This is a genomic window from Vibrio sp. SCSIO 43133 (genome assembly GCF_023716845.1).
GTDB lineage: Bacteria > Pseudomonadota > Gammaproteobacteria > Enterobacterales > Vibrionaceae > Vibrio > Vibrio mediterranei.
In genome coordinates this window covers 863,514-978,856 of the sequence record NZ_CP068025.1, presented here as the reverse complement: position 1 = coordinate 978,856, position 115,343 = coordinate 863,514, and the positions used below count along the sequence as shown (strand labels likewise).

112 protein-coding genes and 2 riboswitches (2 of these 114 cut by a window edge) are annotated in these 115,343 nt (G+C 44.1%); of the genes, 47 read left to right on the top strand and 65 right to left on the bottom strand.

What is annotated here, in order from left to right:
- The 6 genes from JKJ11_RS21300 to dhaR form a co-directional block, all read left to right on the top strand.
- A protein-coding gene (locus JKJ11_RS21300; RefSeq protein WP_252039975.1) for a HupE/UreJ family protein crosses the window boundary here: on the top strand, positions 1-431 show its 3' portion. It extends 151 nt beyond the left edge of the window; only the last 431 of its 582 coding nucleotides appear in the window; its start codon lies beyond the left edge, outside the window; the stop codon is at positions 429-431.
- A 33-nt stretch (positions 432-464) separates the two neighbouring features.
- Entirely contained in the window at positions 465-1,175 is a 711-nt protein-coding gene (locus JKJ11_RS21295; protein ID WP_252039991.1) for an urease accessory protein UreF, read from the top strand.
- A gap of 29 nt (positions 1,176-1,204) precedes the next feature.
- Positions 1,205-1,828, top strand: a complete 624-nt coding sequence (ureG, locus tag JKJ11_RS21290) for an urease accessory protein UreG (protein WP_006074664.1) — start codon at positions 1,205-1,207, stop codon at positions 1,826-1,828.
- Between the two features lie 99 nt (positions 1,829-1,927).
- A complete protein-coding gene (locus tag JKJ11_RS21285) occupies positions 1,928-2,329 on the top strand; it encodes a DUF4345 domain-containing protein (RefSeq protein WP_252039974.1) in 402 nt (133 codons plus the stop codon).
- Between the two features lie 503 nt (positions 2,330-2,832).
- A complete protein-coding gene (locus JKJ11_RS21280) occupies positions 2,833-4,398 on the top strand; it encodes a BCCT family transporter (RefSeq protein ID WP_088878828.1) in 1,566 nt (521 codons plus the stop codon).
- A 164-nt stretch (positions 4,399-4,562) separates the two neighbouring features.
- Positions 4,563-6,491, top strand: a complete 1,929-nt coding sequence (gene dhaR / locus JKJ11_RS21275) for a dihydroxyacetone kinase operon transcriptional regulator DhaR (RefSeq protein WP_252039990.1) — start codon at positions 4,563-4,565, stop codon at positions 6,489-6,491.
- A gap of 28 nt (positions 6,492-6,519) precedes the next feature.
- On the opposite strand, the gene dhaL is transcribed toward dhaR, so the two are convergent.
- A complete protein-coding gene (gene dhaL, locus JKJ11_RS21270; protein ID WP_252039973.1) occupies positions 6,520-7,155 on the bottom strand; it encodes a dihydroxyacetone kinase subunit DhaL in 636 nt (211 codons plus the stop codon).
- A 26-nt stretch (positions 7,156-7,181) separates the two neighbouring features.
- Complete coding sequence (gene dhaK, locus JKJ11_RS21265; RefSeq protein ID WP_252039972.1) at positions 7,182-8,240, bottom strand: dihydroxyacetone kinase subunit DhaK; 1,059 nt, start codon at positions 8,238-8,240, stop codon at positions 7,182-7,184.
- Between the two features lie 346 nt (positions 8,241-8,586).
- Here dhaK and JKJ11_RS21260 point away from each other — a divergent pair, with 346 nt between their 5' ends.
- From JKJ11_RS21260 to JKJ11_RS21245, 4 genes are all read left to right on the top strand, one after another.
- Positions 8,587-10,209 carry a dihydroxyacetone kinase subunit DhaK gene (locus JKJ11_RS21260; RefSeq protein WP_252039971.1) on the top strand — a complete coding sequence of 541 codons (1,623 nt, stop codon included), beginning with the start codon at positions 8,587-8,589 and terminating at the stop codon, positions 10,207-10,209.
- An 86-nt stretch (positions 10,210-10,295) separates the two neighbouring features.
- Complete coding sequence (locus JKJ11_RS21255; protein WP_198559133.1) at positions 10,296-11,594, top strand: MFS transporter; 1,299 nt, start codon at positions 10,296-10,298, stop codon at positions 11,592-11,594.
- A 15-nt stretch (positions 11,595-11,609) separates the two neighbouring features.
- On the top strand, positions 11,610-12,758 hold the full coding sequence (locus tag JKJ11_RS21250) for a zinc-binding dehydrogenase (protein ID WP_252039970.1): 1,149 nt from the start codon (positions 11,610-11,612) through the stop codon (positions 12,756-12,758).
- A 52-nt stretch (positions 12,759-12,810) separates the two neighbouring features.
- Positions 12,811-13,638 carry a hypothetical protein gene (locus JKJ11_RS21245; protein WP_088878822.1) on the top strand — a complete coding sequence of 276 codons (828 nt, stop codon included), beginning with the start codon at positions 12,811-12,813 and terminating at the stop codon, positions 13,636-13,638.
- A 98-nt stretch (positions 13,639-13,736) separates the two neighbouring features.
- Here JKJ11_RS21245 and JKJ11_RS21240 read toward each other — a convergent pair whose 3' ends face one another.
- From JKJ11_RS21240 to JKJ11_RS21230, 3 genes are all read right to left on the bottom strand, one after another.
- Positions 13,737-14,087 carry a RidA family protein gene (locus JKJ11_RS21240; protein ID WP_252039969.1) on the bottom strand — a complete coding sequence of 117 codons (351 nt, stop codon included), beginning with the start codon at positions 14,085-14,087 and terminating at the stop codon, positions 13,737-13,739.
- A 43-nt stretch (positions 14,088-14,130) separates the two neighbouring features.
- Positions 14,131-15,318, bottom strand: a complete 1,188-nt coding sequence (locus tag JKJ11_RS21235) for a hypothetical protein (protein ID WP_252039968.1) — start codon at positions 15,316-15,318, stop codon at positions 14,131-14,133.
- Positions 15,319-15,380: 62 nt separating this feature from the next.
- Positions 15,381-15,536 (bottom strand): DUF3012 domain-containing protein, encoded by a 156-nt coding sequence (locus tag JKJ11_RS21230; protein WP_006074668.1) that lies wholly within the window; start codon positions 15,534-15,536, stop codon positions 15,381-15,383.
- Positions 15,537-15,711: 175 nt separating this feature from the next.
- Here JKJ11_RS21230 and JKJ11_RS21225 point away from each other — a divergent pair, with 175 nt between their 5' ends.
- The 4 genes from JKJ11_RS21225 to JKJ11_RS21210 all read left to right on the top strand — a co-directional run bounded on the left by JKJ11_RS21225 (position 15,712) and on the right by JKJ11_RS21210 (position 18,955).
- Positions 15,712-16,299, top strand: coding sequence for a TetR/AcrR family transcriptional regulator (locus tag JKJ11_RS21225; protein WP_252039967.1), 588 nt, complete (start codon positions 15,712-15,714; stop codon positions 16,297-16,299).
- Between the two features lie 95 nt (positions 16,300-16,394).
- A complete protein-coding gene (gene curA / locus JKJ11_RS21220; protein ID WP_252039966.1) occupies positions 16,395-17,426 on the top strand; it encodes an NADPH-dependent curcumin/dihydrocurcumin reductase in 1,032 nt (343 codons plus the stop codon).
- A 116-nt stretch (positions 17,427-17,542) separates the two neighbouring features.
- Positions 17,543-18,379, top strand: a complete 837-nt coding sequence (locus JKJ11_RS21215; protein WP_252039965.1) for a MaoC/PaaZ C-terminal domain-containing protein — start codon at positions 17,543-17,545, stop codon at positions 18,377-18,379.
- A 108-nt stretch (positions 18,380-18,487) separates the two neighbouring features.
- Positions 18,488-18,955, top strand: a complete 468-nt coding sequence (locus tag JKJ11_RS21210) for a hypothetical protein (RefSeq protein ID WP_006074673.1) — start codon at positions 18,488-18,490, stop codon at positions 18,953-18,955.
- A 55-nt stretch (positions 18,956-19,010) separates the two neighbouring features.
- Here JKJ11_RS21210 and artM read toward each other — a convergent pair whose 3' ends face one another.
- The 6 genes from artM to JKJ11_RS21180 form a co-directional block, all read right to left on the bottom strand.
- Positions 19,011-19,682, bottom strand: a complete 672-nt coding sequence (gene artM / locus JKJ11_RS21205) for an arginine ABC transporter permease ArtM (protein WP_006074674.1) — start codon at positions 19,680-19,682, stop codon at positions 19,011-19,013.
- The gene (artQ, locus tag JKJ11_RS21200) at positions 19,679-20,371 is read right to left on the bottom strand and encodes an arginine ABC transporter permease ArtQ (protein WP_038227185.1); all 693 of its coding nucleotides are present in this window, start codon (positions 20,369-20,371) and stop codon (positions 19,679-19,681) included. The genes artM and artQ overlap by 4 nt, the downstream gene beginning before the upstream one ends.
- A 1-nt stretch (position 20,372) precedes the next feature.
- Positions 20,373-21,104 carry an arginine ABC transporter substrate-binding protein gene (locus tag JKJ11_RS21195; RefSeq protein WP_252039964.1) on the bottom strand — a complete coding sequence of 244 codons (732 nt, stop codon included), beginning with the start codon at positions 21,102-21,104 and terminating at the stop codon, positions 20,373-20,375.
- 47 nt (positions 21,105-21,151) lie between these two features.
- Complete coding sequence (artP, locus tag JKJ11_RS21190; RefSeq protein ID WP_252039963.1) at positions 21,152-21,880, bottom strand: arginine ABC transporter ATP-binding protein ArtP; 729 nt, start codon at positions 21,878-21,880, stop codon at positions 21,152-21,154.
- A 217-nt stretch (positions 21,881-22,097) separates the two neighbouring features.
- Positions 22,098-22,430, bottom strand: a complete 333-nt coding sequence (locus JKJ11_RS21185; protein WP_124941360.1) for a DUF5329 family protein — start codon at positions 22,428-22,430, stop codon at positions 22,098-22,100.
- The gene (locus tag JKJ11_RS21180; RefSeq protein WP_252039962.1) at positions 22,427-23,482 is read right to left on the bottom strand and encodes an MBL fold metallo-hydrolase; all 1,056 of its coding nucleotides are present in this window, start codon (positions 23,480-23,482) and stop codon (positions 22,427-22,429) included. Before JKJ11_RS21180 ends, JKJ11_RS21185 begins: the two co-directional genes overlap by 4 nt.
- Before the next feature lie 153 nt (positions 23,483-23,635).
- On the opposite strand from JKJ11_RS21180, the gene JKJ11_RS21175 reads away from it, so the two are divergent.
- Positions 23,636-24,247, top strand: coding sequence for a TetR/AcrR family transcriptional regulator (locus tag JKJ11_RS21175; RefSeq protein WP_252039961.1), 612 nt, complete (start codon positions 23,636-23,638; stop codon positions 24,245-24,247).
- A 12-nt stretch (positions 24,248-24,259) separates the two neighbouring features.
- Here the strand turns inward: JKJ11_RS21175 and JKJ11_RS21170 are convergent, their stop codons facing one another.
- The 3 genes from JKJ11_RS21170 to JKJ11_RS21160 form a co-directional block, all read right to left on the bottom strand.
- Positions 24,260-25,114: an arginase gene (locus tag JKJ11_RS21170; RefSeq protein WP_088878816.1), complete on the bottom strand. Its 855-nt coding sequence runs from the start codon at positions 25,112-25,114 to the stop codon at positions 24,260-24,262.
- 6 nt (positions 25,115-25,120) lie between these two features.
- Positions 25,121-25,855: an IclR family transcriptional regulator gene (locus JKJ11_RS21165; protein WP_006074682.1), complete on the bottom strand. Its 735-nt coding sequence runs from the start codon at positions 25,853-25,855 to the stop codon at positions 25,121-25,123.
- Between the two features lie 427 nt (positions 25,856-26,282).
- The gene (locus tag JKJ11_RS21160; protein ID WP_252039960.1) at positions 26,283-26,861 is read right to left on the bottom strand and encodes a porin family protein; all 579 of its coding nucleotides are present in this window, start codon (positions 26,859-26,861) and stop codon (positions 26,283-26,285) included.
- Between the two features lie 373 nt (positions 26,862-27,234).
- On the opposite strand from JKJ11_RS21160, the gene add reads away from it, so the two are divergent.
- Positions 27,235-28,224, top strand: a complete 990-nt coding sequence (add, locus tag JKJ11_RS21155) for an adenosine deaminase (RefSeq protein WP_124941356.1) — start codon at positions 27,235-27,237, stop codon at positions 28,222-28,224.
- Positions 28,225-28,296: 72 nt separating this feature from the next.
- Here add and JKJ11_RS21150 read toward each other — a convergent pair whose 3' ends face one another.
- The 7 genes from JKJ11_RS21150 to JKJ11_RS21120 form a co-directional block, all read right to left on the bottom strand.
- Complete coding sequence (locus JKJ11_RS21150; RefSeq protein WP_252039959.1) at positions 28,297-30,471, bottom strand: TonB-dependent receptor; 2,175 nt, start codon at positions 30,469-30,471, stop codon at positions 28,297-28,299.
- 115 nt (positions 30,472-30,586) lie between these two features.
- The gene (fecE, locus tag JKJ11_RS21145) at positions 30,587-31,351 is read right to left on the bottom strand and encodes a Fe(3+) dicitrate ABC transporter ATP-binding protein FecE (protein ID WP_252039958.1); all 765 of its coding nucleotides are present in this window, start codon (positions 31,349-31,351) and stop codon (positions 30,587-30,589) included.
- Positions 31,351-32,316 (bottom strand): iron chelate uptake ABC transporter family permease subunit, encoded by a 966-nt coding sequence (locus JKJ11_RS21140; RefSeq protein ID WP_252039957.1) that lies wholly within the window; start codon positions 32,314-32,316, stop codon positions 31,351-31,353. Before JKJ11_RS21140 ends, fecE begins: the two co-directional genes overlap by 1 nt.
- Positions 32,313-33,311, bottom strand: coding sequence for a FecCD family ABC transporter permease (locus tag JKJ11_RS21135; protein WP_252039956.1), 999 nt, complete (start codon positions 33,309-33,311; stop codon positions 32,313-32,315). The genes JKJ11_RS21140 and JKJ11_RS21135 overlap by 4 nt, the downstream gene beginning before the upstream one ends.
- A gap of 6 nt (positions 33,312-33,317) precedes the next feature.
- The gene (locus JKJ11_RS21130) at positions 33,318-34,301 is read right to left on the bottom strand and encodes a Fe(3+) dicitrate ABC transporter substrate-binding protein (RefSeq protein ID WP_412104940.1); all 984 of its coding nucleotides are present in this window, start codon (positions 34,299-34,301) and stop codon (positions 33,318-33,320) included.
- A gap of 95 nt (positions 34,302-34,396) precedes the next feature.
- Positions 34,397-34,894, bottom strand: coding sequence for a hypothetical protein (locus tag JKJ11_RS21125; RefSeq protein WP_252039955.1), 498 nt, complete (start codon positions 34,892-34,894; stop codon positions 34,397-34,399).
- A 10-nt stretch (positions 34,895-34,904) separates the two neighbouring features.
- Positions 34,905-36,587 carry an LruC domain-containing protein gene (locus JKJ11_RS21120; RefSeq protein WP_252039954.1) on the bottom strand — a complete coding sequence of 561 codons (1,683 nt, stop codon included), beginning with the start codon at positions 36,585-36,587 and terminating at the stop codon, positions 34,905-34,907.
- A gap of 260 nt (positions 36,588-36,847) precedes the next feature.
- Between JKJ11_RS21120 and JKJ11_RS21115 the strand changes: the two genes are divergently transcribed.
- Complete coding sequence (locus tag JKJ11_RS21115; protein ID WP_124941349.1) at positions 36,848-37,426, top strand: YceI family protein; 579 nt, start codon at positions 36,848-36,850, stop codon at positions 37,424-37,426.
- Positions 37,427-37,485: 59 nt separating this feature from the next.
- On the opposite strand, the gene JKJ11_RS21110 is transcribed toward JKJ11_RS21115, so the two are convergent.
- The 6 genes from JKJ11_RS21110 to JKJ11_RS21085 form a co-directional block, all read right to left on the bottom strand.
- Positions 37,486-39,102, bottom strand: a complete 1,617-nt coding sequence (locus JKJ11_RS21110; RefSeq protein ID WP_252039953.1) for a methyl-accepting chemotaxis protein — start codon at positions 39,100-39,102, stop codon at positions 37,486-37,488.
- Between the two features lie 395 nt (positions 39,103-39,497).
- Positions 39,498-42,002: a PAS domain-containing hybrid sensor histidine kinase/response regulator gene (locus JKJ11_RS21105; RefSeq protein WP_252039952.1), complete on the bottom strand. Its 2,505-nt coding sequence runs from the start codon at positions 42,000-42,002 to the stop codon at positions 39,498-39,500.
- Positions 42,003-42,139: 137 nt separating this feature from the next.
- Positions 42,140-42,433: an ArsR/SmtB family transcription factor gene (locus JKJ11_RS21100; protein ID WP_006074618.1), complete on the bottom strand. Its 294-nt coding sequence runs from the start codon at positions 42,431-42,433 to the stop codon at positions 42,140-42,142.
- Positions 42,434-42,486: 53 nt separating this feature from the next.
- Complete coding sequence (locus JKJ11_RS21095; RefSeq protein ID WP_252039951.1) at positions 42,487-43,266, bottom strand: phosphatase PAP2 family protein; 780 nt, start codon at positions 43,264-43,266, stop codon at positions 42,487-42,489.
- A 117-nt stretch (positions 43,267-43,383) separates the two neighbouring features.
- On the bottom strand, positions 43,384-43,776 hold the full coding sequence (locus JKJ11_RS21090; RefSeq protein ID WP_050798655.1) for a DUF2850 domain-containing protein: 393 nt from the start codon (positions 43,774-43,776) through the stop codon (positions 43,384-43,386).
- Positions 43,777-43,972: 196 nt separating this feature from the next.
- Positions 43,973-45,292 carry an ABC1 kinase family protein gene (locus JKJ11_RS21085; RefSeq protein WP_006074621.1) on the bottom strand — a complete coding sequence of 440 codons (1,320 nt, stop codon included), beginning with the start codon at positions 45,290-45,292 and terminating at the stop codon, positions 43,973-43,975.
- Between the two features lie 134 nt (positions 45,293-45,426).
- On the opposite strand from JKJ11_RS21085, the gene ppnP reads away from it, so the two are divergent.
- A complete protein-coding gene (gene ppnP / locus JKJ11_RS21080) occupies positions 45,427-45,708 on the top strand; it encodes a pyrimidine/purine nucleoside phosphorylase (protein ID WP_006074622.1) in 282 nt (93 codons plus the stop codon).
- Positions 45,709-45,854: 146 nt separating this feature from the next.
- Here ppnP and JKJ11_RS21075 read toward each other — a convergent pair whose 3' ends face one another.
- The gene (locus JKJ11_RS21075) at positions 45,855-46,703 is read right to left on the bottom strand and encodes a pirin family protein (RefSeq protein ID WP_006074623.1); all 849 of its coding nucleotides are present in this window, start codon (positions 46,701-46,703) and stop codon (positions 45,855-45,857) included.
- A gap of 260 nt (positions 46,704-46,963) precedes the next feature.
- On the opposite strand from JKJ11_RS21075, the gene JKJ11_RS21070 reads away from it, so the two are divergent.
- The 5 genes from JKJ11_RS21070 to mepA all read left to right on the top strand — a co-directional run bounded on the left by JKJ11_RS21070 (position 46,964) and on the right by mepA (position 52,680).
- Positions 46,964-47,863 carry an ROK family protein gene (locus tag JKJ11_RS21070; protein ID WP_006074624.1) on the top strand — a complete coding sequence of 300 codons (900 nt, stop codon included), beginning with the start codon at positions 46,964-46,966 and terminating at the stop codon, positions 47,861-47,863.
- Positions 47,864-47,884: 21 nt separating this feature from the next.
- Positions 47,885-48,787: an ROK family protein gene (locus JKJ11_RS21065; protein ID WP_124941343.1), complete on the top strand. Its 903-nt coding sequence runs from the start codon at positions 47,885-47,887 to the stop codon at positions 48,785-48,787.
- 4 nt (positions 48,788-48,791) lie between these two features.
- Positions 48,792-50,189 (top strand): glycoside hydrolase family 1 protein, encoded by a 1,398-nt coding sequence (locus JKJ11_RS21060; RefSeq protein WP_124941342.1) that lies wholly within the window; start codon positions 48,792-48,794, stop codon positions 50,187-50,189.
- 92 nt (positions 50,190-50,281) lie between these two features.
- Positions 50,282-50,381: riboswitch (purine riboswitch) on the top strand.
- Between the two features lie 94 nt (positions 50,382-50,475).
- Complete coding sequence (locus JKJ11_RS21055) at positions 50,476-51,483, top strand: adenosine deaminase (RefSeq protein WP_031493983.1); 1,008 nt, start codon at positions 50,476-50,478, stop codon at positions 51,481-51,483.
- A 360-nt stretch (positions 51,484-51,843) separates the two neighbouring features.
- Positions 51,844-52,680 (top strand): penicillin-insensitive murein endopeptidase, encoded by an 837-nt coding sequence (gene mepA, locus JKJ11_RS21050; RefSeq protein ID WP_088879063.1) that lies wholly within the window; start codon positions 51,844-51,846, stop codon positions 52,678-52,680.
- A 111-nt stretch (positions 52,681-52,791) separates the two neighbouring features.
- On the opposite strand, the gene JKJ11_RS21045 is transcribed toward mepA, so the two are convergent.
- Positions 52,792-53,133 (bottom strand): helix-turn-helix domain-containing protein, encoded by a 342-nt coding sequence (locus JKJ11_RS21045; RefSeq protein ID WP_124941341.1) that lies wholly within the window; start codon positions 53,131-53,133, stop codon positions 52,792-52,794.
- Positions 53,134-53,601: 468 nt separating this feature from the next.
- Between JKJ11_RS21045 and JKJ11_RS21040 the strand changes: the two genes are divergently transcribed.
- Positions 53,602-54,669, top strand: a complete 1,068-nt coding sequence (locus JKJ11_RS21040; RefSeq protein ID WP_242456592.1) for a GGDEF domain-containing protein — start codon at positions 53,602-53,604, stop codon at positions 54,667-54,669.
- A gap of 54 nt (positions 54,670-54,723) precedes the next feature.
- On the opposite strand, the gene JKJ11_RS21035 is transcribed toward JKJ11_RS21040, so the two are convergent.
- The 5 genes from JKJ11_RS21035 to JKJ11_RS21015 all read right to left on the bottom strand — a co-directional run bounded on the left by JKJ11_RS21035 (position 54,724) and on the right by JKJ11_RS21015 (position 62,327).
- Positions 54,724-57,510: an FAD-binding and (Fe-S)-binding domain-containing protein gene (locus JKJ11_RS21035; RefSeq protein WP_503061278.1), complete on the bottom strand. Its 2,787-nt coding sequence runs from the start codon at positions 57,508-57,510 to the stop codon at positions 54,724-54,726.
- A gap of 104 nt (positions 57,511-57,614) precedes the next feature.
- Positions 57,615-58,280, bottom strand: a complete 666-nt coding sequence (locus JKJ11_RS21030; protein WP_038227161.1) for a LutC/YkgG family protein — start codon at positions 58,278-58,280, stop codon at positions 57,615-57,617.
- A 14-nt stretch (positions 58,281-58,294) separates the two neighbouring features.
- Entirely contained in the window at positions 58,295-59,728 is a 1,434-nt protein-coding gene (locus tag JKJ11_RS21025; RefSeq protein WP_198559112.1) for a LutB/LldF family L-lactate oxidation iron-sulfur protein, read from the bottom strand.
- A complete protein-coding gene (locus JKJ11_RS21020) occupies positions 59,728-60,483 on the bottom strand; it encodes a (Fe-S)-binding protein (protein ID WP_252039949.1) in 756 nt (251 codons plus the stop codon). The genes JKJ11_RS21025 and JKJ11_RS21020 overlap by 1 nt, the downstream gene beginning before the upstream one ends.
- 152 nt (positions 60,484-60,635) lie before the next feature.
- Positions 60,636-62,327 (bottom strand): L-lactate permease, encoded by a 1,692-nt coding sequence (locus JKJ11_RS21015; RefSeq protein WP_240205564.1) that lies wholly within the window; start codon positions 62,325-62,327, stop codon positions 60,636-60,638.
- Between the two features lie 168 nt (positions 62,328-62,495).
- Here JKJ11_RS21015 and JKJ11_RS21010 point away from each other — a divergent pair, with 168 nt between their 5' ends.
- Positions 62,496-63,395, top strand: coding sequence for a LysR family transcriptional regulator (locus JKJ11_RS21010; protein WP_252039948.1), 900 nt, complete (start codon positions 62,496-62,498; stop codon positions 63,393-63,395).
- A 35-nt stretch (positions 63,396-63,430) separates the two neighbouring features.
- Here JKJ11_RS21010 and JKJ11_RS21005 read toward each other — a convergent pair whose 3' ends face one another.
- The 3 genes from JKJ11_RS21005 to JKJ11_RS20995 all read right to left on the bottom strand — a co-directional run bounded on the left by JKJ11_RS21005 (position 63,431) and on the right by JKJ11_RS20995 (position 65,972).
- Complete coding sequence (locus tag JKJ11_RS21005) at positions 63,431-65,035, bottom strand: SgrR family transcriptional regulator (RefSeq protein ID WP_252039947.1); 1,605 nt, start codon at positions 65,033-65,035, stop codon at positions 63,431-63,433.
- A 7-nt stretch (positions 65,036-65,042) separates the two neighbouring features.
- Positions 65,043-65,255 (bottom strand): hypothetical protein, encoded by a 213-nt coding sequence (locus JKJ11_RS21000; protein ID WP_006074640.1) that lies wholly within the window; start codon positions 65,253-65,255, stop codon positions 65,043-65,045.
- 114 nt (positions 65,256-65,369) lie between these two features.
- On the bottom strand, positions 65,370-65,972 hold the full coding sequence (locus JKJ11_RS20995) for a hypothetical protein (RefSeq protein WP_031493535.1): 603 nt from the start codon (positions 65,970-65,972) through the stop codon (positions 65,370-65,372).
- Between the two features lie 44 nt (positions 65,973-66,016).
- On the opposite strand from JKJ11_RS20995, the gene JKJ11_RS20990 reads away from it, so the two are divergent.
- Positions 66,017-66,307 (top strand): YnjH family protein, encoded by a 291-nt coding sequence (locus JKJ11_RS20990; RefSeq protein WP_006074642.1) that lies wholly within the window; start codon positions 66,017-66,019, stop codon positions 66,305-66,307.
- Between the two features lie 28 nt (positions 66,308-66,335).
- Here JKJ11_RS20990 and JKJ11_RS20985 read toward each other — a convergent pair whose 3' ends face one another.
- Entirely contained in the window at positions 66,336-66,635 is a 300-nt protein-coding gene (locus JKJ11_RS20985) for a YfcZ/YiiS family protein (protein WP_252039946.1), read from the bottom strand.
- A 520-nt stretch (positions 66,636-67,155) separates the two neighbouring features.
- Between JKJ11_RS20985 and JKJ11_RS20980 the strand changes: the two genes are divergently transcribed.
- Positions 67,156-67,617, top strand: coding sequence for a TetR/AcrR family transcriptional regulator (locus tag JKJ11_RS20980; RefSeq protein ID WP_006074644.1), 462 nt, complete (start codon positions 67,156-67,158; stop codon positions 67,615-67,617).
- Positions 67,618-67,695: 78 nt separating this feature from the next.
- Here the strand turns inward: JKJ11_RS20980 and JKJ11_RS20975 are convergent, their stop codons facing one another.
- The 6 genes from JKJ11_RS20975 to JKJ11_RS20950 all read right to left on the bottom strand — a co-directional run bounded on the left by JKJ11_RS20975 (position 67,696) and on the right by JKJ11_RS20950 (position 72,394).
- A complete protein-coding gene (locus JKJ11_RS20975) occupies positions 67,696-68,487 on the bottom strand; it encodes a heme ABC transporter ATP-binding protein (RefSeq protein WP_252040022.1) in 792 nt (263 codons plus the stop codon).
- 41 nt (positions 68,488-68,528) lie between these two features.
- Positions 68,529-69,563: a FecCD family ABC transporter permease gene (locus JKJ11_RS20970; protein WP_252039945.1), complete on the bottom strand. Its 1,035-nt coding sequence runs from the start codon at positions 69,561-69,563 to the stop codon at positions 68,529-68,531.
- Positions 69,564-69,625: 62 nt separating this feature from the next.
- Positions 69,626-70,480 carry a heme/hemin ABC transporter substrate-binding protein gene (locus JKJ11_RS20965; RefSeq protein WP_252039944.1) on the bottom strand — a complete coding sequence of 285 codons (855 nt, stop codon included), beginning with the start codon at positions 70,478-70,480 and terminating at the stop codon, positions 69,626-69,628.
- A 45-nt stretch (positions 70,481-70,525) separates the two neighbouring features.
- On the bottom strand, positions 70,526-70,942 hold the full coding sequence (locus JKJ11_RS20960; RefSeq protein WP_006075200.1) for an ExbD/TolR family protein: 417 nt from the start codon (positions 70,940-70,942) through the stop codon (positions 70,526-70,528).
- Positions 70,935-71,633: a MotA/TolQ/ExbB proton channel family protein gene (locus tag JKJ11_RS20955; RefSeq protein ID WP_252039943.1), complete on the bottom strand. Its 699-nt coding sequence runs from the start codon at positions 71,631-71,633 to the stop codon at positions 70,935-70,937. Before JKJ11_RS20955 ends, JKJ11_RS20960 begins: the two co-directional genes overlap by 8 nt.
- 2 nt (positions 71,634-71,635) lie before the next feature.
- Entirely contained in the window at positions 71,636-72,394 is a 759-nt protein-coding gene (locus JKJ11_RS20950; RefSeq protein WP_252039942.1) for an energy transducer TonB, read from the bottom strand.
- A 164-nt stretch (positions 72,395-72,558) separates the two neighbouring features.
- Between JKJ11_RS20950 and hutW the strand changes: the two genes are divergently transcribed.
- The 3 genes from hutW to hutZ are packed head-to-tail and all read left to right on the top strand — an operon-like array spanning position 72,559 to position 75,121.
- Positions 72,559-73,980, top strand: coding sequence for a heme anaerobic degradation radical SAM methyltransferase ChuW/HutW (gene hutW, locus JKJ11_RS20945; RefSeq protein ID WP_252039941.1), 1,422 nt, complete (start codon positions 72,559-72,561; stop codon positions 73,978-73,980).
- Positions 73,981-74,015: 35 nt separating this feature from the next.
- A complete protein-coding gene (hutX, locus tag JKJ11_RS20940; RefSeq protein WP_006075205.1) occupies positions 74,016-74,525 on the top strand; it encodes a heme utilization cystosolic carrier protein HutX in 510 nt (169 codons plus the stop codon).
- A 59-nt stretch (positions 74,526-74,584) separates the two neighbouring features.
- Positions 74,585-75,121 (top strand): heme utilization protein HutZ, encoded by a 537-nt coding sequence (hutZ, locus tag JKJ11_RS20935; RefSeq protein WP_006075206.1) that lies wholly within the window; start codon positions 74,585-74,587, stop codon positions 75,119-75,121.
- A 45-nt stretch (positions 75,122-75,166) separates the two neighbouring features.
- Here the strand turns inward: hutZ and JKJ11_RS20930 are convergent, their stop codons facing one another.
- Positions 75,167-75,571 (bottom strand): VOC family protein, encoded by a 405-nt coding sequence (locus JKJ11_RS20930; protein WP_006075207.1) that lies wholly within the window; start codon positions 75,569-75,571, stop codon positions 75,167-75,169.
- An 86-nt stretch (positions 75,572-75,657) separates the two neighbouring features.
- Between JKJ11_RS20930 and JKJ11_RS20925 the strand changes: the two genes are divergently transcribed.
- A complete protein-coding gene (locus JKJ11_RS20925) occupies positions 75,658-75,954 on the top strand; it encodes a putative quinol monooxygenase (RefSeq protein WP_031495897.1) in 297 nt (98 codons plus the stop codon).
- A gap of 14 nt (positions 75,955-75,968) precedes the next feature.
- Positions 75,969-76,409, top strand: coding sequence for a YtoQ family protein (locus JKJ11_RS20920; protein ID WP_198559104.1), 441 nt, complete (start codon positions 75,969-75,971; stop codon positions 76,407-76,409).
- A gap of 108 nt (positions 76,410-76,517) precedes the next feature.
- Here JKJ11_RS20920 and JKJ11_RS20915 read toward each other — a convergent pair whose 3' ends face one another.
- Positions 76,518-76,850 (bottom strand): zinc ribbon domain-containing protein YjdM, encoded by a 333-nt coding sequence (locus JKJ11_RS20915; RefSeq protein WP_006075210.1) that lies wholly within the window; start codon positions 76,848-76,850, stop codon positions 76,518-76,520.
- A 70-nt stretch (positions 76,851-76,920) separates the two neighbouring features.
- Positions 76,921-78,273, bottom strand: coding sequence for an MATE family efflux transporter (locus JKJ11_RS20910; protein WP_038227144.1), 1,353 nt, complete (start codon positions 78,271-78,273; stop codon positions 76,921-76,923).
- Positions 78,274-78,373: 100 nt separating this feature from the next.
- Here JKJ11_RS20910 and JKJ11_RS20905 point away from each other — a divergent pair, with 100 nt between their 5' ends.
- Positions 78,374-79,318, top strand: a complete 945-nt coding sequence (locus JKJ11_RS20905) for a LysR family transcriptional regulator (RefSeq protein ID WP_062462021.1) — start codon at positions 78,374-78,376, stop codon at positions 79,316-79,318.
- On the opposite strand, the gene JKJ11_RS20900 is transcribed toward JKJ11_RS20905, so the two are convergent.
- The 4 genes from JKJ11_RS20900 to JKJ11_RS20885 form a co-directional block, all read right to left on the bottom strand.
- Positions 79,311-80,048 (bottom strand): DsbA family protein, encoded by a 738-nt coding sequence (locus JKJ11_RS20900; protein ID WP_038227142.1) that lies wholly within the window; start codon positions 80,046-80,048, stop codon positions 79,311-79,313. The genes JKJ11_RS20905 and JKJ11_RS20900 overlap by 8 nt on opposite strands.
- A 25-nt stretch (positions 80,049-80,073) precedes the next feature.
- Positions 80,074-80,601, bottom strand: coding sequence for a protein disulfide oxidoreductase (locus tag JKJ11_RS20895; protein ID WP_031493963.1), 528 nt, complete (start codon positions 80,599-80,601; stop codon positions 80,074-80,076).
- Complete coding sequence (locus JKJ11_RS20890) at positions 80,591-82,690, bottom strand: protein-disulfide reductase DsbD family protein (RefSeq protein ID WP_252040021.1); 2,100 nt, start codon at positions 82,688-82,690, stop codon at positions 80,591-80,593. Before JKJ11_RS20890 ends, JKJ11_RS20895 begins: the two co-directional genes overlap by 11 nt.
- A 98-nt stretch (positions 82,691-82,788) precedes the next feature.
- The gene (locus JKJ11_RS20885) at positions 82,789-83,190 is read right to left on the bottom strand and encodes a hypothetical protein (RefSeq protein ID WP_124941327.1); all 402 of its coding nucleotides are present in this window, start codon (positions 83,188-83,190) and stop codon (positions 82,789-82,791) included.
- 239 nt (positions 83,191-83,429) lie between these two features.
- On the opposite strand from JKJ11_RS20885, the gene JKJ11_RS20880 reads away from it, so the two are divergent.
- Entirely contained in the window at positions 83,430-83,648 is a 219-nt protein-coding gene (locus tag JKJ11_RS20880; RefSeq protein WP_124941326.1) for a hypothetical protein, read from the top strand.
- Positions 83,649-83,657: 9 nt separating this feature from the next.
- Here JKJ11_RS20880 and mpaA read toward each other — a convergent pair whose 3' ends face one another.
- On the bottom strand, positions 83,658-84,395 hold the full coding sequence (gene mpaA / locus JKJ11_RS20875) for a murein tripeptide amidase MpaA (protein ID WP_006075218.1): 738 nt from the start codon (positions 84,393-84,395) through the stop codon (positions 83,658-83,660).
- A 165-nt stretch (positions 84,396-84,560) separates the two neighbouring features.
- Here mpaA and JKJ11_RS20870 point away from each other — a divergent pair, with 165 nt between their 5' ends.
- The gene (locus JKJ11_RS20870; protein WP_124941324.1) at positions 84,561-86,183 is read left to right on the top strand and encodes an ABC transporter substrate-binding protein; all 1,623 of its coding nucleotides are present in this window, start codon (positions 84,561-84,563) and stop codon (positions 86,181-86,183) included.
- 288 nt (positions 86,184-86,471) lie between these two features.
- Positions 86,472-87,242, top strand: a complete 771-nt coding sequence (locus JKJ11_RS20865; RefSeq protein WP_031493969.1) for a helix-turn-helix domain-containing protein — start codon at positions 86,472-86,474, stop codon at positions 87,240-87,242.
- Positions 87,243-87,282: 40 nt separating this feature from the next.
- Here JKJ11_RS20865 and JKJ11_RS20860 read toward each other — a convergent pair whose 3' ends face one another.
- A complete protein-coding gene (locus JKJ11_RS20860) occupies positions 87,283-87,462 on the bottom strand; it encodes a hypothetical protein (RefSeq protein ID WP_006069383.1) in 180 nt (59 codons plus the stop codon).
- 396 nt (positions 87,463-87,858) lie between these two features.
- On the bottom strand, positions 87,859-89,571 hold the full coding sequence (locus JKJ11_RS20855; protein WP_124941323.1) for an ArnT family glycosyltransferase: 1,713 nt from the start codon (positions 89,569-89,571) through the stop codon (positions 87,859-87,861).
- Between the two features lie 316 nt (positions 89,572-89,887).
- Positions 89,888-89,952: riboswitch (Fluoride riboswitch) on the top strand.
- Positions 89,953-90,058: 106 nt separating this feature from the next.
- On the opposite strand from JKJ11_RS20855, the gene JKJ11_RS20850 reads away from it, so the two are divergent.
- A complete protein-coding gene (locus tag JKJ11_RS20850) occupies positions 90,059-90,751 on the top strand; it encodes an iron-sulfur cluster assembly scaffold protein (protein WP_006069385.1) in 693 nt (230 codons plus the stop codon).
- Positions 90,752-90,766: 15 nt separating this feature from the next.
- Complete coding sequence (locus tag JKJ11_RS20845; protein ID WP_006069386.1) at positions 90,767-91,741, top strand: GGGtGRT protein; 975 nt, start codon at positions 90,767-90,769, stop codon at positions 91,739-91,741.
- Between the two features lie 113 nt (positions 91,742-91,854).
- Here JKJ11_RS20845 and JKJ11_RS20840 read toward each other — a convergent pair whose 3' ends face one another.
- Together JKJ11_RS20840 and JKJ11_RS20835 are read right to left on the bottom strand one after the other, a co-directional pair.
- Complete coding sequence (locus JKJ11_RS20840; protein WP_252039940.1) at positions 91,855-94,017, bottom strand: EAL domain-containing protein; 2,163 nt, start codon at positions 94,015-94,017, stop codon at positions 91,855-91,857.
- 14 nt (positions 94,018-94,031) lie between these two features.
- The gene (locus JKJ11_RS20835; RefSeq protein WP_031495880.1) at positions 94,032-94,991 is read right to left on the bottom strand and encodes a phosphate/phosphite/phosphonate ABC transporter substrate-binding protein; all 960 of its coding nucleotides are present in this window, start codon (positions 94,989-94,991) and stop codon (positions 94,032-94,034) included.
- 377 nt (positions 94,992-95,368) lie between these two features.
- Between JKJ11_RS20835 and JKJ11_RS20830 the strand changes: the two genes are divergently transcribed.
- Entirely contained in the window at positions 95,369-96,040 is a 672-nt protein-coding gene (locus tag JKJ11_RS20830) for an SH3 domain-containing protein (protein WP_252039939.1), read from the top strand.
- Between the two features lie 32 nt (positions 96,041-96,072).
- Here JKJ11_RS20830 and JKJ11_RS20825 read toward each other — a convergent pair whose 3' ends face one another.
- The gene (locus JKJ11_RS20825; protein WP_236110757.1) at positions 96,073-96,468 is read right to left on the bottom strand and encodes a hypothetical protein; all 396 of its coding nucleotides are present in this window, start codon (positions 96,466-96,468) and stop codon (positions 96,073-96,075) included.
- 158 nt (positions 96,469-96,626) lie between these two features.
- On the opposite strand from JKJ11_RS20825, the gene JKJ11_RS20820 reads away from it, so the two are divergent.
- From JKJ11_RS20820 to secF, 3 genes are all read left to right on the top strand, one after another.
- Entirely contained in the window at positions 96,627-97,094 is a 468-nt protein-coding gene (locus JKJ11_RS20820; RefSeq protein WP_252039938.1) for a hypothetical protein, read from the top strand.
- A 113-nt stretch (positions 97,095-97,207) separates the two neighbouring features.
- Positions 97,208-99,031, top strand: a complete 1,824-nt coding sequence (gene secD, locus JKJ11_RS20815; RefSeq protein WP_088878764.1) for a protein translocase subunit SecD — start codon at positions 97,208-97,210, stop codon at positions 99,029-99,031.
- A 2-nt stretch (positions 99,032-99,033) separates the two neighbouring features.
- A complete protein-coding gene (secF, locus tag JKJ11_RS20810) occupies positions 99,034-99,936 on the top strand; it encodes a protein translocase subunit SecF (protein WP_006069393.1) in 903 nt (300 codons plus the stop codon).
- A 72-nt stretch (positions 99,937-100,008) separates the two neighbouring features.
- Here secF and JKJ11_RS20805 read toward each other — a convergent pair whose 3' ends face one another.
- The 7 genes from JKJ11_RS20805 to napF all read right to left on the bottom strand — a co-directional run bounded on the left by JKJ11_RS20805 (position 100,009) and on the right by napF (position 107,908).
- Positions 100,009-103,152 carry an HD domain-containing phosphohydrolase gene (locus tag JKJ11_RS20805; RefSeq protein WP_252039937.1) on the bottom strand — a complete coding sequence of 1,048 codons (3,144 nt, stop codon included), beginning with the start codon at positions 103,150-103,152 and terminating at the stop codon, positions 100,009-100,011.
- A 157-nt stretch (positions 103,153-103,309) separates the two neighbouring features.
- The gene (locus tag JKJ11_RS20800) at positions 103,310-103,444 is read right to left on the bottom strand and encodes a TIGR02808 family protein (RefSeq protein ID WP_006069395.1); all 135 of its coding nucleotides are present in this window, start codon (positions 103,442-103,444) and stop codon (positions 103,310-103,312) included.
- Between the two features lie 10 nt (positions 103,445-103,454).
- A complete protein-coding gene (locus JKJ11_RS20795) occupies positions 103,455-104,033 on the bottom strand; it encodes a NapC/NirT family cytochrome c (protein ID WP_006069396.1) in 579 nt (192 codons plus the stop codon).
- 26 nt (positions 104,034-104,059) lie between these two features.
- The gene (locus JKJ11_RS20790; RefSeq protein ID WP_006069397.1) at positions 104,060-104,521 is read right to left on the bottom strand and encodes a nitrate reductase cytochrome c-type subunit; all 462 of its coding nucleotides are present in this window, start codon (positions 104,519-104,521) and stop codon (positions 104,060-104,062) included.
- A gap of 76 nt (positions 104,522-104,597) precedes the next feature.
- On the bottom strand, positions 104,598-107,087 hold the full coding sequence (napA, locus tag JKJ11_RS20785; protein ID WP_088878761.1) for a periplasmic nitrate reductase subunit alpha: 2,490 nt from the start codon (positions 107,085-107,087) through the stop codon (positions 104,598-104,600).
- A complete protein-coding gene (locus tag JKJ11_RS20780) occupies positions 107,084-107,389 on the bottom strand; it encodes a chaperone NapD (protein WP_006069399.1) in 306 nt (101 codons plus the stop codon). The genes napA and JKJ11_RS20780 overlap by 4 nt, the downstream gene beginning before the upstream one ends.
- Positions 107,390-107,428: 39 nt before the next feature.
- Complete coding sequence (gene napF / locus JKJ11_RS20775; RefSeq protein ID WP_124941315.1) at positions 107,429-107,908, bottom strand: ferredoxin-type protein NapF; 480 nt, start codon at positions 107,906-107,908, stop codon at positions 107,429-107,431.
- 240 nt (positions 107,909-108,148) lie between these two features.
- On the opposite strand from napF, the gene narQ reads away from it, so the two are divergent.
- The gene (gene narQ, locus JKJ11_RS20770) at positions 108,149-109,873 is read left to right on the top strand and encodes a nitrate/nitrite two-component system sensor histidine kinase NarQ (protein WP_252039936.1); all 1,725 of its coding nucleotides are present in this window, start codon (positions 108,149-108,151) and stop codon (positions 109,871-109,873) included.
- Positions 109,860-110,492: a response regulator gene (locus JKJ11_RS20765; RefSeq protein WP_006069402.1), complete on the top strand. Its 633-nt coding sequence runs from the start codon at positions 109,860-109,862 to the stop codon at positions 110,490-110,492. The genes narQ and JKJ11_RS20765 overlap by 14 nt, the downstream gene beginning before the upstream one ends.
- A gap of 71 nt (positions 110,493-110,563) precedes the next feature.
- On the opposite strand, the gene JKJ11_RS20760 is transcribed toward JKJ11_RS20765, so the two are convergent.
- Positions 110,564-111,985, bottom strand: a complete 1,422-nt coding sequence (locus JKJ11_RS20760) for a glycoside hydrolase family 1 protein (protein ID WP_038227121.1) — start codon at positions 111,983-111,985, stop codon at positions 110,564-110,566.
- A 247-nt stretch (positions 111,986-112,232) separates the two neighbouring features.
- On the opposite strand from JKJ11_RS20760, the gene JKJ11_RS20755 reads away from it, so the two are divergent.
- The 3 genes from JKJ11_RS20755 to JKJ11_RS20745 all read left to right on the top strand — a co-directional run.
- The gene (locus JKJ11_RS20755) at positions 112,233-112,949 is read left to right on the top strand and encodes a GntR family transcriptional regulator (RefSeq protein WP_006069404.1); all 717 of its coding nucleotides are present in this window, start codon (positions 112,233-112,235) and stop codon (positions 112,947-112,949) included.
- A gap of 112 nt (positions 112,950-113,061) precedes the next feature.
- A complete protein-coding gene (locus tag JKJ11_RS20750) occupies positions 113,062-114,609 on the top strand; it encodes a glutamate synthase-related protein (protein WP_031493132.1) in 1,548 nt (515 codons plus the stop codon).
- Positions 114,610-114,754: 145 nt separating this feature from the next.
- Positions 114,755-115,343 carry the beginning of an ATP-dependent helicase gene (locus tag JKJ11_RS20745; protein ID WP_252039935.1) on the top strand. The gene runs 1,484 nt beyond the window's last position, so only the first 589 of its 2,073 coding nucleotides appear in the window; the start codon lies at positions 114,755-114,757; its stop codon lies off the right edge, out of view.

The following is a 115,343-nucleotide window of genomic DNA, read 5'->3' as shown; positions in this document are numbered from 1 at the left end:
TGCTTGTTGCTTTCGGTTTGTTGGTGGGTTGTTTAACGATAAGCAAAGCTCAGAAGATAGGCTTACTTGTGGGGGCACTGATAACTCTTATGGCTGGTTTACTCGCCGGGAAATGGTTTGGTCTAGTCTCTGGTGTGGAGATGGCCATTGTCGCCTCTCTGTTTGTCGTTAGTGCGGCTATCTGGCAAGTATTTAGCGCATCGCAGCAAATGGTGAAGCTGGCTGTTGGTTTGTGTATCGGCATGATGTTCTTTCACGGCTACGCTCACGGCGTTGAAGCGCAAGGCACACTCGGTCAGTTTTCTATGGGAATGGCGATGGGTGCGACGGTGTTAATGGCTGTCGGAATTCAAATTGGCCATTTAGTCGCTTCACGTTGGATGGCGGTTGGTGTTGCGGCGCTGAGTTCTGCATTCTTAATGGCATCTTAATGTATGGCCTCAAACGCAGCAGAAGATGACGCGATGGTGTCAAACAAAAGCACATCAAATGCAGAGGTTGTTAGCGGTGATGTTTCTAGTTACCGACTTTTTCAGCTGATAAGCCCATCACTGCCGATTGGCGGGTTTACATACTCGCAAGGATTAGAGTGGGCGGTAGAGGCGTGCTGGGTAACAAATCGCGAATCAATGGAAACCTGGTTAGCGAATATGCTGTTTAACAGTGTCGCGACGTTGGAACTGCCCATCATTGAACGTTTGTATGCGGCGGTAGAGTCAAAAGATAGCGAACAAATACAGCGGCTTACGGAACGCATCTACAGCAGTCGAGAAACCAAAGAGTTACGGGCAGAAGAGAAGCAGCGTGGCCTTGCTTTGAATACGTTACTCAAACGTCTGGAAGTCGAGCTTCCAGACGTTGAACTCAGTGATTACCCAGCTACACAGCTTCTCGGACTATGCGTTGCTGCGGTGTACTGGAATATCGAGTTAGCCGAGTTAAAGAAAGGCTATTTATGGAGCTGGGCTGAAAACTTGGTGATGGCAGGTGTCAAACTGGTGCCACTAGGTCAGACCGATGGACAGTTGGCACTTATCAATTTATCAAACCATTTTGCTGAAACATTAGCAATTGCACAGGCGACCGAAGAGTGGATGATTGGCAGCTTTACTCCTGCGGTATCCATCGCCAGCAGCCTACACGAAACACAATATACCAGACTGTTTCGTTCTTAGACGAAACAGTGGAGGAGATAGAAAAGACTATGGAAAGTTACAAACAACCATTACGAATTGGCATTGGCGGTCCTGTTGGGTCGGGCAAAACAGCACTACTAGAAGTACTCTGTAAGGCGATTCGCGATAAGTTACATATCGCCGTAGTAACCAATGACATTTATACCCAAGAAGATGCCAAAATCCTGACACGAGCAGAAGCACTAGAACCCGATAGAATTATTGGTGTAGAGACAGGTGGTTGCCCCCATACGGCAATTCGTGAAGATGCGTCGATGAATCTAGCGGCGGTGGAGGAGTTGGCAAAACGCCACAAAAATCTTGATGTGGTCTTTGTTGAAAGTGGTGGCGACAACTTGAGTGCGACCTTTAGCCCAGAGCTTGCAGACCTTACCATCTACGTTATTGATGTAGCGGAGGGAGAAAAAATTCCCCGTAAAGGTGGCCCTGGTATTACGCGTTCAGATCTATTAGTTATCAATAAGATTGACCTTGCCCCTTATGTAGGAGCTTCACTTGAGGTGATGGAACAAGATACGCAAAGAATGCGTCCTGTGAAACCTTATGTGTTTACTAACCTTAAAGAGAGTAAGGGGCTGGATACCATCATCGATTTCATTTTAACAGAGGGTATGCTTGAGTTTCATAGTTAAGAATTCGCTCCCTTAACCACGAACAGCAAAACGAAAATCCCGCATTATTAAGAGATGTGACTTACACTTCTGATAGTTAGCTGCTCTAGCGGGATTTTTATGATACAAGCAAAATTGATGGTTTGGATTACGGCTCTGATTTTTTCTGGTTACGGTGTATTGTTTACACTCTCTCCCAACACTCTATTCGAACGCGTCACTGATAGCGCTCTGTTTTCTTATTCTGCCAGCATTGATGTACGCGCAACTTACGGCGGTATGTCTGTCGCAGTCGGCATCATTCTCATTCTGCTCGTCATAAGAAACGAAACACTGAAAGTGTCGGTGGTCGCTTCCACGCTGTTGGCCGGCTTTATGGCACTAGCTCGTACGGTTGGTATTGCAATCGAGTCTCAACCCAACGACACCATGCTGCTGTACCTACTTGCAGAAGCCTTTTTCACAGTATGGGGGCTATTTATTCTTTGGAAGCTGCCAAAACGGAGGTTTTACTTTAAGTAAGCGTATCTTTAGGATGTTTCAAAATGGAATTATTAAGCAAGAGGTGTGTTTCAATGTGAAACGGGTGAGGGCGGAAGTGCGCAATTTAGTGATCGTCTTGGTAGTTTCCAAAAGAGGTAACCCGATTGTTGGGTAAATTGACATAACCATCAAACTTTAGCTGTAAATAGTCGATAGTTTCTTTTTTTATAGAGCTTTCATGAATAGGATAGCTCTCGATTAGAATTATTCGCGGGTAGATAGTTCATAATATGAACGTAATATTGGACGTCGTTTAGACAGAGCTAGACCATATTATAAATCACAATATATAAACCAAGTTTCACATTGGTTTCCTGCTTTAAAAATCAACGAATAGTTAATTTAAAGGGTTTCTCGCTCGATATACTAGGTCATGTCACGCCTTTATTCATGAGGGCTAGAGGGCATGGATAATTATAGATTTGCAATTGCATTTATTATTAATCACCTGCAGCGAAGATCCTAAAATAAAGGATTGATTCATGAGCAACATATTAAGGCTTAAGATCTTTTTGCCGCCACTCTTTTTTCTTATCGTTGCGGTACTTGTTAGTCTTGTTGACCTACCGGCTTTTCTAGAAATTACAACCAGAATCAACGCTTGGATTTTGAACACATTTGATTGGCTGTTTTCAGCTGGGGCATTTGTGATGGTCTTGACTTGTATTGTGGTGTTCTTTTCTCCTTTAGGCCGTGTCACTATAGGTGGTGAGGGTGCAAAACCGATACTAAGTAAATGGCGTTGGGGAGCGATTACGATTTGTACCACCACTGCGGCAGGTATGTTGTTTTGGGCTACGGCAGAGCCGTTGTACCACCTCTATGCTCCTCCGAAGTCACTTTCCCTACTTCCAGGTTCAGCGCAAGCCGCGGATTTTGCTCTTTCTACCATGTATATGCATTGGTCATTTACACCATTTGCAATCTATGCAATTCCAGCTCTGGCGTTTGCATTGGCGTTCTATAACCTAAGCAGTCGATTTTCCATTAGTGCGGCACTGCAACCAATATTAGGTAAGCGATATTCGGTCAAAGTAGGTGGCGTTGTTGATTCAATATCCATGTTTGCTCTGGTAGCTGGAATGGCTTCTTCTTTGGGAACAGGAGCTTTAGTGCTTTCTAGTGGTATTGAAAAGGTCACCGGTTGGGAAAATAGCGCATTGCTATTGGGCTTTGTTATTGCAACCATTGTGGTGTGTTTTGTTGCCTCTTCTGTTTCAGGGTTACACAAAGGAATCGCACGCCTATCTTCTGTGAATACTTGCATCTTCGTAGTGATAGCTTTAACCGCGTTTTTCTTTGGACCAACTGACGTCATTTTTCACAATGGCAGCCAAGCGTTAGCCAATTATCTGTCTGAGTTTGTAAGCCGAAGCTTCTCACTAAACCTTCAAGATGGAGATAACTGGGCTAAGAGCTGGACGGTATTTTATTGGGCAAATTGGTTAGCGTGGGCTCCGGTCGTGGCATTATTCCTAGGCAAAATAGCTAGGGGACATTCGGTTCGCACATTTTTGATTGTGAACCTGGTTATTCCCGCAACATTCTCAATGATGTGGATGGCGATATTCTCAGGAATGATTCTAGAGCTAGATATGAGCAGCAATGGCGCTTACTTTGCTCTGCTGAACGAGAATGGACCCGGAGCAGTAATTTACGGCTTGCTTGACCAGTTACCTCTGCCGATGTTGTTTATCTGCCTATTTATCTTTATTTCTTTCCTAGCTTATGTGACGGCTGCGGATTCGAATACAGAGGCAATCTCTTCTTTATGTATCGAATCGAATGATGAAGACAATGAACGAGCTAAGAAAGCGAAGGCTCAACTAAAGGTGCTATGGGGAAGTGTGATTGCTTTAGTTGCTTGGTCAATGACGGCATTTTCTGGCGTAGATGGCATAAAAATGATGTCTAATTTAGGAGGTTTGCCGGCTTTATTTGTTGTGATTGGGATGAATGCGTCTTTGTTAGTGTGGCTGTGGAAGAGCTACAAAGACCATTTTTCGACATCAAGCTCCATGAATCCTCAGAGGTCGACCAGTCCCTGATATCGTAGATTGTTAATGTATGAATCTAGCGACATAGTACCTTTTGCATAAATTCTGAGCATTAGGAAATAGGGTATCTTAACTGTGATTGAGACACCTAAAAACAGAACACTAACCTTATATACTGTCGGCAATACGGTCTTTCTCCTATGACATCTCATTCAATGCAGTCTATTGAAAATTGCAAAAAGCGCTGGGAATTTTTCCAGAAGCATTTATGGGTCTCCCCTGAGTTTGCTACATCACCTATCTTCCTATCATGGGAGAAGTGCGTAAAGCAGATGAGCGCCTATAAATGGTCTCGTCCTCACATTGCTTCGGGCTATACCTTAGCTTCTTTGAAACGACGTACCGAGCGCATTATTAACTGTGCAGCGACGGTAGTTGAAGATACTTATGATCTATTGCGCGAAGAAAAATTGCTATTGCTAGTGACCGATGACAACGGCTGCGTAATGTTCACGATTGGGCATGAAGAGCTTGAAGCGAAGATGGAGGCGCTCGGCATTAAGGTCGGCTGTTTTTTAAGTGAAGATAAAATTGGTACCAATGCGGTTAGTTTTGTTATGGAAACAAACATGCCAAGCGAGGTCTTTGCAAGCGAGCACTTTAAACGAGATTTGCACGAAATAGGCACCGCAGCAGCACCCATCATAGACGCATATGGCAAGCTTTGTGGAACCATAATGTTGGTGAGAAATGCGCAAGACTATAATAAGGAGAATCTGGTCATTGCATCCTCATGTGCTAGAGAGGTGAGTCTTCAACTGCATATTCAGAATGAACAGGAAAGCATGAATCGGCTCCAGTCTGCTCATAGTGCTGCATTGGATTATATTGATGACGGAATCTTATCATGGGATGGTGATAACTTAATTTCTTACACTAGCCAGCAAGCAGAGAAGCTGCTGAGTATCAATAACAACGACTTACTTGAGCGAGATGTATTTGACGTTATTCGTTTTGCTCCAAACATCATGTCTTCAATCGAGAAAGGCGAAACAGTACTGCGTAAGAAAACCACTTTTGAAGTCGATGGGCGCTTTATTGAAGCGATTGTTACTTTTCGCTGCATGTCGGATGGGACCAATTTACTCTTTATCCACCCCATAGATAAGTTCAAAGATATGATTCAGCAGCAGGTAGGCGATAATGCTAAATATTCATTTAGCAGTTTGCCATTTGTCTCCAAAAAGATGAAACATGTGCTGAGAGTGGCTAAGCGCGCTATCAACTCTGATATGCCGATACTGATATCTGGTGAAGAAGGTGTAGGGAAGATTGATCTTGCCAAAGCCATTCATAACGAAAGTGATTATAGAGAAGGACCATTCATTACGTTTAATTGCCGTTCGACGAACGCACATCAGCAATTAAGAGATGTTCTTGGATTCGATGAAGGAGAAGGACAACTTTCGAAATTCGAATTGGCTCAAAACGGCACTTTGTATGTAGAGAACATCGAATACCTTGGAAGTGAATTGCAAGCAGCATTCCTGAAGCTATTAAAAACGGGACTGACCAGCCGTAGTGATAGCCAACGACTTATCACGGCAAAGTTCCAGCTAATCACCAGTACAACATCAAACGTGGCTGAATATGTGTCTCAAGGCGGTTTCTTGAGACAGCTTTTCTATGATATTTCTGCAAATGAATTGACGATACCTCCTTTAAGAAAACGAAAAGACGATCTAGAGCATATGATCTTAAAGTTGGTCAGCACTTACGAGCAGCGCCATAACATAGCGGTCAATATCGACAAAAATGTCATGCCAGTGCTCCTTGATTTTCCTTGGCCTGGCAACAATTCGCAGTTACGCAATCAGATAGAGCGAATACTGCTGAATCGAAGTTCAAACCTGGTAAAACTGAGCGACATTCCGGATGAGATTAAGGTGCGTTCTATTACTTATAAAGAGGTAGCTGCGCCAATTCTTACTCTCGAAGAAGTAGAAAAGCAGACGATCATTCAAGCTTGGAAAGCATATGAAGGATGCATGCAAGACATCGCTAAAGCGCTAAACATTGGCCGTACCACCTTGTGGCGCAAAGTGAAAAAGTATGAAATCAGCAGTATGATGGAACGAGGTTGAGTGGTTAGCCAACCTCGTTTGCGGTTGGTTAACCTTCTTTTATAGCTTGAACCAGAGCCTGAATCATCATCAGTGATGATGTGGCACCGGGATCTTGGTGGCCGACACTAGCTTGTCCTAGATGGCTAGCAAGTCCCTTCTTAGCCTGCATTTCTATCGTCGATACAGCACTTTTTTCCGCGGTAGACAGCATATCATCCAGCAACTCATCTATCGGTACTCCTTCAGCCACATGTGTTTGAGCGCACTCCATCGTTGGTACCCAAACATCGCATAATGTCTTGTCGCCTAGGCGGGCCTTTCCTCTGCTAAGCATCCCATCTACGCCTTTAGTTAGGCCATTGAGGAGCTCTTGAAAGGATAGTTGCTCACGGCTGCCAATGGTTGCAGCAGCGCGAACGAACAGCGTGCCATACAATGGGCCACTGGCACCACCTACATTAGACATTAGAGCCATTCCCGTATTCTTCAATATCGTAGCTATGTTCTGTTTCTCAACCGAAGGTAGGTTTTCAGCGACCACTCGAAAGCCTCTATTGAGGTGTTTGCCATGATCAGCATCACCAATATCACGATCTAAGTTGTTGAGAAATAATTGATGTTCGTTATAAGCTTCCGCACATAAAGCAAGCCAATTAACAATGTGCTGTTTTTCGATTTGCATGAGTTGTGTATCCTTACTGCTGCTCGTTACCATCTAAGAGCTGGCGTATCTACGGGCGCGTCAAATAGTTCGATCATCTCTTTGTCTGCTTTCAGAAGCGTAATGGAGAGACCTTCCATATCGAGAGCGGTACAGTAGCTTCCGACCATATTTCTTACAATGTTGAAATTTTCCTGCTGGCAACACTTGGCAAGCTGTTGATACGCTACGTATAGTTGCGAAACTGGAGTGCCGCCAAAGCCATTAACGATAACGATATAGTCATGGCCTGGTTCAAATTGTTCAGTGGTGAACTCGGTTTCGTTCCAGTGACTCTCTTCACGATCCCAGACGTTGATGAAGCGCGAATAGGGAGCGTCTTGTACTAAAGTTGTGAACATTTGACTGACTAGCTCATTCGCATTGGTGTATTCGATGCGTCTCATACCAGGTTCCCCATGAATACCAACTCCAAACTCGACTTCGTTGTCAGCAAGTTCGAAGCATGGATTATCTGCTTCAGGCACGATAGGAGCATTGAGTGCGATCCCCAAAGTTCGACAGTTATTGATCACTCGACGGCCTAGTGTTTCGCACTGTTCCAGCGAATAGCCACGCTCGGCTGCTGCACCAACTATTTTTTCAAGTAAAACGGTGCCAGCACCTCCACGGCGTCCCGTGGTATATAAGCTATTTTGCACTGCAATATCATCATCAATTAAAACTGACCCGACTTTAATGCCATCTGCTTGCAGCAGTTCTACGGCCAGTTTGAAATTAAGTACATCTCCGGTGTAGTTCTTAATCAAAAACAGCACACCTTTGTCAGTACTGACGCGACTTGCACATTCGTAAATTTGATCAGGTGTTGCTCGAGTGAAAATCTCGCCGGGACATGCTCCTGTTACCATACCTTTACCTACAAACCCAACGTGCATGGGCTCATGTCCAGAAGCGCCGCCTGATACTAAAGCAACCTGGTTTGGTGAAAGGTCATGCCAAACGTAAAGAGGACTCTCATTAACTTTGATTTCTGGGCGAGAGGCAGTGAGTCCAGCCACTTGATCGAGCACCACTTGTTCGACGTCATTTATTAGTTGTTTCATGTTTTTATCTAAACGCTCTATTTGTAGGGACTGAGACCATCTTATGTCTAGCTAGGAATAGTGGCAATGATTTTGATTTGTTCCCAAATGAAACAGCTGTTTTTTTACTTGAGTTTCAAGTTGAAACAACAGGGTGGCGGCCATTAAAAAAACGTGACGAAATTAAAAGTCACCCCAATAAGAAAATAGTAATGAGTGGATAATTGAAACAACAATCAAAATTCAAAACCAATCTCAACGCTATTACTTCTTAATTTCCAATCTGGCTATTTATTATGACTCCAACGCTAAACGGCACTTGGAAATTTACCAATAAGTAACGCCGTCAATTAACCAAGGGATTAAAATGTCAGATCTTATTTTGAACACGAAGCAATCATTTGTTTTAGATTCTATTTCTGGTTCGCTTTACGCGGCGAAAAACAATAACTTGACCTTATTAGATTTCAATAACGATATTAAAGTCGTTGCTCGTAGCGATTGGCAAAAAGACAAGGTTGCTATTATCTGTGGTGGTGGTTCTGGGCATGAGCCTGCGCATGCGGGGTTTGTTGGCAAAGGTATGCTTACGGCTGCGGTATGTGGTGATTTGTTTGCAGCACCAAGTGTCGACGCTGTGCTTAATGCCATCCTTCATGTAACAGGAGACTCGGGCTGCCTTGTCATTATCAAGAATTATACTGGTGACCGTTTAAATTTCGGGCTTGCTGTAGAGAAAGCAAAAGAGATGGGGTACAAGGTTGACCTGATTGTCGTTGGTGATGATATCTCTATTCCAGAAAACCCTCAGCCACGTGGCATCGCTGGAACCCTATTTGTACAGAAAGTCGCGGGATTCGTTGCGGAGAGTGGTGGTTCGTTAGAGCAGGTGAAGCAAGCGGCAATGGACGCGCATGAGAACACGGCATCGATTGGAGTCGCTCTGACGAGCTGCTCGCTTCCAGGAGAAAGCAAAGACAGGATTGAGCTCGGTAAAGCAGAGTTAGGTCTGGGTATTCACGGCGAGTCGGGTATTGAAACGATTGAGCTACCGACAGCAAATGAGCTTGTTGCTTTGATGGCTAACAAGTTAAATCAAGCGAAACCTACGACGGAAAATGCCCTGCTTCTTAATAACTTAGGTGGATTGTCGCCGATAGAAATGAATGTTGTTGCGAAAGCGCTGATGGAGTCTGAAGTCGGTCAGAAAGCCAAGTTTATTGTAAGTGGTGCGCTAATGACTGCGGTTGATATGAAAGGTTTTTCGATTTCAACGATTCAACTTTCAGAAACTATTGAGCCAGCACTCATTGCTGATGTAGAGACAGAGTCCTGGCCAGGTATGGTTGCACATCGTGAGTTGCCAACTTTGGCTTGCGAAAACAGAGTGACTAAGAAGGAATATACCGCTTCCTACGATGAAGAAACTGCGTTGGTGCTGAGAAAAGTCTGCCATTCTATTATCAACATTGAGTCACAGTTGAATCATCTAGACTCTATCGTTGGTGATGGCGATACAGGTTCCACCTTCTCTGCTGGTGCGAGCAAAGTGCTGGCTAAACTGGAGGCCAATGAGCTACCTCTTCAAGACATCGCTAAATTGATGGCAGCGATTGCCGATTGCTTAACGTCTGTGATGGGCGGTTCTTCTGGCGTGTTGCTCTCTATTCTGTTTACTTCAGCTGGTCGTGACTACGACCTTAATGGTTCATTACCAAAAGCTTTGCAAGCGGGTCTTGATCAGATGATGAAATATGGCGGAGCCAAACCAGGCGACCGCACAATGATTGATGCTCTTTACCCCGCTTTAAATCAGTGGGTAGAGCAAGGGTTCGATGCAGCAATTAAAGCAGCAAAAGCAGGCGCAGAAGCGACCGCTAATATGACAAATGCTAACGCTGGCCGTTCTTCATATCTGAATAGCAACAGCTTATCAGGAACCAAAGATCCTGGCGCATTTGCGGTCGAAACAGTATTTAACCAATTCTAATAATAAGTTAACTCCAATCCAATAATAAACGCGTCAATTAGTGCTGACTAATTGACGCTCATAACCGATGAACAAAAGGTAATAATATGAACAAGTCCAATTTGGCGCGATATTTCCAATTCGCGCTCGTAATATTAGCCGCCGGGGCAGTATTCCCCTTGGTTTATTTAAAAGCGCAATATCAAGAAACAATTCTTGAAGTGTTCCAAATGAGTGTTACCGACCTAAACAATATTTACTCCATTCTTGGTTTGGTATTTATCGCAGGTTATTTCCCTAGTGGGGTATTGAGCGATAAGTTCAGTGCTAAATCATTATTGGTCGTAAGTTGCTTAGGTACTGCGGCAGGTGGTTTTTGGTTTGCTCAAACACCTGAATTTGGCGGCGTAGTAGGGTGCTTTATTGTTTGGGGTATCTTCGCGGTACTTACTTTTTGGTCAGCTCATATGAAGCTCACCAAAATGCTGTCAACACCTGAAGAAGAAGGTCGTTTCTTTGGCTTCTTAGATGGAGGACGCGGCCTAGTCGAGGCAGCTCTGGGCAGTATCGCTCTAGCTCTGTTCACGACAACACTTGGTGAAAGTGTTGCACTGGCAGATAAAGAGACAGCTCTGAAGTCTGTTATCTACATGTATGTGATTGCGCTAGTCGCTATTGCAGTGCTGGTGGCTTTGTTTGTAAAGCCAGCGGAAGAGCGCAATGTAGAAACTGGGGAAGACGAAAAATTCCGTATGGCTGATGTATCTAAAATCATCCGCAATAAGTTCGTCTGGCTCCAAGGTTTGATTATTTTCTGTGGCTATACGGTTTTCTGGTCAACCTATTACTACGGTGGTCACCTTCAGACAAACCTCGGAATGAGTGCCGTTACGGTAGGTTCGATGATGGTAGGTGTGCTTTGGATGCGTCCAATTGGCGGCTTCTTAGGCGGTTACCTAGCAGATAAAATTGGCAAAGCTACAACGGTTGCGTCTGGCTCAATTCTAGCCTGTATATGTTTATTTTCGCTAGCCATGGTTCCCAACTCTGCGGGCACTACAGTTATCGGCGGCCTAGTGCTTCTAACGGCGGTGTTTGTCTATGTTATTCGCGGTACATACTGGTCTTTACTTGGTCAGGCAAAAATCCCAACAGCACTTACTGGTACCGCAATCGGTGTTATCAGCCTAATTGGCTATCTACCAGACATTTTTATTCCTCAAATGAACAGTGTCCTATGGAGCATGTTCGGCAACGAAGGCGGCTATCGCGCTTACTTTGTGGTCACTGTGATCTTTGGCGTTATTGGCGCTGTCATCGCAATTGCGTTCAATAACATGACTAAGAAAGCAGAAGTCCAATCCAAAACTACACAAGCTCGCAGCGTTGAGCTGCCATCATCATGATTAGAGAGAAAACACATGAAAGTTAATTTACATATCAATAAAGACAAGAATCGTTTTGAAGTTAAAGAAGGCGACAAAACAATGAAGGCAGTGGTCACTATGGGCAATGGTGGCTACGAGATGCTGGAATACAAAGATGTTCCTATGCCGGTTATCAGTGAAGGCGAAGTGCTTATTAAAGTACTTGCAGCTGGCGTGAATAATACCGAAATCAACACGCGACTGGGTTGGTATTCACAGAAGGTGACACAAGGCACGAACAACCTATCTGAGGATGAGCATGAGATTGGTGATGCGGCTGAAGAGAAAGACGGTGGCTGGAACGCAGAAACGCCATTCCCATTTATTCAAGGCACGGACTGCGCAGGTCTGGTCGTAGAAGCCAAGGATGAAGCTGACCAACACTTGGTCGGGAAACGTGTACTTATTCGCGCATGTATTCGTCACGAAGGCTTCGATTCTAAAGAAAATATCTGGATGGCTTCTGATTTTGATGGCGCGTTTGCTCAGTACGTGAAAATAACGGCAACGGAAGTCTTCCCTGTGGAATGCGACTGGAGTGATGCTGAGTTAGGCACAATTCCGTGTGCGTATGGCACGTCTGAAAACATGGTGCAACGTTCTGGTGTGAAAGCAGGTGACCGCGTTTATGTAGCGGGCGCTTCAGGTGGTGTTGGTTCTGCTGTAGTGCAACTTGCGAAACGTCGTGGTGCGTATGTCATTGGTGCTGCAGAAGGCGAAGATAAAATTGAACGTGTACGTTCATATGGTGCGGATGAAGTGATTGATTTTGGCCGACATGCACTTGAGGTTCTTGGTGAAATGTCGGTAGACATCATCATAGATAACGTTGCAGGCGAAAACTTCGCAAACAATCTAAAAATGCTGAAACGTGGTGGCCGCTATGCATCTTCAGGTGCGATTGCTGGACCTTTAGTAGAACTTGATTTTCGCACCATGTATCTACGAGATCTAACGCTTATCGGTTGTACTGGTTGGGATGAACCAGTGTTCCCAAGTTTGATTGAAGCGATTGAAAAAGGCGAGATCAAACCTGCGCTCTCTAAAACATTCCCGCTTTCTCACATCGTTGAAGCTCAAGAGGAACTTCAGAGTCGCAAACATGTAGGTAAGCTTGTCCTTATCCCTGACCACGAAGATTAATTTATTCTGGCCGGGGCTCTCAATGCTTCGGCCTTTTTGAGAGGAAATTAAGATGTCTATTTTTGAGAAAGTTCACGAGCTCAAACACCCAACTTTGACTAAGGAGAACTGGGGGGAAGAGCAGCCGCTTGTGCGATTCAATTTTCTTGGTAAAGAGCTGGATATTAGTCAGCCTTCATCAACATTCTGGGTATATTTACTTGGTGTGATCGTTACGCTAGTTGGTGTTCAATTCCTTGTTATGCAAGATGGTCAAATGTCCCGTATTTGGTGGGGGATTTCGATGATCCTTTGGGGTGTTGGCGCGATCATCGCTGGTACCAGTTATCAGGCATTCGGTTATGAGCTTAAGGCCAAACACAGAGAAGAGTGTTCATGGACGACATGGTGGGAAGTGATCTATCTTATCTTCCAACAAGTTAGTATGAATGCAATGACAGTTGCGATTGCCTACTCCTCAATACCTCCCGAGTCAATTTGGTTCGATATCTTCATTTGGTATGCCGCATTAATGACGGTTGGCTACACCATTATTACGTTCTGGGGAGCGTTTACGGCAACTAAGTCGGTCATCACGTTTGAGTTTATGATGTTCGCATCTTTGCCAAGCTTCATCGCTTTCATTTTCATCAATACTGTTAGCTACATCAAAACGGGCGCGACTTACGATTTGTTATGCATGATTTCATGGGCGCTCATTTATGCCTCTTACTACTTCTATGATAAGTACTGGAAAATGGGTATCGGTGAGGTTCTTTGGAAACAGAAGAAAATCTGGTTCTCTGAGAATGATGTGCTTCATGTCATCCTTGTCGTCTGGTCGTTGGTTATGATTGCTGTTCCGTTTTATACATTGGATTACGTTAACTTGATTCAATAATCAGCTTGGCATACGACTAAACTAAAAACGCCTGATGAACGTCATCAGGCGTTTTTGCCAACTATGTTTATTTGAGCATTCAATTTCGAGCCAAGTTACTAACGCTCAGCTGCAACAAACGCAATCTCAACCAGCAAGTTAGGGTCTGCGAGCTCAACTTTCACACATGCTCGACTTGGTGCAGTGCCTTCAGCAAACCATTCATCCCATACTTCGTTAAATGCATCAAAATTGGCAAAGTCAGTAAGAAAGATGGTAGCGGATAGAATGCGTGATTTATCGCTGTTCATCTGCGTCAACATCTGTTCTGCTTGTTCGAAAATCTGTTGTGTCTGACCTTTAACGTCGGCAGAGGTGTCCGCTTCTGCGACTTCCACAAAGTGACCGATTCCATTAAATACAGTGATATCAGACCAACGTTTACTTGGGTTTATTCTATTGATTGTCATGGTTTTTTCTCATATCAAAAAGACGTTGTATTGTACTTTAAAGTTACAAGTAGGCTAAGCTAATTTCCTGCCACTTATCATTTCCAATAATACCGATGACATGGTTTACAAAGGCATCGGGAAGGTTGAAGTCGTTGCCTGTTTGTAACAATGGGACGAGTGTATCGAGAGAGCTTTGATTCGCTTGTAGTTGCTCGTCGAGCGTTTGCCAGAACGCGGGACCTTTAACATAAAACAACGGGTAATATTGCATGTCGTTCTCGATGGATACTTTTTTACCCGCTTCTATCAACCCTACATTTCCAAGGTGCTGAAACTCTTTCGATGCCTTTTCCCAATTTTCGACGGGCGAAGGTTTGTTGCTCAAGTCGGTAAATTGTAGGGATTTGATAGCGTAATATTCAGCTAATCCCTCTTCTGCCCATACGGGTAATGAGCGAGACCCCATGAAATGAATGGACTCATGGGCTGTCACTTTTGCAAGATGAAACATACTGTCCTTGGCAAAAGCTCCCTTGTCAGTGAGCACATTGCTTAAGAGGATATTGTATCCAGCCGCACCTGAAACATTGCGTTGGCTTTTATCTTTAGAGAAATAGATGAGCTGCCACTGACGCGGTTGTTTGTCGTTAAAGACGGAGCTCAGATAATCTAATTGTTGCGTCAAGTTTTGAAACCATGAACTGTTAGATTTAAGCAGTGGCAAGGCATTACTTTTCACTACGACGGTAGAAGAACCGATATTCATACGCTCATAAGGCATACCCCAAACCACAAAAAGAGGCGGCTGATCTGAGTTAGGCATTGCGCTGCAGACGTTGTTTGGGTCGCAAACTTCAATGTCTTGCCCTTGAATGGTGGGCAGTGAGTTCCATTCGCTCAAAAAGTGCCAGCCTTCATTTGGCTCATAGGTATTAACTTGTTGTGCAGGTTCGAATTCGTCAGATGTTTTTGCTTCAAATCTGACAATCCAGGATATTTGGCGACAGGAAATAGGAGAGTCAAAACTGACGGTTGAACTTTGTCCATTGTTGGAGAGGCAGCGGATGTCAGAGAGATCTGACGAGCTGGTGGTTCGTGGCTTGGAAAGTTGGAATGTTCCAATGTCAGAGGTATCCGCCTGAATTGTGATTTGCTTTGGGTCGGCGTCGTGAGTAGTTATTTGATACTTAACTGCGGCATGAGTAGAGAAGGAGAGCCACGCTAAGGTGACAATAAGTGAACGTATCATTTTGAAGTCCCATTGTTTTTTTAATGGGACTATCTAAGGCTACTTTGGTTCAGTTAGCTTGACTAAAAGATACAATGTTTAGCGTAATCGCTTGCTTCGTTCGCTGTCCAGTCGCCTTTGGGTTTCTCTTTCATGTCTTTACACCACGCTTCGCTGCCGACTTCAGTACAAGCCATCAGTGGTAAAGTGAGCAAAAACATCAATACAATTTTCTTCATCATTCCCTCGTTTTTCTGAAGATGTCAGATTGAAAGGGATTGTAACTCAAAAAACAAAGGTAAGTCATGCTTGGGTCACTGTGGTTGCAGTAACAATACGTTCGTACCGAACTGTGGAACATGAAGATATTACAAATCACTAGACGACTGGTCTAATTGTTTGTATGGTAGCGGCATGAATGCAAAAACAAACGAAACAAGACAGCATATCCTTGATGTGGGGTATCAGTTAATACTATCGAAAGGCTTTACTGCGGTGGGTTTGTCGGAGTTATTGAAAGCAGCAGATGTACCGAAAGGGTCGTTTTATCATTACTTTAAGTCTAAAGAGCACTTCGGAGAAGTTTTGATTGCCTGTTATTTTGAAGGCTATATGGAACGTATTGAAGCTCTGTTCTGTAGTGAAAACGGCACCGGTTATGAACGTTTAATGAGCTATTTCAATCGCTGGCTTGATATTGAATCGGGACGCTGCAATGCACATAAATGCTTAGTAGTTAAGTTAGGTGCTGAAGTCTCTGATTTGTCTGAAACCATGCGTTCGGAGCTACTGACTGGAGCGGAGCGAATCGTTGCAGCAATTGCAAAGTGTATTGAGTTAGGTATCGAGGATGGCTCTATTGCTATTCAAGATAGCTTGAGCACTGCCAGTGCCGTCTACCAACAATGGTTAGGTGCAAGTCTGCTGAGTAAGCTCAGCCAAGACACGGCACAGTTGAGGGTAGCCCTATCAGTGACCGAGCAGCTGTTAAAGCGTAAGTAATTAATTTATAACCTGTTTATACAACAGGTTTTTTTATCAAATAAAACTAGACGACTGGTCTAATATTAAAGGCAAAAGAACAAAAGGGAATCAAGATGTCACAAGAAAATAACCGAAGAATTGTCTTAGCTTCACGCCCTGTGGGTGCACCGGTAAATGAGAACTTCCGTTTGGAGTCGGCGGTAATTCCTGAGCCAAAAGATGGGGAAATGCTGTTAAGAGCGATTTATCTGTCTCTTGACCCTTACATGCGAGGTCGAATGAGTGCTGCAGAGTCATATGCGGATCCGGTTGCCTTGGATGAGGTCATGGTCGGCGCAACGGTTTGTCAGGTTGAGCAATCAAACAATGAAAACTTTGAGCAAGGCGATTGGGTTCTGGCTTATACAGGATGGCAAGATTACGCCATCTCTAATGGTGAAGGGCTAGTGAAACTGGGTAAGAACCCAAGTCATCCTTCATTTGCACTTGGTATAATGGGTATGCCTGGTTTTACCGCTTACATGGGCCTTTTGGATATTGGTCAACCTAAGGCGGGTGATACTGTGGTTGTGGCTGCCGCAACTGGGCCAGTTGGTGCAACGGTAGGTCAAATCGCGAAACTTAAAGGTTGCAAAGTCGTCGGTATTGCGGGCGGTGCCGAGAAGTGTCAGCACGCAAAAGAGGTACTAGGTTTTGATGAGTGTTTAGACCATAAATCAGATGACCTGGCGCAGCAACTTGCTGAAGCTTGTGGTAATGGCATCGATGTCTACTTCGAAAACGTTGGTGGTAAAGTATTCGATGCGGTATTGCCATTGTTAAATACGGGTGCGCGCATCCCTGTATGTGGTTTGATTTCTCAATACAATGCAACGTCACTACCAGAAGGACCTGATCGTATGTCAATGTTGGTAGCAACTTTGCTTATTAAGCGGATCAAGATGCAAGGCTTCATCATTTTTGATGACTACGCACACCGTTATGATGAGTTTGCAACTCAGATGGGACAATGGCTTGCAGAAGGTAAAATCAAGTACAAAGAACACCTAGTAGATGGTTTTGAAAATACACCAGAAGCTTTCATGGGCCTATTGGAAGGTAAGAACTTCGGTAAGCTGGTTATCAAGATGAATGAGCCGAAATAATTGACCTGAATTCAGATAAATAATCTAGCGCCTCTCATTTGAGAGGCGCTATTTCATTGGAGCAAGACAAGGTAAACTAGGCCTAATCAGTAACAGCCACGTTTACGGTATTTTCAATGCACATTGATGCTTCTCGCTCCAGTCGATATTCCACTCTACTATTCAAAGCCTTACTGAAAAGGATCGATGTCGATGCTATTACTTGTATTGGGCCGCTATCGCTAACCAATTCAAATTTCCATTTTGATACAGAAAAGCTTCAGCGTTATAAGGACTACTTCGGCTTTAGCAAAGGCTCCGTACCATTACCGTTTCTATTTGTTGCCACTCAAAATGAGCAATTGCAACTGTTCACTCATCCAAATACCTCTATTCGCCCTCTAGGGTTAGTTCATGCCTCTATAGAGTTTGAGCAGTTTGATGAACTTGACGGCGAACAAAGTTACGAGTTTCAATTGGAGTTACAGGCAGAGCAAAAAACTGACCGTGGATTGAGTTTTGAAGTACGTGGAGCTTTTTACCGCTCAGGGCAGATGGTTGCGAGGTATCGATCTGGATATTTGATGCCGACTAAACGCAAAAACGTGAGATCCAAGAATAGTACCCCTGCGCTGTCGACCTCGTTGCCTGAACTAGCCACGTTTACTGTTAGCGTCAGCCAAGCACGAGAGTACGCAAAATTATCGGGAGACTATAATCCAATCCACCTGGCTCGTTGGTCAGCTAAATTGTTTGGATTTAACAAGCCTATTATTCATGGGATGTATATGGTGGCAAAACTTTTGAAATTTGAATCTGACTCAACTGCTATTCATCATGTGGGCTTTGTATTTAAGAAGCCTATCTTAATGCCGACAGACGTAAAAGTGGTTCAAGATAAAGCACAAATCCTATGTATTAACAGCGAAGGAAAATGCTTTATTGAGATGGTGCCTAACAAAACATGTAAATAGTCTGTGTCAGTACTGAGAATGGCGACATTAACATACAATAACGGACAATAAATCGAGCAGACTTTTTGTAGCATAGCACCCCTCCACATAGTATTCGGAAAAACTGGTATGGTAAGCCGCATCGCTTTACTCATTGTTCTTATCGCAACTAGCTCTACTGTGTTTGCGACAGAAGACTCTGTCAAAGAAGAGAATCATCAGGTTGATGAATGGAAAGGCAATGTTGACGTCACGTTTGCAGGGTGGACTGAGCACTTAACCTCAACGGGCAGAAACCAGGATAACTATATCGTTGGTGTTCGTTACAAGAGATGGGAAGCATTTACGCTACTAAACAGTTTTGATACGCGTTCGTACATCTTGTCTTACCATCCTCAGTTCGACTGGACCCCTTGGGCAAAAGTTGGCTTAAGAATAGGGGGAATTACCGGATACACAAAAGAGCAGAACAGCGTACAGCTTGGTGGTATCACGCCAGTGTTTGCTCCGACTCTAACATTACATTATAAACATCTGGGGTTTGAGACAGCCCTGTTTACTGATGTGTTGGTATTCTCAATGAAAGTAATGATTTAAAGTGGAGCGCTTGCTCCACTTTTTTAGCTGCTAATCTTTTTCAGCGCCAGTGGATTTAGCGTGCTGCTTCAAAAGCCAGAGCTTTTTTCTCAACTTGTCTGAATATCAAAGTAAGAATGCCATTGACCCCAAGATAGAAAAGCCCTGCCACGCTGAAGACGACGAGTGTGTCGTAAGTTTGAGCATTGATACGCTGTGCGTAGCCCATAATATCCATAATGGTGATGGTACTGGCCAGCGATGTGCCTTTAAATACTAAGATCACTTCATTAGAGTAAGCTGGTATCGCTCTGCGAATCGCAAACGGAAGCAAGACACGCAGCGTTGCTTTCATATCCATCCCTAGCGCACGACATGCCTGCCATTGACCTGATGGAATAGCATTGAACGCACCTTTAAATAGCTGAGTACTATACGCCGCTGTATTAAGTGCAAGGGCAAGCATGGCACAGAACCAAGGTTGGCTTAGCCATGTCCACAAAAAACTTTCTCTAATGACTTCAAACTGCCCCGGCCCGTAGTAGACCAGAAAGATCTGAACCAATAATGGTGTACCAGTAAAAAGAGTGATGATGCCACGCGTTAGCCAGTGAACTACTGGTGTTCGAAGGATCAAGCTAAGCGTCATCAGCAACGCAAGCAGGCAGCCTACGATCAGTGCTACTACAGTGAGCTGTAGGCTTGTTTGCAAGCCATCGACCATTTGCCAAACATGTTGTTGATTCATGCTGTAACTCCTTTGCTACCGACGGCCATTTCTTTTGAGGAGAACTTTTTATCTAGTACTTTTACTGCTTTTTGAGTAATCAATGTGATAACAAGATAAATCGCCGCTGCGGTCGCATACCAAGTAAACGCTTCATGTGTCGCCGCAGAGGTTAATTGTGCTTGTTTCATTAAGTCTGTAACGCCAATTAGTGAGACTAAAGCGGTATCTTTTAATAGTACGAGCCATTGGTTGGTAAGTCCGGGTAGGGCATGCTTAACCGCTTGTGGCAGTACTATTCTAAAGAAAACACGTGCACGACTTAGGCCTAATGCACTGCCAGCTTCACGCTGACCACTGGGTACCGCTTTTAGTGCTCCACGAATGGTTTGTGCTGCATAAGAGGCAAAAATTAACGAGAGTGCGATGACACCAGCTAAGAACGGGCTAACCTCAATGAAATCTCCCGTAATCAGAAACAAGACTTGTGTAGAACCAAAGAAGATAAACAGAACGACTAGAAGTTCTGGCAAGCCACGAATAATGGTGACGATTGCCGTGGTTGGCCAAGAGATGATTTTGTGGCGAGACATCTCGCCACCAGCAAAAATGATCGCCAGTACTAAGCCAACCAAAAGGCTGACGAAAGCAAGTTGGATGGTTACCCAACTTGCTTGTACGAGTGACGCCGAGTAACCCGTTAAACCCATATTAATTACCGAAGTACTTATCGAAAATAGCTTGGTATTCGCCGTTTTCTTTTACTGTTTTAAGTGCTGTATTTAGCTGGTCAACCAATGCTTGGTTGTCTTTGTTTACGGCGATGCCGAAGCCGTTACCAAAGTATTTTTGGTTAGTAATTTGGTCACCAACGTAAGCCAGTTTATCGTTTTTCTTAAACCACTCTGCGACAACTGCCGTGTCACCGAATACAGAGTCAATACGACCATTTTGCATATCGATAAACGCATCTTGGTAACTGCCATAAGGTACGGCTGTTACGCCTGGCATTTGCTCTAATAGGTAGCTTTGGTGCGTTGAACCGTTTTGAACACCTACACGCTTACCTTCTAGTGCTGCTTGTGACGCAACCTTACCTGTCATCGCTACGAAAGCCGCTGAGTTGTCGTAATAAGCATTGGTAAAGCTAACCTGCTGCTGACGGGCCTCAGTAATATCGATACCAGAAATCGCTGCGTCGTAGCGTTTGAACTTAAGTGCAGGAATTAAGCTATCAAATGCTTGGTTATGGAAGCTACATTTGGCTTCAATCTGTTTACATAGCGCGTTAGCAAGGTCTACATCAAAACCTTGGATCTGGTTATTTTCATCGACATATTCGAATGGTGCGTAAGTCGCTTCCATTGCAAATTTAATTTCTTGTTGTGCCATTGCGCCGTAAGAAGCCAGACCAATCAGTGAAGCAAGTAACATCTTTTTCATAATAATTCTCCTTGTCAGATTGCGATGAAGGCAATCTCCATTGTTATTTAGTGTGTTAAGTAGTCAGCAAAAGCTTGAGTAGTTGGGTTTTTAAATGCGTCTTTTTTGCCATGTTCGATGACTCGGCCTTTTTCGAGATAAAGAACATGACTGGCAATTTTCTTCGCAAAATCAACTTCATGTGTAACAACCACTTGAGTGATGCCCGTTTCACTCAATTCGTTGATAATATTGACGATCTGCGTTGTGATTTCAGGATCAAGCGCTGCTGTTGGTTCGTCAAAGAGCAAGACTTCAGGTTTCATCATCAATGCTCTTGCAATAGCAACGCGCTGTTGCTGACCACCTGATAGTTGTAGTGGCCACGCATCGGCTTTATCAGCGAGTTGAAGTGTAGAAAGCATTTTTAAGGCTTCTTGTGTGGCTTGCTCTTTCGAGACGCCTGCTACCTTAGTGGGCGCTTCAATTAAGTTCTCCATTACCGTCATATGAGGCCAAAGGTTATACTGTTGGAAAACCATCCCGACTTGCTTACGAAGCGCTAAACCTTGTTTTTCAGATACTTGTTGATCGAAGTCGTAGTCATTATTCGCAATACTGAGCGCCCCGCCATCTGCCATTTCCAGCAAATTTAACAAGCGAAGTAGAGAGCTTTTACCAGCACCACTCGGACCTAAGAGAACCAAGGTTTCACCCTTGCCGCAATGAAAGCTGACATCGTGCAAAACTTGAGTCGTGCCGTAGAACTTATTGAGGTTGTTTGCTTGAATACCCATGCTGATTTACTGCATTAAAAATCATTGTGTGAACTATACTATCAGAAGTGTTATTTATGCAATAAAAATGTATAAAAATTTTAATTGTTAAAATTATGTATCGATTTATGGTTGAAAAGTAGACATCTCTATTGTGTGGGTCAGGGTGGATCTTAGGGCTAGTGGGTATAAGAAAAGCGCTTGGCTTTCAACCAAACGCCTAGTAATCAAAAGAATATTACTTCAGTTTCAATTGCTGAGTTAACCAGTCAGCACTTGTAGTTTGTTTACCTTGGCAGATAACGTAGTAGGGTGTTCCGGTGAACCAACTTTTCGACGCTACTTCTTCAACAAACACCTGAATGGAGGCTACATCATCCTTAGCGTAGTTCCATTTTCGGGTTAAGTGTTCTGCTGCTTCTTTACCATTATGGCTATCACCGTTACGTATGAAGTCGCAATCAGATTGTCGCATTTGATTAATCAGATATCGTACATCTTCCTCAGTATTGGCGAAGGCGTTGGAGCCTATCAGTAGTCCACCTATCAGAAGTGAATGAATTAGCTTCATTGATTCCACCATTGCTTAACTGGCGTTGGGTTGTGAATTTCCAAACGCTGTCCAATCTCTGGCGAGGCCATAGTTACACCACGTTCCTGACTTATCTCTAGAGCTCTGCTCATCGGTTCATGCCAATCGTGCATGGACAAATCAAAAGTGCTGTTGTGAATAGGCATCATGACCTTACCTTTGACGTCGATATGGGCTTGCACGCTTTCTTCAGGGAACATGTGGATTTGTGACCACAACTTGTTGTAGGCGCCAGTTTCAATCATAGTAAAATCAAAAGGCCCATATTTCTCGCCAATTTCAGCAAATCCTCCAAAGTAACCAGAGTCTCCAGAAAAGAACACGTTGGCTTGTTGACTGTTAATGACCCAGCTACCCCAAAGGGTAGAATCACGGTCCGTTAAGCCACGACCAGAGAAATGCTGAGTCGGTGTCAGGGTATATGTGATACCGTTGACCTCATGCGATTCCCACCATGCAAGTTCGGTAATCTTGTTTTTAGGTACTCCCCATTTGACAAGATAATCACCTACTTTTAGTGGCACAACAAAGTGATTAACTTTATCTGCCAGTGCTTTGACTGAGGCTTTGTCTAAGTGGTCGTAATGGTCGTGACTGATGATAACCACATCTATCTGCGGTAAATCTTCTAGGGATATTGGCGTCTTATGAAAGCGTTTAGGCCCAGCCCATTGCACCGGCGATGCTCTATCGCTGAAAACTGGATCTGCCATGACCAACTGGCCATCTAGCTTCATAATAACGCTAGAATGTCCTAGCCGATAAACCACATCTTGTTGCTCACTCAACAATTGTTCTGATGTCATCACATGTACAGGTAAGTCGAAGGTCGGAGTTGGGGCATCGCGCTCAGTGGTGAAATAAGACTTCATGATCTTAACGATGTCGCTAAAGCTCGATTGGTATTCCAACTCAGTATTGACGTATTTATCTGGATAACGCTCGAGGTCTTTCTCTGTGTTGCTGCAAGCGGTTAAGGCAGTGGTACTCATTGCTAGAACTCCTATTGAGGCGATTAGTGACTTTCTCATGATATTTCCTATCGCGATTAAAAGACGGGCTGTAATGAGATCGATAGCTGAAGTCTTTTGTAAACTAACCAGTGTAGTTTACTTTTAAAATGTGAAAAGTAAACTGATTAGTGTAAAATACGGGAAGAAAAATTCGAGTTGTCGAGTAACCCAATGACAGAAAAGAAAAAAACGCGAAGCGAAATGAAGCGCGAGGCTATTATTGAAGCGGCTAAACACGCGTTTCACGAGTTTGGTGTACATAATACTAGTATGGATAAACTCGCGGCGATGGCCGGTGTGTCGAAACGAACGGTATATAATCATTTCGAGTCAAAAGAAGTATTAGTTATGAGTTTGCTATCGGATTTGTGGCGACAATCTATGATGGATGTTGACTTGCAACCTTTGGCGTCGATGGATCTCAAACAGCAGCTAGTCTATTTACTGTCGCATGAGATAGGCATCTTGAACAATCCTGCTTATATTGATTTGTCGAAGGTTGCGTTTGGACATTACTTTTATCGACCAGAGGAGCTGAAAGCTCAAGCGGACAAAATGTCGAAGCAAGAAACTGCCTTATACAAATGGTTAGAGCACAAGAATGATCAAAAACAACTGACTATTCCAGATATTAGTGTGGCAAGCGTTCAGTTGCATAGCCTAATTAAAGGTAGTTGCTTTTGGCCACAATTGATGGGAATGACGGATACATTGCCCGACGAAGTTGCTCAGCAACTTGCGTTGTCTACTGCCGAGCTCTTCTTGGCTCGCTATCAGGTGTAACGATTGATTTATCTAGGAAAAGAACAGCCCTGTTTCTTGGACAAGAAGCTGGGTTGGTTTAGAGTAAATGTGTTGTTCCTTAGCACCCACAAGCTGAACTAATAGCACCTTATCTGAAGCTAAACACTGACGTAGCACTCGCAATACCATAGCCACATCGAGCTTGTGCTTCTCTAGGTTTGAGTTGTGTCTCGAAATAGAAGGCAGATCGATGGTTACAACCAGTCTGTCGCAGTGACTGATAAATCGCGCAAGCTGCTCTTTGATCATTGCTCGATTTCTGTACACCACCTCATTTGAAAGAAGCCAATCACATCCCATATCTTCCGCGTACTCTAACTGTTTTTTGTTGCAGCGATTATTGTCGATGCCGATATGAAAGGCGCGGCACTCATTATATCTGTTAAGTGCGAAATGCAGCATTGAACCGACTGTGACATCAAGACATTGATCGAGTAGCAATTCTGCGTTGATGTTTACAATACCAATTTCATCTTTGTCGATCAGTAGATTGGGAATAATGTCGAGCAAGGTTTCGTGGCAATTGGTAATGACGAGCGGCATTGCACCAACCGCAAGTTGTTGGTTGAGCTGACCGGTGAAGTCGCGTTTTGCAACTGGGCTTTCGAAGTAAGGTCTTTCGGAGCAGTAACTACCCAGAATTGGATAATGGCCAATTTTTCTCATTGAATGAGAATTTTGTTGTGAGCTTAGCCAGTCGTAGGCGGTTTCTAGGAGGGAGTCAGCGTCTTCAAACTGGGCATTATTCATAGGCTTGATGGCTTCCGATACCGTGAATACGGAAAGTTGGCTCTCTAAAGCAGGATGATAACGACGTTTCCAGATTTGTTTGAAGACGTTGAGCATGATGAATTACCTTTCTGGTGGCAGCGCCCTTGCTGCCTGCAATACATGTAGAATGAATCTGTCCTTGTTGGCTTCTACACGATAGGCAGGAGCCATAATGGAAACAGCACCAATTAATTTCGAGCCTTTCATTACTGGCGCACTGATGCCCGTTACACCCGGGTCGAACTCAGACGTACTGATGGCAAATCCCTGACGACGAATCTGCTCCAGCTCCTTATTCCAATCAGTGACGTTTTCGTGTTCACCGAAATGACGCAGTATTTTTTCGCAACGAGATTCTGGTAAATAAGCCAGCATCACTTTAGATGAAGCCCCGCGAAGCAAAGGTTGGCTCTGTCCTCTTACATAGCTACAGCGAAGTGCTTGCGCACTCTCTTGCAAGCTTACACATAGAGCACGATAGCCAACTGGTACCATGTAAGCTGACATCTCACCAGTCTGCTTTTGTAGTCGGAACAATATGCTCTCTATTGCTTCTAGGTTGTGTGTACTTGATTGATAGCTGTGCATCAACATCAGAGCAGCTGGACCAACAATCAGTGTTTTGTCGTGTGGACTCTCTTCAATAAGGTTCCACTCTTTAAGCAGCTTTATATGACGATAAAGACTGCTGAGAGGAACGCCGAGTTGAATGCTTAAATCTTTTGCTGAAACAGGCGTATCAGACACGGCAACTTGCATTAAAAGTTGCAGTGGCTTTTCATTAACCTGAGTAGTGGGTTGCTGTGTATTTCCCATATCTGTGTTATCTATTATCAAAACCAATTACGCAATTTATATTCCTACTGAATAAGAAAGGAAACAAAAATCTTGCGGCTCATTCTCATTAGATGATAAGTACAGGTTTTGGAAATGAACGAGCGAAGAAAGACCTAGGTGAGCTCATAATGAGCACACTACATTAATGGCTTGTTTATCAATAGGGAGCTGTGACTGCTTCTTCTTCACAAATACTCGGTTTCGCTACATAAGCACGACTCCTTACGTCTATTTTGTTGCCGAAAATGAAGGTTGAATGGAGAGTGTTGTCGTTAGTTAGATTCTTTTGTTTGGCGACCGTGAGACAGCATTTATCTATAAAGCAGGTTGGTCTTTTTAGGTCGATATAAAAAAAGCCACTTCGGAGAAGTGGCTTTTTTAAGCTAACTGACGTGCTTGAGATAGCTTAGAATTTGTATGATGCGCCTAGGTATAGGGAACCGATGTTGTATGTATCTGTATCCACTCCAGCCATATCAACGTTAAATGCGTCTGCTTCATATGCTAAACGAAGGCCAAGACCATCGATTTGTGCTGGCATGTACTCAACGCCGACACCATATCTAAATCCAGTTGCAGAATCATCTTCGCTGTGACCGTTAGCTTTAAGTTCAGCAGATACTCTCGATAGACCTACAGTTGCAAATGGGCGAATGCCATTATCGAAGGTATAACCAAGATTAGCAGCCAGCGATAGAGCAGTTGGAGTGATTTCTACACCTTTAGTGAACTTACTATCTGAAGTTAGAGCACCGTAGTTTGTGTAACCACCTTCTAGAGAAACAATGCGGTTAAACGCATATCCGCCATAAATACGCCAAGAACGTTCACCATCAAATGTCGGAGCGTAAGAACGATCCTTATTTTCTAGTTTACTTTCCATTAAACCATAACCACCACCCACGTAAAAACCTGGATCTGCCGCGCCTGCAAATGCGCTAGTTGCGAATAGACCTGTTAAAACGAGTGCCACTGCTTTTTTCATTCTGATACCTATTAAATAGTCTTGTAAATTGTTTCGGGGCGTACTCTAAAGAGTTTCGAATCTGATGTCTGTGAGGAAATGTCGTGAATTGTGTGGGAACTGTCTGGATGTGTGTGGAGTTAATATCTGTGAACTCCACTTTTCAAAAGCAAACGTTTAACCTAAAAAAAGTGAACTATCTCACTAAAAAATAGGCAGTTGAGGTGGCTTTATATTAGATTAATCAGTATAAATGCTCTCCATTTCCTTGAGCTCTTCGACGCGGGTCATGTATGTTTATGTAACAAGTGCATACACTTGTCGCCTTTCTGCATGGAGTCGGAGTGAGTAAATGGAAGAATGAGGCTTATCAACTATTCCAAGAGAGGTAACGATGAACTATAAACAACTACCAAAAATCGACCTTCACTGTCACTTAGATGGCAGCGTGCGACCTGAAACCATCATCGAACTTGCCTCTATCCAAGGTGTTGATATTCCCTCTCAGGATATTGAAGTTATTCGTGACTTGATGATTGCCCCTGAGACGTGCTCAAACCTACTCGAGTATTTAAAGCGTTTTGATCTACCTTTATCTGTGATGCAGACCAAAGAAGCCTTGGAACGTATCGCCTTTGAAGTCTATGAAGATGCGGCACTTGAAAATGTTAAGTATATGGAAGTTCGTTTTGGCCCTCTCTTACACAGAGAGCAAGGTCTGAATATTGAAGAAATCATCAGCTCAGTAGTGGCTGGCATGAAACGAGCAGAAGAAGTACACGGCATTAAAGGCAACATTATTCTGTCTTTGCTACGCCATATGCCAACCGATGAGATTAATGATGTTATTGATGTTGGTGCTGCGTACCTAGGTAAAGGTGTAGCAGCATTTGACCTCGCGGGTGGAGAAGAGCTTGGATTCTGTGAGAAATTTGTTCCGTTTGCGAAATATGCAAAAGAGCAGGGTTTGAACGTCACGATTCACGCTGGTGAACAAGGCGAAGGGCAGAACGTTTACGATGCCATTACCATGTTAGGTGCAGAGCGTGTGGGACATGGCATTCATATCGCCACTCATCAACAAGCGTTTGACTTAGTGCATGAAAAACAAGTGGCGTTAGAAACGTGTCCGAGCAGTAATGTACAGACAAAAGCGGTGGAAAGCATGACTGTACACCCGATTGAGGATTTCCGTCAGCGTGGTATTCCAGTCACCATCAATACTGATAATCGCACTGTATCGAATACGACAATGACGAAAGAAGTTCAGTTGGTGATTGAGCAGTTTGGATTATCCGAAGAAGACTATATGCATATCTATCGCAATAGCGTTAATGCTGCTTTTACTAACGATGCGATTAAGCAACAGCTATTAGCTGTATAGCAGTTGCTGGTTCGAATGTAAAAAGCCCGCTTCATTGAAGCGGGCTTTTTTATTGTTCAGTGTTGTCAGCAATCAAAAATCGATTTCGTAACCGAGACTGAATGTTCGACCACGGCCAGAGAAATAATACGCATTGTGGTGGCGTATCTGGCTAAAGTAGTTGATGTACTGCTCGTTCAATAGGTTTTCAATACCGACACTGATACGACCGTAACGCTGCATATCGTAGAACATAGATACATCCATTAAGCCATAGCCGTCAAACTGCTGTGCACTACCGGCATCGTTTTTCTCTTTACTGCGAGAAAACATATGGTTGTATTGTAGACGACCATTCCAACGGTCAGAGAAGCTGTGGTTGACTGCCATCAATAGGCGATCAGGAGATAGGTTCTTAAGATCCATATCACTATCCACCGAGCCATCTTGATTGGTATCTACTTGACCTTCTACGTGAGCATATAGTGCCTGAATCTGTGTAGTAGGCAAAATATTGTAGGTCGCGGTGAACTCGTAACCTTTAATATCGGTGCGTTGGCGTACAACATCATAAGTACCGCCGCTGTTAAGGCTTAGGTTCGCACCATCTTTAGCGATGGACATATAAGTACTACCACTGACAAACCATTTGTCATCGCTGTAGCTTAGCCCCACTTCGTAGTTATCCGTTACAACAGGTTTCACCGCCGGCATGGTGTTGAAGTCGATAGGTGCACCGCCTACAGGAGCAACGACGGCTGGACCACCGATCCAGTTACCACGCAGCACACGTCCAATGTCTGGCAAACCGAAGCCTTGGCTAAAGCCAACGAATGAACTGATACTTGGGGTAAAGTCATAAACAGCACCAGCATTAAAGACGGCCTGAGAAAAGTTTTGTTCGCCGCCAATAATATCAACCTGACGATGCCCTGCGTTACCATAGCCCCACAAGGTTTGACCATCTGCAACCGTTACTTTGGTATTTTCAAAGCGAACACCACCTGAAAGGCGTAGAGAATTGGTGACTAGCATATCGCCCTGAATAAAGGGAGCTAAGCTCTGGTACATCATATCTGGTGTTACATCTTTACCAGATTGAGTGAGAGTTTGCTTTGTGGTGTCTTCCAGACCGTCTAGACCAATGACCCAGCTATCATCCCAGCCAAGAAGATCGGTTTTGACATAACTTAGCTTAAAGCCTTTTTTGGTCGATACGATAGCGCCTTGATCATATTGTTTGTTTGCTGTTGGCCACCATGATGCTTCACCAAATACCGCTTCAAAGTCTTGGTAAAAGGCTTGGAATTTCAGCTCGCCACCAAAGAAGTCATAATGGTCATAACCAAAGTTATACAGTTCCGCATAGTTTGACGTAGGATCGCCAGAAGGTGTGCCCGGAACTACGGTTCCCGGAACGCCATTTTGCCAGTCGCCAGGAACACTAACGTAGTTCTGGTTGCCTTTTAGTTGGTAGCGACTAGCACTGAAGCTGACGCGTTGATTGCCGCCATCAAAGTTATAGCCGCCTTTAGCGAGAAAGTTTGTGGCATTGGAATCTTGCGTTTCACCTTGGATGGAGTTCATGCCGATCGGGTTGCCATTACCATCGTAATACAGCCCTTGTTGCTCCCACGCACCGCCAATAAAGAGATCGTAATCTTCGTCATACTGACTCAGATTGTAATAGACTTTACCACCTGTACCATCTTCCTTTAGGTTTGAGGTTACGCGTGTTCCAACGGTCTGCTTCCAATGGTCGCCTGGTTTAGCACTTTTTGTCACGTAGTTAATGATACCGCCAGTGGCGCCGTTACCTTGTACGGCACTTGCCCCTTGAACCACTTCCACACGCTCTAGCATTGAAGAATCTACGGTGTAACCGTTACGGTTACCATTGCGAAGTGGGTTATTTTGCGGAACACCGTCGACCATGATAAGTGCGGTACGTCCACGAAGGTTTTCGCCTTGGGTAGAGAGCTTTTGTCGACTTGGCGTCATGCCCGGAACTAGGTTGGCGATAACACTGGTTAGGTCATCGGATACCGCAGTTTGTTGTTCCAGTTCTTTTTCTGAAATGACATGAACTGAGCCCGGAATTTTATCTGTATCTTGACTGTAGCGGGTCGCAGTAACGACCATATTTTCGTCAGTTTTCTGTTTGTTTATTGGCTGTGATTCGTTTACTTCTTCTGTCGCAAATGCTTGTCCGATTGACAGAGCGAGAAGCGAAAGGGAGACGACTTTCTTCCCAGTTTGATTTGCCATGTGTCCTGATTACCACTGTGTTTCTCATTAGGGTGGCGATATTAATGCTTTTGATAATAGTTATCAATAACGTTATTATTATTAACGAAAGGCGATCTATAACCTATTGATATAATTATCGTGCTACACACATAGGTGAACCAGAAATAGGGTCTTCAATCACCAACGCATCAAGGTCAAAGACTTCTTTTAATAACGATTGGGTAAACACGTCTTTTGGAGTGCCATGGGTTACGAGTTGCCCTTGCTTTAGCACCACCAAATGATCACAGTAACGACAGGCTTGATTTAAATCGTGCAGTACCACAATGACCGTTTTTCCTTGTGTATGCATCTCTTGCATCATCCGCATGAGCTCAATTTGATGAGATAGATCCAAATAAGTCGTTGGCTCATCAAGCATCACAATTTCAGTATCCTGAGCGACGATCATTGCGATCCAAGCACGTTGTCTTTGACCTCCAGAGAGCGCATCAATTGGGCTTTGTGCAAGTGTCTCTACACCAGTTGCTTGCATTGCATTCGCTACAATCGCTTTATCTTCAGGGGACAATTTGCCCCAGTGAGAGGTATAAGGCGCGCGACCATACTCCACCAGTTTTTGAATCGTGATTCCTTCCGGGCTGGTATGGGTTTGTGGGAGCATAGAAAGGCGTCTGGCCAAAGACTTGGAGCCGTACTCATCTAAGGGCGTAGAATCAAGTAGGACTCTTCCAGATTTAGGCTTGTTTATCCGAGCTAACGTTTTCAATAACGTGGACTTTCCACATCCATTAGGACCAATAAGCGCAGTAATTTTGCCTTTCGGAATCGTCAAATTCAGATTTTCAATAATAGTGTTGTTGCCATAGGCAACGTTCAATTTCTCGACAGACAGCATTACCAGCCCTTGTAACGTTTGAGTAGGAAGATGAAATAGGGTGCGCCAATGACAGAGGTTAGAACGCCAGCAGGAAGTTCGATCGGCGGCGAGATCCCTCGAGCGATGGTATCGGCAGTAAGGACAAGAAGAGCACCAATCACAGCGGAGCCCGTCAGCAAAGCTTTATGATTATGTCCGAACAGTAGCCTAGCGAGATGCGGTGCGAGAAGACCAACAAAGCTTATCGTTCCGGCGATAGACACACTCAAACTGGCAAGCATGACGGCGCAAATCAGTGCCATGGCTTGCACTTTATCAAGCTCTACACCAAGGGAGATGGCGGATTCATCGCCGAGACCAACAATGTCTAGTCGCCATGCGAGCCACAATGAAAGAGGCAGTAAGATAGCAAGCCCCATCCAGATATAAGGCATTTGCTCCCAGCCTCGTCCCCATAGACTGCCGGTGAGCCAAATCATTGCAGTATTGATCTCGATTGGGTGCACCACTAGCAAATAATCGATGCCGCTAGCAAGAAAGGCACTGATAGCAATTCCAGTGAGTGCCATTCTGGCTGGTGGTAGTTGAACTGAGCGCGCGATGATGATCAGCAATAACCCCACAGATACGCCACCAATCATTGCGGCAACTGGCAGCATCCAAACTGGTGCATTGGGGAATACTGTCAATAAAAGTGTGGCAACAAACCCAGCACCAGCACTTACGCCGATTAAATCTGGTGAGGCGAGAGGGTTGCGGATCACGCCTTGGACCAACGCTCCAGAGATTCCTAATCCAGCACCAACACCAATGGCGAGGAAGAGACGTGGAAGTCGATAGTGATTGACAACGAAATCGTACTCGCCACCTTTAAAGGCTGTTAAGGTTATTTGCGACAATGATAAGTCAGCGACTCCTACTAACAAACTGAAAACAGACAGTGCGAGGGTCGTCGAGATAAGGACTAGCCAAGTTCTACTCATGAGCTAAACCGACTTTTTATAGAAAGAAAAATGAAAAAGGGCGTGCCTATCAGCGCAGTAACGATACCAACCGGTGTTTCTGTGGGAAAGGCTATACCCCTGGCAAGTACATCTGAACACATGACTAAGATTGCCCCCAATAATGCACTCGCGGGAATGAGAGCGAAGAAACTGTGTCCAACAAGTTTGCGTGCAATATGAGGAATTAACAGACCGACAAAGCCAATAGGGCCTGCAATGGAAACACTGATACTGGTTAGTAAAATAATAGCCACGAAAGCCAGTAATCGAATCATGCTGGTGTTTACGCCTAAGCCTGTAGCGACATCGTTACCAAGAACTAGCAGGTTGAGAGGATGAGCAAGCGCCCACGCTAACGCTAACCCCACAACACTAATTGGCAATAACTGGTGCAGGGCAGACCAATCTAAGTTACTAATTGAGCCAATGAGCCAAGATTGCACGCTATAGGCTTGATCGTCAGCAATAATAATCGTTGCGCGTGTGAGTCCTAGCAACAAAGCGTTGATAGCGATGCCCGCTAGTACCAGTTTCACAGGGTGTGGACGATCATCAAAAGCGCCACCAAGAAACATAACCAACAGACCACTTAACGCGCTGCCAACCGCACCCATTACCGCGGTTGGCAAGGATAAAGATAGGAAGCCAAAGCTACTCAACACGATAAATAGTGCTGCTCCAGAATTGATAGCAAGCACGGATGGTGAAGCGAGGGGGTTACGAGTCAATCCTTGCATGAGAGCGCCTGCAACAGCGAGGTTAGCTCCAATTAATGCACCGCTGAGTACACGAGGCATTCTTAGCGTTGCGATGATTTGATGCTCCATGCTAGCTGAGTCAAAGTGTAGCCAGAAGCCCTGCAATGATTGAAAAGATAGGTCAAAGCTAGACCACGCCACTAAAGAGAGATTTAGGCTCAGCAACGTACCAGCAATAAGTGCAAGCCAGAGCTTGCACTGTGTTGATTGAAGCATACTGAATTAGTGCTGTTGATTAATAATATCAGAGAGGTTTTTGGCGATGCCTTCAGCTGCCAAAATACCTCGGTTTAATGACCAGAGCTGTGGAGAAACCTTAACGGCGTGCTCTGTTTTCTCTACTTTCAGCATTTTGCTTAATGGATTTGATTGCCAGTCATCATAAACAGTGTGGGGCTTATAGGGACCAAGCAATAACCAATCAGGGTTAATCTTGAGTAGTTGCTCAAAGCTGACTTCAATGTAGGCTTTGTCGGTTTTTGGCACCGCTGGACCATGTAATCCAAGCGCAGTAATCACACCCCCAGCATATGAGTTTGGACCATGAAGCCACATACCTTTATCGGTTACCACAGCAAACTGAAACGACTCGTTCGAAGAAAGCTTGGCTTTGTATTGATCCATGATTTTATGGTGTTTTTCGATACGTGCTGCCATTTCATCGGCTTTATTGACCGCAACACCAATTTTCATTGCAGACTGTAAGTTCTCTTCGTAAGTTTCGCCGCGACTTTTCAACAATATCGTCGGTGCGATGGCCATAAGATCGTTGTAAATCGTGCTATGGCGCTCAGCATCGGCAATGATGAGATCTGGCTTTAACTGTGAGATTGCTTCTAGGCTTGGTTGAGGCCTAACTCCTACTGATTGCCAAGGTTTAATCAGTTCGCGTATCTCTGGAAGAATTCGCTCGATGTTCTTGTCGTCAGCGACGCCCACCGGTGAAACACCAACAGCAGCTAAAGCGTCCACAAACGAGTATTCAAGAGCGATGACTCGGGTTGGCGTGCCTTTGATGGTGATACTGCCTTGTTGGTCGGTTATGACGCGTTGGCTCTGTGCATGTGCAGATGCACCCATAAGAGCGAACGAAAGTAGAAAAACCGTGCTTAATCCTTTAGCGAGTAGTGATTTCATTGATTGGCTCATTCTGAAAGGGAGAAACAAAAGAGCGCAATCGTATCTCAAACAATAATGGTTATCAATACTATTATCGATAGCCTATGGTGATGAATGAAGTGTCAAACCAAACCAAACGATATATGGGCTCAGAAATTCAGCTGAGCCCAATACAAGCCTAGTCAAAAAGCTAGATGGTAAGCGTTCTGGGTTTGGTTCAAGTCAATAGTCCAGGTTTGCTCTTGTTCATTACTTGTCATTGGCACCCATTGAGCGTAAATCTTGGTCCAGTTGTTGTTAACTTGCAGTGTGACTTCATCGGTTTCTGCTGGATAGATGGTCGTTACTCGTGAAGTTGGATCCGCAGCGATATCTCCATTTTCAAAAGTGTGTGCGGCTTGACTATAGACATGCAACGCGCCTTTTCCTGCATTACCTTTATCAATTGACAGTGTGATTAGCTGGCCAACATCGAATGAAAATGTTCTATCTGCAACAAGATCTGCAGTTCGTTCAATTGGTGTTTCAGTTGGGGCTTCAACGGGTTTTGCTGGAGTTGTGTTCGCAGTATCTTGACCGCCACCGCCACCGCCACCGCCACCGCCACCGCCACCGCCTCCACAAGCAACAACTGAGGCTAGGGCAGCAAAAAGAGTGAGAGGTTTTATTGGGTTTATCATGGGATACTCCTTACTGTTCCGAACTTGAGATTACTTGGTTTGCGCTAGCGTAGTTGTACCAATCGCTATCTTGTTCTCCAGCACTCGTGACCCAGTTAGGAAAGTTAGGGTAGGCGACGGTAATATCAACCAGCTCTTTTGGGTGTTCCCATTGGTCACGAATATTAATCACCCAAGGCATATTGTTTTCTGATAGAAACGATTGTGCTCCGCCAGAGCGGTCATCATGAAGTCCGAATAATGCATTATCCATAAAACTTGTACCACCGAATGCCTTCATGTGTGTTTGCCAAGACATACCTGGTGGTGTCTGAACAAAATCACCATGATATTCTCCTTCAGAGGCAAATATGAAAGGATCATAGGGCGGGTAACCAATTAGGTCGCGCGATACAGGATTGGTTAATTCAACAGTAAGTTGATAAGACAAACTGATGCCCTGTTGCATCGCCAGGCACGTGTCATCCGTTTTGTAGAAATGACAACCGAGAGGCAATCCCCCTAACGCGGATAACTCTGCTCGTAAGTCTTCGGCTATGATGAAGATAGTTTCGTCGTTGGACGCTTGTTGAACAGTATGGGTGACGCTTTGTCCATTTTTTGTCAAGGCAACCGAAGCAAGGTTATTTGGATCGACGTTAGGTAATTGGAGCGCAAACCCATTAGAGTACCCGGCACCCATAGCTTGCAGTGTGTAGTCGATGGTGATGTTGGTCAGCTCGCGCTGTCCATTGATTTGCTCGGTAATCTTATAACTCCATACTACGTCATTGAAATCGTAATCCCCCATTAATGGCCAGCGATCTTCAAAAGCGATAGTGGCCATAGAGTCTGAGCTAGGGTAGACAGAAGTGACAGAGATGTCAGGATCGTTTTCTTGAACAAGAGTTTCATATTTGGAGTCGGTTGTACCATCACTGTTTACGCCATCAATGGCTTCAAAAGGAGTGACCGCAACGGTAAAAATGAGATCGTTGAAGTCGTTATCGCCAGATGGACGTTTTATATCTTCAAAACTCAATACCAAAAACTCATTTTGAACATCAAGGAAAGCAACGTTATGCCTTCTATGTTCCATGGTAGTTTCTGGATTCAAAGCTGGGTAACTATAAAAAGGTGTTCCCCAATTCCCAAAGTTCGCAATATTGTTGTAGCTTCCCTCCCAGCCCCAACCATTCGGAATCAAGAAGAAAGCGAGCGTTTGATTAGCAGTCAGTTGTACGCCAAGGTCAATCGTATCGCCTTCTTGCATTTCTCCTTCTCCAGGTTTTGAGGCATTAGGAAAGACAACAATATGAGCGTCGATATCGTCTTTATCGGTAGGGGGATTGTTAGTGTCGAAAACAAAATAGCCAATAGTGTTTCGATATCCAGCACCTTCGTTAAGGAATGTAATACGGGCAGTCGCATATTCTGCTCCATTTAGTTCATCATCAATATCGATGCTTGAATATTTATCTGGCGCAATGAAAGCGCTGTTGACGACACTACCTTCTGGAAGCATAGAGTAGACATTGGTTAATACATCTTGGGGCAAAGTGTCTGCGACAGAATATAAGTTACTCGGCTTTCCTTTAGCTGAATAATTTGATGCCTCCGCGCCAGACTCGAAGGTTAAATCTGCTACAGAAAGAGCATAGACTTGCCATGATAGGAGTAAACTGGCTATTGTGATGACGTTCCTTGTACTCATCGCTTATTCCTCTATTTTGACGTTTAAAGGCGAGTTCTTCTCAGGTAAGCAAATTCGATGCCTAGTAATAATTCTATATATTTCAATGCAATAGAATTAATTCTTACGATGTTCGCAATGTGAGAACCATCATGGGAATAGTGAAAGCGATGGGACAATAACAGATTGTGTCGATTATCTAGGCTAGCGGTGAGCAAAATGGCGTTTTTTGGTAGGTTAGGCTAAACCTAACTAGGTCAGTGATCAGTTAGGAGAAAAAAATGATAGTCAGAATGGTAACCATATTGTTGGCCTTCATAGTCGTGCTTCCCGCTCAAGCAGAATGGATGTTGGATGGTAATAACTCGTCATTAAAATTTGTGTCGACTAAGAAAAACAGTGTAAGTGAAGTGCATCACTTTTCCTCAATGACGGGGACAATCAGCGATGATGGTAAAGCTACGGTAGTCATTGACCTATCCAGTGTTGAGACCAATATTCCTATTCGTAACGAACGCATGCAAACGATGTTGTTTAATGTCGCAGAGTTTGCCAAAGCGACGATCACCACTGTGGTCGATATGAGTCAACTGGACAATAGCCAAATTGGTGGAGTGTACTCAGTTGTTAATGATCTTACTTTGGATCTACATGGCGTGCAGAAAACTTACGCAGCCAAACTAACGGTGATGCGATTGACTGAAAACAAGATCGCCATTGTCTCGACGGATCCTGTGATTGTGCAAGCATCAGATTTTGGACTAGAAGCTGGCATTGAAAAGTTACGTGAGGTGGCAGGATTGCCGTCAATAGCCACGTCAGTGCCCATCACTTTTATCATGGTGTATAACCAAAAATAACTGAGCTTAACAATTGATAATGAAAAACGCTCCATCTTAGATGGAGCGTTTTTTGGGTTTTAGACCCGGAAGTAAGAGAGTTTGTGATTCAGCTCGTCAGATGCTGCTGCCATAGATTGAGATTGCTCCGCAAGGCTCTGACTCGCCTGACGTATTTCGCTAATCGACATATGCACGATGCTGACATTTTCATTCACTTCATTTGCAACCGTTCCTTGCTGTTCTGCTGCTGCTGCAATTTGTGCCACCATGTCATAAGTATCGTTGAGCTTAGCGACAGCAGTATCAAGTTTGTCTTGAGTTTGCGAAGCAAGATCCACGCTCTCTGTCACTTTAGTTTGGTTTGAAGCCATAACAGACAGCACGCTTTCGGTACGTTCATTGAGTTTGTCGATGGTAGTTTGTACTTGAGCTGTTGACTCTTGGGTTCTGCTTGCCAAGTTTCTGACTTCGTCTGCCACCACAGCAAAGCCGCGCCCTTGTTCACCAGCTCGTGCTGCTTCAATCGCTGCGTTAAGCGCGAGTAAATTGGTTTGCTCCGAGACCTCATGAATAACATTGACGACATTGCTAATGTCATTGACGCCTTGTTTCAACGCTTCCATTAACTGGTAGGTACTGGAGATGTCATCGGAGATCCCAGCTATGTTGTTAAGTGTATATCCCATGCTTCGGCTACCTTGAGCAGCAAAGTTTTTGCTTTCCTCTGTGGTCGCTGATGTTCTTTCAGAGTTACCCGCGATATCTTGAATGGTTGATGACATTTCATTCATCGCGGTAGCAAGTTGCTCAAGTTGTTGGCTTTGTGAGTCTATACTCGTTGACGTCTCTTCACTTGCTGCTGCAATGCTACTGGATAATTGACCAGAGTAGTCCGCTGAACGTTTGGCAGCACTAATGGTCTCTTTGAGTTTGTCCATCATTCGACTCAGTTCGTTACTTAAATAACCAATTTCGTCGCGTCGTTCTGTTTTCATATCGACCGTGAGATCGCCATCTGCGACTTTATGAACCTGCGTTACAAGTGATTCAATGGGTTTGATGATATTGCGTGCAACAACCAAACAAATGACGATAAGTACAAGTGCTGCTACGGAGTCTACGATAAGCTCTTTTATAAGTTGGCTCTGAAACGCTTTATCAATATCAGAGGTTTGGACGCCTGAACCAATAATCCAGTCCCATTCCGGGATATAGTTTACGAATGAAATCTTTTCGGACTCCTCACCATCCGGACCTAGCCAGTAGTAGGTAAGAAAACCACTGCCTGTGGTTTTAGCAATGGATGACATTTCTTGCCAAAAGTGATTTCCTCTGGAATCTGTCAAGGTGTTTGTACTAGTGCCGTTAAGCTGTGGCTGAGTAGGGTGCATTACAATTGTATTAGAAGCACTCGCTATCCAGAAATAGTTATTGCCGTCGTATCTAATTTGGCTAATTGCATCTATCGCAGCTTGTTGTGCAGCTTGTTTGCCAAGCGTAGATTCGAGTTTTTGATAATGTTTCGCAATCTCGTAGGTGATTTGCACATTTGAACGGACTTGCTCTTTTCTTTGCTCGTAGCTCGCATCTTTTTGTATTAATAGATTAAATGTACCAAGAGAAAATAGAATTAAAACTGCGAAGATGACAATAGCTTGCAGCTTAGTACGAATAGACAGATTGTTCAGTTTCACTGAAGGTTTCCTCTCCAACTTATAATTAGACCAAATTCCATTTGGCTGACGAATGAAAGCAGGTTATTAATATTATTTAGATGCATCTTAACGAACTAATAGATATATTTCTCATTAAATATAATGCCTTACGTGCTAGTTGCGTTATTTTTAGCCAATGGTGAGTTATATTTGTGATGCAAATTAAATTTTCTATAGGTGAATATAACCACATGATTTGAGAGGTAAATGCACCTGTTGATAATATTGTTTTTATATTGAAAGGTAATAAATAGGACAGAATGTCATGCTATATGTGGATTATTGATATAATGAGTCCTTTGCTATTAGCCTATATCAATGAATATCTGGCGTTACATAACATTCAGACTCGTCCAATTTACAATCTGTCGCGGTTATTCTTTATAGCGATTATGCTCTTGAGTATCAGAAAATTGCATAATGGCATCAAACAGTTCGTCTTTCTTAAGTGGTTTGTGCAGAACACAATTAGCACCAGCGTCGATAAACGCCTGTTTTGAATCAGCGAAAACATCAGCAGTCCATCCAAAGATTAGTAAATCAGTTCCAAATTGTCTTCGAATACGTGAACAGGCTTCTACACCGTCCATAACTGGCATATGGTTGTCCATCAATACAAGGTCATATTTGTTTTCACTTAGCGCCTCCAATGCCATCGCACCATTGGTGACGGTGCTGGTTGTATGTCCTTCTGACTCTAATAACTTACGGGCGACAAGAGCATTAACATGATTGTCTTCAACAATGAGAATATTTTGCGTTGTGAGAGGGGGGCTTTGGTGTGCCTTGTGGCCTACTAATGTAATGCGCTCACCATACGTTATTGGAAGTTCAAACTGGAAGTCAAACCGCGTTCCTTGACCAACTTTGCTGGTCGCATGGATCGTGCCGCCCATCTTCTCTATAAGTTGTTTAACAATCGCTAGGCCGAGTCCTGTTCCACCATATCGTCGAGTCGTGGAAGCATCAGCTTGGACAAAGGGTTCGAAAATTCTCTCTAGCGCATTTGGCTCAATTCCGATGCCGCTATCTTGCACGGAAAAGTGTAATAGTGAAGGGTGGGAAACATTGTGAGTGACTTTGACAGTTATTCCTCCTTGCTCGGTAAATTTGATGGCATTGTTAAGTAAATTGTATAAAACCTGTCTTACGCGACTACGGTCTCCAAGATACGTTATCTTAGAGTCAACATGGAAATCAATATTGAGGTCAATTCCTTTCTCCTGGCATACGGCTTTATAAGTAGAACGTAATGGGGCAATTATTTGTTCGATAGTGAAAGGACGGTTTTCTAGCTCGATTTTGTTTTGTTCCACTTTGGTGAGATCTAGAATATCGTTAAGTATGGATATCAAGTGATTGCCGGACTCCAGAATAAGTGACAAATTTTCCTTTTGTTGCTGATCATTTGTCTCTGACAGCATAACTTGCACCATGCCTAGTACTCCATTCATTGGCGTACGAATTTCATGACTCATTGTGGCGAGAAACTGCGTTTTGGCGATATTTGCCGAGTCAGCCGCCACGACGGCATTTTCGAGCTTTTCTTGCAGCTGTTTGGTGGCGGTGATGTCGCGTTCGACCGCAATAAACTTATCTAGCTCTCCTTGAGAGTCAAATACTGGCGAAAGCTCTATATCGACCCAGTAAGGTTGCTTTGTTCTTGAGAAATTAAGTATCTCCACTCTAGTCGGTCGGTGAGTTTGCACCGCTTTTCTTAATTGCTCGATGGCTTCTGTATTTGAACCTTCACCTTGTAAAAGAGTGCCGGGTTTTATGCCTATAATTTCTTCCTTTATGAACCCCGTCATGGTTTCAAAAGCTTGGTTAACCCATTCGATACGACCTTGCTTATCGGTAATCAACACCGCGTCACGTGTGTGTTTAACAACGTTGGCTAAACGTCTTGCCTCGCGTTCTTTTATTGCTAGTAATTCAGTCTGCTGTGTTAACTTCGCTCGAGATTGCTCAAGCTTTTGGAACGGATTAATTATCATCTTACGTCCGAACATGTAGACAATAATTGAACTGGTAAAAAGGGCTATGACTAATGCAATAGCAAGGCTACTAAGTAGTTCGTCTCGCTGTAAATCTGATGCTGCATTATTAATCCCAAAGACTAACGAGATATTGGACTTCGCTAACCGAATACTCTCCGTTTTCCAATTCCCCTCTGGTGGTGTCTCTAGCCAATTAGAACCGAGTTGTGTCAAAGAAAACCAACGGGAGTTATTACTACTTAGCTTACTGAAAAAGCTTTCGTTGAAGTACGGAAACGCCCCTACTACAACGCCTCGAAGTTGGGTGTCAACGTAAATAGGCTTATAGAACTTAATGATTTTCTGATTGTTGTGTTCTTTCAGCAGGTAAACCGTTTCTCTAGTTGCATTAGACTTGATAACCTCTAGCAGTTTTAGTCGCTGTTCAATCGGTCCTTCTTGAGGAAGTGTGTTAAAAACAACACTTCCTGATGAGTTAAACAAACAGAATTTCACTTCAACATTGGAGAGATGAAATTGATGGAGGTGCTTGAATACATCTGGTCCAGTCGGAGTCGTGTTAGTGCCATGAGAATGGTCATTATGAGAGTGATGCTGGTGGTCACCTAGATATTCGTCACCGCTAACTGCAGCGATAATGGCAGGTTCTTCAACTAGGTGAGATATATGCATATCGGTCGCGATAAAAAACTGATCCATAAAGTTCTTAGCCGCTTGGATTTCAGTCTTTGCACTATTGGACTGAAGTTTAGCAATGGTTTTCTCTGCTTCATGATCGACCACTAATAACACAGCAATCGCAGTGATACTGAACGTTATCACCATAAACAGAATAAGAAGTGTTCGACCGGAATAATCGGCCACTTTTGAGGCTCGCATGGACACATCTCCCTGTGGTAGTAGTAAAACTGTACGAACCTAAGGGGATTACCGCTAAGTAAAGTCAGGACTAATGATGCGAAGTCTTAATTATAAGAAGAAAGGCCTTACGTAAACGTAAGGCCTTGAGTTAGGGTTTAGCAAGATTCGTCGATACAACATTCATCTTGTAAGAAGCTAATCACACCTTCTAAGTGTTCATAGTTGGCTACGCAATATAACGTTCTTCCTTCTCGGCGCTGTTGAATAAGGTTTGCCGATGCTAGGCTTGAGATATGGTGTGACAGCGTAGACCCTGGGATATTCAATCGATCTTGAATCTCACCGACAGGCGTCCCTTTGTGTCCAGCTCTCACAACCTGTCTGTATATCGCCAAGCGAGTAACATGGCCAAGTTCTTTTAGGGCTTTCGCAGCGACTTCTATTTGCATACAACACTCTCCAAAATCAGTATTTCGATAATAATGGAAATTTATTGCAGTCTCTAGCGATTTTTGATCTTGAACAGCACCTTGTCGAGTATGGGGTAGTGAGAAGGTATGATGATATAGAGGATAAGCCCAAAGAACATCGAAGCAAAAAGGTCGACAGGTCTATGCATGCCTAACCACAAACGGCTTGCTGCCACGCCTACGCCCCATACTATGACCAATGAAGCGAGTACATAACGGCCTTGGCTTGCGAAAAGCCCCCCAAAAAACAGCACACATACAGAAACGAAAATAGTATGACCTGATGGAAACGAATAGTCAGTCTCTCCAATCCAGTGCTTAGTACGCCATTCACTAACCTGTTCTTCCACTTGATGAATCCTGTCATTTTTCTCATCAACGGTGAGATTGTAGAAGCTCTGTGGTGAGTCGATGGCATGAAGCTCAGCGAGTGTTTCTGTGTAAGGTCGCGGGCTTTGAGTAAATTCTTTAAGAAAGGTTTTTGCTCCGAAACTCAGAACAAGCAGTAATCCCAACTGAATCAATAGGTGTAGATTGTTAGTCGCTTGACGACGATGCCACGCAATAAGCCCCATGAGTATAGCTAATGAAATCAGAAAACCTTGATGCCCGGCAGAATAGGTAAGGTTTTGCATCAGCGCTCCAATTGCCTCTGTAACAACGGATGTTAGATGACTAGGAAAAAACACCAGCGAAATGATGAATGTTAGGGAAGCAAATGCTGCAAGACAGAGCATGCCTGCAATCTTAGATTCTTTTATGGATGTGAACTTCATATTATAAGCTGGGTCAATTGTAAATGGCGCTATCATAGTAAACTATCAAGCGTTGTAATTCAGGGTTCTGTCATAATGTAATGCAAAGACATTGTTTTTCACAGGCTTAGGTAGTTTAGGAGAAAAAGGTTTACCGAACCTGCTGCCAAAGGGCTATTTAGTGGAGAAATGTTCCCTAAGCGCTGAACGTCGATTTTGCCCTGGGTTATAGCCATCCATCGGTACTGTGTGTTCATAGCCTTCAAAAATGAATCGTTGTGGGGGTAGAGCAGGGGAGATTCTGCGTAACTGCGGTGACCTAGGAGTGCCCACTCGTTCATAAACCCATAAACCACTGCCTGTTTTCAACTTGACGACTCGACCATCAAATTCGAAAGAAGTTGCTATCAATCTGTGGTTACGCAAAGCTCCATAATCCGTAAAGGTCAAAATTTCGGTGCTTTGTTTGGGAGCTCCGATTTCTATCCAGTTACCATACACGCGGCTAGGCGAGATATGATTTTGATGGCTAGTGTAGAAAGCATACCCCAAAGCAGATGCCAGCATAATCGAAATCACCAAAATGACAATTAATACTAACGAGTCATTGTTGCTGGATGTTCTGCCTAGTTTTGTCATTCAAGCACTTCCTTGTGGGCTTTCAAATGGTATCGGCAATTGTGACGATTACTTAAGAATAAAACGTGCCGTTTTATAAATGTATCGATTGTTTGTAACACATTGTTGTTTGTGAGTTGGCACTTTAAGGCTGGGTGAGAATGTAAGGCGTAAACAAGTCTTGCACGTCTACCTTTGCTTTTAATCTGGCCGCTAACAGATAGAGTCCACCAATTTTACGGTGCAAAAATAGAGCATCAGCAGGCGGTGTGTGCCAGTAGTCTTTTTCCATGCTAAGCACTGTACCAGCTTGACTCAAGCGCTGCGCTAAATTACTAGAACCAAAATCATAGAGGCCAGATGTCATCAACGGTTCACAAGCTAAGGTGACGAGGTCAAAGATTGCACTTTTCTGCTCTGGAAGAATGTCTTGATTGAAAAAACCAATCTGCTGTAACGCAGCGTCCAGTCGTTTTGTATCGGCATCTAAAATCGCACTGAACGCATGGCGATATCCGTTGCTGATATTGTCGCTGTAGCTTCGAGTAGCTCCAAAATCGAGTAATACGATTTTTTGTTGCTCCGAGTTAAACAGAAAGTTGGCAAAGTTTGGGTCAGTTTGGACCAATTTAAATTCAAATATCTCTTTGAAAAGCAATTGCAACAGTAGCCGCATTGCTCGGTCTCGAGTGTTTTGGTTTGCATTGATAAGAGACTCGATGGGCATGCCTGATACATGAGTCATAGCCAGTACATTATCAGTGGTGAGGTTTCTTTGCACTGTGGGTAAGATAAAATCTGGGTCGTCACCTAGATAGTCGCGATAGCGCTCTAGAAGCTCAGCTTCAAGAAGATAGTCCGCTTCAGCATGAAGCTGTTTTTTTGCTTCTTCAAGTAAGCCACGATAATCGACGCCTTTCGGGATCAAACCGACGACATTGAGCAGTGTACCTACGTTGTCGACATCACTATCGATGCTTTTTTTGATGCCTGGATATTGAACCTTGATAGCCAATTTAGTGCCATCATCAGAGTGAGCCTGATGAACTTGGCCTATAGAGGCACTGGCTATAGGTTTAAAATTAAACTCAACAAAATTATGTTTCCAGTCGCTCCCTAGCTCTTGAGTTAGCACAGCTGCAAGTTGCTTGGCGGGCATCGGGGAAGCGTCGGATCGTAAGCGAGCAAGAATTTCTGCAAGCTCAGGACTAATGAGGTCGCCTGCGTCCATAGACATGAGCTGTCCTACTTTCATTGCTGCTCCTCGCAAATGCGCTAGTTGGTCGGCCACTCGCTTGATATTGCCAGGGGTGAGCAATAAATCCTTTGCGACAGGGCGCTTGCCTTGAGCTAATTGTTTTGCGCCTTCCGTCACCATTGCTCCCGTCACACGTGTGGCCAAAGACGCCAACTTGCCTAAGCGACTTATGCGATGAGTGGGTACTCGAGTTGCTTTGTCCGACATATCAAAACCTTGTTAAATCATGTTACTCGTTTATACCAATTGATCTTAGCAATTGATCATTCTCTTGTTTTACGGCAATTTGTGAGGTAAAACCATGCTTTTACGATGATTAACTAACAAGGAAGTCAAAAAAGATGATTAAAGAAAACACCTATTTCGAAGGCTCTGTGAAATCACTGGGTTTTACTCAAGCAGATGGCGACAGCAGTGTTGGTGTGATGGCTGCAGGTGAATACACGTTTGGGACGGCTGCCCCTGAAAAAATGACGGTAGTGAAAGGAGCGTTAACAGTGCGCCTTGCTGGAGAAGAAGAATGGAAGACGTATTCGTCGGGTGAACATTTTAATGTGGCTGGTGACTCTAGCTTTGATCTAAAAGTGGAACAAGCGACTGCATACCTGTGTGAATATCTATAGAGATTTACAATGTAAAGCACCAGTATCGCTGCGTCTGGCTCGATATTAAAATGCGTCAGAAAAAAGAACGCATCGACGATCTCGTCGATGCGTGACACACAGGCAGTGGATTGGGGTGTCAAATTAAAATCTTCAACTCGGATTGGTTAGTAAGTATCGAATACGCCTGAATTATAATCATTAATCGCCTGTTGAATCTCTTGCATGCTATTCATGACAAAAGGTCCGTAGTGAACGACGGGTTCATTTATTGGCTCACCAACAAAGACTAATACCCCGGACTCGGAACTCGCTGTCATCTCCATTGCTTCTCCTTTTGAAACTAGTGCAAGTTCGCCTTCTTTCAAACTTTTATCCGCAACACTCACAGCTCCTTTGTAAACGTAAAGCATCATATTGTGTTCTGAAGGGACGTTTAGTCTTACCGAATCTCCTCGATTGCTGCGCCAGTCCGCCACTGTTGCAGGGACTCCAGTTTTCGTCAGTGGCCCAGCGAGTAGGGAGCCATTTACCCTGATTTCACCGGAGAGTAGACGAATTAAGCCACTCCCTTGTTGTTCATATTCAGTAATGGTCTCTGGTTGAAAGTCATGGTATTGCGCCGGTGTCATTTTATTTTTGGCTGGCTGATTGATCCAAATTTGAAATCCGTGTAGGTCACCTTCCTCCATGATTGGCATTTCACTATGGATAACACCTCGACCTGCTGCCATCCATTGTGCTCCGCCTGAGCGTAATTCGCCTACGTTGCCCATGTGATCTTTATGCTGAAAGTGACCTTTCATCATATAGGTTAGCGTTTCTATACCTCTATGTGGATGCGGAGGAAAGCCGCCCACATAGTCTTTTTTGTCATCGGACTTAAGCTCATCGATCATTAAAAACGGTGAAAATGCCGCATTATCGAAGCCGTGTACTCGGCGAATTTTTACACCATCACCATCTGATGTGGCATGAGATGGAATGACTTGTTCAATTGTTCTAACCAGTGTCATCGCTGACCTCCTTTGTTGATATCAACTATAGGCGGGTAATGAAACAATCTAGAGGGGGAAAAAATGAAAGAGTCGTTCAATAACTTCGAATGAGTATGTCTTGGTAATATCTATATAGTTTTAAAAATGAAAAGTATATAGTTTTTGTGACGACGCCGAGGTTTTAACAGACACGTGCTTTAGATCCGCAATGAAATTTGATTAAGTAAAGTAAATCGCTGGGTTTAATTCGGCGCAATCTACTTTAGAGAGAATCCATCATGATCGTAGGACTGGACATTGGCGGCACTAAAATTGAAGGTGTTGCACTCGATTCTGCTAGTTATCAAACCATTGTGAAGCATCGTGAACCGACAGAGACTGGTTCGTATGAAGGCTTTCTCGCGTCTGTGATGTCAGTAATTAACACAGTATCAGAGAAGGGTGAAATAGAATCTATTGGTATTGGATGTTGTGGCTCAGTCGGTAATGACGGGCTAATGCAAGGCGCGAATGTCACTGTGCTAAACGGCCATGACTTTATCGGTGACATTCAAAGACAAATCGATGTACCAGTTGCCATTGCTAATGACGCTGACTGTTTGGCGCTATCGGAGTTTAAGGATGGGGCTGCCAAGGAGGCCAAGCACTCTTGTGTTGCCGTAATCATAGGTACTGGCTGCGGTTCAGGCGTTATTATCAATAACGGCATTGTCACGGGGCTAAATCGATTAGGTGGCGAAATCGGCCATAATCCACTGCCTAACTACAGTCCAGAAATTGATGGTCAACCGGTTAAATGTTATTGCGGGTCGATGAACTGTGCTGAGTCGTTTGTTTCCGGTACTGGGTTTGGTCGCACCTTCTCAGAAAAGCATTCGCCAGCAGATTCGAAGCAAATCATGGCGTTACATGCATCGGGTGATCGCAGAGCCATTGCGCACTTGGAGCTCTACTGTGACCAGTTAGCAAGGACACTCGCTAACGTGGTGAATTTTGTTGATCCCGAGGTAATAGTACTAGGCGGTGGAATGTCTAATGTCGATGAAATCTATCCTCTGGTCCAAGATAAGCTATCTCAGTATACGTTTACTAAATCGGTAAAAACCAAGGTAGTGAAGAGTGTTCATGGTGACTCTTCCGGTGTACGCGGCGCTGCGTTCTTACACTCTTTATCATAGTCTGACAGGAAAAATACGTCGATGACTGAACGTTACTATCTGGTCTTAGATTTTGGAGGCACATCGGTAAAGTGTGCGGTAATGAATCAGGAAGCAAAGATTTTCGAACGCTTCTCTTTGCCAAGCCGAGTAGCGTCTTATAACGCTTGGTTAGACTCTTTAGCTCCGAAGTTGGAACAGCTGAAACACGATTACGCGATAGCAGGTATAGCTGTTAGCACTTGTGGCGCTGTGAACGTTGAAACGGGTGTGATCGAAGGCTCAAGTGCACTCGATTACATCCATGGTTTTGATGTTAAGTCGCTATACCAAGAACGCTTTGGGCTACCGACAGAGCTTGAGAATGATGGTTGTTGCGCTGCACTAGCAGAAGATTGGTTAGGCGCAGCCAGTGAGTCAAACGACTTTTGTTTGTTGGTACTAGGCTCTGGTGTCGGCGGCGCCATTGTCAAATCAGGTCATATCCTAAAAGGACATCATCTTCATGGTGGAGAGTTCGGCTATAGCATTTTGCGTTTTGAACAAGGGAAACCATTAACATACTCTGATTTGGCCTCAACGCGGGGCATCATTGAACAAACCGCTCGCGCTAAAGAGATATCACCAAAAGAGTTAGATGGCCTTAAAGTTTTTGAGTTTTACGAACAAGGTGATGAGGCAGTTATCGCTGCCGTTGAGCAATGGTATTTTGACTTGGCAACCGTACTTATCAATGTCCAATACTCAGTAGATCCGCAATACATCCTTTTAGGTGGTGCTATCAGTCGCAGTTCGGGTTTGATCGACAAGCTTAATCAAAAGCTGGATGCCATATTGGCGCAACACCCTATAGCGAAAGTCCGTCCAAATCCAAAACTGACCCAATTTGGCAACGATGCCAATTTGATTGGGGCATTGAAACATTTTTTGAATACACAAGGTTAGCAACATGACTAAGTACACTTTTCCACAGAACTTTATGTGGGGCGCAGCTGCGTCTGGCATTCAGACAGAAGGCTCTACCAATAAAGCAAACGACTCTATTTGGGATCTTTGGCATCAAAAGAGCCCTGAGCGTTTTTACCGTGGAATTAGCTCAGAGACTGTGACGGATACGTATCACAGATACCAAGAAGATGTTCAGAACATGAAGAAGGTTGGTTTTAACTCGTTCCGAACTTCTATTCAGTGGTCTCGACTGATCAAAGATTATGAAACGGGCGAAGTATGTCAGGACGCAGTGGCATTTTATAACAACTACTTAGATGAAATGATCGCTAATGGCATCGAGCCAATGATGAACCTATATCACTTCGATATGCCTGCTGAGCTGCAAGAGAAATTCGGTGGTTTTGAATCGAAAAAAGTGGTCGATATGTTTGCCGATTATGCCGAGACAGCGTTCAAACTGTTCGGTCATAAAGTGAAGTACTGGATCACGTTTAATGAGCCTATTGTTCCGGTAGAAGGCGGCTATCTGTATGACTTCCATTATCCATGTAAGAAAGATGGCAAGTTGGCGGTGCAAGTCGCGTTTAATATCATTCTTGCTCATGCAAAAGCAGTTCATCGCTTCAATGCGCTGGAACTTGAGAACTCAAAGATTGGTATCGTGCTTAACCTGACGCCGTCCTATACGCGCAATGACAGCGAAGAAGACAAGAAAGCGGCATGGTATGCCGACCTACTGTTTAACCGCAGTTTCCTTGATCCTATGGTTAAAAATGAGATTCCGAAAGAGCTTTGTGAAGTTCTGGCGGAACAGGGCGTCACGCCGGAAACGACGCCGGAAGAGATAGAACAGATCACGTCAGCAAAAGTTGAGTTCTTAGGTGTGAACTACTACGTTCCACGTCGCGTGAAAGCACGTGAAGCGAGCTATGACTTGGATTACTTTACGCCAGAAGTTTATTTTGAGAACTATGTGAATCCAGAAGGCCGATTTAATCCTTATCGTGATAATAACGAGATTTTACCAACTGCCGTTTATGATATTGCTAAAAATGTTCAGGAAAACTACGGTAATATCCCATGGTATTTAGCTGAAATCGGCATTGCTATGGACGTCGAGTCAGAAGGTGAACCGGGTGAGGATGGACTGATTGACGATTCATTCCGCACAGGGTTGATGAAAGAGCACTTAGTTCAGCTGCACAGAGCAATCCAAGAAGGTTCAAACTGTTTTGGTGTTCATCAGTGGACATTCATCGATAACTGGTCTTGGTTAAACTCGTTTAAGCGTCGATATGGCTTCTATCGTTTGGATTTAGAAACGGGTGACCGAATTCCGAAAAAACACGGTTTGTGGTTCAAAGAACTGGCAACAACGGGCAGCTTTGAAGACTAAGCTCATTGGTAGCAAGTTGATGAAAAACGGTGTCCAATGTGACACCGTTTTTGTTTGTCCGTCGCGACTATTGAACGTAAGTGACGGTCGTGTACAATACCAATCGTTTGCTTCGTATAACCCCAATGATATGGTTTGGGGGTCTCTACCAGCTCCCGCAAAGTGCTGATTACGAAGAGCCAAGATCACATTAGTGTCTTGCTCTTTGTATTGGCGTTCGAAAATTACCTCAAATTATTCCTATACTTAGAGTAAGTGCACCCACAACAATCATAATAGGTGGAATATGAACGCATTTATTCAAGATCTTCCCAAAGTAGAGTTGCACCTCCATATCGAAGGCTCATTAGAGCCAGAGCTTCTGTTTAAACTAGCACAACGAAATGGTATCTCACTTCCTTATGCCTCACCTGAAGCACTGCGCACGGCCTACGACTTTGAAGATTTGCAGTCGTTTCTCGATATCTATTATCAAGGTGCGAATGCTCTTATTAGCGAGCAAGATTTTTACGACTTAACATGGGCCTATTTGGAGCGCTGTAAAGCAGATAATGTTATTCATACCGAGATCTTCTTTGATCCTCAAACACATACAGAGAGAGGGATAGCCTTTGAGACGGTGATTAAAGGTATTCACCGTGCACTGCAAGACGGTGAAACGACACTGGGTATTACCTCACAAATCATTATGTGCTTTTTAAGGCATCTTTCTGAAGATTCTGCCATCGAGACGCTCAAACAAGCTTTGCCACACAAAGATCTGATTGTAGGGGTGGGGTTGGATTCTTCTGAGCAAGGCCATCCACCAGAGAAGTTCGCACGTGTGTTTAAAATGGCTAAAGAACATGGCTTTTTGACTGTTGCGCATGCTGGAGAAGAGGGGCCTGCTCAGAACATCGTTGATGCCATAGAGCTATTAGGCGTAAGCCGGGTTGACCATGGTGTTCGCTGTGTGGAAAGTGACGAACTCGTTGCGCGTCTTATTGAGACGAAAATGCCGTTAACCGTCTGTCCACTATCAAACATCAAGCTGTGTGTATTTGATGATATGTCGCAGCACAATATTGTGAGCCTACTTCGCAAAGGTGTCGCGGTTACTATTAACTCAGACGACCCTGCTTATTTTGGTGGTTATATGACAGACAATTTCAAAGCGGTAAGTGAAGCGCACGATATGACCCACCAAGAACTGGCGCAATTGACAATTAATGCCATTGACGCAAGTTTTATTGATGAGTCCATGAAGCGAGAGTATCGCAGCAGAGTTATTGATTATGTGGCGCGTTTTAGTTAAAGGGGTTCATTGGTAGGAAGAGCAAAGTCGTCACTCCCGAAAAAGGTGGCAGCCTCAAAAAAGGAATGACGACTTATACAGTTACTCAATTGTCATTAGGGCAATTGAGTTCCTTATTTTTAGCGCGTTACTCTTTTGGCTTCAATAATAACCAGCACAATAAAGCTGTTTTTCTTTACATTTGTGAAACATTTCAACTTCTGTATATCAAATTCGCTCCACTACTCGGATTGAGATCACGAGCCAAGTCTTTTCTCTCATTTACTTTATTCTCGAATGTGAGCAGGCAATCGTATCGGGTTCACACTATGCTTTTAGTGGTCTGTTCTAGTTTCATATGGAATGCAGGGGAACATGATGATGAAATATGGACTGTTGCTGTCGTTACTAATACCAATCAGCAGTTATGCGCTTGACCGTTCTTGGGATGAAATTACGGTTCCTAGTAAAGGCGCTTCCTCATCAATTGGCAGCTACGCCAACGGATGTTTAGCTGGGGGAGAAGAGCTCTCTCTAGATGGCACTGGGTATCAGGTCATTCGTGCTCAGCGTAACCGTTATTACGGGCATCAAGATATGATCCGCTACCTAACCGATCTAGCTAGCAAGGTCGATCGGCTGGGCATGGGGCAACTTCTGGTGGGTGATATTGCCATGCCACGAGGGGGGCGATTCACATCAGGACATGCCAGTCATCAAACTGGGCTGGACGCCGATATCTGGTTACGACTACCTAATGAGCCACTTTCAAAGCAAGAATTGCAAGACCCAGAACCCTATCCGGTGGTCGACATCGACAAGTATCGTTTCAAAAAGGACAAATGGACCAGTAATCATTCATTATTGATTCAGGTTGCGGCGGTTGACGATCGTGTCGCGAGAATTTTCGTTCACCCTCTAATCAAAAAGCAGTTGTGCGAAGTGTCATGGAAAGAACGAGACTGGCTGCGAAAGGTACGGCCATGGTGGGGGCACTATTACCATTTTCACGTAAGGTTGCATTGTCCAGAAGGGGATGAGCAATGCGTAGCGCAAAATGCGCCTCCACCCGGAGATGGCTGTGGTGCGGAGCTAGCTTCTTGGAAACCGTATATTCCCGCGAAAAAAGCTTCGAAGCCCGAGAAAGTAGTAGTGAAGAAAAAGAAAACACCTCGACCCAAATACAACGAATGTGTAGCGCTGCTTAGTGAGCCATAATGCTAATTCAGGTTTCTAACTAAGCAGGTTGAAGGGGAGTGATCCCCTTCGGTGCTTGTTCCAGCCAGAAGACGGCTGGACATTAGTGTAGTGGAAACAATGAAATAACAGTTAGATACGGTACTCTATCGTTACTTGATTTCCATCGACACGAATGTTAGTGATGTCGCCATCTACTGTGAGGCGCGTATTATAAAGGCGATCAGTGCTAGACACTGCCTCAACTGAGCCGCGAAGAGATGGCAAGTGGTAAGTTGGATCAATGTGCAGTAGCTTACAAAATCGGTCTATAAAAGTGGTATCTAGTGGCACATTTCCGTTAAGGCGGTTGGATAGTTCAAGTTGACTCAAATTCAAACGTTTAGCCACTTCCATTTGCGTGATATGCATCTTTGCCTTTTGAGACATCCAGACCCGATAAAGTGCTTCGGTATCCTGTTGTGTAAAGTTCATTATTTGTTTAACCCCTGCAATATCGAGAAGGTAGGTTCCCTCTTCATTTAATCGCCGCCTATTCAACCCTAGATGCCTAAGACGGTTGTCAATAACGTGCAAGCCAAGTAAATACTGCGTGCGAATAGTGAAAGGATTCTGCAATTTCGGCTGAAAGTGGATACCGTGTCGAAAGTCGAAGCGATAACTTGATCAATCTAATGACATCTTTATTAGTGAGGTGGATCTCATTTCCTATGAGTCACAGACAAAACCGGCCTATTTATTCTAGTATCCCTGAGTATATTCAATTTGTTTGATGAATGAATTGTTGTTAATTGATAAGGAATAGTACTTCGGGCGGTGGTTATGGATGCGTTTTCTCTCGATATGAGGACGCTTAATTTTATCATTATACTTTTTAGTTGCGTCTACTGTATCGGGCTTCTGCTCTATCAACGTTCTCAGCAAAAGGTTGCGGGTTTGACTATGTTTTCATTGGCTTTGTTGGTAATGGGAACGGGACCGCTTTTGATAAGCTTTCGTGGGCTTTTGCCCGAGTTTCTCACGGTCATTACGGCTAACATGCTGATTGCCTGTGCATTTCAAATGATACTGCATAGCCTATGTGAGTTTAGGCAATCCAAGCTGCAATACTCTTATTGGTGTATGACGACGATTCCCTTGGTGTTTTTGTCTTTTGTTTATTTTACCTATTACCAAGCATCTATTGAGAACCGAATTGTGGCTATAACGAGCTATTTAGCTTTAGTTACTCTGGTGTCGGCGAGAGTTATGTCAGTCGGAAAGCAACAAGACTTACCTCTGGCAGTAAGAACCATGGTGTTGACGTTTGTGCTGTATGGCAGCTTCATGGTTTATCGAAGTTACTACGCCATTTCGGGGGAGGCAATCGTGCAGTTTATGGACGCTGGGTTTGTACACTCGATGGCTTTCTTACTTAGCATTTTTCTCATCGTTTCTATTAGCTTCAGTATGTTGTGGATGATCAATGGCAGACAAGTGAAAGCTATTAACGCGCTTTCTTATTTTGACCCCTTAACTCAGCTCGGTAATAGACGAGCTCTTGAAGTTTACATTGAAGAAGATTTACCAAAACAGCTTGCTCGGGGAACCAATGTGAGTGTCATTATGCTTGATATTGATTTCTTCAAGATGATCAATGACAGATACGGACATATCGCAGGAGACAAAGTAATTCGCAAAGTATCAGATATCATTCAAGATTCGTTAAATGGTGGCAATACGACGTTTCGATTTGGTGGGGATGAAATTATGGTGGTGCTTTACGACATGGATTTGCATCAAGCTCGAGCATTAGCTGAACAACTACGCCTTCGAGTCGAAAAGTACGGAAACATCAAGGGTGAAGAATTTTCTATTAGTTGCAGTTTTGGTGTTGCTCAGCTTGTCGATGATGAATCATGGGATTCATTGGTTGGGCGAGCGGATAAAGCGCTTTATGAAGCTAAAGAGTCAGGGCGAAACAAGGTGTGCTCATGCACTTTGACGTCTTTGGACATGCGCTATGCATAGTTGGCGTGTGGAATATAATTAAAAAAACGCCCCTCATTAGTGAGGGGCGTTTTGCTATTTAGTTTGGGCAACTTCATCCACCAAATAGAGGATGGATTGATAAGGAATACCGCTGTGATGAGACAAGCCAATTTCACAAGTAATACTATTGCTAAAGCCTCGTGTGCATCCACTTGGAACTTGTTGCTTAAGCGGAGCAACCGCTGCTTCATTTAGCTCTGGAGTGGTAAAACCTTTGTCTCCTGCCCAGCCACAACATTGAATGTGTTCGGGTAACACCACATCGCTGGCGCAAGCCTTAGCGAGATTCAACATTGATTGCTCTAAACCCATACGTCTAGAACTGCAGGTAACATGAAGCATCACAGTTTCGTCTATCGGTGCCAATGCCAAAGTATTTAACAAGTAATCGTGGGTAAACTTGACTGGCTCAACAATGGTCATGGGTTTGGTGAATTGCTCAATACTGCGTTTTGCGCATGGGCTGGTGTCCATGAGAATAGGGTATGTACCGTTTTTGCTGGCTTCCCATAACGCGTCTTCAAGTTGAAGACTCTTTTGTTTTGCTATATCCACCATGCCTTTACTGTCGTAGGGCATACCGCAACATTGGTCACTCAGTTTTTTAGGCGTAACCAATTCAAATCCAGCCTTTGAAATAAGTGACAGTGTCACCTCTTCTAGCGAGCGTTGATCCCTTGCTGCGGGTTGAGTTTGCATATTGCGACTTGCACACGATGGGAGATATACGACTTTCTTTATTGTTGAGTTTGCTGCTGGCTTGTCATCGAGCGCCTTTTCAAGATCGAAGTGACTTCCGTTTGGTGTCTCTGCGAGCCATGCAGGTGTGGCGTCTTTAGTGATTGAGCGCATTCCTCTGGCGATATTCGCCACTCGTTGCGCCCCAAGGAGATTAGAGGCTACGTGACCGCTCTTAAGGCCAAACCTTGCGATAGTGGTTGTCGCACTAAAATGATCAGCTGTCCATTTTGCGATGGGTCGAAACTTCTCATACTTAGGAGCTCGCAGCTTCTTCACCAATTCCCCTGTATTGATACCGACGGGACAACGATCAGCACATAAACCAGTTGCTGCACAGGTATCCAAGCCTTGATACTCAAATACCTTTTCTAGCTCGCTAGCTTGAGTTGATTCGCCATTGGCTCGGCGACGTTGCAGCTCCCGGAATAGAACAATACGTTGTCTAGGAGAAAGGGTGAGGGTACGTGATGGGCATACGGGTTCGCAGAAGCCACACTCGATGCAACGATCAACAATATCGTCGGCCGCGGGCATAGGTTTGAGGTTTTCGATGTGCGAATGTGGGTTGTCATTGATAATGACGCCCGGATTCAATAATCCTTGAGGATCGAACAAGGTCTTGATGCGTTGCATTAAGGCATAGCCTTCTTCTCCCCATTCAAGCTCGACGTAAGGCGCCATGTTTCGCCCTGTACCGTGCTCGGCTTTTAATGAACCTTGATACTTTACTGCGACTAAATCAGCCACATCATCCATAAAGCCACCGTAGCGTTCGATTTCCGATTGACTATCGAAACCTTGAGTGAAGACAAAGTGCAAGTTGCCTTCAAGCGCATGGCCAAAGATGATGGCTTCATCGTACTGATATTTGTCAAACAGTTGCTGTAGATCTCGAACTCCAGCGGCCAAATTTTCTACTGGGAATGCAACGTCCTCAATAATGACGGTGGTACCCACTTCACGCACAGCACCAACAGCAGGGAACATGCCTTTGCGAATACCCCAGAGCGTTGCGACAGTACTCGGGTCAAGGGTAAATGGCACCGACTCAATAATGGTGTAATCCGAAAGTGATGCCATCACTTTCGTAGTGTGAGCATCCAGTGTGGTTTTGTCTGAGGCGTGGACTTCGATAAGCAGAGCGGTTGCTTCTAGGTCGAGTTGCTGAATAAAGCTTGGCATACCCGGTTTGTCGGCTACTGAGCGCAGCGCTCGACCATCCATCATCTCCACGGCAGCGACTGGGGTACTCGATAGCGTTGTCACAGCTTGGCTTGCTTCTTCAATGTTAGAGAAGACCAGCAAAGTAGAGGCTTTGAACTCATGTTCTACAACAGTGTTGTAAGTAATTTCAGCAATGAAACCTAATGTACCTTCTGAACCAATCATAAGGTGCTCAAGGACTTCGATAGGATCAGAATAATCGACGAGTGCGTTTAAAGCGTATCCAGTGGTGTTTTTTAATCGATACTTGTGGGCAATCTTACTAGCCAGTTCGTTATTGGCTTGCGTTTCTTCGGCTAATGTTTTGAGTCCTTCAATCAAACTCGGGTTGGTCTGTTTAAAACTCTCAATACTTTGTTGACTCCCCGTATCCAAAATTGAGCCATCTGCGAACACTAATTTCATGCTTTCAACAGTACGATATGAGTTTTGTGCCGTACCACAACACATGCCGCTGGCATTATTAGCTGCAATTCCGCCGATTTTACACGTATTGATCGACGCTGGATCTGGCCCGATTTTTCGTTGGAAAGGCAGTAGATATTTATTCGCATCAGCGCCAATGACACCAGGTTGCAGTTTTATTTGTGCGCCATCATTGATAATGGCATGACCGCGCCAGTCGTCAGTAAGAGCAATCAATACGGAGTCTGATACCGCTTGCCCTGAAAGGCTAGTCCCTGCCGCACGAAACGTGAAAGGGACGTTGTGTTCTTTGCAGCATTGGATAGCGAACACCACCTCATCGAGATCTTTGAGTCTTAGAACGATCTGAGGAATTAGTCGATAGAAACTGGCATCGGTACCATAAGCCAGACGTTGTGCATCGTCTGTGATGATGCGTTCGCTATCAATTTTGGTGGCGAGTTGCTGTTTTACTACTGAGTAGCGTTGTTCTTTGCTATTGAGTTCTTGTTGTGTCTTAGCGTCTACATGGCTCATTCCAGTGTCCTTTATTCTTATTCGTCTTCCAGCAGTAACACGATCAGCTGGCTTGGTCCGTGTGCGCCATAGGCGAGCGTTTGTTGGATATCTGCAGTTTTCGAAGGGCCAGATATTAATAGCGCGTTTGTCGGCATGTAATGATTCCAGTTGTTCTCTTGCATCACCTGCAAGAAATGACCATACAATGCTGATTTCTTAACGACAGCAATGTGGCTCGGAGGCACTAGCGATAGTGTTCTAGGCTCATGCTCTGTAGGCCAAAGTATCAAAGCACCAGTATCAGCGATACCTCCAAGGGTGTGTGTGATACCTACATCAATATCGTTAAACAGTTCAGATTTCCATTGCTCAATTTCTTTATTGAATGTGGTAACGTTTCGTGTGCTGGTGGCGACTTCAAAATCGTTGATGTATTCACCAGCCGTGCCAATTGCGATGTTCTGAAATTGATATTGCTCCATAACGGATTGTAAAGTAGGGCTTAATTCCGCTCTTGTGGTGACTCGAACATCGGCGTGGTTTGCTGTCATCATGTCAAAGAAGCGTTGGGCTTTATCATCTGCCGTAATATCTGGGTGACTACCCCAAGGAAAAAACGCCATCTCTTCGGCTGTTTTGGGGGTTCGCTTTGCCTGTTTTAGGCGCCCAAGAATGTTATCTTTCGCAAGTCTTGTATTCATGCTCATTTCCTCTGTCACTTCTTAGGCTCGGCCTTATTTTTCTCAACCATAATTTGATGCAGTGTTTTCTTAGCTGGTTTAGGACTGGTTCGACATTGTGTCCAGGCACCCAGTTTATTTGGAATTAAGCTCTGCATTTTTGTCGCCATAAATGTCCCTGCGTGGTAGAGATGGGATGAACTTGCGGCTAAAGCAAACCCTTTCATCGCCGCAGACTCCATTTTGCTGTGTGCTGCGTTCTGTCCGTTGAGTTCTAGGTTATCTTTACTCGCTTTGTTCTTCGCTTCTTTACGCAGGCGTAATAGCATTTCTGGAATAGGGATGCGTACTGGACACACTTCACCACACGCGCCACATAGACTTGAAGCCGTCACGAGATCTTTAGTTTTATCGATTCCCAATAGGTGAGGAGAAATGATCTTGCCAATTGGGCCGGGATAAACGGTGCCATAGGCGTGGCCACCAATCTTGGTATAAACAGGGCAGTGATTCATGCATGCTCCACAGCGAATACATTGCAACGTTTTGCGTAGCTCTTCGTCTTGGAAGGCTTGGCTACGGCCGTTGTCGAGCAGAATTAAGTGGACTTCCTGAGGTCCGTCTTTCTCTCCTGCTTTACGAGGAGAGCTGATCATATTGAAGTAGGTCGTAATTGCCTGCCCAGTGGCAGAACGAGTCAACGCGCTATACAAAGGCGGCACGTCTGCGAGGTATTCAACGACTTTTTCGATACCGGTAATCGCGATGTGGACGTTAGGTACTGTGGTAGACATCCTGCCATTGCCTTCATTTTCTACCAAACACAGCGTTCCCGTTTCAGCTACGGCAAAGTTCACGCCCGATAAGCCGATGTCGGCTTCAAAGAACTTTTGTCTCAAGCGAGTACGTCCGGTCTGAATCAAGCTATCAACGTCGGTGGTAGGACTAAATCCCTCAAGATTTGCTTCGAATGTGTCACTGACTTCTTGCTTATTCTTGTGGATAGCCGGCATGATGATGTGCGATGGTTTGTCACCATCAAGTTGCACTATGTACTCGCCCATGTCGCTTTCAAGACATTCGATACCCAGTTTTGCCATCTCATGGTTCATCTCAATCTCTTCACTGACCATAGACTTACCTTTGATGATGCTTTTGGCGTCATGCTCGGAAGCAATAGAGGCGATAATCGCATTAGCTTGCTCTGGATTTTCTGCCCAATGGACTTGGATACCGTTTCGATAACAGTTGAATTCCAGTTGTTCGAGCAGCTCTGGCAACTTACTAAGACAGCGCTGACGAATGGCTTCGGCCAGGTCGCGGGTCTGCTTCTCTTCATCCAAATCAGAGAAAGCTGTTTTACGTTTATCGCGCAGGTAGTCCATTGCGCCACGGAAATTAGCTCTGAGCTGCTTATCGGCTAGAGCATCTTTTGCTAGGGCGTGAAACTGTTCAGGAGTCTGGCTCATTAGGATTCTCCTTGGGTACGTTCTAGCAAAAATGAGGCTATATGGCGGCCTTTGATGGCTTTGCCTTGATATTCAAAAGCACCGTTAATATTGAGTAAGCAACCCCAGTCAGCACTTACTAAAGTATCTGATGCTGTTGCTTCGATGTGTCGAGTTTTGTCTTCAACCATCGCTTGGGAAATATTTGGATGTCTGACCGAAAAGCTGCCACCAAAGCCGCAACACTCACTCTCGTAATCTTGCATTCTCAGTTCGACATTGGACAGTTGGCTGAGCAAGTCTGTGGCGGTAACGTGGACGTTCATTTCTCGCCTAGCAGCGCAAGAAGTATGCATGACAACACTCGTTGGTTGACCTTTATCATCTAGCCTCACACGGCAAACATTTACTAAGAATTCAGTGAGTTCAAAGACACGGTCACAAAAGCTATCCACTTTGGCTTGGTTCTTATCGCCTTTGAATAATCGACGATAATGATGGTGCATCATTCCTCCACAGGAACCGGATAATACGATCACAGGAATTTCTTCTGCGAACAGGTCCATTTGGCTTTGCGCGACTTGCTTAGCTTCATTTTCATAACCTGAGGTATAAGCTGGCTGACCGCAGCACGTTTGTTTTTCAACAAACTCTACATCGATACCTTGTTGCTTCAGCAATGTCATCGCATCAAGACCCGCTTCAGGGTCAAATACATCGACGAGGCAAGTGGCATAAAAATAAACTTTGCTCGGTTTTGAGGGATAGATTCGCATTGCTTTGCTCCAGCACCAGACCCATTTTTATGGGTTTATATTCTTATATAGACTAGATGTAACATTCTGAAAAATAAGCGCACTTACCTTCTTGAGATAATTCACAACTTCACTCAAAAAACGAGGTAAGTGCGTGGTTAATTGAACCTAAATCAGTTCATCAAGGCATCGGTGAAATGGAAGCCGTAAACCAGAACCAATCCAATGAGCCCGGTAACGACTAAGTAATAGAATGTGGGTATAACCGTCCTGCGCAACGTTAGGCCTTCGCGTCCCAGTAGTCCTACGGTAGCAGAGGCAGCGACGACGTTATGAATAGCGATCATATTACCGGCTGCTGCTCCTACCGCTTGTAATGCAATCACAGCAGTGGTTGAAATAGTAAGAGTCTGTGCAACTTCGAACTGGAACTGGCTGAACATCATGTTAGACACCGTATTTGAGCCCGCAATGAATGCTCCTAAAGCACCGATTGTGGCACTTAGCGCAGGAAAAGCTTCACCAACCATGGCAGAGGCTAAATTAGCCGTGGTTACTGGCATGCTCGCTAGATCGGCACCGTTTACCCCAGAGTTAATGAAGATACGAACCATCGGGATGGTAAACACAAGAACAAAGCCAGCTCCTATAAGCGTTTTGCTCGATTCACCAAAAGCGGCGACCAGTGGTTTCGCACTGCGTGATTGAATAATGACTGCCAACAAGGCAACGAACACTAGGATTCCGCCCGGCAAATATAGAGGCTGAATAGCGGTGCTAATACCAGTCTCTCCAAGAATATTGCTGAACGATAGACTCACACTGGTCAGGAAGCCTTTAAACTCAGAGCTGACTCGGCTAGCCACCAAGATGACGGCTAACAGCACATAAGGTAGCCAGGCGACGGCCATCGACATTGGCTTTCCGTTTGATTCGGAAAGATCCATTTTCAACGAACCTAGCCACTCAGTTGGCCATTTATCTTCGCTTTCAAAATCCCATTTTGATTTCGGTACTAGGAAGCCCTTTTTTGCCGCACTGACGACGATGGCTAGGCCGACAAGCCCGCCAATGAGTGATGGGAACTCAGGGCCGAGAAGAATGCCTGTAAGCGCATATGGAATAGTAAACGCAACACCAGCAAATAGTGCAAATGGCAGGATGTCTAGACCTTCTGTCCAGCTGCGATTCTTACCAAAGAAACGGGTTAACATCATTGCCATGAGCACTGGCATGAGGGTTCCAACACAGGCATGAATAATGGCAACGTTAGCCGTAATTTGCTGCAAATACATGTCCCATGAAGCGCCGTGAGAAACCAAAGACTCGGTGATATTGTGGGTATCTAGACCTTTGTTTACACCGACTATGATAGGGGTACCTACCGCGCCAAAAGAGACGGGTGTAGATTGAATCATCATACCCATTAATACCGCAGCTAGCGCAGGGAAGCCAATGGCGACAAGCAGCGGTGCTGCAATTGCTGCAGGGGTTCCAAACCCAGATGCGCCCTCAATGAAGGAGCCAAAACACCACGCGATGATGATAGCTTGCACTCGACGGTCGGGGGAAATGTCGGTGAAACCGTTACGAATTGTGGTGATGGCTCCTGTATGTTTGAGGGTGTTGAGCAAGAAAATTGCACCAAACACTATCCAGAGTACGGAGACGGTAATTCCAAAGCCTTGAAATACCGACGCGAGAACGCGAGTGACCGACATATCCCAAGCAAATAGGGCAATAATTACGGTAAGTCCAAATGCAACAGGCATAGCTTTTTTTGCGGGCCAATTGAGACCGACCAGTAAGATGGCCGCGACAACGATAGGCGAAAATGCCACGAGGGCTAATAGAGTTTCAGACATGGGTTACTTCCTTTTGTCTTAGCTCATCCACTCCAACTATGTGAATGGGCGAAGTTGTCTTTATTATTTTTGTAATAGGGTTGTTAAGGTGGGGTGAATTTATCCCTTTATTTTTTGTTGATATAGAGAAATAATGAAAATGATTATTTCCAAAATTGGCATAATGTGATGCGAGCAGATGACTTAATTCTGTTCTACCAGGTGGTAGAAACAGGTGCTTTTAGCCGAGTGGCAGAGCAAAATAACCTTACAAATTCAGTAGTTAGTAAAAGAATTGCACGTTTAGAAGAAGAATTGGGTGTCCAATTATTATATCGAACAACGCGTAAATTAACGCTCACTGAGGCTGGTAAAGCACTTGTTCATGGTGCGAAAAATGTGAAGCAAGCCACCCAAGAGGCTATGGAATCAGTTTCAGGGTATGGTGAGAGTATTAGTGGTCACATCAAAATGTCCGTGCCGTCTATCTCCGGTGATTTGATCTTAGCCGATGCTGTGGCCGAATTTTGTAACATGCACCCCGGTCTCACCGTTGATATGTCGTTAGATAATCGATTTGTAGACTTGGTGGATGGAGGGTTTGATCTTGTTATTCGTACAGGATATCTAGAGGACTCAAGCCTGATAGCGCGTCATATCTTGGATTCTCAGTGGGTAGTTTGTGCTTCTCCTTCCTACATTGCGAAAAACAGCAAACCTCTCAAGCCTGAAGATCTTACGCAGCACAATTGTTTGCAATACGCTTATCAAACCACCGGAGCTTCAGAGTGGGAGTTTAAGGCAAATAAAGGTAACTATATCGTGCGCGTTTCAGGCTCATTTTCTACTGATAATGCCACTGCACTGCGAAAGGCGGCATTAGGTGGGCATGGTATCGCGTATGTCCCACGCTGCTTGGTATACCATGACATACGCAATGGTCAGCTGGTGGATATTTTTCCTGACCAAGTGGGTAAGCGTTTGGGAATCTATGCCGTTTACCCTTTTACTCGACAACCGCCAAACAAAGTGAGGCTGTTGATAGAACATATCCGAACCCGTTATTTAGCGATATCTCACTACTTCTGATATCTCACTATTTTGGAGTAGTAGCGAGTATTGACCTAGTGAGAGCGTATTATTCTCTGTTTGATCCATAGCTTGGAAAAGTCGCACCACCCAATAGAGTTGATTTCCACGCCTCGAATACGAGAAGGGATACTCAAACAAAGATCTTCAGACTTAATAATCGTCAGTACATGGTTTTTGTGTAGCCAGGTAAGTAACGCGTCGAGAATCTGCTTTTGCTTTGATGTATCCGCCTCCGAGCGTGCGGCCGATAGAGTGTGCTTCAAGTGGTCTTGTTGTTTCCAGGTTAGGTTTGTTTGCCAATATGGATAGAGCATAAAAAAAGCGATTAGACTTGTGGTTCTATCTCCTTCTAAGCGAATGCCACCAATGGCTAGGTCTTGTTTAGGTGCTGGATGACCATAGACGACTTGCGTACCATTTGCCGTAACGTCTTGCTGTTTGAGAGCACTAATGAGTTTGCGTGAAAACCAACGGTTTTCGTTGTTGTTTTCAAAACAAAAGTCGACATGTGTATCACAGGGGATCGGTGAGTCTAGTCGACCGTTAAATAACCTCTCCAAACTGTGTTGAAACGACGAATTCTGTAAGGCTTTATTATTGATGAGTAGGAAAAAGTAGCCAATATCGGATGTTGACGCCGTGTATTGAACTTGCTCATCACTAAGGAAGAAGAAATTTTCAGCGCATTTCTTATCTTCTGCCCACTCCTTGTGAATCCAAAGTTCGATATGTTCGACCAGAGCCGATTGACCACAAAAGTTCGGATTGCGTTTCAAGCGAAGCAGTTTTTCGGAACTCACATCCACCATAAATGGGCCTGAGCCTATCGGTTTGAAATGACTCTCGGCACGATAGATAAAATGCTTAGGCATAATGGATGCCTCGGCTCTGCTCAGAAGCTTAGGTAGATGAGGGTCAGGGTACTTAAGTGTTATCTGGATTTGGTTAGCAGTATGACTAGTAATATCAGCGATATGATCGTAAAGCGCACACCAGTAAGGTGAGAGAGTTAGTGACTTTAGGCTCTCTACTACGTCATTGGTGGTGACTGGAGACTGATCGTGAAAGACGACGCCACTACGCAGATAAAAGACCCAGCTAATTTTCTCATCATCGCTTTCCCATGCATGGGCGAGGTTACCACTGAATTCAGTCCCTTTAACATTGACTAGGGTCTGGAAAACCTCGTGAATGAGGTGGCGTTCAGTACGCTCCATAGTGTGATGAGGGTGGAGCCAACTGAGTCTGCGATGAAATGGAGCAAAAATGGTATCTTCACTGGCTGTTGTTGCATGCGTCAGGTAATGTTTTAGGCCACTAGCGACATTACGATTGTTAAAGCCAATCAGTTTATGCGCCAAATCGTAGTTGCCTTCTACAGTAGCCTGTTCAACCTCTTTATAGCAGGCCTCAATAGGTTCTTGTAGGCAGACGAGTTTGCCCTTCATTCCTCTGCCACGGAGAGGAGTCCAGGATAACCATTGCTTAGTTTCCATTTGATTAAGTAACGTTCGCGCATGTCGCTCGCTGCATTGAAAATGTTCTGCAATCGAGCCGATAGTAATACGGTGATCTCCCGGCCCTAATTGCTTAAAAAGGTTTTCGTAGAGCTCAAGTTTACGCCTGTCTGCTGCCATTGAATATTTAATCTCGTTGTTCCGGTTTTTCTGTGATGGAGTCTTTATGTTGCTCTGAATATGTGGATATCCCCCAAAATGCATCAGTACCAAACAGCTCATTAAGTCGCTCGGCACGCTCTGCTGGAGAGACGTAAAACAGCTTTCCAAGTAAGCTATTGTTGTCCTCATATTTATAGGTGGCTTGAAAGTAATTAGCAACGAAATTGAAAAATGTCATAGTGTAAAGCCTCTGTCGTTTCGGTAGTAAAAGCTTACACTTGGTAGAATTTGAAAAACCGGAACAGATTTTTACACTGTTCCGGTTTTATAAATGAGTGGTTAAGTTAATGCATTAACGAGCGACGGCACCACCCAAGGTTAAGTCGTCTGGCCATTGAGTAATGGTGTTACCGCCTAGATAGATATTTCCTTTGACCGTGAGTTTTTTGGGAAAAGTGGTTATTTGTGAACCACCCAGATAAAGGTTGCCTTCTACGACCAAACCATTGGGCAGTTCAGTTAATTTAGTGCGAATGACACTTAGGTCGCCTTTGACATACATACCATTTGGTAATTTGGTTACCGGCGTATCCGTGAGGTTGATATAGCCACCGGGAACAACGCCAGCTGGCCACGCTTTTAATTGGCTTCCGAGAAAGTTAGCGTATCCTGTGATTTTGGTTCCTCTTGGCATGAATTCCACTAAACTATCTGAGGCATCTAAGCTACCTTTGATTTCAAGATTATTAGGTAGCATCTTAATAGGTGTCTTTGCGATATTGAGGTTGCCTTTTACGATTAATCCCTCGGGGAGTGTCGTGTACGGCTTATTTCTCAGGTCAAGGTTGCCATAATTATCAAGATGGTTAAGTAGTTTATAATGATCGAGGTCTTGCGCCACTGAGCATGTGGTGAACAAAAGGGCTGCAACTATTGCAGCAAAAAAACGAATCATAATAACGAGATACCATACAATCAGAGCGACGTAGGTAGTTTGCAATGGAAATTAATAGAAAACAATGGAAATCACTGGGCCTTGTGACGGCGATAATGTGTGCTTTCGCCTCGCCCTTATCGGCTAAAACCATCACCACGCCTGGGGCAGATGTTGGAGCTGCGGTATTGTTATCGGATTCCAAGCTCGGTAAGCGAGTCTGTTATTACAACGACAAAGCGTACTCATTAGGATCGGTGATTAATGTCGAAGGTGTAGTATTGCAATGTGTGGCGGAGCAGGACTTTGAAATGAATGGTCAACTTAAGTGGGAGCAATTAAAAAGCGAGCAATAATGCTCGCTTGATGTTACGTAAGCTCTAGTTATCTTGCCAGAGAACGTGTTTTCAGTTCGAAGATCAGTTTTTCAGCACTGACTTCAAACTTGAATCGAGCAGTGAGCTCTTTTGAGCTTTCTTCAAGTGGTGAAACTTCAAACTCAACGTTCTTACAGACAGTCTGAGCAAGTTCAACATACTTTTGAAGTTCAACTTCTAACTGTGCTTTTGAATCACTGAATAGCTGTACCTCGGCGACGTCGTCGCCTTCTTTGATGATAAAGCCCATTTCACCAGCTACACCACATGCATCGCATACGGTTGGCTCTTCATATGTATTTGACATAACGATACCTCTTACAAAATCTGTGTTTATTCTATATCTGTGGAAATAAGGTATCCAGTAATAAATACATGCTCAAAGGATTAGGTCATTGCGTTAAGATATGGTTTTGTAACAGAAATTTTCTAACTGTTAACTATTTTTATCTAATTAAGTGACAAGTGATATATCGAATTACTATAAGTCATTGCTTTTTAATATTTTTTTATTATGCAAGTAATAGTGCATCTTTGTGATCGAGTTCTCATAAATGAGACTTGCGCACTAGTGATGTAGTACAGACTAGTTTATCAATATCAGAGAAGTGTTAGACTTTATAACTTATTAATCAATGGTTTGTTTTTTATAATATTCTCAATGAAACGTATAATGTTCATGAGTTTAGCTAATAATTCGCCTCAGATGCCGTAAACTGAGTTTTAACAAATCGATACGTTAATGAATAGAAAACTATACCGAGTACTGCTTTAATTATGGTATAGCATACAGTGAACGCACATAACGATAAGAGAAGAGCTTTAAAATGCCAAAGCGTAGTAAAGAAGATACTGAGATTACGATCCAGAAAATTATGGAAGCGGTCGTTGATCAGATCATCCGACTAGGATACGACAAGATGTCGTACACCACTTTGAGCCAACAGACAGGTATTTCGCGAACCGGTATTAGTCACCATTTTCCAAAGAAAACGGACTTTACGGCAGCGCTTGATGGTCGAATTTTCAAGATGTTCGTGGAACATTTAGAATTTGAAAAAGGAATCAACGGTTTTACAGGCAGTTGGATTGAGTCGTTGAAGAATCCAGAATTCTTGGCGATCTTGAAGCTACTTTTCCATCACATTGTTACTTCTGAAAACTCGCATGAGTTTGCGTCGAAAGGTATAGATAGGCTGTACAAACTAGTAGAGTCTCAATACGGCGAAGGCAGTGATAAAGAACTAGAATGGTTGATTGGTCGTTCATTGATTCAGTTGTCAAAGTAACCAACGCTCGCATAAAAAAACCGCTTGTTCACAAGCGGTTTTTTTATTGCTGATGAAAACCAATAGTTGTCAGTTTAATCAACTTGCTAATACGACCGGAAAGCCAAGTTGCGGATGTCGAGTAATAATGGTTTTGTAGCCATATACTCGCTCAATCATCTCACTATTGATGGCATCTTTTGGAGCACCATCGGCTACCAATTTGCCGTTGTGTAAAATAACGATTCTATCGGAGTACTGAGAGGCGAGATTCAAGTCGTGCAAAACAACTACTACCGCAGTGTTGTGGTTGTCAGCTAGCTCACGAGCGATAGCTAAAGTGTTGTGTTGATGCGCAAGGTCAAGTGCAGATGTTGGTTCATCAAGCATTAGGATCTTCTTGTCGCCAGAAAGATGCAATTGAGTTAGAACACGAGCTAGGTGAACTCGCTGCTTTTCGCCACCTGACAGTGAAGGGTAGAGGCGATTCGCCAAATGTGCTACGTCGGCCTGTTGCATGTACTGTAAAGCAAGTTTTTTGGTGTCCTTATTAGCCATATCAAGCGGAATGGCTCCAAGTTCGACTACTTCTGAAGCAAGAAAAGGAAAAGATAACGTACTGTGTTGAGGCAATAAACCCAAATGCTTTGATAATGTTTTGGGGTTCCATTGTTTTCTTGACTGGCCAAAGTAAGCGACATCGGCCTCAGATTCTGTTTCACCACAAAGCAGCTTTAACAAGGTGCTTTTTCCGGCACCATTCGGGCCTAGCAAAGTGGTAACTTCTCCCGAGTTCAACTCAATACTTACGTTGTCCAAAATCACCCGCTCACCAAATCTAACACTGACATCATTAGCAGATATGGCAGGGGATTTTTCTTTGGTTAACATTGAAGGCTGTGATATTGCTATCGTATCTACCGTAGTAACACTCATAAGATTTTCCCTTTCTGCTGGAATAGTAAGTAGAGAAAGAAGGGGGCGCCGATAATGGCGGTCACGATCCCTACGGGTAGTTCTGCTGGAGCAACCGCAACCCGAGCAAACATGTCAGCAGCGGTCATCAGTAACGCTCCCAACAAAGCAGACAGTGGTAGTAAAGTGCGATGATCTGGGCCACACAACATGCGTCCTAGATGTGGAATGACTAGCCCGATAAACCCAATCATGCCCGAGACACTCACGGTGACGCCCACCCCAACAGCAGTAAGCAAAATCAATTGACGTTTGAGCTTTTGAACTGGGATACCAAGGTGTTTTGCTTCTGATTCCCCAAGAAGTAGAGCATTTAACGACATTGCTTTTTTATAGAAAAAGTAAAATAACCCGATAAGTGTAACGGCTGATAAAGCAATTTTGCCCCAAGTTGCTCCTGCTAATGAGCCCATTGACCATAAGGAAAGATCGCGCAACATTTGATCGTCGGCAACGAAGTTAAGAAAACCGATACCAGCGCCAGAAAGTGCGCTAATAGCCACCCCAGCAAGCAACATAATAGTTACCGACGTTCCAAATTTGCTAGTGCCAAGTTTGTATACGAGTAGAGTTGTCAGTGCGCCACCAAAAAACGCGAAAACAGGCACGACAGCTAAAGCCATAAACTGAGGAAACTCAACACCGATTATTGAAAAACCTACAATCGCAATCGCTCCACCAAGAGAAGCTCCAGCGGAAACGCCTATAATACCTGGCTCCGCAAGTGGGTTGCGAAACAAACCCTGCATGACCGTCCCACATACCGCTAAAATAGCTCCAACAAACATACAAAGCATGGTTCGAGGTAATCGGATATCGTGAATAATCAAATTGATATGCGGGGCTAGGGTATTGCTTCGACTAGCGAGCGCAATAACGCTGTCCATAATAGTAATATTCATTGGACCAACTGTTATCGAGTAAACAGCAGAAAAGAAGAGTAAAACTGCGAAGCCGCCGAAAACGTAGGTATTAGAGAACCGTCTTAACATAAAAGTTGAATATCTCTTTCAAAGGTCACAGCGTGGCGGCAAACACCACGCTGTTATGGTGATTATGGATAAAGTAGTTCATTAATGCGCTTGGCTTCCGCCAAGCTCTTGAGACCTAATCCACCAACAAGGGCATGGCCATCAATCGTCACGATGTCACCATTTTTCCCAGCTGGAGTTGCGGCTAGCAGAGGGAGCGCTTTTAATACCGCATCACTTCCGCCCATTTTCTCGTAGCTTCTACCGCTTACAAGAATCACATCAGGTTGCATTTCTACCATGGCTTCATTAGATAGCGGTTTGTACGAATCAATTTGGCTAGCCGCTGGATTGATACCTCCTGCAAGCTTAATGATGGCGTCTGGAGTAGTACCATTACCTGCAACGTTAGCCGGGCGTCCTTCGTGAATCAGAAGGAATAGCACTTTTTTCATGTTGGATTGACTAGGCTGGTTACTGTTGAGTGCCTCTACTTGCTGAGCTACTTTTTCTTTTAGTTCACCAACCTTTGCTTCGCTGTTAGTTAGCTTGGCTATCTGGTCGATACGATGATTCAGCCCTTCGATGGTTGAAGACGTATCGACCACCTCAACGTCAACACCTACACGACTTAGCTGGTCGAGGGCTGGTTTTGGTCCCATCTCATCGGAACCAATAACCAGAGTCGGTTCTAGTGCCAATAGTCCTTCCGCAGAAAGGGCACGATGGTAGCCAACCTTAGGAATAGTGGTTCCCTCTGGCGTAACACTTGTTACATCAACCCCCACGAGTTTAGATTGAGCATCTAGCGCGTAAATCAGCTCAGTTACGGATGCGCCAGCGCTGACGATTTTTTCTGCTGCAGTTGCGCTAGAGAAAACCGCAGGAATAGTGGAAAGTGCGCCAACCAACATCAGTTTTTTAAGCGTTTTGTTCATTGAATAGTCCTTGTTAATTGGTGTGATTCTTAACTTGAGTCATTATTAGTCTGTTGGTTCGTCGGTGAGCAGTTGGGTCGCTGGTATACCGTTCTCTTGCATAAAAGCGAGTAGTTGCACGAGATGTTGAACGTCTGCCGTTTTCTCTGCTCCAATAATGATTGGGCTTTTGCTTGAGCTGGATTGTTCGAGTAAGGCCAATTTGAAGTTTTCCCAGTCGATATAGTGTTTACCATCTATAGCCCAATAGGGCTCTTGAGCCAGAATGTTGACCGTAATAGATTGCGTATCTACCTCAGAAACGGCAGAAGACTCGGTAGTGGGTAAATCGACTTGCAGTGACTCTAAACGAACAGATGCCGTCAACATCAGAAACACCATAACGATGAAGATGATGTCGAGAAGTGGGGTCAAATCTGGATAGAGCGAACTCTGCTGGTGGTTTTGGCTGACTTTAATCATGTGCTGCTCTCGTTGGCAGTTTATCGATATTGTCTACAACGAGTGGATCTTTATCAGAGTGCTGCATTTCCACGCCTTCTAACCATAAGTTAACGTAGTTAAGAGTGTGCTCAAGTTTGGCAACAATTCTGTCAGCCCACAGGTTAATGAGTTGTGAACCTGCGATAGCAGGTAGTGCAATGATGAGACCTGCCGCAGTGGTTCTCATGGCCAGCCCAAGACCGTCAGCCAGATCATTCGGGGTGACGTTGCCTGAGGCAGCCGCAATACCTTTGAACATCTCAATCAGACCTAGCACAGTACCAAGAAGGCCAATAAGCGGGCTGATAACACCGATCAATCCTAAAATGCGTAGTCCTGAGTGGAGTTGGTGACGTTTATCTTGCAACCAAATGGAAGCCGCGTCTTCTCGAAGTGATTTGGCAAATGAGTGGTGTGCGAGGAGCATTGCCACTCCTTTGTAAAGAAGCGGGCGTTTCTGAACTAAATCTTTCGCCAGTGCTTCGATCTCTTTTTCGTTTACCGGAGATGCTTGATTGAGCTCTTGTCGAATAGCACTCTTTCCTACACCGCTACTAATTGCGATTTGAAATAGACGCTCGATGATGATCATTGCGGTTAAGGCAGAGCAGATGATAAGTGGCCATGCCATCAAGCCAAGTTGCTCTTCGAGATAATGCAGTTGTTCCATGATTAATCCAATTTAAAACGAACGGGTATTTGAATTCGATGTGCCATCGCCACACCGTTGACAGTATGTGTAGAGAATTGCCATTGTTTGATAGCGTCGAGCGCAGATTTATCTAAGATAGTCGCGCCAGAAGAGGAGATAAGCACCTGTTTTACTTGTCGACCCTTTTCATCTAGCCAAATTTCGTACGTTGCAACACCTTCAATGCCACGTTTACGGGCAATACGCGGGTAGCGCGGTTGCACTGGTTTTGATAGGAACGCTGGTTCAGTCACCAAAATGGGTTCGCTGCTGACACCACTGTTTACGACCGCTTTAGGCGCACTGTCAGAGCTAGATGGTGTTTTATCTACTTTCTTCTGTTCGGTTTTCTCTGGCTTTAGTGGTTTGGTTTTTTCCTGCTTCACCACCTTTTCGACAGGCTTTTTCTTAGGAGCTGGTTTAGGTTGAGGCTTCTTAACCACTTTCTTCGGTTCAGGTTTCTTAACGGGTTGCGGCTTCTTTTTCACCACCTCTTTCTTAACCACTTCGGGAGCTGTTTCCTTCAGTACCGGCTTTTCTTGCGGAGTAGGGTCTGTTTTTTGCTGTTCGGATGGCTTCTCTGTTGGAGATGCTTTTGGAGCGACAAAGTTAAGAGAGACAGATTGAGAAGTGCTTCCAGAAGGCATTGCGAAGACTTGTTGTTCTTTATGAGCCAGCATTAAGCTCATGTGTAAGGCAACAGAAACAACGCCAGCAGCAACATAGCGGGTAATATTCACAACAACTCCAGCCTATCCCTCAAATCAATTCACAAGTGAGATTATGTATTACAATGAAAATAAGATCAATTATCAATTGCATTATCATTTAAGTCTATTTATGATCATTTGAGTTTTGGATTAGCCCTTTGTTTAACGGGCTTTGAACTCTTTTGAGACTAGCTATGAAAATTGACTTGAATCAATTAAATGATTCTCATTTTGGTATATCGACGCCGGATCCACTCCGTTTTGCATTCAATAAAAAGTCATCTCCTCATGCAGGAGGAATGTCGATGCCAATCGCTGCTGAGCAGCAATCTCAGATTTTTGAGAACATCACGTCTACTTCTGTGTCTAAAGCAAATAAGCGGTGTCTCTATATCCATATCCCGTTTTGTCGGGTTAGGTGTACATTCTGTAATTTTTTTCAAAACGCAGCGAGTCGCCAGCTTGTTGATGACTATTTCGAGGCTCTATTAAAGGAGATTGAAAAAAAGTCCCGTTTGGCGTGGACGCAATCAGGATTATTTCACGCTGTGTATATCGGCGGTGGAACGCCAACGGATTTGTCGCCAGATCAGGTAGAGATACTTGGCAAAACTATTCGTTCTTCATTTCCATTGTCTACTGATTGCGAAATAACGCTTGAAGGTCGAACCAACCGCTTCACCGATGAGATGTTTGATAAAGCACTTGAAGGAGGCTTCAACCGTTTTTCGTTCGGAATTCAGAGCTTTGACACTAAAGTTCGCCGCAGCGCCAAGCGATTGGATGACCGTGAAGTCGTGCTGGAGCGAGTTGCCGCGTTAAGTGCAAGGGACGAGGCTCCGATAATCATTGACTTGCTTTACGGACTTCCATACCAAACGTTGGATGTGTTTGAGCAAGACTTACAAGACTTTTTGGATACGGGAGCTCATGGTGCGGATCTTTACCAGTTGGTGGTTGGTGGTAGTGCACCGATGCTAAACATGGTCGAGAAAGGAAGAATACCCGCGCCGGCAACAACCCCGGACAAAGCCAGTATGTACGAACGTGGTGTTGCCTTTATGGATAAGCATCATATTAAACAACTGAGTGTTAACCATTGGGCTCGCGACAATCGTGAACGTAGTCAATATAACAGCTTGGCGAAAACTTATGCTGAGGTATTACCTATTGGTTGCGGTGCGGGTGGCAACATTGGTGGCTATGGGTTGATGCATCATCGCTCACTTGATGCGTATATGGATGCAATGAAGAGTGGTCGTTCTACGATTGCGATGATGGTGAAGCAAGGGCCGACTGAGTCCATTAATGCGGCACTCAAAGCGGGCTTCGATAGTGGTGTTGTACGTCGCAGTGCACTACCAAGTTTCAAAGGGCAGGATACGTTCGAGCTGCTTAAACCATTATTCGCTATTTGGAGTAAAAATGGATTGGTGGAGCTAGAACAAGATTATCTGGTGCTGACTCTAGCTGGCAGTTTCTGGGCTGTGACGCTCGCACAGGGCGCCATTGAAGCGATTAATACGTTGAGCCCTCGTAAAAGTATGAACACACATCCGCATGGTCACGGCCATGGTCAAAGTGGCAAAGGACATCCATCGAAGATGGCCTCCTAGCTTGTAAATATTGGAAACCTATCACGGAAAATAAAATGTCAAAAAGTTTAAAACAGCAAGTTGCTGAGATACTGGAACAAGAACCGTCACTATTGCCAGCTGCTATTGCTGAGAAGCTACAAGTGACCGAATGTGATGTTGTTTGTGCACTGCCAGGCGAGATGGTTGCCATTGCAGACGGCAGCGTTGCACAGGAGTTACTCGAATCATTAACAACTTGGGGTCCTGTGACGACAATAGTTCATTCGTTTGGCTCAATCTTTGAAGTAAAAGCACCGTTTCCTAAAGGTAAAGTTGCTCGAGGTTATTACAACCTGATGGGCAAGGAAGGGGAACTTCATGGACATTTGAAGCTCGACCTAATTACTAAAGTGGCTTTGGTAAGCAAACCTTTTATGGGCAGCGAAAGCCACTATTTTGGTTTCTTCGATGAAACAGGTCATAACGTGTTTAAGATTTACCTAGGGCGTGACAAGAAGCGAGTCCTATTCCCTGAGCAGGTAGAGCAATTTAACGCTCTTAAGCAAAGGTTATCTAGCCAGTAAACGCTCAACCAAAATTCAAATTTAGAATTATAATTATTAGAGAAAGTGAGGAATTCATAATGGATCAACAAGTTAAGCAAGAACGCTTACAAGGTCGACTTGGCCCAGAAATCAAAGAGTTTCGTCAAGAACGTAAAACCATTCAATTGGCAACGGTAGATGAAGAGGGACGACCAAACGTTAGTTATGCGCCTTACGTCCAAAATCAGGATGGATACTTTGTTCTGATCTCTCAGATTGCTCGTCATGCTCGCAACCTTGAGAAAAATCCTAATGTATCTTTAATGATGATTGAAGATGAAAGCGACAGTAAACAGCTTTTTGCACGCAAGCGACTGACGTTTGACGCTGTAGCGTCCATTGTTGAGCGCGATACTGAGCAATGGCAAGCTGTTATTGCTCAAATGCAAGATCGCTTTGGTGAAATCATTGATGGTCTAAGTCAACTACAAGACTTCATTCTATTTAACTTGAAAGCAGAACAAGGTCTTTTCGTTAAAGGCTTTGGGCAAGCATATCAAGTATCTGGCGATGACCTTGTTGATTTTGTACATCTTCAAGAAGGTCATCGTAAAGTCGAAAAATCTGAAGCTTAAGCGACGATACAGTCACTAAGAGTAATATCAGATACACCAAGTGCTCTAAATGAACGTTTGGTGTGAAACAACAGGATGATAGAGGGGCTGAATGACATGCCCCTCGGGATCTTTACAATGAAAGCTCCGCGCGCCATCGCTATGGTCGTGGGGCTCGTCTAATAGCGTGACGCCCCGCGCCTGCATAAATTCGTACCATTCTTGAAGCTCTTCCTTGCTGTTGACGATAAATCCAAAATGGTCGACGCTAGTGGGTGAGCAGACTCGCTGAGCTTTTGCTCTTCCTAATGATAGGTTATCGTTGCCACACGTTAAGTACACCAAGTTTTCATTGGCTCTTCTTAACACTTCCATACCCATGATATCGGTATAAAACGCTTCACACTCTTCAAACTTTTCCACTACTAACGCGATGTGTCTCATACCATTAAATGGAGAAGGTCTTTTCATTCTTTACATCCCTTGTATTCTATTTTTAATCAAATTGTATACAATAAATATATGTGATTTCAAATTCATACCAAGGAGAGGGTAAGATGTATTGCATTATTGTTCGAAATCGGGTGAAACCAGGTAGCGAAGAGCACTACAAATCAGTAATGATGGAAAATGCTAAAGCCTCAGTGACAAACGAGCCTGAGTGTTACCGGTTTGACGTTATTCAAGATAAGGAAGCACCCCAAGATTTCTACCTATACGAAATCTACCAAGACCTGCACGCACTGCAGGTACATAAACAGACATCGCACTATTTAGACAGTCGTAAATTGCTTGCAGATTTGGTGCTCGACACCATGGTGATAAGAGCTGATGTGATTGCGACAAACCCATAAAACAAGGAAATAAAATGAGTTGGAAAGTGTATTTGAGCGGAGAGATTCATACAGATTGGCGTGAGCAAATCATCGCAGGTGCTGCAGAGCTTAAGTTAGATATCGAGTTTTATTCCGCGAATACGGATCATGAATCTAGCGATGCAGCGGGCGATCACCTTAGATCTAACGACGTCCAGTTTTGGCGCGATCATCAATCATCGAAAGTGAATGCGATTCGCACTAAAAACCTAATTAAACAATGCGATATTGGTGTAGTTAGGTTTGGAGACAAGTACCGTCAATGGAATGCTGCGTTTGATGCTGGTATGTTGGCCGCGTTAGATAAACCATTTATCACTTTGCACGACGAAGGGATTATTCATCCTCTTAAAGAGGTAGATGCCGCGGCAATGGCATGGGCTGAGACACCACAACAGATCGTGGGGATTCTGCAGTACGTGACTAACAACTAATGTCAGACAACAAAAAACGCACATTTTTTATTTATATAGTGAAAAAATATGTGCGTTTTTATTGGTCAATCTAGAAGACTGCTGGCTTGTCAGCTGTAATGGCGCGGGCTAGGCTTTTTTAACGAACTTTGCCGTCACCATCATTTCACCAACACCATCCACCTTGCAATCAAGCTGATGGTCTTTACCATCATTGATATTGCGAACAACAGCTTTCGTGCCAATCTTGATGACTAGAGAGCTGCCTTTAACTTTAAGGTCTTTGATCATCGTCACCTTGTCACCAGCTTCCAATACTGCACCATTCGAGTCTTTAACAATGATGGCATCTTCCGGCACTTCATTAGGATTCCATTCGTGAGCACACTCAGGGCAGATGAGTTGGCTTTGGTCCTGATACACATACTCAGATTGACAGTTTGGGCAAGGAGGAAGAGACATAGTTAAATCCTGATTTCAGTATAGTTTGTGAGTATGGTAATAAGTCTGCCAGTATGATGCGAGCAGTTTATTAGCCAACGCCAACCACGTTGTCTCTTAGCGTCTTTGAAGGACGCAGTTCGACAATAAGTTGCGCCAGTAACAATAACCCAGTTACCGCTAAACCCACCAATATACCGCCCCAGATACCAGCAAGCTCATAGCGTTCCATTAACCACCATGCGGCTGGTAGACCAAATGCCCAGTATCCTATGGCGGTCATTAGAGTTGGAAGCTTGACGATCTTCATGCCACGAAGCAGGTTAATGGCTAACAACTGCCAAGCATCTACTACGAAGCACAGTGCGACAACCCAAATCAATGAAGATAACATGTCCGTTAATGCATGTTCACCTTCTCCATCCAGTTGGAACAAACTGGCAATCGCGTCCGGCCAAGCAATGAAGACTACCGCTAGTACAGCACTTAGTATCGTCACTAGTGCGAAGCTTCGCTTCGCAACGGCTTTGACTCCAATGAGGTTATCATTGCCGAACTCTTTGCCCACAAGAATGGCCGCAGCCTGAGAAAAACCAAAATTAATATTCCAAGTGAAACTTAAGCATTGCAATAGGATTTGATGCAGGGCAAGAGCAGTTACGCCAATAAACCCTGCCATCAAGGTGCCACCGTATATCAGCCCCATTTCTAGAGCTCCTGCAATAGCAATAGGGATACCCATCGACAATAACGGTAGCATCAAACGCCAGTTGTATTCCTCAAGATGGAGCCAAGGTGCAAACCGATAGTACACTGGACGTTTGAATACCCAAGTCGCATAACCAATTAAGACCAGTGTTGCGGCAAGAGCGGTACCTATACCGAGCCCGGCAATTCCCCAATCCAAAGTAAATGCTAACCAATAGCTGAAAGGGACGTTCAAAATGACGGTAACCAGAGACATAATCATCACAGATTTGGCATCGCCATAGTTACTCGTCAGGCCACGCAAGATAAGCAGCAATAGTGTCGGCAACATGGCCCACTTTAAAGTATCAAGGTAGACCATGGCGACCGTAATCACTTCTTCAGGCTGTTGAGCAACTCTCAGAAAATCTGGGGCGAAAACAAACGCTGTCGTTAGGATGATAGTCAGAAGCACGGCTAACATCAGAGCGCCTTTTACTGCCAATCGGACTTGTTTTAACCCATACTCAGGGCGAGCTACACTTTGTCCATAAGCAATGGCGATGAGGTTAGCGACACATCCTACGGTTGAACCTGCGATGAGGAAAACGAACGTATAGACTGAGGCTCCAAGACCACCACCCGCAAGATCACTCACACTCAATTGTGCCATCATCCAAACATCAGTAAGGACCAGCGCCATTGAAATTAGCTGAGAAACAATAAGTGGTGCAGCAAGGGATAGAATTTTCTTCATGATAGCCTCAGGTTATGATGAGGTCATTTTATATGCATAACTATGGTGTTCAATTAACATTTGTGTCACTCTGGCATGACTTCAGATCATGTGAGCAATTATGAATCTATATTCGAATATTCCCTATTCACACAATGCACTAAAAGTCTTTGAAACCGTAGCAAGGCATATGAGCTTTACCTCTGCAGCGCAAGAGCTTCACGTTACTCAAAGTGCAGTGAGCCGCCAAGTTAAGCAACTTGAAGATGATCTCAATGCATCATTGGTTATTCGTGGTCATCGCTCAATTCAGCTGACGTTGAAAGGGCAAGCACTGTTTGAAGTTTTGGGACGTAATTATCAGGCCCTTCAGTCGTTGCTTGAGTCTTGGAAAGAAGTCCAGAGTAACAAGATAGTGATTCGCGCAGCGTTAAGTTATGCCACTCGAGCGCTATTACCGAAAATACAGAAGCTAAACGAGCGTTTCCCTGATTATGAAATTGCCGTTATTCCGGTAATTGATGAAGAGGAAAGTTTAAGGAAAGGCGATTATGACCTATTCGTTTTTACCACTCGTGAAAGTGAAGCTTATCAAAACGATCCGGAAATATCCTTTATGCGAGAAGAGTACATGGCACCTGTTTGTACTCAGCAGTTACTCGGTGAAAACCGCGATATTGAACACCTTCTGACGCTACCAAGACTGCATCCAACACTTGATCATATTGATTGGCGAGTGTGGTTGGATAAAATCCAATACAAGAGTAATCAACCGGTGCGAAATTCAACATTTTTTACCTTGGATTTAACCTTGAGTGCTTGCTTGTCAGGCCATGGTGTTGCCGTTACCGATTTACTGCTTGCTTTACCGGAACTGGAACGAGAGTATCTTGTGTGCCCCAAAAATGCGCAGATCCATTTTAGTAGTTGGCGCTATTTCTGCCATAAGAGGACGGGCTCACCGATTGTTGAGGAGTTAGCGCAATGGCTAATGACCGAAACGAAAGAAGAGCTCAGAAAGCTCAATCAGCTTTCTGAGCATTATGGTTGGGGGCCAATTAGCTAGCGTTTTCAGCCATGTTCTTTTTGATGACCTGTTCCAGTTTGTCGTAAGGGACATAGCCTGGAATCAGCTCATCGCCAATGAACATAGCGGGTGTCCCACGTAAGCCCAAGGCAACAAATGTTTTGTAGTTTTTCACTAAAGACTCGTTAATTTTCGTATCACCTGTTAGATACTGTGTTGTATCTGTCTTTTTCGCGATGGCTTCGATAGAGTCTTTGGTATGTATACCAGGTTTCGCGACAAGTAGACGATTCACTTCTACAAACTTTTCAGGTGCTTGCTGCCAAACCTTAATGGCAAATGCTGCGGAGTTAGTATCGAGCCCTTCAATGACTTGCTGCTTGAGCGGGACATAGATATTGATGACTTTTAAATCCTTATAGTTAGCAACTAACTTCGTCAGTTCGCCATCCAAGCGCTTGCAATATGGGCAGTTATAGTCGGTAAAATTGACGATGACTGTCGATCCATCTGTATTTCCCAGAACAGTGTGAATTGTCGTATCGTTTAGCCATGATTCACTCTGCTTTTTTGCATTCTCAAGCTGTTTTTGACCTTCGACATACTGTTGAAGACTTAGCTGTAGATCGCCGATGATCTCTGGGTTTTCGGTCAATAGCTGATGAATACTGTCTAACTGTTGTTGTTGCTCAGCGGTTAAAGCAGCATGAGACAGAGTTGGAAGTAGCGCAGCGATACTGATCGCCATTGAAATAAGTGTTTTTTTCATTGTTTTTCCTTATGCCCAGTGAACACTAGGCAAATAAAATCCGTAACCACAGCCCAATCGGCGTGATGATGCCAGTCGAGATACTCTCAATCTGCCCCTTGTTTATGATGACAACGGTCGGTGTGACACTGATGTTCCATTGTCGACTAATTAGTCCGGTTGTATCGTTAATCACCGGAAAATCGTATTCCTTAGCTGTCATATACTGTTGGACGCGTTCATTTGTACCCGACGATAGGGCAATAGATAGCACCTGATGGTCGCTTGCAAACCAATTGATCGTTGGGCTGACAAATTTACAAGCACCACACCACGTCGCCCAAAAATACAGTACAACCGGCTTTTCCTGGCTTTGTTGAATGATATCGACAGGCAAGCCTTGGGTGGTCATCGCTTTTAACGAAGGCGCTTCACCACTGGGCATTGATGTACTGCGATACCAATCCAGAGCCATTGAAACCAATGTCATCAAAATAACAATGCTGATGAGCTCTTTTGACCATTTTTTAAGACGGCTGGACCAAGGTTTTTCTTCGGTCGATTTAGCCTTCATGTGTCTCTCCGCTGGCCATATCGATAGACTGCATAACCACCTCTGACGTCAGAATAACGGGCATTGGGATGCCTTGCGGATATTCTGGACCGTAGACAATATTAAATGGCACTCCAAAGCGTCCATAGCTCTGTAGGTATTGAGTCACGCTGTCGCTTGGCGTTGTCCAGTCTCCACGCATCAGTACGATGTCTGATTGCTGAAGTTTTTCATAAACTGGGTTTTGTAGAATGACGCCAATTTTGTTGGCTTTACAGGTAATGCACCAGTCAGCAGTAACGTCAACAAATACGGTTTTTCCTTGAGCCACGAGCTCTGGTATTTGATCACGATCCAGTTTCTGCCAGTGAAGATCATCAACGATAGGCGTGGACCATTTATCTGCGGTCACACTGCCGATGATCAGTCCACCACCAACGACAAAAATCGATAGCGCAGAGAGAACAGCTACTGCCTTGCGCCCGTATTGTTTGCCAATGAGTATCAGGGTAGCAATGATAATAATGGCTACCAACGCTGCGGTTAAAGCAAAACCAATAAAGGTTGACAGTAGTGTTACTAACCAAAGACTGGTCAATAACATCATTGCACCAAATGCTAGCTTCACTTTGTTCATCCAAGGACCTGGTTTAGGGAAGACATTAACCAAGGATGGGAACAGCGTAAACAACAGCCACGGTAAACTCATTCCGATGCCGAGTGCCACAAAAATCAACCAAAGCTCGGTATAGCTTGCTCCCAGTGCATACGCAACGGCAGTACCAAGGAAGGGAGCACTACATGGTGTCGCTAGTAACGTTGCAAACATCCCTTGAACGAAATGCCCCCCATAGCTATGGTCACCTTTAGATGCCATCCAGGTGTTGAGGCTGCTTGGGAGTTGTATGTTGAATAAACCAAGCAAATTCGCTGAAAACAATAGGGTAACTATCGCCATAAAGGCAATAAACCAATAATTCTGGAATTGAATACCCCAACCAACCATATGCCCAGCCATCTTCAGAGATGTTAAGGCACCAGCAAGTAGTAGGAATGAGCTGATGATGCCGAACGAGGAAGCGAGAAATGACAATCGAACTTGCTTTGGCGATTGATTCACGCCCGAGATGATACTGTTAAGCTTCATGCCAAGCACTGGAAGTACACAAGGCATGATATTGAGAATCAGACCGCCTATAAGAGCGAATCCTATCATCCAAATGAGGCTTCCACTCTCAGGATAGGCCATTGGTATCGTGGATACTTGTGTTGACGTTTCCGTTAATATCAGCTCATCTGACACGGTAATTTGAATGTTTTTGTCACTGATATCTGCTTCGCCAAGCCAGTTGCTAACATCAAATTTGGCATACAGAGTATTGCCTTCGATGGTTATTTTGGGCTGTGCGAAGAACTCATCACTGACTTCGTCTCCATCGACCAAAATCTGTGGTTTTTTCCAAGCCGTTTTGCTGGTTAGCTTAAGTTGAAGCTCTTGTGCTTGCTGATTCCAGTAGCTTGCTTCTACGGATATTTGGTTGTCCTTTTTGGGCGTCAAGCTCATGCCTTGACTAAACAGATACGCTGCATCGGAATCTAGTGAGAGAACATTGGGATCAATCTCTAAATCAATTGGGTAATCCGCTATCACACAGATATTGGTGCAGCTTGGCAATCGCAAGTTGGCTTTGAGCGAGATTGGTTTGGACGTATCTGTCACGGTGACAATAATCGGAAAGCTGACTTCGTGTTTGTACCCTAAAGTCATCACCCCTAGCTGCTCATAATAAGCAGGTACGGGCCATTGCCAATCTACCGCTTCGACATTCGTCGAAGCACTCCAATCAAATTCTGGTGCGACACCGCCTTCACCGGGACTACGCCAATAGGTTTTCCACTCTCCATCGAGTTCGACATTAAGAACCATCTCCATCTGTTTAGTTTGTGGATCGAGGTGGCCGGTAGAGAGCAGCCGAACCTTTACCGGTGGATGCATTGGATCTTGAATCCATCCTGTAGATTGCGCATTTGACATTGCACTGTAAAGTGCAACGAAGACGATCGCGAAAGTTAGCACTAGAGTGCTAAATGTTTGTCGACAAAGCGACATTAAAAGACGGCTACGCGTAGTGCGAGTCGTTAACATTGTGTTTGTATAAGACACAGTAATCTCCAATAAGTAATAAATAGACCTAAGTTGGAGGCGTTTTATTCCCGGAAAGTACAGTGAGTTACGTGAAGCCTGAGCTTAGGAGGATAGGTATCGCTTCGGCGAGTGTGGGCTGGCTTAACTTTGCGCTCAGAGAGCAGTGCTAACAAAGCGACCAAAAACAGAAGCGGAGTAAAGGTTTCTAAATGAGCAAAAGATTGTCCAAGCAACTTTTGTGTCAATCGACATGGTTCATCAACTGGGGTGATGTTATGGACGATTTTCTCGATGGAATTGGAGTTGAACAGGGCCGCCTCGCTCATATAAGGTGCGGGTGTTGGTGCGACTTCTACCAGTTGGCTGTGGTATGCAACGTTCGTTTTTAGCGCACAAAACATCACTACCAAAATGGCAGTGAGTAGGAAGAGTGTGCGAAAAATAGATTGCCTAAATGTATGCAAACCAAAGCCGTCGTGTTCAAAATGAGTGCTTACGTTATCTTGTTAGTCATAAACGTCAAGTGAAATCATGTCCAAAAATGTAAAGTAATCTAGATTAATTTTAACGGGATTGAAAATTAACGGGTATGAATCACTGATTTTGTTTATCTTCACTGATAGTCTTGTCAGATTACTCGCTCTCACCCACGTCCAATAAGTGGCTAAGGTAAGAGAGTCAATGAATGGAGCACGTGTAGTAAATGAGAAATTTGGTATTCATGGGTGTCTGTCTGGCGGTGACCGTCTGGATGATTTTTGATTCGGGTAAATCGGAACAGGTATTCACATTTTGGGAGCACGTGAATCTACCGAACAAAGATGAAATTGGTATGTATGTTAGCCAGTTTTTTTACTACATCGCATTATTAGTCGGTGTGGTTTATCTTGGCCGCAAATTCAAACGTCGCAATGACAAGTAACCGTTGTGATTAAGCACTTGTTGAACTGTATTGCAACAAATCGATAAGTGCTTCTAACTGTTCTTCTATCGCATTGTCCGCTGAAATGGCAGGAAATTCGAGTGTGATACAAGGCAGTCCTTTCTCGTCACACCAACTCCCAAACGAACCAGGCGTGTCATACCCGACATCGTCAATCAAAGGCAGTGAGAAACGCTTTGCAAGCCACTTACCTAAGTCAGAATGTTCCGGATCATCGATACAGGCTAATGGTTCATGAAGTGATACGACAAACTGTGGTCTTCGAGCCTCGATCAAGTCAACAAGGGCACTAATCTCTGGTTCAAGAGTAGTCACATTACCAGTTTTTACTTTGACGTCACGTTCACTTGCTGAGGTACTCCAGCGATATACTGTTCCTTTGTCCGTCCATGTCTTCGTCGGGAAAGCTCTATTTAGATCGACTTGATTGGCATTGGCGCGAGTCCCCAGCTGATTGCCATCAGGGTTCATTGATAAGATAACATCGTGTTTCAGGTATTCAGCAGGCAGGGTACGAAGGGCACACGACAACGCGGTAATGGATGCGGTCTCATCTCCGTGGGTACCTGCCAGTATGAGTCCTCGCTCCGGTGAGTTGATTTGGGCCGGAAAGTACAATAATGGTGCGCCTAAAACAGAGTGACCATATGTTTCTGGTTTGTTTTGAAATTCTGCCCTTAGTGCCCTTGGGCGTAATTGCGGCTTTGTTTGATTTGCATTATCCATTTTCTACATCCCAACTTCTTGCCTTTCCTCACGGCATTCTGTGGTTATATATGCCATAAATAGTGATGTAATGCTATTGAAAGCCTTTTAGTTGTAAAGAAACCAATGTGTTATCTATGACCAAAGGGCAAATTTATAATAACGACACCAATCAGGCGGTTTAGGATGAAACACACTACTTCATGGAAAGTATCGATTCTCTCAGCGCTCATTGCAGCGACGTTTTCAGTACAGAGTGCGACGGTGCCCGATGGCACACAACTGGCTGAGACTCAAAAAATCGTACGTGGCAACGATGCGGAAGTAGCAACGCTGGACCCGGCTAATGCTGAGGGACTACCAGAAATGCATGTTCTAAGGGACTTATTTGAAGGTCTAGTGATTCAAGACAAAGAAGGAAATGTCATTCCCGGTGTTGCCGAGTCTTGGGAAACTAGTGACAACAAAACCTTTGTCTTTCACTTAAGAAAAGATGCGAAGTGGTCAAATGGCGATCCGGTTACCGCGCAAGATTTCGTTTATAGCCTTAAAAGAGCCGCCGATCCTAACTTTGCCTCGGCTAATGGTTGGTATTTAAAGCTGACCAAAATTAAGAATATTCAAGCCATTATTAATGGAGAAGCGCCGCTAGATTCGTTAGGGGTGAAAGCTGTGGATGATTACACCTTAAAGTATGAGCTGGACAGTCAGGTGCCGTATTTTGTCGCTATGACTGCACATTCATCAATGATGCCGGTCCATAAGTCAAACCTAGAGCAATTTGGAGATAAGTGGACCAGGCCAGGGAATATGGTTTCTAACGGCGCGTTTGTGCTAAAGAACTGGGTCATTAACGAACGTATTGAACTGGCGAGAAACAATCAGTACTGGGATAACGATCATACGGTACTCAATCAAGTCACTTATATTCCATTTGAAAGTCAAACAGCAGCGATGAACCGCTACGCCTCTGGAGAAGTGGACATTACCTCGGATGTACCAACTGCAATGGCACCAAAGCTCAAGAAAGAACAGCCGGATGCCTATACCGTTGTTCCTTTGCTGTGTACCTACTACTACGCTTTCAATACGACCAAAGCGCCATTTAATGATCCAAAAGTGCGTCAAGCGGTTTCCTACACCATTATGCGTGATGTGATTACAGATGGTGTAACACAAGTTGGAAATCTTCCTGCTTATACGTTTGCTCACAAATATGTAGCGGGCTTTGACGCGACGCAACCTGATTACAGCAAGTGGACACAAAAACAACGTGATGAGAAGGCTAAGAAGTTACTCGCTGAAGCAGGGTACAACGATGCCAACCCACTGGACATTAAACTTCTATACAATACAAGCGAAAGCAATAAATCAATTGCTGTAGCGATTGCGTCAATGCTGAATAAAAACTTGGGGGCAAAAGTAGAGTTAGAGAATCAAGAGTGGAAATCATACTTGGTGGCTCGTCGTGAAGGTAACTTTGACGTACTTCGTACTTCTTGGTGCGGAGACTACAATGAAGCATCTACGTTCTTAAGTCTGATGACGTCTGATAATGCGGGCAACCGAGCGTTTTACAAGAGCAAGGCTTACGACAAGATTATTGATGGAGCACTCGCTGCAACAACAGACGAAGAGCGAGCGCGTTTTTACGATCAGGCAGAATCCTTGTTAGCCCAGGATATGCCGATTGCGCCAATCTATTATTACATGCAAGCTCGCTTAGTAAGGCCGACGGTCGGCGGGTTTCCAATGAATAATGTTGAAGGGCGAATCTACTCCAAGGACTTATATGTAAAAGCGAAATAAAAGTCCACTTAAGACCACCACAATGATTGCCAAGCCAGCTAATTTAAGCTGGCTTTTTTGTGTCGAGTTGAAAAAGCCAGATTGAGCTTTTGGAGCTAAATTCTCTTGATAGCTGCGTCGTTGTAGTTCGGGGACAAAATCGAAAATAGTGTTCATCATAAGGCGACCTAATATAGTGTGGTTGAGTTTTTATGGTCGCATATTGATTCGTTTCCTCAATTGGAAACAAAATTAGGTCTTAATGTGATACTTTAGGTGGCACGATAAGAAACTTGGGACATTTGTACAATGGATGCCATCGCTAAACAGATTTGCGAAGAGTTAAAAAGAGCGCTGAAAAACTCAAAAATGTCTTACTTGGATGTTGCTAAAGCACTTCAGGTGTCGGAAGTCAGTGTAAAACGGATGCTCAACTTACATCAGCCGCTTTCCATTAGTCGGATGAATGACATTGCAGCTCTGATCCAAACACCGTTATCGACCATTGTTTTGAATGCAGAAAACGCTGTCAGTGAAGTGCCAACCTACACAGAACAACAAGATAGCGCGTTTTGTCAATCGCCGGAGCTTTATACACTAATAGCTGGCATTATTGATGAGTACCTTAGTGCAGACGACCTCATGCAGCGTTATGACTTAGATAAACAATCTATGTACCTTTATTTACGTGATTTGGAAAATGTTGGGTTGATTGCACTCTCTGAGGGATTGGAGTTTAAGCTGTCGGTACCACGGCACATTGCATTTGGAAAGCATAGCCAGTTCTCAAATTTCTTTAAAAACCAAGTGATTGATGCTCTAAAGGCCGAAGTCCAGGAGATAGATCCTGACGATAATAATGTTTACTTGATTAGCGCAAAGCTGACATTAACCGAAGAAGAGTTTCATCAATATAATCTTGAGTTAGAAGAGCTGATGATTAACGCTCATAAACTAAGCCAGAGTCGCTATGACTGCACCGAGCGTTACAACGAGTACACCATTGTGGACATGGGAGCGAAAGGTGAATTTCAACCTAAATTGAAATTACCAGGTCCGCATTCATCAATTAAACGCTAATTAAAAAGGGACAGGTCAACTACCCGTCCCAAAGCACCAGCTAAGCCTTACTAATGAGGCGCAGAATCGCTTTATTGATTCCGATTAAGTCATTAACAGTTGATGCGCTATGAATGGCCTCAATTAGTGACTCTTTGCTGCATCGTGGGATGACATCGATATTCTTCACCTTGCCTTCAAGAGTGTTCTTCATTAACTGAAATGTCTTTTGTTCGAACATGTTTATGTGCCTGTGACGTTGTTTTTATTTATTTGGTTTTGAGTCTATCTGACTTTTATGACAGTTAGCCAGACTGCCAAGAGGTAGACTTTAAAATATGTCGTGTGGTATATCAACCGTATTTGAAAAATGATAAAGGCTTCAATAACTCCAATCAAATGCAAAGACTATATAGAACCAAAGAGGTCATTAGGAAGGAATATTGTTGCCTTAGCTCACTAAGATAATAACTTTATTTTCAGTTAGATGCGTGAGGGTGGTTTGCAACTAAATATTAACGACTGCGTAGAATCAGCGATGTAGGTTGACGTTATTGTGATCTGTGCAACAAGTCTTAGATAGAAAAAGCCCTCTATTTCTAGAGGGCTGAAATGTTTTATGACAATTTAGTTTCGGTTATTGTCCAGAAAGCCAAAAAACCGCATCCTTTTCTTTGTCACTTCGAGGCGTTCCTTTTGCGAGGATCTTGTATTGTGTATCCTCACGGAATGGCGTGAACTTGATTATGTCAGTTGTTGAGTTACTTCTATCGAGTAACAGGTAATCGTAGTCAGGGTCCACTCCATCTAAAATGGCCTGTGCACGCTCAACACTGACTTGTGGAACTGCCCAGTCATGGTAGAGGAAGAATATCGACGTCATAGTTTCTGAGAAACGCACGCTTGCAATACGGTCTCTTTTTTCTACTGGCACTTGCTCAACAAAAGCTTTTAAGTCCGGCTTCATGTCTTTTGCAATATCAATCGCTGGGAACAAGTAGTTAAAGGCACTTGAGAAGAATAGGGCAGTGATGATTGCCATCTTGCTCCATTGCGGCCATGGCTTACGTTCTACGAGCACCATCAAAACGATAGCGGCGATAGGTAACAATGCTACCAAGTGCCACGTACTCAACCATTCCATTAGTGCTGGTGGAATTTTTCTCGTTGGCAAAAATCCTGACCATAAAGGCACAACAGCAAATGCAATCAGAACTAATGACATTAGCGCAAGCCAGCCTTTGCGGTACCAGTTAAACCATTTGCCAGAGAAGCTTGTTAACGCATCTGCAATAATAAGAGCAAACAGCGGCATTAGCGGCGCTAAGTACATAGAACGCTTTGTCACTGAGTAAGACAGGACAAAGATAGCGATAGCGAACCAAAAAGCGAAGAAGCCATCCGTCCAAGAGAGCTGTTTTGGTTGGCGTAGCTTATAGATAAAGTTGCCTAGCCACAGTAATAATAGTGGTGTCCATGGCGCACTGTATTCCAGTATGCCTTTGACATAATAGAAAGGTTTTCCCGCGTTATTGTGGCCGAGAGTATTTGTTGCAGAGCCTGTCAGTCGGCCTACCTGATTATCCCAAAACCATGCTTTCCAAAGCTCTGGAGAAGCCGTCTTGTAGAAAGGATAAATCCAACTCGCGGCGACTAAACACATCACACTGATACCAATCACATGCATTAGTACAAACTGGCTGGTTGAGGTCGCTTGTTCAGGAAACTGTTTTCTTAGGGTTAAAGCTCGTAATACTAACGGTACCCATGCTAGACCTATACAAAGCACGATGGCGACTGGCCCTTTACTTAAGAAGGCCAGCCCAGTAAATGCACCTGCCACAATTAAATAGCCTAACTTTTGGCGTAGGTAGGCTTCACTAAAGGCCCAAGTTGCAGCGATTGTAGTAAACATTAATGCAGCATCAACTCGCAACCAATGAAAGTTGAGGATAAAACCTTCAAGTGTCCCAAGTACTGCCAGTGCCATCCATGCGAAATTCTCTCCTTTAAATAGGTAAGCGATTCGATATGTAGCGGCAAGTGATCCCAGACACAACAAGGAAAGAGCAAGTCGCCCAGCCATGATGGCGTCAAGTCCCGTTGCGTGCATTAATACGGTTGAGATGATAAAGAACACAGGCGGCTTTTCTACAAATGAAATGCCAGCAAACTGAGGGATGATGAAGTCACCTGTGATGTACATGCTATGAATAATGGCAGCCACACGAGGTTCGTCGGGCGTCCAGACGTCGTGGTCGAATAACCCACTAAATACCACTGCGATGATGGCAAGCAACAAAACGAACTTCCAACTGTTGTTTTGCTCACTTGAATACGATGTTGACACTACTTTTCTCCGTTGACACTGCGAAGGGATATCGCATTACGATCATTCTGTTAATAAAGGTGGTTAATTAAAGCTCAAAATTCTAGAGAGACTGCTTTGAGACAGCAATGCCTAACAGGCTAAATAAACGGTGTTTTTCAAGATAATTAACGCCAAAATGACACGACTATACCTTGATATTAGAGCCGATTATGTATCGACTTTGTAATAGTTGATATCATTATGCTTATTGCGTTATGAATATAAAACTAAATATTTTTATGAATAATGGTTCTAGACAGAGGTCTTGCACAAAAATGTGATTTAGATCTAAAATTGCAACCAAGGTGATGGGGTTCCACCTACTTAACCGCCAAATCGGCTGATGACTCCTACAGTTTCTGAAAACAGGTGTATCTGTTGGGACGATCCTATTTTGGGATCGACGAACTGTAGTTAGATCATTAGTTCCGTTCTACACCTGTTTTCCTTTATCGAGGAAAACGACATGCAATACGCTCACGAAATTCAATCTATGTGCCCAATTCAAAGGGGCGACCTTCATGCATCCGCGCCAATTCCTGTCGAAGGCCGCTGGATCAATCCCAAAGACGTTATCGCAATCTCTGGCCTGAGTCATGGCGTTGGTGCTTGTGCTCCTCAACAAGGTGCGGCGAAGTTAACGCTTAACGTTAAAGATGGCATCGTAGAAGAAGTGCTTATTGAAACAATTGGTTGCTCAGGCATGACTCATTCCGCGGCGATGGCATCCGAAATTCTTACCGGAAAAACCATTCTAGAAGCGATGAATACTGACTTGGTTTGCGATGCAATTAACGTCGCAATGCGCGAGATTTTTCTTCAATTCGCTTATGGTCGAACTCAATCCGCTTTTTCCGAAGGTGGTCTTGAAGTTGGCGCTGCATTAGAAGACCTAGGTAAAACTCAACGCAGTCAAGTAGGAACGAGTTACTCAACCCGAATCAAGGGTCCTCGCTATATGGAAGTCGCTGAAGGTTATGTTACCCAATTAGCGCTTGATGAAGACGGTGAAATCATCGGTTATGAATACCTTAACCTTGGCAAAATGATGGCTCAAATCAATAGTGGTGTGGCTGCTGACGAAGCACTAGCTAGCGCGAAAGGCACTTATGGCCGCTTTGATGAAGCTGTTAAAACTGTTAATCCACGTCAAGACTAAGTTGAGGAATTTATTATGACTATTACTAAACAAGCACTACTTAATGAAATGAACTTCCTCTCAATTGAAGAGGCTTACAACTACTGTCTTGAAATGGGTATTGACCCAAAACAATTGGTTTTAGACACGCAACCAATCGCCTTTGATAATGCATGTGATGCTTATACTTTAGGTACTGCTTTAGCTCTTCATCGTAAAGCAGCGACAGCGGCGGAAGCGGCTTCAACTATTGGTGAGGGTTTGCAAGCATTCTGTAAACCAGGCAGTGTAGCAGCGCAGCGAGAAGTAGGTTTAGGACATGGTGCGTTAGCAGCTCGATTGCTTAATGAAGAAACACAATGCTTTGCATTCCTTGCTGGTCATGAGTCATTTGCAGCAGCAGAAGGGGCGATTAAAATTGCTCTGAACGCAAACAAATCTAGAAAATCTCCATTAAGAGTTATCCTTAACGGCCTAGGTAAAGATGCCGCTTATCTCATCTCACGCATCAACGGTTTTACTTACGTCCGTACTCAGTATGATTACGCAACTGGTGAACTCAATGAAGTTAGCCGTAAACGCTTTAGTAAAGGCGAGCGCGGAGAAATCTTGTGCTTTGGTGCGGATGATGTCCGTGAAGGTGTGGCCATCATGCATGCCGCTCAAGTTGATGTAAGTATCACAGGTAACTCGACAAACCCAACGCGTTTCCAACATCCGGTAGCGGGTATTTACAAATCAGAAAGACTTAACCAAGGTAAAGCGTACTTCTCTGTGGCTTCTGGTGGTGGTACTGGTCGTACTCTACATCCAGACAATGTTGCGGCGGGTCCAGCGAGCTATGGTATGACAGACACAATGGGCAGAATGCATGCTGATGCCCAATTTGCAGGCAGTTCTTCAGTGCCAGCTCACGTGGCTATGATGGGTTTCATCGGGATGGGTAACAACCCTATGGTGGGAGCGTCAGTGGCGTTAGCAGTAGAAGTGGACCTAAGACTGAATAAATAGCCTTAATCTCAAGAAAACGATATTGGCATTGCAAGATTTTGAAGAGAGTTTGTTTCCTCATAACTATAACAAAACATGTCGTTGAGTATTGCCGCTCCATTGGAGCGGCTTTTTTAGATTTTGAATTCAACCACGTTAGACTCGCTGGCATTGATGAGCCTTTTCACAAAGTCATCCACAGGCATTGGCTTATCGTAGTAATACCCTTGTCCAATCTGGCAGCCGTACTGCGACAGTTTTTCGGCCTGTTCGATTTTCTCAATTCCTTCGGCAACAACAAGTAAGTCGAGGTTTTTGGCCATAGCGACCATGGCCTGTACCAATTGTTGATCCTTAGGGTCAGTGATAATGTCTCTAACAAAGGAACGGTCAATCTTAATTCCGTCTACGGTAAACTTACGCAGGTAACTTAAAGACGAGTAGCCAGTACCAAAGTCATCTAACCATACTTCAATGCCACTCTCACGGATCGCTTTTAGCGTACGTTCTGCCTCATCTTCGTCCTGAAGTAATAAGCTCTCTGTAATTTCGATTCGAATTGCTTTGGCTGGAACTTGATACTTCTCCATATAAAACGCAAACATTTCCACCAAATTCTGTCTGTAAAGTTGCTTCGACGAGATATTGATAGACGCATGGAAATCAGGTGCGAAGTAAGGCGCCCATTGTTGTAGCTGAATACAAAGTCTTTCAATTAACCATTGCCCTAATGGCAATATCATCGCTGTTTCTTCTGCAATAGAGATGAAGTCAACAGGAGGAACGATACCTAAGGTTGGATGTCTCCAACGAACTAGAGACTCAGCACCAAGTATCCGTCCAGTCTTTATGCAAACCAATGGCTGGAACCAAAGTTCGAATTGTTGCAAATCAGACAGTGAACGTCGTAATTCTCGTTCAATATTGGCACGATGTACGACAGACTTGAACATCTTAGGGGTAAAGACCTTATGAGTGTTCTTGCCATCAGCTTTGGCTCGATACATGGCAATGTCTGCGTTTTTGATTAAATCTTCAGAGGTTTTACCGTTATACGGATATCTGGCGACACCTATACTGCCTCCAACAACGAGCTCTTCATTTTCCATCAAAATAGGGGAGCGCACCGCGACAAAGATCTTTTTGATTACGGCGTCTACATCCTCGGTTGTTTTTAAGTGCGGAATAAGCATTAAAAACTCATCTCCACCGATACGAGAAATCATGGTCAGTGGATGGTCATTGGTAATGTCACGGGCACATAAACTGAGCTTTTCAGCCAGCCTTATCAGTAAAAAGTCACCACTATCATGACCGTAATTGTCATTGACTACCTTGAATTCATCTAAATCGAGAAACAGCACCGAAAATGAAGTCGCTGGATAAGACTTAATTGTGCTCTGCAGATGCTGTATAAAGCGTGTGCGGTTAGGCAGTTCTGTTAACGCATCGTGATAGGCTAGGTGAGTGATCTTTTGCGTGCGCTGCTCGAGTTTGGTTGCCATTGAACGTACGGCAATACTCAAATCACCAATCTCATCCTGTCTATCAACCGCAGCGATGTTCTCCGCGCGAGTAAAATCCCCTCGACCTATGGCGTCAGTTTGCTCGGTAAGCTTAATGAGAGGTTTACTCCAACGGCGAGAAATAATGGTTGCGATGATAGCCGAGATAGTCAGTAGTAATACGGCGGCTAGTGCCACGCCGATGTACAGTTCTTCTTTAGAGCGTCGATCGATGGCCTTTATTAGAGTTGTTACTGAATCAATGTCCTTTTGAACCTTATCGAGTGATAGCTCGATAAAAACACCGCCAATTACTTGGTCCGCTGCTGCGATTGGACGGAATACAGTTAGGCTATCAGGTCCGAAAGACTGAATTGAGCTGCCATAACGTAATACGCTGCTAATCTGGTTGGGGTAAGGGAAAGGCTTACCGATATTTTCCAGTGATTCATCCCCATCATGAAATATTCGCCCTTGTTTATCGAAGATGACCAGACGTTTAACTTCACCTAGTTGGGTGATTGGCTTAATGAGGTAGCTGGCCTCTTCCTGGTTATACATATAAAGAGGATCAAACATCGCATCTGACAGATAGCTTGACATTTGATCAGCGCGTTTACTCAACTCGGCTCGAAAGGTCTTGCTATTTTGAACGGTTAACTCGTTTAGCAGTCGGCTCGATTGCGCGGAGGAAAGCCATATATGAATACCTGCGCTGGTCAACGTCATGACAACGGCTAGTGCAAATGTCACTAGCATGTATTGTCCTTGTAGTCGTAGTCTCAACTTCATTCAATTACCCTAAATCAGTTGAACCATGCTTCTTCGACTTGAAGACGAGCGGCGTTGTATTGTGGAAATAATGTGAGCTGGGATGCAGGTATCTCATCAAACTTTGCCGTTTTCTGAAACTGTGCAAGTGCAGCAGCGCCCGTCGGATCCGAGTCTGCGTTGAGCAATGTATCTTTAACGGTCTGTTTTACCTCTGTTGGTAGGTCGTTTCTGATAACCATGACACTACGAGGAACACTTTCTGTACGATAGAAAATTTTCATGGTCGACTTTATATGTTGAGGCATATCTCCCAAATCGTCCCAATTAGCGTTAGAGAAAGCGGCCGCATCTACTTGAGAACGATAGACCCAGGTCGATAACGAGATTTCATCTGCTTTACGAAGAACGTCTCCTGTCAGTACGACACCAACTTTATCTTTTAGAACTGGAGTAAAGGAGCTCGCGAAACGTGTTGGGGCTAGATGATGTTCACTCAGTGTTTTCATCGGCAAGTAAAACCCGGAGGTCGAGCTTTGGTCTTCTAAAGCAATAGTTTTCCCGGTTAGATCGGACAATGAATTGATATCGCTGTCCTTGCGGGCAAAAAACACGGTGTGGTATTCAAATTCACCTTTTTTCCAACGTCGAAGAATAATTTCACCATTATGTTCGCTTTGTAAAGCGAGTGCAGCAAACAGAGTTTCAGATACCAGATCTATTTCTCCAGAATCCAACCATTGTCCGAGCTCTAATGCCGATTTGGTTACCTTGACCTCGGCTTTCGTATACCCATATTGACGAAGATTGTCAGCCAGGTACCTGGCAAGTGGCGCAGAGAAACCAATATGCTTTCGGGCTTTGCTACTGAGTACCCCTATAGTGAATGTTTTACCATCCTCTATACTGTTCCCTGCGTTAGTATTGGCACTGACGATAGTAATGCCAAATACAAACTGAGAAATCAGTAGTCCTAATAACAACTTTAAGCGCATTAATAACTAACCCTTACACAATAGTGCTAAACCTATACTAGTCGATTTGATCTTGAAATCGAGTTTAATCACTGACTTAGGTATACCCTAATCGACCAGCTTAGTTGCTCTACATTACATTAAGTAATGGGGAGCGCAAACCAGCGCTCGGTGCTCTATTGATTGAAATATAGTCGTTCTGTTGCAGTAAATACAGACGAAGTAAACATTGCAGAAATACTAGCACATTCATTAACTTAATGAATGTATTTATATGTATTGCTGGATGATTTAAAGCGCGAATTTAGCGAAGTGTGATTATCTGCTAGAATCCTGAGTTAATTATTCGCCCTTGTTGCCGATAACGAATAACAAGCATTAGATAAAATGGGTCAGTTGTGAAAAAGGTAGTGGTTATTGTATTAGCGGTCGTAACGCTAGTATTAGCTGGTCTTGGTATTGCTTATTATCTGGGCTATCTCAATCAAGATGAGACAGAAGCGATTGTGCCTCGAACACACCCTGATTTACAGAATACAAGCGATGATTCGCCTTCTGACATTGTTGTTGAACAACCCAGTCCGCCTCCTTTACCAGAATACTATTTTGTGGCGAGATCATTCGAGAACGTCCTTACTCAACCCGATCTCGCCTCTGCACCTGATGGTGTGGCGTACTATGGTGAAAAGTTGAAAGTTCTCGAGAGAGAGGGTGATTGGATACGCATCGCGCCTATTTATCAACTCGAAGAAGGGGCGGAAGAAATATCTCAGTGGGTAAATACAAAGCACCTAGTGACTAAAGAGGTTAACCTGAGTGGCGAGCGTTGGTTAAATGTCTTAACGGACTACATCGAAGGTAGTGACGACTTTATGCTATATCAAGAAAAATTCTTTGATGCTTCCACTAAACTGGTGAAGCAAAAGCGATGTCGATTGTCTGATTTTGAAGAACTAAGTGGTTGGGTAAAATCGATCAATCATCAAGACAGTGTTTATTTTACCTACTGTGGTGGGATTGAATCGGAGAATAAAGTTTATTTGAATGTCGCGACAGGAGAGTTATTTTAATCTGCTGTGATAAGAATATTACCACCAATAGTTTAATAGTCGTCCTGTTCCCGTTCTGCATTACGAGCCATCTCTTTAGCATACTGTTTGAGGCGCTTAAGAGCGGTGAGGTCGCCTCTCTCGATATGCTCTATGGGCGCGTAACCGTTTAAGTTTTTGGCAGTGTTTCTGACATTAATGAAGTTGTTGATGAAATGAGAGCTTTCGAACGCGTTACGCAGTAGGCCATCAATTTCAACCACTAAGTGAACACGCTCAAGTGTTGAAGGACCAATAGGGACAGTGGCAGGCGTAACTTTTAAGCGAGCATGCTGCTCAGGCGAAATTTCTAAAATGGCTTCTGTCTGTAAATTAGATGCACCCCATCCATCGAGTACGTTTAATGCGTACTTTACTAAGGTCAATTTTTCATTTTGTGACAGTTCCATTGTCATTCCTTTCTCTCGTTACTCTTTGACTATAGTTTGCGACATTTATTCCCTCAACATGAAGTAAACGGTTTCTAATATTCGATTTAGTATTTTTTATTTGTCTTTGAGGCAACATAGGCAGATAATGCAGATCTTGGTGTCATGAGGCTAGTTTTTTGTCTAAGTTCTATTTGCAGTTTATCGTTTCTCTGGTTGTTGCGTTTTTCGCTCCGCTAGGTGTTGCTGCGTCTGAATCGGCAAATCCACAGAACTCATCTTCTGGTATTTCTCTATGGGAAGATCAAGCTTCACTTGGTGTTTCAACCAGACTTGGCCAGACAACCAGACAAACCCCAACTCCTCAAAAGCCGAAATCAAAGTCATTTGGCGACCACGATGCTAAGGCGATACTCACCGTTTGGCGTTGGACTGGTAACAACAATGAGAACCATGAATTAGAAACGCCTACTTATAGTGTGGTGTTCGATTATAGTTGTACTGGCCAACAAGAGTTGCGCAGTGCTGCCGTTAATGAAGCGCTGATAACCCCTTTCTTCCTCAATTATGTCCAAAGCAACCACCGTATCAGTGGTTGGAAAGATGGCAACACGCTCTACGTTTTCCTGAATACCCAATACGCATAGTTCGTTTTCAACCGTAAATCTATCCACCTCTACTCCAATGTAATACATGGAGAATAGTAGGTGTGCTTATCTTTATCTGTATTAAAAGTTCAGCATAACGCTGAGGGAAAACTATGCGTAAAAAGCCTCAACCGAGAGCAGTATTAAACAAATACTCTACTTGGAAATATATCGTTCTTGTCGTGACCTGTGTGGTCTTGACTCTAAGTGCTTTACCGTCTTGGTACGGCGAGAAGCCTGCTATTGAGCTGAAAGTGAGCGAGCACAACGAGCATTTAAACTCGGTATTCAAAATCAATTCCTTACTTCATGATGACGGTATCAAACCAGAGTCGGTCAGCATGGAAAGCAATGTCGCTCAACTTGTATTTGACAATGAAGCGGAGCAAACCAAGGCTCGAAATGCCCTTGGGGAGTGGGTGGGTAAGGATGACAGCATGTCCTACTCTTACACATCAGTCGCACCCGAATGGCTCCAAACGATGGGCTTTACCCCAATTAAACTTGGTTTGGACTTACGAGGTGGCGTTCAATTCTTATTGAACGTTGACGTAGACCAGGCGGTTTCTGAGCAGCGTGATGCAGTGGTCGATGAGATTAAGCAAGACTTGCGTAAAGAACGTATCTTCGGTGTACAAGTACGCCCTGACACTGATACGGGTATTCGTGTTACTTCAAAAGACAGCGAAGGTGAGATTGCGGTTCGTAAATTTGTGAATGCTAACTACCCAGAATGGCAAGCGAAGGGAGAAGGGGATGAGCTATCTATTAAGATGAAAGCTCAGAACTATGCAGATTTCCAAAATCTAACCATGCAGCAAAACCTAAAAATCATGCGCCAGCGTATTGAAGAATTAGGTATCACGGAAGCAATGGTTCAGCGTCAAGGCGAATCAGGTATTCGTATCGAACTTCCAGGTGTTCAAGACCCATCATTGGCAAAACGCGTGATTGGTGCTACTGCGAGTTTGGCTTTCCATGAAGTCAGCACGTCATCAAACCCGGTGTCTACACTTAAAGTGAAAGACGAACAAGGCAAACCGGTTACTTTGGTGAAGAAGCCAGTATTGACGGGTGAGCACATTGTTAATGCTCGCGTAGGTTTTGACCAAATGCATCGCCCTGAGGTTGATATTTCCCTCGACCATGCTGGCGGAAAAATGATGAGCGATTTCTCTGCAACGCACATCGGTAAGCCGATGGCGACGGTCTATCGCGAGTACGGTGTGGATGCACGAGGTGAAACTCAGCGCAATGAAAAAGTCATCAGTGTGGCAACCATTCAATCCCAATTGGGTAGTCAGTTCCGTATTACAGGTTCAGGTAACCTGGAAGAAGCTCAGCAACTAGCTCTACTACTTCGTGCCGGCTCTTTGACAGCGCCTGTGACCATTGTTGAAGAGCGTACTATTGGCGCATCTCTCGGTGCGGAAAATATCCAAAATGGTTTTGCAGCTTTAGCATTAGGCATGGGACTAACTCTGACCTTTATGGCGCTTTGGTATCGTCGATTAGGTTGGGTAGCCAATGTGGCGTTGGTGCTGAATATGAGCTGTTTATTAGGTCTAATAGCACTGGTGCCAGGTGCCATCTTAACGCTTCCGGGTATTGCTGGTTTAGTACTTACAGTCGGTATGGCGGTAGATACCAATGTACTTATTTTTGAACGTATCAGAGATAAATTGGCGGAAGGGCGTAGCTTTGCTCAAGCAATAGACCAGGGTTTCAACTCTGCAGTGGCAACCATTATGGATGCAAATATCACCACCATGATTACGGCGGTTATTCTATATGCCATTGGTAATGGTCCGATTCAAGGGTTCGCATTAACGCTAGGCCTTGGTCTGCTAACAAGCATGTTCACGGGCATTTTCGCATCGCGTGCAATTATTAATTTGAAGTGGGGACGAGACACTCGTCGTGAGGTGAGGGTTTAATCATGAAAAACTTCTTTAAAACTAATATTCGTTCCATTCGATATTTTACTAATGTGCTTTCCATTGCTTTGGTCGTGATTTCGATCATCGCCGTTGGAATGAGAGGATTGAACTTCGGTTTGGATTTTACCGGTGGTGTTGTATCAGAGGTGCAACTGGCATCAAATACCAGCCAAAATGAACTGAAACAGACACTAGAACCCGTTTTAGGCGATGGCATTACAGTTACCCAGTCAGGAGAAGAAGGGCGCTGGACTATTCGTTATGCTGCAGACCAAGGTGCAGCGAAACACAATGAGTTCAAAGAAACGCTGCTAAAGGCATATCCAGGTTCTACCATTGTCAGTGACAGTATTGTTGGTGCTCAGGTTGGTCAAGACCTTTATGACCAAGGCGGTTTGGCGCTGTTAGTTTGTTTGCTTTGTATCTTAGGCTACTTGAGCTTCCGATTCGAATGGCGTTTGGCTAGTGGCGCATTAGCGGCACTTCTGCATGATGTCATTTTAGTGTTGGGCTTTTTTGCGTTGACTCAGATGGAGTTTAACCTCACGGTTTTCGCTGCGATCTTAGCCATCTTGGGCTACTCGCTCAATGACTCGATTATTATTGCCGACCGTATTCGTGAAATCCTGAAGTTGCGTCCAAATGAGCAAACTGCTGATGTAAGTGACCAAGCAGTGATAGCGACGTTTGCGAGAACAATGGTGACTTCTGGTACTACTCTGATTACCGTTGCTGCACTTTGGTTATTGGGCGGTGATGCATTGCAAGGTTTCGCTACGGCAATGTTTATTGGTATTTTCTCTGGCACTTGGTCATCAATTTCAATGGGTACCGTTATCCCAGAATGGTTGCATTTAGAATCGAAACATTACCAACCGATAGAAATAGATACAGCACCTTAGAAAGTTTTTGCAATTGCATACGAAAAACCGCCAGTATTTGGCGGTTTTTTCTTTGGTTCTCAGTTAAGTTTCTTAACTGAGATACTTACTTTCATCCACCTGATCAATCTGCGTAGGGGCCAGGAAGCGCTTCGCATACGTCATATAGACGCGACTCTTAATAAATAACTGGAATACTTCCATGTCAACGTGCTCTTCCAGTGCCATCTTATGCAAAATATCCAATGATTCACTGATGGTTTTAGCTTTCTTGTAAGGTCTATCTGCGGCGGTAAGCGCCTCAAAAATATCAGCAACGGCTAAGATACGCTCTGGGATTGACAGCTCGTCTCCGCTTAAACGTCTAGGGTAGCCATCTCCTCTCATTGTTTCATGGTGAGTAGTAGCGATTCGTTCCACGTTTTTGAGATCTTCAGGAAAAGGGATACTGCTCAGCATCTTGATACCAGCAATCATATGTTCGTTAATTTTAAAGCGCTCTTCTTGCGTCAATGTTCCTCTTGAAATGGAGAGATTATAAATCTCGCCAAGATTATATAGGTGTTCAGGAACGTTCATATTGATGCCTAGCTTTTCATCTAGCTCGTAGTCTGCAGAGCGAGTGATGATATGCTCTGGTCTATCGCTAAGTAGTGGCTCGCAAGCAGGCGCCCTCGTTTCTGCAGATAGACGTTGTTCTTCTAACGGTGACAAACCAAGGTAACGGTCAAAGTGGCTGGTCCAGGTTTGTTTGCCTATTTCGACAATGCGAACTTTGTCTTGCTCATTAATAAACTCGTTTCCAACATTTAATTGTGCAATGAAGCTAAACTGCTCTAGGAGTTCTTCTTGACGTTGTTTTAGGTTTTGTTTCGCATCAGTGGCCAAGTTTGGCTGCTCTAACTGAATGTTTAGCGCTGTAATTTCAGCATCGCGCCATAACACTTCAAATCGAGTTCGAATTTCATGAATTCGGTTATAGTTAGTTTCCAATTTGGTTCCTTTATCGACCACATACTCTGGTGTGGTGATTTTTCCGCAATCGTGCAACCAAGCAGCAATGCGAAATTCTCTGCGTTTGGCTTCGTTTTCAAACTCAAATGATTCAAAGATGCCGTCGTTCGATTGCTCTGCAGCGTCGCTAAGGAGGAACGCAAGCTCAGGGACTCGTAAACAGTGTGCGCCTGTGTAAGGCGATTTCTCATCGACGGCACGCGCGATAAGCTGAATGATTGCCTCAATAAATGCATCCTGCGAGCGCTGAAATGCATCTAAAGACTGCGACATATCATAGATAGCATGAGATAACTCATTCACCTCCCGCACAGAACTGTTGAACGCCTTCACTTTATTATATTGGCGGTGTTTAATTCGCTTGGTTTGCAGGAGTAATTTCTTAATCGGACTGGACATCGGAGTGCTGATACGCCACACAAGAGGAATCATGATAACGAGTGCAGCTAAGGTCCAGAGAGAGCTATTGATAATGTACTGATAGGCACTACCTAGAAGTTTCTTTTCCGGTATGGTGAGTACGAAATATTCTTGGGGGGTGTCGTTAACTTCAGTGATATAAACAAAGTGCTTTTGTCCCTTCATATCGACAGAGGAGATCTTTTCATGGAAACTTGGATCTTCCAGCATAGATAGCAGCCGATTTGAAGGAATATGGCTAGTGTGGTGTTGGTCGCTATTCAGCCATTTGTCTGCTAACACGGTACGCACTTTCTCCTGATCAAGATAGGTTAGCGCTTGATTAATCAGTTCTATGTACGGCTTAAGCTGCTCATTAGCAATAAAAACGAAGTCAGTTGGAAAAGCTGGATGTTTTTTTAACGACTGAGTCTTCAAGTCATAGTTAATTAGTTTTTCGACTTTACTTTTGATTACAGGTGCAACATCAACAATACCTACAATTTTCTGGGTCTGTACATCTTCAAACGCTTCATCATAAGTATCGTAGGCATAAACGGTAATACTTGGGTAATCTTTTCTCAACTGCTCGACAATAGACCAACCACCAAGGAAGCCGACTGTTCTGCCTTTGAGGTCATCCCACGATGCTATATGTGGTGCGCTTTTATGCGTAGCAATGGCGTACTCAAGAGAATATAGGATGTCACTTTCGATACTGTGGTCAGAGACATTACTATCACTAGCAATAGATTGCAGAATATCAATTTTGCCCAGACGAAAGTCGTTAACGAGTTCCTGCCAACTTCGACCATTGATGTACTCAAACTGTAGTCCGGTGGCATCAGAGATTAGCGTGAATAAGTCGATGGCAAGTCCGTCCGGATTGCCAACCACAGTAAAATCGATAGGCTCCCAATCTAATTGATTTGATACTTTGAGCACCGGTGAGTTGATAACAAGATCAAGCTGTGTATTTGTTAGTGGCATTTTATCGATGAAGGGCAGGCTATTTGCCGTGTCTAATATAGTATTGGTGCCAATAATCCGACCCTCACCATCCGTTATGTAAGCATCTGCTCCCTCCAGCGCGACATTATCAGACAAGCTATCTTCAAAGTGTTCATTTAGTGAAGCGAGAGCAATATCGACGCCAATGACAGCGTTGAGGCTCGGTATCTTACGAGAAAATGTCTGGCCAGTGACTCGTAGGTTGTGAAAGAGATAAGGTGTGGTTTTATAGCCCTCTTCTTCAGAGGCTCGTGTGTACCATCCCCTTTGTGTTGGGTAAAAAATACTGACTTCTTCTTGCTCTCTACTGAGTTCAAAATTATCGAAGTAGAATCGTGTGCGCTTGACCCGCTTTCCGTCGATATCATTGGAATGTTCGATAACCATCCAAGATTCGCCTTCAAGTAGGTTCAATTTATCGGAGATGTATTTAGGTTTCAGGTTGATGAGTTGAAGAAAGTCATCATTATCAAATCCGATATAAATGCTATGGATAAATGGGTTACCGAGAAATGTGGCTCCAAACAGCTCAATTAGTTCCGAAGGACTCTTTTCGCTTAACTGGGTACTCAATAGGTATCCCAGTTGAACCGCAGACTGCTCTCCGACTTGATCGATCTGTTCCAATCGCTGTGAGACCAAAGACGAAATCAACTGATAGTTCGCTAAGGCATGGTTGACTTCGCGTTCTTTAGTCAGTGAATAAATGACGGTAGCCGAAATTAAGGCTGTAGCTGTGATAGCGAGAGTAAACAGTAACGCTACAACACGGCGTATGGAGAGTTTGCTAGATGTTTTGTTTTTCTTGGACATGACCACTGACACTTTCTACAACAGAGGGATAGCGTGAGCTTTAATAAGCTGATTCTACTCTATTTGTTTCATTTTATTGGAGTAAATTAACTATAGTAGAAATCATGTGGTTAAGAGGGGAAAAATAAAAAGCCCCGCATGAGCGGGGCTAAAAGCTTTATTGCTGTTTGTCTTTACCGAGAGACAGCAACCATATCGAAACGGCTGCGACTCCAACGAATCCCGACAAAATGATGACTGGCATTGCAGCATAACCTAGTACGTGCCAAATCACCGATTCTAATGTACTCATTCAGTGCTCCTTATTGCCAGCCTTCCACACCTTTCATATCAGGCAGTTTGTGTGCGATACCTTTGTGGCAATCAACACAAGTTTTATCGCCAGACGCTAATGCAGTAGAGTGCTGCTGCACGCTTCGTGGGCCTTGCTCGGAAAAGTCCATGTAATCAAATTCATGACAGTTACGACACTCAAGGGAGTCATTGGCTTTGAGTCGAGCCCATTCTCGTTCAGCTAGGTGTCCACGTCGTGCTTGGAACTTCTCAGGAGTATCGATGGTTTTCAACACATAATGTGCAAACAACTCTTTCGAAGCTTGAACCTTACGAACAATTTTGTCTGTCCAGTTGTGAGGAACGTGACAGTCAGAGCAGATTGCACGAACACCAGAGCGGTTCGAATAGTGAATTGTCTCTTGGATTTCAGCAACAATTGGTGCGTGACATCCAGAACAGAATTCTTCAGTATTCGTTGCTTCCATACCCGTATTGAAAGCACCCCAAAATAGCAGACCGCCGGCGAAACCAAGGAATAGCACAACACCTGCTGCTGCTTTACTTGGTGACTTTAAACGAGTCCAAAACGCTTTAAGAAATTTCATATATAGCCTCTCTTAATACTTCGTGGCTATTCAGTACGCAATGAATCTACGCGCTCAAACTCGTTACCTACTAGCGGTTGTGCATCAACCTGAGGAACGTGGCACTGCAAGCAGAAATAACGACGAGGGGAAACGTCCGCTAAAACAGCATCTTCACGGTTCATATAGTGAGTTACGCTGATTTTAGTCGCACCTGCTTCTTTCGCGTTTTTCCAGCTATGGCAAGCCAAGCATTTGTTTGCGTTAAGCGATACTTCATAGTTGCGAATTTGATGAGGGATCAGTGGAGGCTGATACACGTAATCACTCTCAATCACTTGGTCTTTAGGAATATGTTTGAAGTCATCCGCTGGGCGTGTGTCTTCAAGGTTACTACTACCACGAAGTGAATCTAGACCACCAGTTCCACCCGGGTTATTCAATTCTGCTTGCGCAACACCTGCAATCAGTGCACCAACAGAGAGAATAGCGACAATCAGTTTTTTCATTTTGTTATCTCCGCCTTAAGGCTAATTCTTCGGTGGCCACTTCTATTGAAGCAGCCACGTTTCAATATTGTCTCTGTTAAGCCACTTTCGTGATTTTCACAGGGCACTTCTTGAAGTCTGTCTGTTTAGACAGAGGGTCAGTCGCATCAAGAATCAACTTGTTGATTAGGATACGAGCATCGAAGAATGGTACGAATACCAAACCTTTTGGCGGACGGTTACGGCCACGAGTCTCAACACGTACACGTACTTCACCACGTTTATTAGCCATAAGTACTTCGTCACCACGGCGAAGGCCACGAGACTTAGCATCTTCAGGGTGGATATAACACACTGCATCTGGCACGGCTTTGTACAGTTCAGGAACACGGCGAGTCATAGTACCTGTATGCCAGTGCTCAAGAACACGGCCAGTACATAGCCATAGGTCGAATTCTTCATCTGGCACTTCTGGTGGCGCTTCATACGGTGCTGAAATAATCAGAGCTTTACCGTCTGGTTTACCATAGAAGTCCCAACCAGAACCTGCTTTCGCATATGGATCTGAGCCTTCTTTGTAACGCCATAATGTTTCTTTGCCATCAACAACAGGCCAACGTAGACCACGAACTTGATGGTAAACATCGTATGGAGCCAAATCGTGACCATGACCACGACCAAATGCCGCGTACTCTTCGAACAGGCCTTTTTGAACGTAGTAACCGAAGTGGTGAGCATCATCGTTAAGCTCACGAGCTTCTTCGATAGGGTACTTATCAACTTGGCCGTTCTTGAACAGCATGTCGTACATGGTTTTACCGCGGTACTCAGGTGCTTTTGCAAGCAGTTCTTCTGGCCACACTTCTTCCATCTTAAAGCGTTTAGAGAACTCCATTAACTGCCACAAGTCTGACTTAGCTTCACCAACGGTCTCTACTTGTTGATACCAGGCTTGCGTACGACGTTCTGCGTTACCGTAAGCGCCTTCTTTTTCAATCCACATAGCTGTAGGAAGAATCAGGTCAGCTGCTTGTGCAGTCGCAGTTGGGTATGGGTCAGAACATACGATGAAGTTTTCAGGGTTACGGTAACCTGGAAGACGTTCAGTATTGATGTTTGGGCCAGCTTGAAGGTTGTTGTTACATTGAATCCAATAGCAGTTCAATACTCCATCATGAAGCATTCGGTCTTGCAACACTGCATGGAAGCCTGGTTTTGGTGGAATAGTCCCTTCTGGAAGCTTCCACTCTTTCTCAGCAATCGCACGGTGCTTAGGATTTGCTACAACCATGTCTGCTGGTAGACGGTGCGCAAAGGTACCAACCTCACGGGCTGTACCACATGCTGATGGCTGACCTGTTAGAGAGAATGGGCTGTTACCCGGAGTTGCGATCTTACCGGTTAGTAGGTGGATGTTATAAACTAGACCGTTCATCCATACACCACGAGTATGTTGGTTCATACCCATAGTCCAAAGAGACATAACCTTAACGTTTGGATCAGCATATTGCTTAGCAAGCTCAATCAACTTCTCTGGCTCAACACCAGATATTTCAGAAGCTTTTTCTACAGTGTAAGGAGCGACGGAGGCTTTGTATTGTTCAAACGTAATGTCTGACATTTTGCCTGAGTTCGGGTGAGCCGCTGCTTTTTGTAGTGGGTCATCGTCACGCAGACCGTAACCGATGTCAGTTTCAGCTTGCTTGAAGTTGGTGTGCTTGTTAACAAAATCCCAGTTCACCGCATCGTTTTGAATGATGTAGTTCGCGATAAAGTTTGCAATAGCAAGGTCAGACTGAGGGTTGAAAATGTAACCGTGGTCAGCAAGCTCAAACGAACGATGGTAGTACGTAGAAAGTACGTTTACACGAACATGTGGGTGGCTTAAGCGACGGTCAGTGATACGAGTCCAAAGAACTGGGTGCATCTCTGCCATGTTCGAACCCCAAAGTACGAACGCGTCCGCATTTTCGAAGTCGTCGTAACAACCCATTGGCTCATCGATACCAAAAGCACGCATGAAACCAACTACCGCTGACGCCATACAGTGACGTGCGTTAGGGTCAATGTTGTTTGAACGGAAGCCCGCTTTCATCATCTTAGCTGCAGCATAACCTTCCATAACGGTCCATTGGCCTGAGCCAAACATACCGATACTTGTTGGGCCTTTCGCTTTTAGTGAAGCTTTCCACTTCTCAGCCATAATATCGAATGCTTGGTCCCAAGAAATTGGAGTGAAGTCGCCGTCTTTATCAAATTTGCCATCTTTCATACGAAGTAGTGGCTGAGTTAGACGGTCATTTCCGTACATAATCTTAGAGAGGAAGTAACCCTTGATACAGTTTAGACCCTTGTTTACTGGCGCCTCTGGGTCACCTTGGGTTGCAACAACTTTACCGTTTTGCGTCCCTACCAGTACAGAACAGCCTGTACCACAGAAACGACAAGGAGCTTTATCCCAGGTAATTTTTGTTTGGTCGGAGCTAGCAATCAGGTTGGTAGCCGATGCAGGAAGGGTAATACCCGCTACCGCTGCCGCTGATGCCGCTGCGTTTGCTTTCACAAACGCACGTCTTGTCATTTTCATACTTCACCCTCTAATTGGGAATGGTTACTTCCAGTGTTATTTTCATCGTCATCTAACCCGTGCTCGATTTGGTGATAAACCAAGGCCGCGTTAAGGACATTCGGTAGGTTGTTGATAGCGTCAATTGTGTCGGTGACGAAACCCTGATTCTCGGTTTCCAGAACAACAATAATCTTGCCGTCCTCGCTGTCTCCGTAGATCTCCGCGTTATCGAATTGTTCGATTTGCGCTTTGATTTCTGCAAGGTGCTCAGCCTTGCAATGTACTACCAAACTAGAAATGTGCACTTCGTTTAGTGACATAAATCTTTTTCTCTTGTTTTATTTTAATTTTGCTTCGAACTAGACATTACTCACCGAGATAGAAGAACTCGGACATACAGAAACACATGCTCCACATCCATTGCAGTCCCCTAACTCTAATTGGGGTAAAGCGACACCGCCCACTCTTAACTTGAAAGTGATAGCCATAGTTTCACAACTATCACCACAACTACGGCACTCGATGTTGTTTTGCGCTAAACATTGAGTGTCGATCTCTGCTTTTGCGTTCCAAGGTGTGGCGTCTCTATCATTAAATATAGGCTCTGGACAGATTTCTGCACACTTGTAACAAAACGTACATTCATCAATTGAGAAGTTGACCGCAGGATAGCCACCATCACCGCTCTTGATAATTTGCGTTTCACACACGTTAATGCATTTACCACAACGAGTGCATTGGTCAGTGAACGTTGCTAAATCCTTTACCCAAGGGAGCCTAGCTTGCTTAGTATTGATCTGCTTTCTTGTGAAAAAGCGACGCTTGGAAATATCAACCATTCATCTCACCAATAAAAACTGTCTACAGAAAGTCTAGTTCAAAAAATCTGTTAACAATCTTTAATTTACATTCATATAAATTGTAAGTTTGGACATAATTGGATAAATACCTCTTAGGGGTTAAATAGGGGCCATCCTTGTTTTGGATCAATAAATTACCGACAATAGATAGCGATAGTGTGAGTCCGGTTTTCGGTACTTATGAATAGATTGAAACAAGTGAAGTGAGATTAGTGAGTCATGAAGAAGCCGAATAAATCTGTAACCGGCACAATAGCGAAAGCAATGATACTCATCTTGTTGCTTTCCTTAGCAACAACGAACTTTGCTATTTTGACGTTAGCATCTAGTTTAAACGATGCTGAGGCCGTCAACGTTTCCGGTTCGATGCGAATGCAGAGTTATCGATTAGCCTATGATATGCAATCAGATTCGCCACTCTATTATTTACATGTCGAGCAGTTTGAGCGTTCCCTTTATTCTCCTTCAATGAAAGCCCTGCAGTCATGGGATGTGCCTGAGAAAATCACGCAGGATTATTACAATCTCATTATCCGTTGGCATGAACTCAAATCTGTACTGTCCAGTGACGATAGAGAACAGTATCTATTGCTAGTCGCTGATTTTGTGGACCGTATAGACTTGTTTGTATTAGAGCTTCAAGAGCATTCCGAAAACAAGTTAATCCGTTTGGCATGGGCTGGCGGAGTTGGTTTGGGCGGAATTCTACTGGTGGCTGTGTACGTCGTACTGTTTGTAAGAAAGCAAATTGTTCGACCTTTGGGGCAGCTAATTTCTGCCAGTGAACAGATTCAAAACCGTTCGTTTGATGTCGAGGTTGATGTTCGTTCTGACAATGAGCTCGGGATCTTAGGTAACGCATTTAGAAATATGGCCAAAGACCTTGGCAAGTTATATCGTGGATTAGAACAAGCGGTAAATGAAAAAACCCATAAGCTTCAACATGCACACCAATCACTGCAAGTGCTTTATCAATCGTCACAAGAACTAACAGCAACCCGAATTTCCCATGAGAACTTCCGAGCCATATTAACTTATATCTACAGTGTTGAAGGTATTTCAGCGGTAGAAATCAAAGTTTCTGAGGTGGAAGGTAATCCTTGGATTGCTACGGAAGGTACTTTCAACGGGAAAGCGGAACGGGTAAGGCCATTGCACTTGGATGGTGAAGAACTGGGCCAACTCAGATATCAAGTAGGCTTACCTTGTCCAGATGAAAAATTAATAGATAACTTCGTTCAAATCTTATCGCGAGCGATTTACTACAACAAAGCTCAACGTCAAACCGAACAGATTATATTAATGGAAGAGCGGGCGACGATTGCCAGAGAGCTTCACGATTCACTCGCTCAGTCACTGTCTTACTTAAAAATTCAGGTTACACTACTAAACCGTTCTATCTCTAAGGAATTAACAGACTCGTCATCAAGTCGCTCTCAACTAGTGTTGAATGATATACGTGAGGGATTGGATAACGCCTACGTTCAGTTGCGAGAATTGCTGACGACCTTCCGACTATCGATTAAAGAAGGGACGTTTGGTGAAGCTATTACTGAGATGCTTCATCAATTGGATGAACAAACTGAGGCTGAGATAGAGCTCGATAATCAAATGTCGTCTTTGGAGTTAGGAGCAAACGAACAAGTCCATATCTTACAACTTATTCGTGAGGCCGTACTTAACGCGATGAAGCACGCACAGGCCTCATTTATAAAAGTGACTTGTTTCGAAGATGAAAATGCCCTTGTTACTGTTAAAATAAAAGACGATGGTGTAGGGTTCGACCAAAATATAAAGAAATTAGACCATTATGGTATGAGCATTATGAAAGAGCGTGCAGCTCGACTTAATGCAGAACTTGCTATAAATTCCGCCGAAAACGATGGTTGTGAGGTGGTATTAACGTTTCAAAGAAGTAAGGAGCCACTAAGTGAGCGAATGTAAAGTCATGTTAGTCGACGACCACCCTTTAATGAGGCGTGGTATTGGACAGTTACTCAGCTTTGAAGACGATTTTGGGATTGTTGCGGAAGCCAGCAATGGCTCGGATGCAATTGCGCTGGCAAAAGAACATGAACCTGACTTGATCTTACTCGATCTTAATATGAAGGGTATGTCAGGTTTGGATACGCTCAAAGCACTAAGAGAAGATGACTTTCAGGGACACATTGTCATTCTTACCGTCTCTGATATTCCAGCGGATATCGATGCCTTAGTAAAAGCGGGAGCTGATGGGTATCTACTTAAAGATACCGAGCCAGATGAAATCATTGAACTGCTTCGTGGGCTGACATCAGGCAATAAAGCTTTCAGTTCTGCCATCGAGAAGTACCTTGAAGAAAGAGCCAATACCAGTGATGTTTTCGCGACACTGACTGAGCGTGAAATGCAGATTCTTCAAGAGGTAGCGAAAGGGTTTAGAAACAAGCAAATTGCCGACCGACTGTTTATTTCGGAGTCAACAGTTAAAGTGCATATGAAGAGTTTGCTGAGAAAGCTGCAAGTCCCTTCAAGAACCGCCGCCACCATTCTTTACTTAGAGCGCTTTGGTGAAATTAAGTAATCATGGCGTAGCCAACTTCTCGGTTGCGATAACAAAAAGGTCTAGCTCAAGCTAGACCTTTTTTGTGAAATCTAAAGAGTTTCACCGTTAGATTCAATGACTTTTTGATACCAGTAGAAGCTGTCTTTTTTGTAGCGTTTCAGTTCTTTTTCACTCTCTTCATCACGGTCAACATACACGAACCCATAACGCTTCGCATAGCCGTTTAACCAACTGAACAAGTCCTGATAAGACCAAGTACAGTAACCAATAACTTCACAACCATCGTCAATCGCATCTCCAATTGCTTCTACGTGCGCTTTTAGAAAGTCAATGCGGTAGTCATCATGAACTTTGCCATCTTCCGTTAGTGTGTCATAAGCACCAAGGCCGTTTTCGCTAATAAGAATTGGAAGGTTATAGCGTGATGTAATGCGGCGAAGGGCGACGCGCAGTCCCTCAGGATCAATGGCCCAGTTCCAATCAGTCATTTTTAGATGTTCGTTATCAGCGCGTACGTAGTATTTGTCTGTTGGGATAGCCGCAACATCGGAAACCACAGAGACTTGAGCAGCATTACCTGTTTGAGCGGTCTCAGCTTTATTTTCTGGAGCAACAAACGTAGCGGACTGATAGTAGTTTAGTCCCATGAAGTCGCAGATACCGGCTTTTAGCAGCTCTTTGTCACCATCTTGAAAGTCGATATGAATACCAAGTCGTTCTAGAAGCTTCAGGCCAATCTTTGGATATGCGCCTTTTGCGTAGACATCCATCCAAAGCAAATCTTGGATTTCTTGTGCGTTTTCAGCCGCGATGACATCTTCTGGAGAAGCAGTTTTAGAGTAGGTTGGGCTATAAGCGAAGCTCGCTCCGATCTGACCCGGCAGGCCCATTTCCTTGAATCGTTTTACCGCATTAGCATTTGCAAGACTTGCAATGTGGTTAGCATTAATAAAACGCTGATAATCGGAAACCTTTGGTGGATGGATTTTTTGAACATAACCAAGACTAGTAAAGATGTTTTGCTCGTTCATACAAACCCAGTACGGTACTTTTTCACCGTACTCGGTAAACAGGACTTCACAGTACTTGGTAAAGTCAGCCAGAATCTTACGGCTTTCCCAACCTTGGTATTCATCTTGTAGGGCTTGAGGAAGATCCCAATGGTAGATTGTTAGGATCGGTGTGATACCACATTCGATAAGTTTATTAATAACGTTGTGATAGAACTCGATGCCTTTAGGATTAATAGTACGGCCATCAGGCATGATGCGCGTCCAAGCGACTGAAAAGCGATAAGCTTTTAAACCCATTTCGCGCATCAACTCAATATCTTCTTCGTACTTATGGTAGAAGTCGATCGCTACTTCCCCCGTGGTGTCTTTGAATGTGTTGCCAGGTACACGAGAGTAGACGTCCCAAATGGAGTCACCTTTACCGTCTAAGTTAGCTGCGCCTTCAATCTGATACGCCGCAGACGCACTGCCCCATAGGAAATTCTCTTGAAATGCCATTATTACTCCAGTTTTAAATACTAATCTCTTTAACGTGATATTATTAAAACCATATGGTTTTACAAATATTTCTGCTCAATATGGTGATTCTGATCACCTTTATTGGCGATTTATGATGGAGTTTAGAATGAATTAAATATGGTTTTGTATCGTTGCTTGTTTCTTGATACAGAAGGAAGTACCCTTGGGGCAAAGAGTAAAGGCAGGTTATTTGCCGATGTATATTGGATAGCATAGGCATTGATAAATGATTAAATATCAGGGCATTTATAGTGAAATGAAGACACGTATTCTTTCTGGAGAGTACTCGTCGGAGGAAAAACTCCCAGATGGCAGATCGTTGGCCGCGGAGTTTGAATGCAGTGAAATAACCATCAAAAAAGCCATGGACTTCTTAGTGAAAGAAGGGCTGGTAGTACGTAAGCGCGGAGCTGGCTCATTCGTCAAACAAAAGCCTGATGCTGTATCTGACTCTCATTTACTTGGAACCAAAAAACGAGCCCAAGATAAGGGTAAAACTGTTCACACTCGCGTTGTTAAGTTCAGTTCGGTGCCCGCAAACGCGTTGATAGCGGAAAAACTAAAATGCAACGTTGGCGATCCAGTTTATGACATAACGCGAATCAGAGTATTAGATGGCGTGCCATCAATCGTTGAGTATATCTATCTGTCAGCAAAAATTGTCCCTAGCTTAGCTATCGAACATGTCAAAGACTCGATATATGGCTACATATCTGACAAACTGAAGCTTACTATTCATAGCGCTAATTTACGCATCACGATTGTCAACGCTAACGTTGAAGAGGCGGACTACCTCAGTGTTCCTATAGGGGAACATCTAGTGAATGTGGCCCAAAATGCCTATCTAGATAACGGACAAATCTTCGAATATTCAGTGGCTAGGCACATTTGCGATAGTTATGAGTTCTCTACGACATATGTAAAGAGTGATACTCAGCTCTAACGTTTCCAACGTGATGCTCTGTCGATTCTTTGGACGTATCTTATCGTTGGTTTTTTGACCTATGCTTATCGTTACCCCTTCATAGAAAGTGTGGATAACAAGGATAAGCATTATGAGCAAACCAATAATTGCCGATAACAAGCCGATAAAGGTTGAGCTAGAAGGTGGACAAGAGCATTACTTTTGCACTTGTGGACGTTCAAAAAACCAACCTTACTGCGACGGTTCACATGCAGGAACGGAGTTCAAACCACAAAGCTTCAGTGCTGATAAATCGGGCGATGCGTATTTGTGTCGTTGCAAGCACTCAGCAAACCTTCCATATTGCGATGGCTCCCACAAACAGTTTAGTGATGAGCAAGTTGGTCAAGAAGGGCCTGGTGTGAGTCAAAAGGCGAGTGATGGGCCCGTTGCGGTTAAAACGAAAGAAGAACCAACAGTCGAACTCATACATCAACTTGCCCGTGAAGGGCTGTCTAAGCTTGGACATCATGGCCCAATGACGTCAATGGGCGTGCCTAGGCATTTGTTACCCCACTGGGATGACATACAAGTTATGGTTGCTCAAATGGCTACGAAACCTCTACTTGAAGACGTTGCCGTTGGGACTGAATTGGTCATTGGACCTAAGGCTAAGAAGCCGCTGAAGCTTAACATTCCTTTATTTGTTTCGGACATGAGTTTTGGTGCTCTGTCAGAAGAAGCAAAGGTATCATTAGCAACGGGGGCGGAGTTAGCCGGTACAGGTATTTGTTCGGGTGAAGGGGGGATGCTGCCAGAGGAGCAAGCGGCAAACTCGCGTTATTTCTATGAGTTAGCGAGTGCAGGGTTTGGCTACGATGAAAGTAAACTCAAATCGGTGCAAGCGTTTCATTTCAAAGGCGGACAAGGGGCGAAAACTGGCACCGGAGGCCATCTTCCCGGTAACAAGAATATCGGCAAAATTTCTCAAGTTAGAGGTATTCCTGAAGGAGAACCCGCTATCTCTCCTCCGACATTTAAAGATCTGAATACGGCTGAAGACTTCAGACGATTCGCTGACAGAGTGAGAGAAGTTACGGGAGGTATTCCTATTGGGTTTAAATTGAGTGCAAACCATATTGAAGAGGACATTCAGTTTGCGCTTGATGCCAGTGCGGATTACATCATTCTCGACGGTCGAGGTGGGGGGACGGGTGCGGCTCCGGAAATGTTCCGGGATCATATCAGTGTGCCAACTATTCCAGCCCTAGCCAGAGCGCGGCGTTATCTGGATCAGCAAGGTGCGAGTGGCAGGGTTACGCTGATTATCACTGGTGGTCTTCGTGTACCGATGGATTTCGTTAAAGCACTCGCATTAGGTGCTGATGGGGTCGCGATATCAAATAGTGCAATGCAATCTATCGGTTGTGTCGCTGCGAGAATGTGTAACACCAATAATTGCCCTGCGGGCATCGCAACGCAAAAAGCCGATTTGAGGCAACGACTCAATGTTGAAAAAGCATCCCATCAATTAAAAAACTTCTTTGAGGCGTCGGTGGAACTCATGCAAGTGATGGCGAGAGCCTGTGGTCATGATGATTTGAGTAAGTTCAACAAACACGACCTTGCTACTTGGAATCATAATATGGCACGGCTTTCCGGCATTGCCTATGCTGGATATGAAGAGGGTTCAACCTAGTATCTAACGCCTTATTATTCAGCTGGACGAACTCACCATTTGTCCAGTTGAGTACCACACAGATCGCATACTTATACTTTTACTGTATATAAAAACAGTATCCATGCTAATCTTATACTGTCCAAGATAGTTAGATGAGCACACCATGGCACAACCCATCACTCTTAATCACCAACAACAGCTCGCCGTCGATTTTGGTATGCCAAAATCAGGCAATACGAGTAACCACTCCCCGCTACTTATTATTGCTGGCGCGGGAACGGGCAAGACCAATACCTTAGCTCACAAAACGGCTCAGCTATTAGTTCAAGGTGTACCGCCAGAGAAAATCTTGTTGGTGACGTTTGCTCGCAGGGCGTCTGCTGAGCTGGCTTCTCGCGCGAATCGAATTGCAGAGCAGCAGCTTAATGAGCAGCGTATACAATATCACCCAGTCAAGCTTGATTGGATGGGGACTTTTCATTCTATCGCCGCAAGAATGTTGCGTGAACATGCTGCCCTTATCGGCCTCGAAAGTGATTTCACCATTATGGATAGAAATGACGCAGCGGATATGTTGGATGTGCTGCGGTTTGAGCTTGGCTTTACCAATACCGATAGACGTTTTCCAAAAAAGAAAACCTGTTTAGAAATATATTCTCGTTGCGTGAACAGCCAAACTGCTGTCGAAGAGGTTGTCGCGCAATATTTCCCATATTGTGCAGAGTGGAACTCTGAACTCAAGATATTGTTTG

Coding starts and splice junctions, on each gene's coding strand:
- JKJ11_RS20880 (WP_124941326.1), top strand. CDS start 83,430: ATGAGAAATTTGGTATTCATGGGTGTCTGTCTGGCGGTGACCGTCTGG.
- artQ (WP_038227185.1), bottom strand. CDS start 20,371: ATGGGTTTAACGGGTTACTCGGCGTCACTCGTACAAGCAAGTTGGGTA.
- JKJ11_RS21015 (WP_240205564.1), bottom strand. CDS start 62,327: ATGTCTGAAACTCTATTAGCCCTCGTGGCATTTTCGCCTATCGTTGTC.
- JKJ11_RS20840 (WP_252039940.1), bottom strand. CDS start 94,017: ATGAAGTTGAGACTACGACTACAAGGACAATACATGCTAGTGACATTT.
- JKJ11_RS21120 (WP_252039954.1), bottom strand. CDS start 36,587: ATGAGTACAAGGAACGTCATCACAATAGCCAGTTTACTCCTATCATGG.
- JKJ11_RS20955 (WP_252039943.1), bottom strand. CDS start 71,633: ATGGAACAACTGCATTATCTCGAAGAGCAACTTGGCTTGATGGCATGG.
- JKJ11_RS21245 (WP_088878822.1), top strand. CDS start 12,811: ATGTCTATTTTTGAGAAAGTTCACGAGCTCAAACACCCAACTTTGACT.
- JKJ11_RS20845 (WP_006069386.1), top strand. CDS start 90,767: ATGACTATTACTAAACAAGCACTACTTAATGAAATGAACTTCCTCTCA.
- JKJ11_RS21150 (WP_252039959.1), bottom strand. CDS start 30,471: ATGGCAAATCAAACTGGGAAGAAAGTCGTCTCCCTTTCGCTTCTCGCT.
- JKJ11_RS20980 (WP_006074644.1), top strand. CDS start 67,156: ATGCCAAAGCGTAGTAAAGAAGATACTGAGATTACGATCCAGAAAATT.
- JKJ11_RS21125 (WP_252039955.1), bottom strand. CDS start 34,894: ATGATAAACCCAATAAAACCTCTCACTCTTTTTGCTGCCCTAGCCTCA.
- JKJ11_RS20925 (WP_031495897.1), top strand. CDS start 75,658: ATGTATTGCATTATTGTTCGAAATCGGGTGAAACCAGGTAGCGAAGAG.
- hutX (WP_006075205.1), top strand. CDS start 74,016: ATGTCAAAAAGTTTAAAACAGCAAGTTGCTGAGATACTGGAACAAGAA.
- JKJ11_RS20905 (WP_062462021.1), top strand. CDS start 78,374: ATGAATCTATATTCGAATATTCCCTATTCACACAATGCACTAAAAGTC.
- JKJ11_RS21010 (WP_252039948.1), top strand. CDS start 62,496: ATGCGAGCAGATGACTTAATTCTGTTCTACCAGGTGGTAGAAACAGGT.
- JKJ11_RS21295 (WP_252039991.1), top strand. CDS start 465: ATGGTGTCAAACAAAAGCACATCAAATGCAGAGGTTGTTAGCGGTGAT.
- JKJ11_RS21255 (WP_198559133.1), top strand. CDS start 10,296: ATGAACAAGTCCAATTTGGCGCGATATTTCCAATTCGCGCTCGTAATA.
- curA (WP_252039966.1), top strand. CDS start 16,395: ATGTCACAAGAAAATAACCGAAGAATTGTCTTAGCTTCACGCCCTGTG.
- JKJ11_RS21100 (WP_006074618.1), bottom strand. CDS start 42,433: ATGCAAATAGAAGTCGCTGCGAAAGCCCTAAAAGAACTTGGCCATGTT.
- JKJ11_RS21235 (WP_252039968.1), bottom strand. CDS start 15,318: ATGATACGTTCACTTATTGTCACCTTAGCGTGGCTCTCCTTCTCTACT.
- JKJ11_RS21020 (WP_252039949.1), bottom strand. CDS start 60,483: ATGCGAATCTATCCCTCAAAACCGAGCAAAGTTTATTTTTATGCCACT.
- JKJ11_RS21175 (WP_252039961.1), top strand. CDS start 23,636: ATGACAGAAAAGAAAAAAACGCGAAGCGAAATGAAGCGCGAGGCTATT.
- JKJ11_RS21180 (WP_252039962.1), bottom strand. CDS start 23,482: ATGAGAAAGTCACTAATCGCCTCAATAGGAGTTCTAGCAATGAGTACC.
- dhaR (WP_252039990.1), top strand. CDS start 4,563: ATGCAGTCTATTGAAAATTGCAAAAAGCGCTGGGAATTTTTCCAGAAG.
- JKJ11_RS20835 (WP_031495880.1), bottom strand. CDS start 94,991: ATGCGCTTAAAGTTGTTATTAGGACTACTGATTTCTCAGTTTGTATTT.
- dhaL (WP_252039973.1), bottom strand. CDS start 7,155: ATGCAAATCGAAAAACAGCACATTGTTAATTGGCTTGCTTTATGTGCG.
- JKJ11_RS20750 (WP_031493132.1), top strand. CDS start 113,062: ATGAGCAAACCAATAATTGCCGATAACAAGCCGATAAAGGTTGAGCTA.
- narQ (WP_252039936.1), top strand. CDS start 108,149: ATGAAGAAGCCGAATAAATCTGTAACCGGCACAATAGCGAAAGCAATG.
- JKJ11_RS20870 (WP_124941324.1), top strand. CDS start 84,561: ATGAAACACACTACTTCATGGAAAGTATCGATTCTCTCAGCGCTCATT.
- JKJ11_RS21075 (WP_006074623.1), bottom strand. CDS start 46,703: ATGACACTGGTTAGAACAATTGAACAAGTCATTCCATCTCATGCCACA.
- JKJ11_RS21210 (WP_006074673.1), top strand. CDS start 18,488: ATGGTAAGCCGCATCGCTTTACTCATTGTTCTTATCGCAACTAGCTCT.
- ppnP (WP_006074622.1), top strand. CDS start 45,427: ATGATTAAAGAAAACACCTATTTCGAAGGCTCTGTGAAATCACTGGGT.
- JKJ11_RS21240 (WP_252039969.1), bottom strand. CDS start 14,087: ATGACAATCAATAGAATAAACCCAAGTAAACGTTGGTCTGATATCACT.
- JKJ11_RS21215 (WP_252039965.1), top strand. CDS start 17,543: ATGCACATTGATGCTTCTCGCTCCAGTCGATATTCCACTCTACTATTC.
- JKJ11_RS20975 (WP_252040022.1), bottom strand. CDS start 68,487: ATGTTAACCAAAGAAAAATCCCCTGCCATATCTGCTAATGATGTCAGT.
- JKJ11_RS21090 (WP_050798655.1), bottom strand. CDS start 43,776: ATGCTGGCATCTGCTTTGGGGTATGCTTTCTACACTAGCCATCAAAAT.
- JKJ11_RS20790 (WP_006069397.1), bottom strand. CDS start 104,521: ATGAAAAAACTGATTGTCGCTATTCTCTCTGTTGGTGCACTGATTGCA.
- hutZ (WP_006075206.1), top strand. CDS start 74,585: ATGGATCAACAAGTTAAGCAAGAACGCTTACAAGGTCGACTTGGCCCA.
- artM (WP_006074674.1), bottom strand. CDS start 19,682: ATGAATCAACAACATGTTTGGCAAATGGTCGATGGCTTGCAAACAAGC.
- artP (WP_252039963.1), bottom strand. CDS start 21,880: ATGGGTATTCAAGCAAACAACCTCAATAAGTTCTACGGCACGACTCAA.
- JKJ11_RS21195 (WP_252039964.1), bottom strand. CDS start 21,104: ATGAAAAAGATGTTACTTGCTTCACTGATTGGTCTGGCTTCTTACGGC.
- secD (WP_088878764.1), top strand. CDS start 97,208: ATGCGTAAAAAGCCTCAACCGAGAGCAGTATTAAACAAATACTCTACT.
- JKJ11_RS20990 (WP_006074642.1), top strand. CDS start 66,017: ATGGAAATTAATAGAAAACAATGGAAATCACTGGGCCTTGTGACGGCG.
- JKJ11_RS21085 (WP_006074621.1), bottom strand. CDS start 45,292: ATGTCGGACAAAGCAACTCGAGTACCCACTCATCGCATAAGTCGCTTA.
- JKJ11_RS20985 (WP_252039946.1), bottom strand. CDS start 66,635: ATGTCAAATACATATGAAGAGCCAACCGTATGCGATGCATGTGGTGTA.
- JKJ11_RS20760 (WP_038227121.1), bottom strand. CDS start 111,985: ATGGCATTTCAAGAGAATTTCCTATGGGGCAGTGCGTCTGCGGCGTAT.
- JKJ11_RS20995 (WP_031493535.1), bottom strand. CDS start 65,972: ATGATTCGTTTTTTTGCTGCAATAGTTGCAGCCCTTTTGTTCACCACA.
- JKJ11_RS20890 (WP_252040021.1), bottom strand. CDS start 82,690: ATGTCGCTTTGTCGACAAACATTTAGCACTCTAGTGCTAACTTTCGCG.
- JKJ11_RS20920 (WP_198559104.1), top strand. CDS start 75,969: ATGAGTTGGAAAGTGTATTTGAGCGGAGAGATTCATACAGATTGGCGT.
- JKJ11_RS20805 (WP_252039937.1), bottom strand. CDS start 103,152: ATGTCCAAGAAAAACAAAACATCTAGCAAACTCTCCATACGCCGTGTT.
- JKJ11_RS20795 (WP_006069396.1), bottom strand. CDS start 104,033: ATGAAATTTCTTAAAGCGTTTTGGACTCGTTTAAAGTCACCAAGTAAA.
- JKJ11_RS20915 (WP_006075210.1), bottom strand. CDS start 76,850: ATGTCTCTTCCTCCTTGCCCAAACTGTCAATCTGAGTATGTGTATCAG.
- mpaA (WP_006075218.1), bottom strand. CDS start 84,395: ATGGATAATGCAAATCAAACAAAGCCGCAATTACGCCCAAGGGCACTA.
- JKJ11_RS20755 (WP_006069404.1), top strand. CDS start 112,233: ATGATTAAATATCAGGGCATTTATAGTGAAATGAAGACACGTATTCTT.
- JKJ11_RS21225 (WP_252039967.1), top strand. CDS start 15,712: ATGAATGCAAAAACAAACGAAACAAGACAGCATATCCTTGATGTGGGG.
- JKJ11_RS21140 (WP_252039957.1), bottom strand. CDS start 32,316: ATGAGTAGAACTTGGCTAGTCCTTATCTCGACGACCCTCGCACTGTCT.
- JKJ11_RS21055 (WP_031493983.1), top strand. CDS start 50,476: ATGAACGCATTTATTCAAGATCTTCCCAAAGTAGAGTTGCACCTCCAT.
- JKJ11_RS20825 (WP_236110757.1), bottom strand. CDS start 96,468: ATGGAACTGTCACAAAATGAAAAATTGACCTTAGTAAAGTACGCATTA.
- JKJ11_RS20970 (WP_252039945.1), bottom strand. CDS start 69,563: ATGTTAAGACGGTTCTCTAATACCTACGTTTTCGGCGGCTTCGCAGTT.
- JKJ11_RS21060 (WP_124941342.1), top strand. CDS start 48,792: ATGACTAAGTACACTTTTCCACAGAACTTTATGTGGGGCGCAGCTGCG.
- JKJ11_RS21250 (WP_252039970.1), top strand. CDS start 11,610: ATGAAAGTTAATTTACATATCAATAAAGACAAGAATCGTTTTGAAGTT.
- JKJ11_RS21170 (WP_088878816.1), bottom strand. CDS start 25,114: ATGCTCAACGTCTTCAAACAAATCTGGAAACGTCGTTATCATCCTGCT.
- JKJ11_RS21065 (WP_124941343.1), top strand. CDS start 47,885: ATGACTGAACGTTACTATCTGGTCTTAGATTTTGGAGGCACATCGGTA.
- JKJ11_RS21005 (WP_252039947.1), bottom strand. CDS start 65,035: ATGGCAGCAGACAGGCGTAAACTTGAGCTCTACGAAAACCTTTTTAAG.
- JKJ11_RS21280 (WP_088878828.1), top strand. CDS start 2,833: ATGAGCAACATATTAAGGCTTAAGATCTTTTTGCCGCCACTCTTTTTT.
- JKJ11_RS21000 (WP_006074640.1), bottom strand. CDS start 65,255: ATGACATTTTTCAATTTCGTTGCTAATTACTTTCAAGCCACCTATAAA.
- JKJ11_RS20860 (WP_006069383.1), bottom strand. CDS start 87,462: ATGTTCGAACAAAAGACATTTCAGTTAATGAAGAACACTCTTGAAGGC.
- JKJ11_RS21070 (WP_006074624.1), top strand. CDS start 46,964: ATGATCGTAGGACTGGACATTGGCGGCACTAAAATTGAAGGTGTTGCA.
- JKJ11_RS21135 (WP_252039956.1), bottom strand. CDS start 33,311: ATGCTTCAATCAACACAGTGCAAGCTCTGGCTTGCACTTATTGCTGGT.
- JKJ11_RS20900 (WP_038227142.1), bottom strand. CDS start 80,048: ATGAAAAAAACACTTATTTCAATGGCGATCAGTATCGCTGCGCTACTT.
- JKJ11_RS21230 (WP_006074668.1), bottom strand. CDS start 15,536: ATGAAGAAAATTGTATTGATGTTTTTGCTCACTTTACCACTGATGGCT.
- napA (WP_088878761.1), bottom strand. CDS start 107,087: ATGAAAATGACAAGACGTGCGTTTGTGAAAGCAAACGCAGCGGCATCA.
- hutW (WP_252039941.1), top strand. CDS start 72,559: ATGAAAATTGACTTGAATCAATTAAATGATTCTCATTTTGGTATATCG.
- JKJ11_RS20910 (WP_038227144.1), bottom strand. CDS start 78,273: ATGAAGAAAATTCTATCCCTTGCTGCACCACTTATTGTTTCTCAGCTA.
- add (WP_124941356.1), top strand. CDS start 27,235: ATGAACTATAAACAACTACCAAAAATCGACCTTCACTGTCACTTAGAT.
- JKJ11_RS21105 (WP_252039952.1), bottom strand. CDS start 42,002: ATGCGAGCCTCAAAAGTGGCCGATTATTCCGGTCGAACACTTCTTATT.
- JKJ11_RS20865 (WP_031493969.1), top strand. CDS start 86,472: ATGGATGCCATCGCTAAACAGATTTGCGAAGAGTTAAAAAGAGCGCTG.
- JKJ11_RS21025 (WP_198559112.1), bottom strand. CDS start 59,728: ATGAGCCAGACTCCTGAACAGTTTCACGCCCTAGCAAAAGATGCTCTA.
- JKJ11_RS20800 (WP_006069395.1), bottom strand. CDS start 103,444: ATGAGTACATTAGAATCGGTGATTTGGCACGTACTAGGTTATGCTGCA.
- JKJ11_RS20850 (WP_006069385.1), top strand. CDS start 90,059: ATGCAATACGCTCACGAAATTCAATCTATGTGCCCAATTCAAAGGGGC.
- JKJ11_RS21115 (WP_124941349.1), top strand. CDS start 36,848: ATGATAGTCAGAATGGTAACCATATTGTTGGCCTTCATAGTCGTGCTT.
- JKJ11_RS21160 (WP_252039960.1), bottom strand. CDS start 26,861: ATGAAAAAAGCAGTGGCACTCGTTTTAACAGGTCTATTCGCAACTAGC.
- fecE (WP_252039958.1), bottom strand. CDS start 31,351: ATGCTGTCTGTCGAGAAATTGAACGTTGCCTATGGCAACAACACTATT.
- JKJ11_RS21165 (WP_006074682.1), bottom strand. CDS start 25,855: ATGGGAAATACACAGCAACCCACTACTCAGGTTAATGAAAAGCCACTG.
- JKJ11_RS21185 (WP_124941360.1), bottom strand. CDS start 22,430: ATGAAGCTAATTCATTCACTTCTGATAGGTGGACTACTGATAGGCTCC.
- JKJ11_RS20895 (WP_031493963.1), bottom strand. CDS start 80,601: ATGAAGGCTAAATCGACCGAAGAAAAACCTTGGTCCAGCCGTCTTAAA.
- napF (WP_124941315.1), bottom strand. CDS start 107,908: ATGGTTGATATTTCCAAGCGTCGCTTTTTCACAAGAAAGCAGATCAAT.
- JKJ11_RS21030 (WP_038227161.1), bottom strand. CDS start 58,280: ATGAATACAAGACTTGCGAAAGATAACATTCTTGGGCGCCTAAAACAG.
- ureG (WP_006074664.1), top strand. CDS start 1,205: ATGGAAAGTTACAAACAACCATTACGAATTGGCATTGGCGGTCCTGTT.
- JKJ11_RS20965 (WP_252039944.1), bottom strand. CDS start 70,480: ATGAACAAAACGCTTAAAAAACTGATGTTGGTTGGCGCACTTTCCACT.
- JKJ11_RS21040 (WP_242456592.1), top strand. CDS start 53,602: ATGTTTTCATTGGCTTTGTTGGTAATGGGAACGGGACCGCTTTTGATA.
- JKJ11_RS21285 (WP_252039974.1), top strand. CDS start 1,928: ATGATACAAGCAAAATTGATGGTTTGGATTACGGCTCTGATTTTTTCT.
- JKJ11_RS20960 (WP_006075200.1), bottom strand. CDS start 70,942: ATGATTAAAGTCAGCCAAAACCACCAGCAGAGTTCGCTCTATCCAGAT.
- JKJ11_RS21260 (WP_252039971.1), top strand. CDS start 8,587: ATGTCAGATCTTATTTTGAACACGAAGCAATCATTTGTTTTAGATTCT.
- JKJ11_RS20930 (WP_006075207.1), bottom strand. CDS start 75,571: ATGAAAAGACCTTCTCCATTTAATGGTATGAGACACATCGCGTTAGTA.
- JKJ11_RS21045 (WP_124941341.1), bottom strand. CDS start 53,133: ATGAACTTTACACAACAGGATACCGAAGCACTTTATCGGGTCTGGATG.
- secF (WP_006069393.1), top strand. CDS start 99,034: ATGAAAAACTTCTTTAAAACTAATATTCGTTCCATTCGATATTTTACT.
- dhaK (WP_252039972.1), bottom strand. CDS start 8,240: ATGAAACAACTAATAAATGACGTCGAACAAGTGGTGCTCGATCAAGTG.
- mepA (WP_088879063.1), top strand. CDS start 51,844: ATGAAATATGGACTGTTGCTGTCGTTACTAATACCAATCAGCAGTTAT.
- JKJ11_RS21095 (WP_252039951.1), bottom strand. CDS start 43,266: ATGATAGCGCCATTTACAATTGACCCAGCTTATAATATGAAGTTCACA.
- JKJ11_RS20780 (WP_006069399.1), bottom strand. CDS start 107,389: ATGTCACTAAACGAAGTGCACATTTCTAGTTTGGTAGTACATTGCAAG.